This window comes from Nocardiopsis endophytica (genome assembly GCF_027706725.1).
In the GTDB taxonomy this organism is placed as follows: domain Bacteria; phylum Actinomycetota; class Actinomycetes; order Streptosporangiales; family Streptosporangiaceae; genus Nocardiopsis_A; species Nocardiopsis_A endophytica.
Genome location: NZ_JAQFWQ010000001.1, coordinates 57,026 through 161,127, shown reverse-complemented (window position 1 = coordinate 161,127; position 104,102 = coordinate 57,026). Strand labels below are relative to the sequence as shown.

97 protein-coding genes and 4 tRNA genes are annotated in these 104,102 nt (G+C 73.9%); 59 read left to right on the top strand and 42 right to left on the bottom strand.

All coding sequences use genetic code 11. The annotated features are described in order from the left end of the window. Window positions 1-236: 236 nt before the first annotated feature. A complete protein-coding gene (locus tag O4J56_RS00775) occupies window positions 237-1,268 on the bottom strand; it encodes a hypothetical protein (RefSeq protein ID WP_270683069.1) in 1,032 nt (343 codons plus the stop codon). Between the two features lie 224 nt (window positions 1,269-1,492). Between O4J56_RS00775 and O4J56_RS00770 the strand changes: the two genes are divergently transcribed. Then, window positions 1,493-2,950, top strand: coding sequence for a serine/threonine-protein kinase (locus O4J56_RS00770; RefSeq protein WP_270683068.1), 1,458 nt, complete (start codon window positions 1,493-1,495; stop codon window positions 2,948-2,950). A 59-nt stretch (window positions 2,951-3,009) separates the two neighbouring features. After that, the gene (locus O4J56_RS00765; protein ID WP_270683067.1) at window positions 3,010-3,435 is read left to right on the top strand and encodes an RNA-binding S4 domain-containing protein; all 426 of its coding nucleotides are present in this window, start codon (window positions 3,010-3,012) and stop codon (window positions 3,433-3,435) included. Between the two features lie 25 nt (window positions 3,436-3,460). Here the strand turns inward: O4J56_RS00765 and O4J56_RS00760 are convergent, their stop codons facing one another. Together O4J56_RS00760 and O4J56_RS00755 are read right to left on the bottom strand one after the other, a co-directional pair. Further along, window positions 3,461-4,603, bottom strand: coding sequence for an epoxide hydrolase family protein (locus O4J56_RS00760; protein WP_270683066.1), 1,143 nt, complete (start codon window positions 4,601-4,603; stop codon window positions 3,461-3,463). A gap of 56 nt (window positions 4,604-4,659) precedes the next feature. Continuing rightward, window positions 4,660-5,583, bottom strand: a complete 924-nt coding sequence (locus tag O4J56_RS00755; protein ID WP_270683065.1) for an SDR family oxidoreductase — start codon at window positions 5,581-5,583, stop codon at window positions 4,660-4,662. Between the two features lie 196 nt (window positions 5,584-5,779). Here O4J56_RS00755 and O4J56_RS00750 point away from each other — a divergent pair, with 196 nt between their 5' ends. Further along, window positions 5,780-7,054 carry a protein kinase family protein gene (locus O4J56_RS00750; RefSeq protein ID WP_270683064.1) on the top strand — a complete coding sequence of 425 codons (1,275 nt, stop codon included), beginning with the start codon at window positions 5,780-5,782 and terminating at the stop codon, window positions 7,052-7,054. Here the strand turns inward: O4J56_RS00750 and O4J56_RS00745 are convergent. Further along, entirely contained in the window at window positions 7,043-9,226 is a 2,184-nt protein-coding gene (locus O4J56_RS00745) for a phosphodiester glycosidase family protein (protein WP_270683063.1), read from the bottom strand. The two genes, O4J56_RS00750 and O4J56_RS00745, sit on opposite strands and share 12 nt — an antisense overlap. Before the next feature lie 208 nt (window positions 9,227-9,434). On the opposite strand from O4J56_RS00745, the gene O4J56_RS00740 reads away from it, so the two are divergent. Then, window positions 9,435-10,100 carry an AIM24 family protein gene (locus tag O4J56_RS00740; RefSeq protein WP_270683062.1) on the top strand — a complete coding sequence of 222 codons (666 nt, stop codon included), beginning with the start codon at window positions 9,435-9,437 and terminating at the stop codon, window positions 10,098-10,100. A gap of 215 nt (window positions 10,101-10,315) precedes the next feature. Next, complete coding sequence (locus O4J56_RS00735) at window positions 10,316-11,617, top strand: M14 family metallopeptidase (protein ID WP_270683061.1); 1,302 nt, start codon at window positions 10,316-10,318, stop codon at window positions 11,615-11,617. A 107-nt stretch (window positions 11,618-11,724) separates the two neighbouring features. Here the strand turns inward: O4J56_RS00735 and O4J56_RS00730 are convergent, their stop codons facing one another. Then, window positions 11,725-12,969, bottom strand: a complete 1,245-nt coding sequence (locus O4J56_RS00730) for a right-handed parallel beta-helix repeat-containing protein (RefSeq protein WP_270683060.1) — start codon at window positions 12,967-12,969, stop codon at window positions 11,725-11,727. A gap of 146 nt (window positions 12,970-13,115) precedes the next feature. On the opposite strand from O4J56_RS00730, the gene O4J56_RS00725 reads away from it, so the two are divergent. Next, complete coding sequence (locus tag O4J56_RS00725; protein WP_270683059.1) at window positions 13,116-13,454, top strand: hypothetical protein; 339 nt, start codon at window positions 13,116-13,118, stop codon at window positions 13,452-13,454. Here O4J56_RS00725 and O4J56_RS00720 read toward each other — a convergent pair. From O4J56_RS00720 to O4J56_RS00690, 7 genes are all read right to left on the bottom strand, one after another. Then, on the bottom strand, window positions 13,424-14,200 hold the full coding sequence (locus tag O4J56_RS00720) for an FkbM family methyltransferase (protein ID WP_270683058.1): 777 nt from the start codon (window positions 14,198-14,200) through the stop codon (window positions 13,424-13,426). The genes O4J56_RS00725 and O4J56_RS00720 overlap by 31 nt on opposite strands. 136 nt (window positions 14,201-14,336) lie before the next feature. Further along, window positions 14,337-14,978, bottom strand: a complete 642-nt coding sequence (locus tag O4J56_RS00715; RefSeq protein ID WP_408639068.1) for a response regulator — start codon at window positions 14,976-14,978, stop codon at window positions 14,337-14,339. A 7-nt stretch (window positions 14,979-14,985) separates the two neighbouring features. Further along, the gene (locus O4J56_RS00710) at window positions 14,986-16,272 is read right to left on the bottom strand and encodes a sensor histidine kinase (protein ID WP_270683056.1); all 1,287 of its coding nucleotides are present in this window, start codon (window positions 16,270-16,272) and stop codon (window positions 14,986-14,988) included. Window positions 16,273-16,353: 81 nt separating this feature from the next. After that, window positions 16,354-16,427: transfer RNA gene (locus O4J56_RS00705), tRNA-Phe, on the bottom strand. A gap of 20 nt (window positions 16,428-16,447) precedes the next feature. Beyond that, window positions 16,448-16,522 (bottom strand) — tRNA-Asp (locus O4J56_RS00700). An 87-nt stretch (window positions 16,523-16,609) separates the two neighbouring features. Further along, a tRNA-Glu gene (locus O4J56_RS00695) sits at window positions 16,610-16,682 on the bottom strand. A 110-nt stretch (window positions 16,683-16,792) separates the two neighbouring features. Further along, complete coding sequence (locus O4J56_RS00690; RefSeq protein WP_270683055.1) at window positions 16,793-18,382, bottom strand: metallophosphoesterase family protein; 1,590 nt, start codon at window positions 18,380-18,382, stop codon at window positions 16,793-16,795. A 90-nt stretch (window positions 18,383-18,472) separates the two neighbouring features. On the opposite strand from O4J56_RS00690, the gene O4J56_RS00685 reads away from it, so the two are divergent. Together O4J56_RS00685 and O4J56_RS00680 are read left to right on the top strand one after the other, a co-directional pair. After that, entirely contained in the window at window positions 18,473-18,817 is a 345-nt protein-coding gene (locus tag O4J56_RS00685; RefSeq protein WP_270683075.1) for a metallopeptidase family protein, read from the top strand. Between the two features lie 135 nt (window positions 18,818-18,952). Continuing rightward, window positions 18,953-20,236 (top strand): MFS transporter, encoded by a 1,284-nt coding sequence (locus O4J56_RS00680; RefSeq protein WP_270683054.1) that lies wholly within the window; start codon window positions 18,953-18,955, stop codon window positions 20,234-20,236. 54 nt (window positions 20,237-20,290) lie between these two features. On the opposite strand, the gene O4J56_RS00675 is transcribed toward O4J56_RS00680, so the two are convergent. Continuing rightward, window positions 20,291-20,551 (bottom strand): PspC domain-containing protein, encoded by a 261-nt coding sequence (locus O4J56_RS00675; protein WP_270683053.1) that lies wholly within the window; start codon window positions 20,549-20,551, stop codon window positions 20,291-20,293. A gap of 207 nt (window positions 20,552-20,758) precedes the next feature. Between O4J56_RS00675 and O4J56_RS00670 the strand changes: the two genes are divergently transcribed. After that, a tRNA-Lys gene (locus tag O4J56_RS00670) sits at window positions 20,759-20,831 on the top strand. A 613-nt stretch (window positions 20,832-21,444) separates the two neighbouring features. Here O4J56_RS00670 and O4J56_RS00665 read toward each other — a convergent pair. Both O4J56_RS00665 and O4J56_RS00660 read right to left on the bottom strand, forming a co-directional pair. After that, window positions 21,445-21,753, bottom strand: coding sequence for a carboxypeptidase-like regulatory domain-containing protein (locus O4J56_RS00665; protein WP_270683052.1), 309 nt, complete (start codon window positions 21,751-21,753; stop codon window positions 21,445-21,447). Window positions 21,754-21,907: 154 nt separating this feature from the next. After that, a complete protein-coding gene (locus O4J56_RS00660) occupies window positions 21,908-22,906 on the bottom strand; it encodes a trypsin-like serine peptidase (protein WP_270683051.1) in 999 nt (332 codons plus the stop codon). 467 nt (window positions 22,907-23,373) lie between these two features. On the opposite strand from O4J56_RS00660, the gene O4J56_RS00655 reads away from it, so the two are divergent. The 3 genes from O4J56_RS00655 (at window position 23,374) to O4J56_RS00645 (ending at window position 26,354) form a co-directional block, all read left to right on the top strand. Then, the gene (locus O4J56_RS00655) at window positions 23,374-24,096 is read left to right on the top strand and encodes an IS5 family transposase (protein ID WP_270683050.1); all 723 of its coding nucleotides are present in this window, start codon (window positions 23,374-23,376) and stop codon (window positions 24,094-24,096) included. 603 nt (window positions 24,097-24,699) lie between these two features. Beyond that, complete coding sequence (locus tag O4J56_RS00650) at window positions 24,700-25,116, top strand: VOC family protein (RefSeq protein WP_270683049.1); 417 nt, start codon at window positions 24,700-24,702, stop codon at window positions 25,114-25,116. A 275-nt stretch (window positions 25,117-25,391) separates the two neighbouring features. After that, entirely contained in the window at window positions 25,392-26,354 is a 963-nt protein-coding gene (locus O4J56_RS00645; protein WP_270683048.1) for a serine hydrolase, read from the top strand. 97 nt (window positions 26,355-26,451) lie between these two features. Here O4J56_RS00645 and O4J56_RS00640 read toward each other — a convergent pair whose 3' ends face one another. Further along, a complete protein-coding gene (locus tag O4J56_RS00640; RefSeq protein WP_270683047.1) occupies window positions 26,452-27,441 on the bottom strand; it encodes a helix-turn-helix transcriptional regulator in 990 nt (329 codons plus the stop codon). 99 nt (window positions 27,442-27,540) lie between these two features. On the opposite strand from O4J56_RS00640, the gene O4J56_RS00635 reads away from it, so the two are divergent. Beyond that, window positions 27,541-28,848 (top strand): FAD-dependent oxidoreductase, encoded by a 1,308-nt coding sequence (locus tag O4J56_RS00635; protein ID WP_270683046.1) that lies wholly within the window; start codon window positions 27,541-27,543, stop codon window positions 28,846-28,848. Here the strand turns inward: O4J56_RS00635 and O4J56_RS00630 are convergent. Both O4J56_RS00630 and O4J56_RS00625 read right to left on the bottom strand, forming a co-directional pair. Continuing rightward, window positions 28,819-29,574: a dienelactone hydrolase family protein gene (locus tag O4J56_RS00630; RefSeq protein ID WP_270683045.1), complete on the bottom strand. Its 756-nt coding sequence runs from the start codon at window positions 29,572-29,574 to the stop codon at window positions 28,819-28,821. The two genes, O4J56_RS00635 and O4J56_RS00630, sit on opposite strands and share 30 nt — an antisense overlap. Before the next feature lie 89 nt (window positions 29,575-29,663). Beyond that, window positions 29,664-30,257, bottom strand: coding sequence for a TetR/AcrR family transcriptional regulator (locus tag O4J56_RS00625; protein ID WP_270683044.1), 594 nt, complete (start codon window positions 30,255-30,257; stop codon window positions 29,664-29,666). A gap of 96 nt (window positions 30,258-30,353) precedes the next feature. Here O4J56_RS00625 and O4J56_RS00620 point away from each other — a divergent pair, with 96 nt between their 5' ends. The 3 genes from O4J56_RS00620 (at window position 30,354) to O4J56_RS00610 (ending at window position 32,759) form a co-directional block, all read left to right on the top strand. Beyond that, the gene (locus O4J56_RS00620; RefSeq protein WP_270683043.1) at window positions 30,354-31,043 is read left to right on the top strand and encodes a nitroreductase; all 690 of its coding nucleotides are present in this window, start codon (window positions 30,354-30,356) and stop codon (window positions 31,041-31,043) included. A 124-nt stretch (window positions 31,044-31,167) separates the two neighbouring features. Next, window positions 31,168-32,361: a DUF418 domain-containing protein gene (locus O4J56_RS00615; RefSeq protein ID WP_270683042.1), complete on the top strand. Its 1,194-nt coding sequence runs from the start codon at window positions 31,168-31,170 to the stop codon at window positions 32,359-32,361. A 143-nt stretch (window positions 32,362-32,504) separates the two neighbouring features. Next, window positions 32,505-32,759 (top strand): PLDc N-terminal domain-containing protein, encoded by a 255-nt coding sequence (locus O4J56_RS00610; protein WP_270683041.1) that lies wholly within the window; start codon window positions 32,505-32,507, stop codon window positions 32,757-32,759. A 71-nt stretch (window positions 32,760-32,830) separates the two neighbouring features. On the opposite strand, the gene O4J56_RS00605 is transcribed toward O4J56_RS00610, so the two are convergent. After that, window positions 32,831-33,130: a DUF6342 family protein gene (locus tag O4J56_RS00605; RefSeq protein ID WP_270683040.1), complete on the bottom strand. Its 300-nt coding sequence runs from the start codon at window positions 33,128-33,130 to the stop codon at window positions 32,831-32,833. 329 nt (window positions 33,131-33,459) lie between these two features. On the opposite strand from O4J56_RS00605, the gene O4J56_RS00600 reads away from it, so the two are divergent. The 10 genes from O4J56_RS00600 to O4J56_RS00555 all read left to right on the top strand — a co-directional run bounded on the left by O4J56_RS00600 (window position 33,460) and on the right by O4J56_RS00555 (window position 46,533). Next, on the top strand, window positions 33,460-33,819 hold the full coding sequence (locus tag O4J56_RS00600) for an MmcQ/YjbR family DNA-binding protein (RefSeq protein ID WP_270683039.1): 360 nt from the start codon (window positions 33,460-33,462) through the stop codon (window positions 33,817-33,819). Between the two features lie 63 nt (window positions 33,820-33,882). Beyond that, entirely contained in the window at window positions 33,883-34,986 is a 1,104-nt protein-coding gene (locus O4J56_RS00595; RefSeq protein WP_270683038.1) for a methyltransferase domain-containing protein, read from the top strand. Window positions 34,987-35,109: 123 nt separating this feature from the next. Then, window positions 35,110-36,123: a LacI family DNA-binding transcriptional regulator gene (locus O4J56_RS00590; protein WP_270683074.1), complete on the top strand. Its 1,014-nt coding sequence runs from the start codon at window positions 35,110-35,112 to the stop codon at window positions 36,121-36,123. A gap of 126 nt (window positions 36,124-36,249) precedes the next feature. After that, a complete protein-coding gene (locus tag O4J56_RS00585) occupies window positions 36,250-37,479 on the top strand; it encodes a sugar ABC transporter substrate-binding protein (RefSeq protein ID WP_270683037.1) in 1,230 nt (409 codons plus the stop codon). 14 nt (window positions 37,480-37,493) lie between these two features. Further along, window positions 37,494-38,417, top strand: coding sequence for a carbohydrate ABC transporter permease (locus tag O4J56_RS00580; protein WP_270683036.1), 924 nt, complete (start codon window positions 37,494-37,496; stop codon window positions 38,415-38,417). Next, on the top strand, window positions 38,414-39,232 hold the full coding sequence (locus tag O4J56_RS00575; protein ID WP_270683035.1) for a carbohydrate ABC transporter permease: 819 nt from the start codon (window positions 38,414-38,416) through the stop codon (window positions 39,230-39,232). The genes O4J56_RS00580 and O4J56_RS00575 overlap by 4 nt, the downstream gene beginning before the upstream one ends. Before the next feature lie 42 nt (window positions 39,233-39,274). Continuing rightward, complete coding sequence (locus tag O4J56_RS00570) at window positions 39,275-41,254, top strand: glycoside hydrolase family 31 protein (RefSeq protein WP_270683034.1); 1,980 nt, start codon at window positions 39,275-39,277, stop codon at window positions 41,252-41,254. Between the two features lie 238 nt (window positions 41,255-41,492). Next, entirely contained in the window at window positions 41,493-44,192 is a 2,700-nt protein-coding gene (locus tag O4J56_RS00565; protein WP_270683073.1) for a glycoside hydrolase family 3 protein, read from the top strand. Between the two features lie 115 nt (window positions 44,193-44,307). After that, window positions 44,308-45,324, top strand: coding sequence for a hypothetical protein (locus tag O4J56_RS00560; RefSeq protein ID WP_270683033.1), 1,017 nt, complete (start codon window positions 44,308-44,310; stop codon window positions 45,322-45,324). Window positions 45,325-45,516: 192 nt separating this feature from the next. Then, window positions 45,517-46,533: a glycoside hydrolase family 5 protein gene (locus O4J56_RS00555; protein WP_270683032.1), complete on the top strand. Its 1,017-nt coding sequence runs from the start codon at window positions 45,517-45,519 to the stop codon at window positions 46,531-46,533. Here O4J56_RS00555 and O4J56_RS00550 read toward each other — a convergent pair. Next, window positions 46,524-47,543 carry a LacI family DNA-binding transcriptional regulator gene (locus O4J56_RS00550; RefSeq protein ID WP_270683031.1) on the bottom strand — a complete coding sequence of 340 codons (1,020 nt, stop codon included), beginning with the start codon at window positions 47,541-47,543 and terminating at the stop codon, window positions 46,524-46,526. The genes O4J56_RS00555 and O4J56_RS00550 overlap by 10 nt on opposite strands. A 269-nt stretch (window positions 47,544-47,812) precedes the next feature. On the opposite strand from O4J56_RS00550, the gene O4J56_RS00545 reads away from it, so the two are divergent. Genes O4J56_RS00545 through O4J56_RS00520 form a run of 6 tightly spaced genes read left to right on the top strand, consistent with a single transcriptional unit; the run spans window position 47,813 to window position 55,828 of the window. Then, window positions 47,813-49,516 carry an ABC transporter substrate-binding protein gene (locus tag O4J56_RS00545; protein WP_270683030.1) on the top strand — a complete coding sequence of 568 codons (1,704 nt, stop codon included), beginning with the start codon at window positions 47,813-47,815 and terminating at the stop codon, window positions 49,514-49,516. Between the two features lie 3 nt (window positions 49,517-49,519). Further along, on the top strand, window positions 49,520-50,512 hold the full coding sequence (locus tag O4J56_RS00540; protein ID WP_270683029.1) for an ABC transporter permease: 993 nt from the start codon (window positions 49,520-49,522) through the stop codon (window positions 50,510-50,512). Next, the gene (locus O4J56_RS00535; RefSeq protein ID WP_270683028.1) at window positions 50,512-51,408 is read left to right on the top strand and encodes an ABC transporter permease; all 897 of its coding nucleotides are present in this window, start codon (window positions 50,512-50,514) and stop codon (window positions 51,406-51,408) included. Before O4J56_RS00540 ends, O4J56_RS00535 begins: the two co-directional genes overlap by 1 nt. Window positions 51,409-51,412: 4 nt before the next feature. After that, window positions 51,413-52,363, top strand: coding sequence for an ABC transporter ATP-binding protein (locus tag O4J56_RS00530; RefSeq protein WP_270683027.1), 951 nt, complete (start codon window positions 51,413-51,415; stop codon window positions 52,361-52,363). 16 nt (window positions 52,364-52,379) lie between these two features. Further along, the gene (locus O4J56_RS00525; protein WP_270683026.1) at window positions 52,380-53,312 is read left to right on the top strand and encodes an ABC transporter ATP-binding protein; all 933 of its coding nucleotides are present in this window, start codon (window positions 52,380-52,382) and stop codon (window positions 53,310-53,312) included. A gap of 14 nt (window positions 53,313-53,326) precedes the next feature. Beyond that, window positions 53,327-55,828 (top strand): glycoside hydrolase family 2 protein, encoded by a 2,502-nt coding sequence (locus O4J56_RS00520; protein ID WP_270683025.1) that lies wholly within the window; start codon window positions 53,327-53,329, stop codon window positions 55,826-55,828. 55 nt (window positions 55,829-55,883) lie between these two features. Here O4J56_RS00520 and O4J56_RS00515 read toward each other — a convergent pair whose 3' ends face one another. Then, complete coding sequence (locus tag O4J56_RS00515) at window positions 55,884-56,378, bottom strand: nuclear transport factor 2 family protein (protein ID WP_270683024.1); 495 nt, start codon at window positions 56,376-56,378, stop codon at window positions 55,884-55,886. 145 nt (window positions 56,379-56,523) lie between these two features. Between O4J56_RS00515 and O4J56_RS00510 the strand changes: the two genes are divergently transcribed. Beyond that, a complete protein-coding gene (locus tag O4J56_RS00510) occupies window positions 56,524-57,369 on the top strand; it encodes a LysR family transcriptional regulator (protein ID WP_270683022.1) in 846 nt (281 codons plus the stop codon). Here the strand turns inward: O4J56_RS00510 and O4J56_RS00505 are convergent. Further along, entirely contained in the window at window positions 57,326-57,958 is a 633-nt protein-coding gene (locus tag O4J56_RS00505) for a TetR/AcrR family transcriptional regulator (RefSeq protein WP_270683020.1), read from the bottom strand. The two genes, O4J56_RS00510 and O4J56_RS00505, sit on opposite strands and share 44 nt — an antisense overlap. Before the next feature lie 98 nt (window positions 57,959-58,056). On the opposite strand from O4J56_RS00505, the gene O4J56_RS00500 reads away from it, so the two are divergent. Then, window positions 58,057-59,355 carry an FAD-dependent oxidoreductase gene (locus O4J56_RS00500; RefSeq protein WP_270683018.1) on the top strand — a complete coding sequence of 433 codons (1,299 nt, stop codon included), beginning with the start codon at window positions 58,057-58,059 and terminating at the stop codon, window positions 59,353-59,355. On the opposite strand, the gene O4J56_RS00495 is transcribed toward O4J56_RS00500, so the two are convergent. Further along, the gene (locus O4J56_RS00495; protein WP_408639065.1) at window positions 59,333-59,797 is read right to left on the bottom strand and encodes an Lrp/AsnC family transcriptional regulator; all 465 of its coding nucleotides are present in this window, start codon (window positions 59,795-59,797) and stop codon (window positions 59,333-59,335) included. The genes O4J56_RS00500 and O4J56_RS00495 overlap by 23 nt on opposite strands. Before the next feature lie 110 nt (window positions 59,798-59,907). On the opposite strand from O4J56_RS00495, the gene O4J56_RS00490 reads away from it, so the two are divergent. From O4J56_RS00490 to O4J56_RS00480, 3 genes are read left to right on the top strand one after another with little or no spacing between them, the layout of a single operon-like run. Further along, window positions 59,908-60,396, top strand: a complete 489-nt coding sequence (locus O4J56_RS00490) for a DUF2000 domain-containing protein (protein ID WP_270683016.1) — start codon at window positions 59,908-59,910, stop codon at window positions 60,394-60,396. Window positions 60,397-60,439: 43 nt separating this feature from the next. After that, on the top strand, window positions 60,440-61,555 hold the full coding sequence (locus O4J56_RS00485) for an FAD-dependent oxidoreductase (protein ID WP_270683015.1): 1,116 nt from the start codon (window positions 60,440-60,442) through the stop codon (window positions 61,553-61,555). 39 nt (window positions 61,556-61,594) lie between these two features. Next, complete coding sequence (locus O4J56_RS00480) at window positions 61,595-61,942, top strand: hypothetical protein (protein WP_270683013.1); 348 nt, start codon at window positions 61,595-61,597, stop codon at window positions 61,940-61,942. Window positions 61,943-62,025: 83 nt separating this feature from the next. Here O4J56_RS00480 and O4J56_RS00475 read toward each other — a convergent pair whose 3' ends face one another. The 6 genes from O4J56_RS00475 to O4J56_RS00450 form a co-directional block, all read right to left on the bottom strand. Next, a complete protein-coding gene (locus tag O4J56_RS00475) occupies window positions 62,026-63,264 on the bottom strand; it encodes a ketosynthase chain-length factor (RefSeq protein WP_270683011.1) in 1,239 nt (412 codons plus the stop codon). Then, complete coding sequence (locus O4J56_RS00470; RefSeq protein WP_270683009.1) at window positions 63,261-64,538, bottom strand: beta-ketoacyl-[acyl-carrier-protein] synthase family protein; 1,278 nt, start codon at window positions 64,536-64,538, stop codon at window positions 63,261-63,263. Before O4J56_RS00470 ends, O4J56_RS00475 begins: the two co-directional genes overlap by 4 nt. Continuing rightward, complete coding sequence (locus tag O4J56_RS00465; protein ID WP_270683007.1) at window positions 64,535-64,861, bottom strand: TcmI family type II polyketide cyclase; 327 nt, start codon at window positions 64,859-64,861, stop codon at window positions 64,535-64,537. Before O4J56_RS00465 ends, O4J56_RS00470 begins: the two co-directional genes overlap by 4 nt. Before the next feature lie 27 nt (window positions 64,862-64,888). Beyond that, window positions 64,889-66,367, bottom strand: coding sequence for an FAD-dependent monooxygenase (locus tag O4J56_RS00460; RefSeq protein WP_270683006.1), 1,479 nt, complete (start codon window positions 66,365-66,367; stop codon window positions 64,889-64,891). A gap of 285 nt (window positions 66,368-66,652) precedes the next feature. Beyond that, complete coding sequence (locus O4J56_RS00455) at window positions 66,653-67,396, bottom strand: EthD domain-containing protein (protein WP_270683005.1); 744 nt, start codon at window positions 67,394-67,396, stop codon at window positions 66,653-66,655. Between the two features lie 10 nt (window positions 67,397-67,406). Continuing rightward, window positions 67,407-68,009, bottom strand: coding sequence for a DsbA family oxidoreductase (locus tag O4J56_RS00450; protein ID WP_270683004.1), 603 nt, complete (start codon window positions 68,007-68,009; stop codon window positions 67,407-67,409). Window positions 68,010-68,323: 314 nt separating this feature from the next. On the opposite strand from O4J56_RS00450, the gene O4J56_RS32000 reads away from it, so the two are divergent. Further along, the gene (locus O4J56_RS32000) at window positions 68,324-69,754 is read left to right on the top strand and encodes an SDR family oxidoreductase (protein WP_333563773.1); all 1,431 of its coding nucleotides are present in this window, start codon (window positions 68,324-68,326) and stop codon (window positions 69,752-69,754) included. A gap of 56 nt (window positions 69,755-69,810) precedes the next feature. Further along, the gene (locus O4J56_RS00435; protein WP_270683003.1) at window positions 69,811-70,686 is read left to right on the top strand and encodes an SDR family oxidoreductase; all 876 of its coding nucleotides are present in this window, start codon (window positions 69,811-69,813) and stop codon (window positions 70,684-70,686) included. Here the strand turns inward: O4J56_RS00435 and O4J56_RS00430 are convergent. Continuing rightward, window positions 70,656-71,069: a winged helix-turn-helix transcriptional regulator gene (locus tag O4J56_RS00430; RefSeq protein WP_270683002.1), complete on the bottom strand. Its 414-nt coding sequence runs from the start codon at window positions 71,067-71,069 to the stop codon at window positions 70,656-70,658. The two genes, O4J56_RS00435 and O4J56_RS00430, sit on opposite strands and share 31 nt — an antisense overlap. A 137-nt stretch (window positions 71,070-71,206) precedes the next feature. Between O4J56_RS00430 and O4J56_RS00425 the strand changes: the two genes are divergently transcribed. Further along, entirely contained in the window at window positions 71,207-71,977 is a 771-nt protein-coding gene (locus tag O4J56_RS00425) for an antibiotic biosynthesis monooxygenase (RefSeq protein WP_270683001.1), read from the top strand. Continuing rightward, the gene (locus O4J56_RS00420; protein ID WP_270683000.1) at window positions 71,974-72,840 is read left to right on the top strand and encodes an NAD(P)H-binding protein; all 867 of its coding nucleotides are present in this window, start codon (window positions 71,974-71,976) and stop codon (window positions 72,838-72,840) included. Before O4J56_RS00425 ends, O4J56_RS00420 begins: the two co-directional genes overlap by 4 nt. Before the next feature lie 98 nt (window positions 72,841-72,938). Here O4J56_RS00420 and O4J56_RS00415 read toward each other — a convergent pair whose 3' ends face one another. The 8 genes from O4J56_RS00415 to O4J56_RS00380 form a co-directional block, all read right to left on the bottom strand. Continuing rightward, on the bottom strand, window positions 72,939-73,847 hold the full coding sequence (locus tag O4J56_RS00415) for an alpha/beta hydrolase (RefSeq protein ID WP_270682999.1): 909 nt from the start codon (window positions 73,845-73,847) through the stop codon (window positions 72,939-72,941). A 96-nt stretch (window positions 73,848-73,943) separates the two neighbouring features. After that, a complete protein-coding gene (locus tag O4J56_RS00410) occupies window positions 73,944-75,350 on the bottom strand; it encodes an FAD-dependent monooxygenase (protein WP_270682998.1) in 1,407 nt (468 codons plus the stop codon). A gap of 29 nt (window positions 75,351-75,379) precedes the next feature. Beyond that, the gene (locus O4J56_RS00405) at window positions 75,380-76,339 is read right to left on the bottom strand and encodes an aromatase/cyclase (RefSeq protein ID WP_270682997.1); all 960 of its coding nucleotides are present in this window, start codon (window positions 76,337-76,339) and stop codon (window positions 75,380-75,382) included. Window positions 76,340-76,419: 80 nt separating this feature from the next. Continuing rightward, window positions 76,420-77,205 carry a 3-oxoacyl-ACP reductase FabG gene (gene fabG / locus O4J56_RS00400; protein WP_270682996.1) on the bottom strand — a complete coding sequence of 262 codons (786 nt, stop codon included), beginning with the start codon at window positions 77,203-77,205 and terminating at the stop codon, window positions 76,420-76,422. Window positions 77,206-77,240: 35 nt separating this feature from the next. Continuing rightward, on the bottom strand, window positions 77,241-77,498 hold the full coding sequence (locus tag O4J56_RS00395; protein WP_270682995.1) for an acyl carrier protein: 258 nt from the start codon (window positions 77,496-77,498) through the stop codon (window positions 77,241-77,243). A gap of 622 nt (window positions 77,499-78,120) precedes the next feature. Then, a complete protein-coding gene (locus O4J56_RS00390) occupies window positions 78,121-78,780 on the bottom strand; it encodes a hypothetical protein (RefSeq protein ID WP_270682994.1) in 660 nt (219 codons plus the stop codon). Between the two features lie 754 nt (window positions 78,781-79,534). Then, entirely contained in the window at window positions 79,535-80,056 is a 522-nt protein-coding gene (locus O4J56_RS00385) for a DUF7144 family membrane protein (protein WP_270682993.1), read from the bottom strand. Window positions 80,057-80,171: 115 nt separating this feature from the next. Next, window positions 80,172-80,783, bottom strand: coding sequence for a helix-turn-helix domain-containing protein (locus O4J56_RS00380; RefSeq protein ID WP_270682992.1), 612 nt, complete (start codon window positions 80,781-80,783; stop codon window positions 80,172-80,174). A 90-nt stretch (window positions 80,784-80,873) separates the two neighbouring features. On the opposite strand from O4J56_RS00380, the gene O4J56_RS00375 reads away from it, so the two are divergent. From O4J56_RS00375 to O4J56_RS00360, 4 genes are all read left to right on the top strand, one after another. Further along, a complete protein-coding gene (locus O4J56_RS00375) occupies window positions 80,874-81,803 on the top strand; it encodes an NAD(P)/FAD-dependent oxidoreductase (RefSeq protein ID WP_270682991.1) in 930 nt (309 codons plus the stop codon). A 59-nt stretch (window positions 81,804-81,862) separates the two neighbouring features. Continuing rightward, window positions 81,863-82,828 carry a class I SAM-dependent methyltransferase gene (locus tag O4J56_RS00370; protein ID WP_270682990.1) on the top strand — a complete coding sequence of 322 codons (966 nt, stop codon included), beginning with the start codon at window positions 81,863-81,865 and terminating at the stop codon, window positions 82,826-82,828. A gap of 145 nt (window positions 82,829-82,973) precedes the next feature. Continuing rightward, window positions 82,974-84,605 (top strand): MFS transporter, encoded by a 1,632-nt coding sequence (locus O4J56_RS00365; protein WP_270682989.1) that lies wholly within the window; start codon window positions 82,974-82,976, stop codon window positions 84,603-84,605. A 225-nt stretch (window positions 84,606-84,830) separates the two neighbouring features. Beyond that, window positions 84,831-85,535: a carbonic anhydrase gene (locus tag O4J56_RS00360; protein WP_270682988.1), complete on the top strand. Its 705-nt coding sequence runs from the start codon at window positions 84,831-84,833 to the stop codon at window positions 85,533-85,535. Between the two features lie 13 nt (window positions 85,536-85,548). Here the strand turns inward: O4J56_RS00360 and O4J56_RS00355 are convergent, their stop codons facing one another. After that, the gene (locus tag O4J56_RS00355; RefSeq protein ID WP_270682987.1) at window positions 85,549-85,998 is read right to left on the bottom strand and encodes a MarR family winged helix-turn-helix transcriptional regulator; all 450 of its coding nucleotides are present in this window, start codon (window positions 85,996-85,998) and stop codon (window positions 85,549-85,551) included. Between the two features lie 86 nt (window positions 85,999-86,084). On the opposite strand from O4J56_RS00355, the gene O4J56_RS00350 reads away from it, so the two are divergent. The 10 genes from O4J56_RS00350 (at window position 86,085) to O4J56_RS00305 (ending at window position 94,780) form a co-directional block, all read left to right on the top strand. After that, window positions 86,085-86,489, top strand: a complete 405-nt coding sequence (locus tag O4J56_RS00350) for a RidA family protein (RefSeq protein WP_270682986.1) — start codon at window positions 86,085-86,087, stop codon at window positions 86,487-86,489. A 53-nt stretch (window positions 86,490-86,542) separates the two neighbouring features. Then, complete coding sequence (locus O4J56_RS00345; RefSeq protein WP_270682985.1) at window positions 86,543-87,628, top strand: alkene reductase; 1,086 nt, start codon at window positions 86,543-86,545, stop codon at window positions 87,626-87,628. 93 nt (window positions 87,629-87,721) lie between these two features. Continuing rightward, window positions 87,722-88,789 (top strand): alcohol dehydrogenase catalytic domain-containing protein, encoded by a 1,068-nt coding sequence (locus tag O4J56_RS00340; RefSeq protein WP_270682984.1) that lies wholly within the window; start codon window positions 87,722-87,724, stop codon window positions 88,787-88,789. A gap of 535 nt (window positions 88,790-89,324) precedes the next feature. Continuing rightward, the gene (locus O4J56_RS00335; protein ID WP_270682983.1) at window positions 89,325-89,438 is read left to right on the top strand and encodes a lasso RiPP family leader peptide-containing protein; all 114 of its coding nucleotides are present in this window, start codon (window positions 89,325-89,327) and stop codon (window positions 89,436-89,438) included. A 17-nt stretch (window positions 89,439-89,455) separates the two neighbouring features. Next, window positions 89,456-89,569 carry a lasso RiPP family leader peptide-containing protein gene (locus O4J56_RS00330; RefSeq protein ID WP_270682982.1) on the top strand — a complete coding sequence of 38 codons (114 nt, stop codon included), beginning with the start codon at window positions 89,456-89,458 and terminating at the stop codon, window positions 89,567-89,569. 19 nt (window positions 89,570-89,588) lie between these two features. Further along, entirely contained in the window at window positions 89,589-89,702 is a 114-nt protein-coding gene (locus O4J56_RS00325) for a lasso RiPP family leader peptide-containing protein (RefSeq protein WP_270682981.1), read from the top strand. Between the two features lie 72 nt (window positions 89,703-89,774). After that, complete coding sequence (locus O4J56_RS00320; RefSeq protein WP_270682980.1) at window positions 89,775-91,622, top strand: asparagine synthase-related protein; 1,848 nt, start codon at window positions 89,775-89,777, stop codon at window positions 91,620-91,622. Next, entirely contained in the window at window positions 91,619-91,879 is a 261-nt protein-coding gene (locus tag O4J56_RS00315) for a lasso peptide biosynthesis PqqD family chaperone (protein WP_270682979.1), read from the top strand. The genes O4J56_RS00320 and O4J56_RS00315 overlap by 4 nt, the downstream gene beginning before the upstream one ends. After that, a complete protein-coding gene (locus O4J56_RS00310; RefSeq protein ID WP_270682978.1) occupies window positions 91,876-92,280 on the top strand; it encodes a lasso peptide biosynthesis B2 protein in 405 nt (134 codons plus the stop codon). Before O4J56_RS00315 ends, O4J56_RS00310 begins: the two co-directional genes overlap by 4 nt. 127 nt (window positions 92,281-92,407) lie before the next feature. Then, window positions 92,408-94,780, top strand: a complete 2,373-nt coding sequence (locus tag O4J56_RS00305) for a penicillin acylase family protein (protein WP_270682977.1) — start codon at window positions 92,408-92,410, stop codon at window positions 94,778-94,780. Here O4J56_RS00305 and O4J56_RS00300 read toward each other — a convergent pair. Next, window positions 94,741-95,415 carry a TetR/AcrR family transcriptional regulator gene (locus O4J56_RS00300; RefSeq protein WP_270682976.1) on the bottom strand — a complete coding sequence of 225 codons (675 nt, stop codon included), beginning with the start codon at window positions 95,413-95,415 and terminating at the stop codon, window positions 94,741-94,743. The genes O4J56_RS00305 and O4J56_RS00300 overlap by 40 nt on opposite strands. Window positions 95,416-95,523: 108 nt before the next feature. Here O4J56_RS00300 and O4J56_RS00295 point away from each other — a divergent pair, with 108 nt between their 5' ends. From O4J56_RS00295 to O4J56_RS00280, 4 genes are all read left to right on the top strand, one after another. Next, on the top strand, window positions 95,524-97,713 hold the full coding sequence (locus tag O4J56_RS00295) for an MMPL family transporter (protein ID WP_270682975.1): 2,190 nt from the start codon (window positions 95,524-95,526) through the stop codon (window positions 97,711-97,713). 206 nt (window positions 97,714-97,919) lie between these two features. Beyond that, window positions 97,920-98,849 carry an alpha/beta hydrolase family protein gene (locus O4J56_RS00290; protein ID WP_270682974.1) on the top strand — a complete coding sequence of 310 codons (930 nt, stop codon included), beginning with the start codon at window positions 97,920-97,922 and terminating at the stop codon, window positions 98,847-98,849. 122 nt (window positions 98,850-98,971) lie between these two features. After that, a complete protein-coding gene (locus O4J56_RS00285) occupies window positions 98,972-101,728 on the top strand; it encodes a helix-turn-helix transcriptional regulator (RefSeq protein WP_270682973.1) in 2,757 nt (918 codons plus the stop codon). A gap of 197 nt (window positions 101,729-101,925) precedes the next feature. After that, window positions 101,926-102,387 carry a hypothetical protein gene (locus O4J56_RS00280; protein ID WP_270683071.1) on the top strand — a complete coding sequence of 154 codons (462 nt, stop codon included), beginning with the start codon at window positions 101,926-101,928 and terminating at the stop codon, window positions 102,385-102,387. Between the two features lie 46 nt (window positions 102,388-102,433). On the opposite strand, the gene O4J56_RS00275 is transcribed toward O4J56_RS00280, so the two are convergent. Then, entirely contained in the window at window positions 102,434-103,804 is a 1,371-nt protein-coding gene (locus tag O4J56_RS00275) for an amidase (protein ID WP_270682972.1), read from the bottom strand. Then, window positions 103,791-103,961, bottom strand: coding sequence for a hypothetical protein (locus tag O4J56_RS00270; RefSeq protein WP_270682971.1), 171 nt, complete (start codon window positions 103,959-103,961; stop codon window positions 103,791-103,793). The genes O4J56_RS00275 and O4J56_RS00270 overlap by 14 nt, the downstream gene beginning before the upstream one ends. Between the last annotated feature and the right edge of the window lie 141 nt (window positions 103,962-104,102).

The window sequence follows — 104,102 nt, the reverse complement described above, 5'->3', positions numbered from 1 at the left end:
GCTCCCCGACCCCGCGGGGCCCGCCGGACGGCAGGCGGGGCCGGGGAGCCGCCCTGCCTCTGCCGTCGCTGCCAACCTCGGTGACCACGCACACGCCGCACGGCCGACGGCGCTGCGGCGAGGGCCGCCGACCCTCCTCGTCGCCGCCCTCCACCCCACACCCCGATGACCCGCCGCCCGGCCCGATCCCGGGAGCGGGGTACCTGCCCAGCCGCCCCCGTCGCCTCCTGCCCCGCTCACCCCCGGCCGCATGTGCCGCACCGGGGCCTCCCGGTGCGGTGGTAGGACACCGCGGCGACGCCCAGCCCCAGGCCCCACACCACATAGGCGGGGATCGCCGCCCAGAAGAACCAGACCGGGTAGCCCAGGGCTCCCCAGGCGTCCGCGCCTTCGGTGACCAGCGCAGCCAGGCCCATCAGGAAGTAGCACAGCATCCCGGCCGAGGCGAAGACGCCGGGCACCAGCACGAGCGGCCGGGGCACCCTCCGCCCGGCCAGGGGGAGCACCCAGCGCGGCCACACCCTCCCCCACCGGTGCACCAGCGCCAGCGGCAGCACGATCCCGGCCAGGGCGAAGACGACGAGGAGGGCCCCGGCGGCGAAGGCGGCGGACGGGTCGCCGACGCCGTCGGGGAACAGCGGATTCTCCCGGCCGCCCGCCAGGACCTCGGCCAGCGTCCGCACGGCGACGGCGGCGACGACCGTGTAGGCCGCCGCGAACGCCCACGCCGGCGCCCGCTCGGGGGCCGGTGCCACGCCCGGGGCGCGGCCGCAGGCCAGGCACCGGCCCCGCACCCGGCGGTGCTCGGCCACCACCGCGGCCGCCAGCGCCACCGCGCCGAAGGCGCACGCGGCGCGGCTCGCCACCGCCCCCGCATGCAGCGGGATGCCCCCGGCGCCCAGGAGCAGCAGGCCGACGGCGTCGAGGATGAGGAGGAACGAGGAGAACGCCGTCCCGACGGCCACGGCCGCGCCCGCGGCCATCAGCGCCCAGTGCCCTCCCCTGCCGCGCGGCCGGAGCGCGGGCACCGCGATCGCCCCCGCGACCACCGCGGTTCCCGCGCACAGCAGCACGATCGGCCAGTCCGAGAAAGGGCCCAGGTCGTCCCCGACCGGCGGCAGCCGGGGCCGCCCGGTCAGCGCCCAGAAGAGGCGGAGCGCCCCGTAGGCCGCCGCCCACACCAGGGCGGCCGGTGCCGCCACCGCCGCCCAGCGCGGGACTCCCCCGGCGGCCTGGGCCCCCGCCTTCGGCTCGGTCGTCGTCTCCATGGCCCCGATCATCGCCCCCGGCCGGGGCCCCGGTTCACCCTCTGCGGAGCGATCCCGGCCCCGGGGCATCCCCCGTACGGGGGAGCCGCCGCCCCATGCGCCCGGGGCCGCAGGTAAGGCAAGTGTCCCCCTCCGGTCCAGGAGGACTGTGCCGCCGCCGACGTCCTATGGAGGCAGACGCGGAGCGAGGGGCTCAGTGAAGGGCGCAGTGAGGGGAAGGCGCGATGACGACACCTGGGATGCCCGAGCGCATCGGGCCCTACCGGATCACGCAGCAGATCGGACGCGGCGGCCAGGGGACCGTGTACCTGGGGACCGGCCCCGACGGGGTCGAGGTCGCGGTCAAGGTCCTGTCCGGTGACTGGGAGGGCAATGAGCTGCAGCGCGCGCGCTTCGCACGGGAGCTGGAGTCGGTGCGGCGGGTGGCGCCGTTCTGCACCGCGGCCGTGGTGGAGGCCGACGTGGAGGGCGATCCCCCCTTCATCGCCAGCGAGTTCGTGCGCGGTCCCACGCTGCGCGCGGCGGTGCACAAGGAGGGGCCGCGCACCGGGGCCGCCCTGGACCGGCTGGCGGTGGCCACGGCGACCGCGCTGGTGGCCGTCCACAGCGCCGGTGTGGTGCACCGGGACTTCAAACCGGCCAATGTGCTGCTGGGCCCGGACGGGCCGCGGGTCATCGACTTCGGGATCGCCCGGACCGGGGACGCGACCCTCACCCAGACCGGAACGGTGACCGGCACCCCCGCCTACATGGCGCCCGAGCAGATCCGCGGCGCGCGCGTGGGCCCGGAGGCGGACGTGTTCGCGTGGGCGGCGGTCATCGCCTTCGCCGCCTCGGGCCGGGGTCCGTTCGACGGGGACAGCGTGCACGAGGTCCTGCACAAGGTCGTCTCGGACGAGCCGAACCTGGAAGAGGTGCCCGAGCGGCTGCGGCCGCTGCTGAGGGCCTGCCTGGACAAGGACCCGGCGCGCAGGCCCACCGCGGTGCGCGTCCTGGGGGCGCTGGTGGGGCGGGACCCTGGGCCGGAGGCGGAGGCGTCGCCCGACACGGTCACGGAGGTCCTCCGGGAGGGGGCCTCGGCGGCGGCGGGCCGCACGATGGTGGTGACGGTCCCCCTCGCGCCCGCTCCGACCGTCCCCGTTCCCACGGCCCCCGCGCCGGCGCCGCCCACGGGACCGACCCGGCCCGCGGAGGCGCCGCGCAATCGGCGGCGGCGCCGGAAGCGGCCGTCCGGTGCGCTGCTCCTGGCCCTCCTGGCGGTCCTGCTGGCCGGTGGCGCGGCGTGGCTGCTGGCCGACGGGATCCCCCGGCCCGGCTGGCTGACCCTGCCCGACGCCGTCCCGGCCCGCCAGACCGCCCCGGCCGATCAGGACACCGGCCGGGACACCGGGGAGGCGCCGGAGGTCTCCGGGGAGGGCGGTGCGCCCGTCGGCGGGGGCGGCGAGCCCGAGGGCACGACCGGCCGGACCCCTGTGGAGACCTCGCAGGCGCCCCCGGAGTACACGCCCGAGGAGACGCCGGACACGCACACGGAGGAGCCGGAGACCACCGGCGAGGAGACCGAGCCCCCGACCACGACCGAGACCCAGCCGTCGCCGGAGCCCAGCGGGACCGGGGACGCCTCCCCCGCCGGAGGCGAGGTCCCCACCGAGGCGTGGCCGAGCGAGGAGGGGACCGCCTAGAGTTCGGGGAAGGGCGAGCCGCCCGGGACCGACGAGCAGGGACGAGCAGGAGGGTGCACGTGACCGACCAGCCCGCCGCCGCCGGACCCCCGCTGCCGCAGGGGCCGCCGAGCACCCGGATCGACAAGTGGCTCTGGGCGGTCCGGCTCGTCAAGACCCGGTCCGACGCGGCGCAGGCCTGCCGCGGCGGGCATGTGCGCGTCAACGACAAGCCGGCCAAGCCCGCGGCGGCCGTGTCCGCCGGCGACGAGGTGCGGGTGCGGCTGCACGGCACCACCCGCGTCGTCGAGGTCGCGCACGTCATCGAGAAGCGCGTGGGCGCGCCGATCGCCCAGCGCTGCTACGTCGACAACACGCCCGAGCCGACCGTGGCCGCGCCGCCGCAGGCGTTCGCCGCCCCGCCGCGCCGGGACCGCGGCACCGGGCGCCCCACCAAGCGGGACCGCTGGCAGTTGGAGCGCCTGCGGCGCGAGGGCCCGTTCTGACCCGGCACCGCCCGGCACCGCCCGGCTACCCGGCCAGCTCGGCCGCGAAGGCGCGGATGTCCCCGGTGAGCAGGTCGGGCGCCTGCAGCGCTGCGAAGTGCCCGCCCCGGTCGTACTCGGTCCAGCGCACGACCCGGTTGGAGCGCTCGACCAGGCCGCGCACCGCGCCGTCGCCGGGGAAGACCGCCACGGCCGTGGGGACGCCCGAGACCGGGCCGCCGAAGAACTCCCCGCCCGCCTCCTTGTAGTGGCGTGCGGCGGAGCCGGAGGTCGCGGTGAACCAGAAGATGGAGGCGTCCGTGAGCAGCGCGTCCCGGTCGACCGGGGTCTGCACGCCCCGCGCCGGGTCGTAGTCGACGAACCATTCGAGGTTCCAGGCCAGCATCCCGACCGGTGAGTCGTTCAGGGCGTAGGCCAGGGTGTGCGGGCGGGTGGACTGGACGGCCGCGTAGCCGGACCGGCGCTCCCACTCGTCCGCCCCCGCGTACACCTTGGCCGCGTCCTCCTCGGAGAGCCCGGCCAGCGGGTCCCCGGCGCTCCAGTCCGGCGGGGCGACGACCGCGTTGAGGTGCACGCCCAGCACCCGGTCCGGCGCGAGGCGGCCCAGCTCGGGGGAGACGATCGCGCCGAGATCCCCGCCGTGCGCGAGGTAGCGGTCGTAGCCCAGGCGGCGCATCAGCTCCGCCCAGGCGCGGGCGACGCGCCGGGTGGACCAGCCCGTCTCGCGGGTGGGCCCGGAGAACCCGAACCCCGGCACCGAGGGCACGACGACGTGGAAGGGAACGGCGCCCGGCGCTCCGCGCGCCGACGGCTCGGCCAGCGGGGCGGCCATGTCCGCGAAGTCGGCGAAGGTGCTCGGCCAGCCGTGCGTGAGCAGCAGCGGGACCGCGCCCTCCTCGCTGGAGCGCAGGTGGACGAAGTGGACGCGCTGCCCGTCGATGTCAGTGGTGAACTGCGGAAGCCGGTTGAGCGCGCGCTCGCGGGCGCGCCAGTCGAAGCCGTCGCGCCAGTGGGCGGCCAGCGCGCCCAGGTGGTCCTGCTCCACGCCGTAGTCCCAGCCGGCCTTCGGGAGCCCCGGGGGCCGGCGCCAGGAGTCGATGCGGCGGTGCAGGTCGTCCAGGTCGGACTGGGGAATGTCGATGCGGAACGGTGTGATCTCTTCGCTCATGCGGACGAACGTAGGGAGAATCGCGGACCTTTCGTGTCCGCGATCCTCCCGGGCCGTCACCGGTACCCGGTGGTGTCGGCCTCACGGCCGGCGTACTGGACCTCGGAGATGTACCGCCAGGCGTCGGGACGGCTCCCGTCGGCGTCGGTCAGGCCGTAGATCTTGGCCAGGTGCCCGCTGGACACCGTCTCCCCGGTCCACCTCCCGGCCCGCGGGTCGGCCGCCAGCGCCGCCACGCCCCGCCCGACCAGGGTCGGCGACTCGGAGATGGCGAAGTGCGGCTCCTTGGCCACCGCGTCCCGCCAGTTCTCCTCGGTCACGCCGAAGCCCTCCAGCATCGCCTCCGACCGCAGCCAGCCGGGGGTGACCGCGACCGCCGCGCCCCCGTGGTCGCGCAGCTCGTGCGCCTGGGCCTTGGCCAGGCGCTGCACCGACGTCTTCGCCAGGTCGTAGAAGAGCCCGACGTCGGCGCGGTACCCGGCGTTGAACTCGGTGGTGCCGTCGGTCATCTCCACCACGAGCGCCCCCGGGCGGCGGATCATCAGCGGCAGCGCGAAGTGGCTGGTGGTGATGTGCGTGTCGATGCCCAGCCGGAGCATGCGCAGGCCCTGCTCCAGGTCGTGCTCCCACACGCTGCGCCCGTACTCGGAGTAGTAGATGTCGCCGCCCCAGATGTCGTTCACCAGCACGTCGAGCCGCCCCTGCTCGGCGTCGATGCGCTCCACCAGCGCCTTCACCTGGTCGCTCTCCAGGTGGTCCACCTGGACGGCGACGCCGGCGCCCCCGGCCGCGTCCACCAGTGCGGCGGTCTCCTCGATCGTCTCCGGGCGCCCCATCTCCGAGCGCGAGGTGCGCGTGGTCCGCCCGGTGGCGTACACCGTCGCCCCCTTGCGGCCCAGCTCCACCGCGATCGCGCGGCCCGCGCCGCGTGTGGCCCCGGCGACCAGTGCGACCCGGCCCTCCAGCGGTCGTTCTCCCATGTCACGCGCCTCCGTTCATTGTCGTCCCCCTCTTTCTACGGCGGGTTCCTGCCGTCTTCTGTCAGGAATCGGGCGCGGAAGGGGAGCGGAAGGGGAATGTCGCCGCGGGGCGACACGGCGGAAGGTGTTCGAACGCGTCCCATAGAGGGAAGACGTGGAGGAGTCGGGCGAACCGGACGGAGTGGAGGTGACCCCCATGGAGGACACCGGTCCCGGGCCCGGGCCCGAGCGGATCGGCCCCGACCTGGCCTCCGCCGTCGCGCGGGACGGGCCGCTGCACGGCGCCGCCCTGGCCCGGGTCGCCATCGCCGCCGCCACCGCGCTGGCCGCGCTGCACCGGGCGGGAACCGCGCACGGGCGCCTCACCCCGGCCGACGTGGTGCTCGGGCCAGCCGGGCCGCGGGTCGCGGACGCGGAGCCGCCTGAGCACACCGGGTCCGTGTCCGACATGCTCGCCGCCGACGTGTACGCCTGGGCCGAGGTGGTCGCCTTCGCCGCGCGCGGGCGCTACCCGGTCGACTCCGACGACCTGCTCGCCGTGCCCGAGCGGCTGCGTGGGCCCGCCGACACGTCGGGCGTCCCCGAGCCCCTGCGCGGCGTGGTCGACGCCTGCCTCGTCCCCGACCCCCGTCGGCGGCCCGGCTCGGTGGAGGTGCTGCGGGCACTGCTCGGCCTGCCCTACTGCGGCGAGGAGGAGCTGATCGAGGCGGGCGCGCGGGCGGCGGACGATCCGGACGCGCGCATCGGCACCGCCCCGGCCGACCGGACCGGCGACCGGGCCGAGCGCGTCCGGGTGGTGGACTCCCCCGAGCGCCCGTACGTGCCCGAGCCGCCGAGCGTCCCCCGCCACCGGAGCGCGGAGGAGGGCACGGAGGAGACGGGGGGACGGGACGAGTCCATCACGGCGGCGGAGGCGGCGGAGGCCGCGGAGACAGCGGCGGCGGAGGCCGTGAGCGCTCCGCCACCGGAGCCCGCCCACCTGACCGCCCATGAGCGCAGGCGAAGACGGCAGCGCCTCCTGCTCGGCCTGGCCGCCGCCTGGCTCTTCGCCATGAGCGGCCTCGCCGGGTGGGCACTGGTGAACGGCTCGTTCGCCCCGGAGGCCACCCCTGAGCAGGCGAGCCCGGTCATCCCCGAGGAATCGCCCGACCCCTCGCCCAGCACCTCGCCCGCCGACGCGCGCCAGAGCGGCACGGCGACCACGCGCGGAGAGCTCGTGGAGAACGAGGTCCCGGAGCCGAGCCCGTCGCCGAGCCCGTCCCCGTCACCGAGCCCGACCCCGCCGCCCGACGATCCCCCCACGGACCCGCCGACCGACCCTCCCACCGACCCGCCCACGGATCCCCCGACCGACCCGCCGACGGACCCGCCGACCGATCCGCCCACCGACCCGCCGACCGGGTCCCCGACCGGATCGGCACCGGCGCTCCCGCCGATCGACCTGCCGTCGCCGCTGTCGTCAGCGCCCTGACGGCTCCGGATCGCGCCCCAGCTCGCCGGTGAGGTCGGAGAAGGCCACCTCGCCCTCATAGGAGCGGGCCCCGTCCGTCTCCACCAGGTACACCGATGTCACCGACACCGGCTGGACGGCGTCGTCCGGCACCGGGAACTCCACGGGCCGCCAGCCCTTCCAGGCGACCCGCGGCCCGTACACGGCGTGGCGGATGCCCGCGTCGTCGACGACGGACAGGGCCACCGTGGCACCTTCGCCGTCGCCCTTCACCTGCAGGCCGAATCCGAAGGCCGCCGGGCGGGCGGGGAGCGGCTCGGGCGGCCGCGCCGTGGCCGCACGGGTCCGCGCGGACCCGGTGAAGTCGTACCGGACCGCGATGCCCCGGCCGTACCTGCCCTCAATGGGCCGCAGCCCGGCCTCCGCCCGCGCACCCTCGGCCGTCCACGCGCGGCCGTCCTCGAACGAGGACAGGCGCTCGGTCGTCGACCCGATCGCGACGGGGACCTCGGCGCGCACCCCGCCCGCCTCGACGGTCACCTCGCCGGCGCCCTTGCCCGCCACCGGGTGCACCTCGAACCGGCCGTCGTTGTGGGGCTCCACCTTCACCAGGTCCGGGTCGGCCTCGACCCGGACGTCCTGCGGCTCCACGGGGGCGCGTGTGCCGTCCGGCGCCACGCCTGAGACGACGAACGGGGACGATCCCCCCTCGCCGGGGAAGAACAGCCGCTCGGGTTCGGGCGCCAGCCGCTCAGGGCCGGGCAGGACCTGGAGTTCGACGCCGCCCCGGACACCGGACGCCGTGCCCGTCACCTCGACGCGCCCGGGGTCGCCGCCCCGGTACGCGCGCCCCTGCACCGAACCGGTCGGGGCGGACAGCCGCAGCTCGGGGACGCGGTCGCCGTGCCCGGCCGGCCCGAACGCGGCGTCGTGCAGGTCGGCCTCCAGGGTGCGGCGCATCCCGGGGAACAGGAAGTAGGGGTCGTCCTGGGCGGGCGTCCGCACACCGGGGCCGGGGCGCGGGTCGGTCCGCGGGCGCAGCCACAGCCCGGACGGGACGCCGTCCCCGGCGGGCGCGGTGACCAGCAGCCCGTTGGGGACCTCGCGCGGCCCCTCCCCGGTGCGGTTGCGCGCGGTGAGTTCACGGCCCCCGGGGCCGCGGGCGAGCAGCGCCGAGGAACCGCCGCCGTCCAGCTCGATGGCCTCGTCGGCACCGGCCTCCTTCACCGCCTCGGCCGCCTCGCCCAGGGTGGCGCCGAGCGCGCCGGGCACCCGGCCGTCGGCGGCCACCACCGCCATCCGGGTGCCGTCGGACCCGAACCCCAGGACGGTGCGCGGCTGGCGTGCGCCGTCGGCGGCGCCGGTGGGGCGGCCGTCGCGGAGCAGCACGCGGTGGCCGCCCAGGACGGTCCGGGGCCGCACGCCTCCGGCGTCGATCCGGTAGTCGGCCTCCACCTCCATGCCCTTGCTCAGCTCCGCGACGAGGTCGGCCCCGGCGCCCCGGCCCACCAGCACGCGCGTGCCCGGTTCGATGCGCCCGTCCCCGGCCCGGTCGCGCACCTTGCGCACGGCGCCGTCGGCGAGCACCGCCTCGGCGACCCGTTCGGCGCCGTGCACGGCCCGCGCGCGCGAGGCGCTCCCCCAGTCGTCGGTGAACAGCCCGAGGCCGTCCTCGGGGATCCCGGGGGCGTTGAGCGCGTCGAGGCGGGCCGTTCCGGACGGGGTGCGCACGGTGCCCTCGAAGCGCACCCGCCGCACCGATCCGCGGCCGTCCTCACCGATGACGGCCGCGTAGGGGCGGTCGGGCGCGGGCGAGGAGAGCACCTCGCCGTCCCGCACGGCCGCGCCTAGGGGCGCGTAGGAGGCCCCGGCGTCGAAGAAGTCGCCGTTGACCGCGGCGACGGCGGTCTCTCCCCCGGGCGGGGGGTGGGCGGCGGCCATGTCGGCCGGCTCGGCGGTGGAGGCGACCGACCCGCCGTCGATGTAGTGGACCCGAGGGCCGGAGCCCAGGTCCACGGTGAGCGAGGTGAGGGAGTGGCGCGGTTCGCCGGGCAGGGCGCGCACCGCCAGGTCGACGCCGGGGGCGACGGGCGCGGTGTGCGGCGGCGGGGCGGAGGCGGCCCCGGCGGGCGCCGCGGTCGGCACGGCCAGCACGGCCAGCACGGGAAGCACGGCCGACAGCACCGACACCACCGGCAGCACTGAAAGCGCGGCGGGCCCGGGCGGCGCGGGCGGATTTCTGCGGGACGGCGGGAACGGACCCAAGGGAACCACTCTCCGTGATCAAAACTGTTCACACAGTACCGGCTCGTCGCCGCCACCGCCCCGCCGGATCCGGTTGGTACGGTCGGGCGTCCCATCCGGCACACAGGTAGAACGACGCAGGAGAACGAGGTCAGCCATGCGCAGTCCGCTGTTCGAGGCCGCCCGGGAGAACGACGTCCCGGGCATGTCGCTGCAGAACGGGAAGATGCTCCGGGTCCGGTTCAACGGGGAGTTCCTCGCCCGGCAGGGGTCGATGGTCGCCTACCAGGGCGACGTCGACTTCGCCTACAAGGGCTCGGGAGGCATCGGCAAGTTCCTGAAGAAGGCCGTGACCGGCGAGGGCGCACCGCTGATGTCGGTCACCGGGCAGGGCGACGTGTTCCTCGCCCGGGACGCCTGGGACGTGCACCTGATCGACCTCGAGGGCGACTCGCTGACCGTCAACGGGGAGAACATCCTCGCCTTCGAACCCGGCCTGAACTGGGACATCCAGCGGGTCCAGGGGGCGGGCATGGCCGCCGGAGGGCTGTTCAACACCGTCTTCACCGGGCACGGGCGCATCGCGATCGCCTGCCACGGCTCGCCCGTGCTGCTCAACGTCGACCAGCCGACCTTCGCCGACACCGACGCCGCGGTGGCCTGGTCCACCTCGCTGCGGACCGGGGTGCGGCGCACCGCCACGGCCGGGGCGCTCATCGGGCGCGGCAGCGGCGAGGCGTTCCAGCTCGCCTTCGAGGGGCAGGGGTTCGTCCTGGTGCAGGCCTCCGAGGGGGCGCCCGTGGCGCAGGCCGCCTCGGGCTGAGGGCCCACTGAAGGCCCACCGGGTGGCCGGATCCGGCCACCCGGCGCCGCCCGCGCAGGCGCACGGGCACGTCATCCGGGGTCGGGCGAGACGACTGTTCAACGGTTGAACGGATTCCGTTCACGATCGTTGACCCCCGCCCCCGTCCCCACCTCCAATTGACGCGTGGACTCCGCCGTCGCATGTCCCCCACGCCTGTCAGGAGGCCCCGCACCGTGCACGCGCGCAGACCCCTCGCGGCGGCCGCATCGGCCGCCCTCCTACTGACCGCCCTGGCCGCCGCACCGGCGGCGGCCGCCCCCGCACCGGACTCCCCCGCCCCCTCCGCCGCCGCGCCCGGCCAGTACCGGGTCACCGGGCCGGACACCGCCGAGGAGCGCACGGAGGTCGCCGCCACCGGCGTCGCCATCGACGAGGTCGGCGACGGCTCCGTCGTGGTGACCGCCCTGCCCGGCCAGGCCGACGCCGTGGCCGACCTCGGACACGAGGTCACGCCGCTGCCCGGCCCCGAGCAGGAGGGGCCCAGCACCCTCGACTTCCCGCCCTCCGACTCCGGCTACCACAACTACGACGAGCTGACCGAGGTCGTCGACGAGGTGGTGGCCGACAACCCCGACCTGGCGGCCAAGGTCAGCGTCGGCTCCTCCTATGAGGGGCGCGACCTGATGGCCGTCAAGATCACCTCCGATGTCGGCACCGACCACGACCGGCCCGAGGTGCTGTTCACCCACTCCCAGCACGCGCGCGAGCACCTGACCGTCGAGATGGCGGTCTACCTGCTGCGCATGTTCACCGAGGACTACGGGACCGACCCGCGGGTCACCGAGATGGTGGACACCCGCGAGATCTGGATCCTGCCCAACGTCAACCCCGACGGCAGCGAGCACGACATCGCCGACGGCTCCTATGAGAGCTGGCGCAAGAACCGCCAGCCCGCCCCGGGCGGGTCGGCCGTGGGCACCGACCTGAACCGGAACTGGGACTACAACTGGGGCTGCTGCGGCGGCTCGTCCGGGAGCCCGTCGTCGCAGACCTACCGCGGCCCCTCCGCCGAGTCGGCGCCCGAGGTGAGCCAGGTGGCCGACTTCGTGCGCAGCCGCGTCGTCGGCGGCGAGCAGCAGATCACCGCCGCCATCGACTTCCACACCTACGGCGAGCTCGTCCTGTGGCCCTACGGCTACACCTACGACGAGACCGGCCCGGGGATGAGCCGGGACGAGTACGACACCCACGCCGAACTGGGCCGCCTGATGGCCGGGTCGAACGGGTACACGCCGCAGCAGTCGAGCGACCTGTACATCACGGACGGGACGATCAACGACTGGCTGTGGGGGGATCAGCGGATCTTCAACTACACGTTCGAGATGTACCCCTCCGGCGCCGGGGGCGGCGGCTTCTACCCCGGTGACGAGATCATCGACCGCGAGACCGACCGCAACCGCGAGGCCGTCCTGGACCTGCTCGGATACGCCGACTGCCCGTACCGGGTGATCGACAAGGAGGACCAGTACTGCTGACCGGGCACGTGAGCGCCCATTGAGGCACCCATAGAAAAAGGGGTGTCCCGCTCCTTTCCCCCCTCAGGAGCGGGACACCCCGCCTCATGCGCGGACCGGCCCGTGCGTCAGCAGGCGTTGTTCGCGCTGTTGTCCCAGGTGATGTTGCGCAGGACCGTGTTCACCGCGCACGGGTTCTCGTTGAACTCGGTGTCGCGGAAGGTCAGGTTCTCGAAGGTGATGTCGGAGGTGTTGGCGAACTCGCTGCGGGCGGCCAGCCGCACGGTGCCCGGCCCGGCGATGGTGCCCCCGGCCGTGCCGACGGTGACGTTGTGACAGTTCTCGATCAGGGCGGCGTTGCCCCCGGTGCCGGCGATGTCCACCTGCTCGATGACGGCGCCGCCGCTCTCCGACACGCAGAAGATCCCGCGGCCGCCGCCGCGCGCGCGGACCTCGCCCACGCGCACGTTCTCGGGGTACCCGCCATCGAGCCGGCCGTTGCGGTTGGCCATCCGGAAGGCCGCGTAGCCGGTCCCGGTCCCGGCGCCCTCGGCGTCGACCCGGTCGACCGAGGCGTTGACGGTGTCGTTGAGCAGGAGCCCGGAGTAGGCGGTGTCGCGGGCGGTGACGGTGCCGATGTCGATGCCGTCGACCCCGTAGGTCTCCACACCGTGGTTGCCGGTCCCGGACACGTAGACGTCGTCGATGCTGATGTCGCGGGCCTCGCGGACCGAGTCGTCGTCGCGGCTGTCGATGCGCATCCCCAGGCCTCCGGACAGGCGCAGGTCGACCTGGCCGAAGTGGACGTTCTGCGAGGTGCGCACCCACACGCCGAAGTAGGGGGTGCCGGTCACGGACAGGTGGGGGACGGAGACGTCCTGGGCGTGCCGGATGCGCACGGCGGCGTTGTTCCCGGTCGGCGTCCCGGTGACGTCGATGGTGCCGCAGGCCTCCATGGAGGTGTGGCTGGGCAGGTCGAGGGAGGCGTCGGCGGGGATGCTGCCGTCGCCGTGCACGACGACCCGCTGCTGCTCGGTGCGGCCGGGGTCGAGGCTGTCCACGGCGGCGCGCATGGCCGCCAGCATGTCGCCGCCCTCGTAGACGACGTCGCCGCCGTTGCGGGAGGTCCAGGTGTCGCCGTCGCGGACGGCCTCGGCGTGGAAGTCGCCGTCGCCGCAGGCGGCCGCCTGGGCGCCGTCGCCGGCACCCGCGGCCGAGCTCAGCTCGGCCTGGGCGCCCGAGGCGCCCTGGTGGTCGCCGAAGGGGGATCCGGTCGCCTGCACGGCGGTGACGGCGCCCGTCCCGAGGAGCGCGAGGGCGCCGACGACGGGGAGCAGGCCGCGCCGCAGCGGCCGTCGGTGATGGGTGGTCATGGAGGTTCCTCCTGGTGAGCGGGGGAGGGGGTGGAATCGCTCCCACCCCGGAGGGAGGAGGGAACGTAGCACGGAAAGCGCATTCCCAAAAGTGCGGCCCACGCCTGCCGGGGCACGGCGGGATCCCGTCGGTAGGGTGCTGAGCCATGCGCGATCCCGAGCCGCCGCTGTCGCTCTTCCCCGACGAGGGGGAGGAGCGCCGGGCCGCCCGCCTGCACGGCAGGCGGGCGGCGCTCGCAGGCGTGAACGCGACCGTGGGCGGCTCGGACGTCGTACACGGCCTGGTGGACCTGCACCGCGGCGGCGTCCTGGTGGCGGTTCCCGCCTGCGGCGCCACCGCCGACCCGCTGCGCCTGGAGCGCAACACCGGCCCGGTGACCTGCCGCAGGTGCCTGCACCTCCAGGGACCGCACCGCGTCCCGGAGGGCCAGCTGCCGATCCCGGGGCTGGTGGTCTACGGGGAGTCCGCCGCCGTGAAGAGGTAGTTGCGGCGGGCGGTGGTGACCGCCGGGACACGGGTCCAGCGCCCACGGCGCCAGGCGGACATGGTGTAGCCGTGCCCCGCCAGCGCGTCGGCGACCTCCGCCGAGGTGGTGCCGTACTTGTCCAGGTGGCGGTCCTCGACCTCCAACAGCAGCGCCGGCCGGTCGCGCTCCAGGGTCCGCGCGGCACCGGCCAGCACGGCCTGCTCGAACCCCTCCACGTCGATCTTCATGAAGCGGACCCGCCCGATCCCCCACCGGTCGACGACCTCGTCCACGGTGTGGACCTCGGTGTCCAGCACGCGCTCGCTGGAGAAGGAGATCGGCCGCCCCGGCCGCTGGAGGCCGGACCGCAGGTAGGCCCAGCCGTGGATGGGCAGCCCGAACCGGTAGGGCAGGGTCAGCCGCTGTTTCCCGCCCTTCGGCCCCAGCGCGGCGTTGTGGGTGTGGACGTGGCGCGCGCCCGAGGCCCGCCGCCCCTGGTCGAGGATGCGGAAGGGCAGCGGCAGCGGTTCGAAGCTGTGCACCGCCCCGCTCTCCCCCACGAGCGCCGCCAGCGGGAACGTGTACATCCCGTAGGCGGCCCCGATGTCGAAACAGACGTCCCCCGGGCGGACGAGCCCGGCCAGCCCGCGGATCTCGGGCTCGCTGAGGGACACCGCGGCGCAGGCGCGCAGCGTCCCGGCGATGGCTCCGAGCCTCAGGCCGGTGGCGTCGCCCGTGCTCCCCCGTGTGTCGTTCGGCGGCATGGCTCCCCGTTCTCGCCTCGATGGTCACGACGACGGGAACCGACGCTAAGGAGCGCATGGGGCGCGGCGGATCCCCCTGGAGAGCGCACCGCGCCGCCCCCGGCTCACCCCGTGGAGCCAGGCGGGGGCCAGGGGCTCAGCCGCGGCGCCCGGGCACGACCAGCCCGCTCTCATACGCGAAGACGACCGCCTGGGCGCGGTCGCGCATCCCGAGCTTGGAGAAGAGCCGGCCGATGTGGGACTTCACGGTCTCCTCGGCGACCACCAGCTCCGCGGCGATCTCGGCGTTGGCCATACCGCGCGCGATGAGCCTCAGGACGTCGGTCTCGCGCCCGGTGAGCGCCGCCAGCCGCGCCTGCTCGCCCGGATCGGCCGGCTCCCGGGAGGCGAACGCCTCGACCAGGCGCCGGGTCACCGACGGCGCCAGCAGGGCCTCCCCCTCGGCGACCACCCGCACCGCGGTGATGAGGTCGTCGGGCGGCGCGTCCTTGAGCAGGAACCCGCTCGCGCCCGCGCGCAGCGCCGCGTACACGTAGTCGTCGATGTCGAAGGTGGTCAGGACCAGGATCCGGGGGCGGGGCCCCGGGCCGGGGGCGGAGTCCAGGATGCGGCGGGTCGCCTCGATCCCGTCGAGGGCGGGCATCCGGATGTCCATCACCACGACGTCGGGGCGCAGCCGCCGCGCCTCCTCCACCGCCCGGAGGCCGTCGGCCGCCTCCCCCACCACGTCCAGGTCGGGCTGGGCCGCCAGCAGCGCCGCGAACCCGGCGCGGACCATCGCCAGGTCATCGACGATCAGCACCGTCGTCACCGCGTGCGTCCTCCTCATCGCGCCCATCACGCCCCGGGGCCAGCGGCAGTGTAGCCCGCACGAGGAAGCCCCCGTCGTCGTCGGGACCGGCCGTCAGCGCGCCGCCGAGCATCCCCGCCCGTTCGCGCATTCCGGCCAGCCCGTGCCCGGATCCGGGCGGCGCCGCCTCGGGGCGCTGCTCGGGGTTCTGCTCGGGCGCCGCCGCGTTGCGCACCTCGATGACGAGCGCGCCGCCCTCACCGGCGTCGACCCGGACGGTGGTCGGCGCCCCGGTCGCATGGCGCACGACGTTGCTCAGCGCCTCCTGCACGATCCGGTAGGCCGACAGCGAGACGGCCGCGGGCACGCCTTCGGGCAGGCCTTCAGGTGGCCCGTCGGGCAGGCCGTCCCCCTCCAGGGAGACCGGCAGGCCCGAGCGCCGGGTCGAGGCGACGAGCCCGGGCAGGTCGCCGAGTCCGGGCTGCGGAGCGGCCCCGGGGCCGTCCCGGGGTGCGCGCAGCACGCTGAGCAGGCGCCGCATCTCCCCCAGGGAGTCCCGGGCCGCGGTGTTGATCGACGTGAACTCCCGCGCCACGTCCTCGGCCACCCCGCCGTCGATCCGGTAGGGCGCGGTGGCCGACTGGACGGCGATGATCGACATGTGGTGGGCCACGATGTCGTGCAGCTCGCGGGCGATCCTCGCCCGCTCTTCCAGCAGGCGCCGCATCCCGTGCTCCTCGGCGACGCGCCGCCGCTCCTCGGCCAGACGGAGGGCGGCGTCGCGGCGGACCCTCTTGATGTACCCCAGGGCCAGGGCCAGCGTGAGGGCCATGGCCCAGGCGGCCACCCCCGTCATGTACTGCTCCGGCGGCTCCGGGAAGTCCGGGAGGAACAGCCCGCCGACCGCCCCCGCCAGGACCGTCGCGGGAAGCGCGGGCAGCGCCGTGCGCAGCGGCAGGGACAGGCCGATGACGAAGAAGACGGGCAGATGGGCGCCGATGGAGTTGAGGTACCACGGAGGCAGCCCGAACGGACCGGACACGGTGGCCCCGACGAGCACGAGCCACCAGGAGGCCATGGGCCGGTACCGGCACAGCACGGCGGGCAGCGCCACCAGGAGGGCGAGCGGCACCGCCACGAGGACCGGCCGCCCGAGGGCGACGATGTACACCTGGACGGTCAGCGCGAACAGCACCACGGCGGCCGCGATGAACGTCCAGTGCCGCAGCTCCGGGACACGCGCGCCGTGGGCGTCCCGCAGGAGCCGGCCCACCGTGCCCATGACCGTCACCAGCCCCGCCCGACGAACGAGAACGCCCCGTGACCTTATCGCGAAGATCACGGGGCGTTCCATACGTTCCGGTGGCCAGGGACGGGGTCGAACCGCCGACCTTCCGCTTTTCAGGCGGACGCTCGTACCAACTGAGCTACCTGGCCCCCGCCACTGACGTGGCGCGCGGTCCTGACGGGATTTGAACCCGCGGCCTCCACCTTGACAGGGTGGCGAGCACTCCTAACTGCTCCACAGGACCTTGTATGCAGTTTTCGCGGCCGCCGGGGCGGCCGCTCTCCGTGTCCTCCATTGTGCCAGACCTTCGGCACTGCTTTGACCGGAGCCGTACCCCCAACCGGATTCGAACCGGCGTTACCGCCTTGAAAGGGCGGCGTCCTAGGCCACTAGACGATGGGGGCCTCGACGACGAACGAGGTCGCCAACTGCCCGCGTCGCCTGTCGTCGGGGACGCGTCAAGCATAGGGGAGATTCACCCCCAGTGCCAAAGCGTTTGCCCCACCCCCTCCCCCTAGGGCGTCGCCGCAGGTGAACCCGGTTCCCGGGTGGGTGTGGCGGCCGGTGTGGACTCCCCGGGCGACGGGCTGGGGGACCCCGGGCCGGGGGACGGCGGCGTCGGCGAGGGCGGCGTCGGCGAGGGCGGCGGCACGAGCTCGCGGTCGGGCTCCTCCTCGATGTGCCGTTCGATCTGGGCCGACGTCAGCCCCAGCCCGCCCAGGGTGATGTCGTCCCACGCCTGCAGGCGCTTGGTCTCGGCGTCGATGTAGAGCACCGAGGCCTCATAGGGCTTGGGGCGGTCGACGCCGCCTTCGAGGCCGCGCAGCCCGGCGCCGCCCGTCGAGCCCTGCACGAGGTACCGGGTGCCCGACTCGGTCAGCTCGGTCCAGCGCCGGTGCCCGTGCCCGGAGAGCACCAGCGGCACCCGCCCGTCGAACCCGTCGGCCTGCGCGGGGTCGTGCAGCACGGCCACGTCCACCGGCGGGTCCTCCTCGGCCGCCTCCGCCGCCTGCTCCTCGCCGATCCGCCGCACCTCGTCGGCGCCGGGGTTCGCGGCGGTCTTGTCGGGCGTGAAGCGCGGGTCGCCCGCGCCGTAGAAGACGATGCCGCCCGCCTCCTCGGCCGCCCCGTCCAGGACGACGGCGTTGGGCTGCGCCTCCACCGCGCGCTGGGTGCCCATGGAGTCGTGGTTGCCGCGCACCCACACGTACGGCACCTCCAGGTCGGCGATCTCGTCGGCGAACGCGTCCTCGGCGGCGCTCCCCCGGTCGGTCAGGTCCCCCGAGTCCACGATGAGGTCGACCTGGAACTGCTCCTGGATGGAGGAGATCACGTTCCACGAGGCGGGGTTGAGGTGGATGTCGGACACGTGGAGCACCCGGATGGTGGACTCGTCCCCCTCGTACACGGGCAGGGTGGAGGTCACCTCGTAGAGCCGGGAGACGTTGCCGACCAGGGAGGCCAGCTGCTCCCGGTACTGGTCGAAGCGGCTCACCATGGCCTCCGCGCTGCCCACCACCTGGGGCGCGCCGGCCAGCAGCCCCGAATAGCGCGGCTCGGCGATCGCGGACGGGTTGAACGTGGCCGCGGCGCCGCCGCCCGCGGCGACGAAGGCGGCCAGCGCGGTGCCCGCGCTCAACCCGGCGCGCCGCCAGTCCCGGAAGAGGGCCAGGCCCACCACCCCGGCCCCGAGCACGGCGAAGGCCGCCGACTGCGCCATGAGCCGGATGACCCCGGCCTTGACCTCGCCGCCGATGGTGCGGCCCATCCGGTCGATCGCCTCGGGGTCCTGGAACATCTCCTCGGCGGCCGCCAGGCGGATCTCGTCGATGGAGGCCTCGAAGCGCAGGGGCGCGGAGTGGGTGTCGAAGGCCAGGGTGCCCAAGGGGGCGACGTCCACCACGGTCTCGCCGCGCCAGCTGGGGCCGACCGACAGGCTCACGTCGGCCGGGCCGATCGGGGTGACCACCTGGCCCCCGACCGCCAGGCCCAGCCACCCGCCGCCCAGCCCGGCCAGGACCACGGCGGCGATCCGTCCGGCCCTCAGCAGCCCCTGCCGCCTCGCGGCGAGGCGGTCCCGGACCGCCGCGAGGGCGCTTCGCAAGCGAGGCAACACGGTATCCATCATGCCCTCGCGCCCATGAGAGGCAACGCCCTGCGCGCGGCGCGGCCGATGTCGCGCAGAATACGGGGCGTGGTCGAACTCAGCCGCCGCCGTTTCGAGGAACTCGTCGCCGACGCCCTGGACTCCATCCCCGAGGAGCTGACCAGCCTGATCGACAACGTGGTCGTGACCGTGGAGGACGAGCCGCCCGAGCCCGGGCTGCTCGGGCTCTACGAGGGGGTGCCGCTGACCGAGCGCGGCGACGCCTACGCCGGGGTGCTCCCGGACCGGATCTCCATCTACTGGCGGGAGATCTGCGCGATGTGCGAGACGCCCGAGCAGGTCGTCGAGGAGGTGCGGGTGACCGTGGTGCACGAGGTGGCGCACCACTTCGGCATCGACGACGCGCGCCTGCACGAGCTCGGCTGGGGGTGAACGGACCCGGCCGCGACAACGAATACGCTACGAATTCCGGCGAACCGCTTGCGAAATCCGGCCCCGATCAGGGACTGTAGGTCATCGAATAGCGACCGAGAGTGACGCACACAGCGCACCACGAGGGAGTCGCCGGTGGGTGATCCGCACACGGGCCGCGACCGGCCCGACGGGCCGTCCGACTGGAAGAGCGCCTACGCCGAGGTCGTCAGAGTCCCCGAATTCCGCGCCCTGTGGCTCGCCCACGCCCTGTCCATGGCGGGCGGCTACCTGCTCAGCATCTCCGTCGTGCTGCTGGTCTACCAGCAGACCGCCTCCCCGCTGGCCGCGGGCGTCACCATCGCCCTGACCTTCATCCCGCAGGTACTCGCCGGGCCGCTGCTGTCGGGCCTGTCCGACCTGCTGCCGCGCCGGCGCGTGATGCTCGCCGCCGACCTGGCCCGGGCGGGCCTGGTGTTCGGCATCGGGCTGCCGGGGCTGCCGCTGTGGGCCATCTGGGGGCTGCTGTTCTGCTCGATCCTGCCGATGGTGCCGTTCGGCGCGGCGCGGGCCGCCCTGATGGCCGAGGTGCTGCGGGGGGAGCGGTTCGTGGCGGCCTCGGCGATCATCAACCTCACCTCGCACGTGGGCACCCTGGCCGGGCTGATCGCGGGCGGCTGGGTGGTGGCCGCGGTGGGGCCGAACGCGGCGGTGATGGTCAACGCCGGCACCTTCCTGCTGTCGGCGCTGCTCATCCGGCTGGGCGTGCGGGCGCGCCCGGCCCCGGTGGCGGCGCCGGGCGCGCCGGGGCCGGGGCTGTGGCGCACGACCCGGGACGGGGCGCGGCTGGTCTTCGGCGACCCGCGGCTGCGCACGCTGGCGCTGTTCGCCTGGCTGGCCGGGTTCTACATGGTCCCCTACGGGCTGGCGGGGCCGCTGGCCGACGCGGCCGGGGCGGGCGCCGGGGCCGCGGGGCTGCTGATGGCGGCGCCGTCGATGGGGGCGCTGGTCGGGGGGTTCGTGCTGACCCGGCTGATCGGGCCGCGCACGCGCATCCGGCTGATCGGGCCGCTGGCGGTGGGCGGGTCGCTGCCGCTGCTGGCCTGGTGGGCCGACCCGCCGCTGTGGCTGATGGCGGCGCTGCTGGTGGCCTCCGGCGCGCTGGCCGCCTACCAGCTGGTGGCCAACGCCGCGTTCGTCCTGTGCGTCCCCGACGAGGGGCGCGGGCTGGCGTTCGGCCTGGTCGCGGCGGGGCTGCAGGCCGCCCAGGGCGTGGGCATCGCGGTGGCGAGCCTGCTGGTGGAGGTGGCCGACATGAACACGGTGATCACCGGCGCGGGCCTGCTGGGCGTGGCGGGGGCGCTGGCGCTGGCCGCCCAGTGGGGGCGGCTGTCGAAGGAGACGACCACCCTGATGCGCGCCCCCGAGCCCACCGCTTGAGGGCCGCCTCCCCCGACCGTTCGCGCACCCGTCCCCGCAGGCCGTCCGCGCGGGTCACAGGTTGGACTGCTTGCCTTGGAAGTTGCGGATGACGTGCTCCAGGACAGAGGTGTCGGTGCCCTCCTCCGGCATGATCACCCAGGCGATGATGTAGAGCAGGATCCCGCTGCCGCCCAGGAGCGTGAACACCGCGAAGGCGAGGCGGACGATGTTGGCGTCGATCCCGACGAACTGGCCGATGCCCCCGCAGACGCCCGTCAGCATGCGCTGGCCGGTACTCCGCCGGAGTCGCTTCTTCCCGAAGTCGTTGTTCATGCTTCCAGCCTGCCCCCTGAGAGGGCCGGAGCACATCAGGTAGTCCCCTGGCCGTCCCCTGAGCCTGTCCCCTGACCCCTGGGGACGCCCCCGGAGGGACGCGCGCCTCCCTTGGTGTGCAGGCGATTCCGCCGCTGTGCGACCGTCGTGCGACTGAGGTAAAGTGAGCCGCGGTGACATGTGCCCAGGTGAACCGGGCGATGTCCCGGGCCCTTAGCTCAACTGGCAGAGCAGCGGACTTTTAATCCGCGGGTTCAGGGTTCGATCCCCTGGGGGCCCACCCACAAACGTGCAGGTCAGCGGGTCGAGCGGTGCCCTCCAGGGGCGGCGGGCACCCCACCTTCGGCTCCCCGTTCGCTCTTCAGCCGGGGCCGAGTTCGCGGCCGGCCCAGCGGACCGGTCGAACCGCGCCGCCCCTCTACACCCAGGGACACCCCCACGGGGCCGCCCCTGAACGCCCACCACTGCCCCATCAGGGGCGCTTTCCTTCGCTGCCGAACAGCCCACTCCACACCGGTCCCCGGGTGTCACGAGGCGCTCACTGGAAAGACCCGTTCTGCTCTCTGCCAGCCGGATGAGAGCCTTCCGGTGTCCCGATCCGGACATCACCACCGAGCCCCGTGTGAACGCTTCCCGTGTGTGCCTCCATGGCCCCCACCCGACCGTGACGGGAGGCCGAACCCCCTCATGCTGCCCGAGCCCGCCCAACTCGCCCAGGCCGGGGCCGCCGCCCTTGCCACCGCGGCCGGAACCCAGCCATGGGACTCCGCCCGCGTCCAGACCGGCTGTGGCGGGCGCGATGGGACCGTCGGGTGACCTGGGTGCCGACCGCACCTCGGGGCACAGCGGATGAACACGACCCCTACTTCGCCTCCTATACACCACTATCGAGCTTACGAAAACCGCAGTTCCACATCTACAATCTCCCGCTCTCCAACATTGACACTTTCCACTGAAGTCTCCTCACCCTCCAGACTCCCATAAATGTTCCAATCGCCAGGTTCAAGAACCAATGACCATTGACCATTCGATCCACTGAAGATCGCCCCTTCTAGAAGCAGAGGCGGATCGTCACCAACATACTCCTGCCGAATGAAGACGCCCTCCACAGGCTCCCCATCCGAGTCAAGCACCTTCCCTGACACTCGCACGCGATCCGATTTGCTCTCGCCGCTCCCCTTCGGGCGTTCAGCACTGCTCACGCCGTCCCCTTGCCCCCCACAGGCAACAGCAAGGGCAAGGATGGCCATCACCGCCCCTACCAAACGGGGCACCTGTCGGATTCTCATCACCACCACCAGTCAACCTGGGTTGGAGAGGCGACACCCCTCCAACCCAGATTATCACCAGACCCCTTTAACGGGCCTTCAATTCCCCGATCAGATTGAAGCGGTTCTCATCGATTCGGCTTGCGACATTCAAATCTTTTGTGCGGTCGTACCCCGAGTGAACACCCGATGCGCAGTACCCAGCGCACAGGTCACTCTCCTGCGAGTAGTACCTATACACAGGGGACCCACTTGACCCAGGCATTGTATCAATGTCATGGTCATACTGAAGACCTGGCAAGAGGGGATCGTAGACGCCCCCCTTCGCTTCCCACATTTCCCTTTTCTTGTCGCCCGGATACTGGGTGATGGTGGATGTTGGACCTTGCAGCGACCGCACAGTCCAAAAATAGCCCAACCAGCCGGTCGCCTCTCCAATAGTGCAGTCAAGCTTCACCGCACCGAAATCGTATTTACTCTCCCCATCGTGGACCCATCCATCCTGACTGAACAGTTGCCTTGCCCCACACTCACCAAATGGAGCCGCCGGGTCGTACCGGTCGTCATATGCAGGAGCCAGCCTAAAGGTGTCAGCTTCATAGAAATCGCCACTCCCCCCATCGGCAACGCAGTGGCCTGCCGTGACGACCAGATCCGGGCCAGCCATCCAACCGGTGCAGTACTCAACTCCATCATCGCCAGCATCACGGACCATGGACACCACAGTCGTGTAGGGATAGAAATCGGTCTCCACGCGATATCGGTCGTCCTCCTCGCCGATGATCTCGAATGGCTCGACGTCATTCGGAACAACTTCAGGTCGTTCCTCTGACGGCTGGTGCGCCCCGTAATCACTCAAGCTTTCCGGGGGTCCCGATCCTTTGTACCCAGAAGAGTAGCCGCCGTCCTTCTGAGTAGATTTCCTGACTGGCTCAGGGGTATAATCCGGATCACTGGAGACCAGTCGCCCCTTGGGGTCGTTCAGATCGGACTGAACCGACTGCTCTGCAACAGCTGGCGCGCTCACCCAAAATGCTAAGAGCGCAGTTATTGACGCAACGACAATATTAACATGCCACTTGTTCATGGGGGATTTCCTGGTCGAGGGTCAAGACATAGCCACGCTGTCACTCTTCCCACTCTGCAAGCAACTGCCCCGCGAGGCCGGACTCGGCCACTTATAATTCTTTAGCCACTTTTCCCTGGTCAGCCCTCAGGAGTTCGATCCGCCGTTACCGCTCGTGATCGGCAGGTGAACCCAGGCCGCGACGCCTCCAACCGCGCACCCGTCCAGGAAGAACAGCCACGCGAATGCGACTACATCCTTGGGCTCGCTCCGCATCCACGCAGAGTCACGAGCGAGCATGGATGCGGCTTATCACTCCAGCCGCACTTGGAGATCTCAGTTCAAGCATCCCCCCGCACATCAGACGGCCACCGCTGTGATCATGCAGGGCCCATTCAAGTTCCCAGGTGGTCGGGTTCCTACGAGGGCGTCTGAAAAGGGTCAGGGCGGTTCAGAGTGGAGGCAACCCCTGATGGGTGGAGGCCGACATGGCCGACCGCTCCTCATACCCCACCGACCTGTCCGACGCTGAGTGGGAGCTGATCGCCCCGCTGGTCCCCGGCCCCAAGCCCGGCGGGCGCCCGCCGGTGCACGAGCGCCGCGAGATCGTCAACGCCCTGACCTACTGGGTCAGGGCCGGGTGCGCCCGGCGGCTGCTGCCCCACGACCTGCCGCCCTGGAATACGGTCCACCACTACTGGCGGCTGTGGAGCATCCAGGGCCGCTGGGAACAGATCCTTCACCGCCTGCACGAACGCGAGCGGGTGCGCCTGGGGCGCGACCCGGAGCCCTCGGCCGGCGTCATCGACTCCAAGAACGCACGGGCCACCGACCGCGGTGGCCTGCACGGATATGACGGGGCGAAGAAGGTTCCCGGGATCAAGCGCCACATCATGGTCGAGGTGCTGGGAACCCTGCTGGTGGCCTGCGTGGGCCCGATGAGCACCGGCGACCGGGACGGGGCACGGGTGCTGCTGGCCAAGGCGGCGGCCCTGCTGCGGCGGCTGGCGCTGGTGTGGGCCGACCAGGGCTACACCGGCGAGCCTCTGGCCTCCTTCGCCCACCGCGTGGCCGGAGTGGCGGTGCACATCGTGCGCAGGCGCGACGGCGGGTTCGACCGGACCTGGGCGCCCGAGGGCCGCCCTCCGCCGCCGGTGCCCCGCTTCGCAATGGTACCGCGCAGGTGGATGGTGGAGCGGACCTTCGCCTGACTGGGAAAGTTCCGGAGCACCAGCAAGGACTACGAGCACCGGCCGCTGACCTCGGAGAACGTCCTCTACCTCGCGATGGGCCTGATCCTGGCGCGGCGCATGGCCCGATCCACCCCCTGGCCCTTTTCAGACGCCCTCTAGGAACCTGGGATGGCGATCGCTCCGCGTTCGCTCTGTGGTTGGGAACCAGCTCACTGCCTCCCGAACAGACCCCCCGGCCGAGGTTCTTGGGCGCGAGATGCTCGCACCGTGGCGATGTTCAGCGTGCGAGGGCCCCGCAGCTTCGGTAAGAGTGGGCGGTACGGAAGGCGTCCATACCGGGGCAAAAACACCATAAGATAGCAGACCGATCGGCAGAGCAGCGGACTTTTAATCCGCGGGTTCAGGGTTCGATCCCCTGGGGGCCCACACTCTTCGACCAGGCGTTCCGCCCTTCCAGGCGGGGCGCCTTACTTGGTTCCGGCCGTGGTCGGCCCGGCACCGGGTACGGGCGGTGTCCGGGCTCGGCAAGGGATTGGCCAGGCGCGGAGCGGCGGGGCGGTTCTGTCGGTCGGCGGTGCGACGCTGGGGGCCTGGGCCTGGTCGGATCTAGGAGGGACCGATATGACTGCGCGGCTCAACCCGTACATCAGCTTCGCGGGCAACGCCCGGCAGGCGATGGAGTTCTACCGGGACGTGTTCGGCGGTGAGCTGTCGATCAGCACCTACGGCGAGTTCGCGCCGCCGGGGACGCCCGGGGCGGACAACATCATGCACTCCATGCTGGAGACCCCGCAGGGCTTCGTGCTCATGGGCTCCGACGCGCCTCCCGGGAACGAGCACCGGCCCGGCAACGACGTGTCGGTCAGCATCAGCGGCGACGACGACGAGGCCCTGCGCGGCTTCTGGGAGCGGCTGTCCGAGGGCGGCGACGTGCAGGTGCCGTTCGAGAAGCAGATGTGGGGCGACGTCTTCGGCATGTGCACCGACCGCTTCGGTGTGACCTGGATGGTCGACGTGGTCGACACGAGCGGCGCCTGAGGGGCGCTGACGGGCGAAGAGTCTTCCCGGGACGGCCTCCGGTCCCCTCATGGGGACGGGGGCCGTTCTCCTGTCTCCGACCGCCCGACCCGACTGTGACGTAGGCCACAGCCTGGTTCGGCGCGGGAGTGAACCGGTGGCCGCGGGGGAGCGTGTTGACTCGTGTGAGGGAAAGCGGGCGGCGGCGCGGCAGGCGCACCGGCAGCGCGCGAGCGGCCGCCGGCGCCGCCCCTCCGGCCCCTCTCGACCCAACCCCCCGCTCGGGAAAGAGAGCCATGGATAAGACTTCCGTCACGACGACCCGTGCCCGCACCACCCGTCTCGCGGTCGGCCTCGGTGCGAGCGTCCTCCTCGCCGCCGGGCCCATCGCCGCGCCCGCGCAGGCGGCGGCCGCGGAGGACGGCGCAGGTGCGGCCGACGTCTGCACCTCGGAGAAGCGGCCCGAGGTCGCCGCGGAGCTCTCCGCGAAGATCCAGGAGGTCGCCCAGAGCCGCGAGGGCGACGTCTCCGTCGGGGTGTCCGCCTTCGGCGGCGACCTCACCTGCGGCTACCAGCCCTCGAAGGAGTACTTCGCGGCCAGCTCCGGCAAGGTGCTGCTGCTCACGACGCTGCTCCGGCAGACCATGGACGAGGGCCGCGACCTCACCGCGGAGGAGAAGGAGCTCACCGAGAAGATGATCACGGTGTCGGACAACGACGCCACGATCGAGCTCAAGGAGATGGTCGGCAAGCAGCGGATGCAGGACTTCCTCGACATGGCGGGGATGGACGACACCAAGCTGCACGAGACCAACGCCATCGGCCTGATGAAGATCAACGCAGCCGACGAGATCACCCTCCTCGAACTCATCTCCCAGGAGAACGAGATCCTCGGCGACGAGCAGCGCGCCTACGCCGCCGGGCTGATGAACTCGGTGATCGAGGAGCAGCGCTGGGGCGTCACCGCCGGCGCGCCGGAGGATGCCGAGTCGCACGTCAAGAACGGCTGGCTGCCCTACGACAACACCGACGTGTGGCGGGTCAACAGCATCGGCTACTTCACCGGCGCCGAGGCCGGCACGTACCACATGGTCGTGCTCACCGACCACAACGACGGCATGCAGTACGGGGTCGACACGATCGAGTCCGTCGCGGTCGAGGTGAACTCCGCGATCAACGGCGGCGGCACCGCGATCACGCCGCGCAGCACCGCGCCGCGCGACATCGACACCGCTCCGGACGGGTCCGACAGGGCCTGACCGGCGGACCCCGGCCTCCGGGCCGTCGGCCCGGGCGGCGGATCCAGACGAGCGGCCCTACACCGGAAGCGCGGGTGTAGGGCCGCCCCCGTCGGCGTCACGTCTCGGGGATCTGTGTGTAGCGGGTCGCGACGCGCCTGCACGCCTTGAGGAGTTCGGGCGGGCGGACGTCCGTGAGGTCGGTGTCGAACGTCGCCAGGAGCCCGGCGATGCCCGCCCACGACCAGGCGCCGACCGTCAGGCGGCAGTGATCGGCGTCCACGTGTTCCACCACGGATCCTCCGGGAGCCCATCGGGCCACGGTGCTCGCGGGCAGGTCGAGCCGCGCGCTCCCCGTGCACGGCCACGGCGCAGGGGTGTCGCCGCGGTCGTGGCTGCTCATCACGAAGAGCGCGAGATCGCCCCCGGGCACGTCGCGGTGACCGAAGCGCAGGGTCGTGGGGCGCGGGCGCAGCCGGTCCACGCGGTGGACCCGCCACTCGTCGCCGTCCAGGTCGTAGACGACGACGTACCACCGCCCCGCCCACACGACCAGGTGATGGGGCTCGATGCGTCGGGCGGCCGCGAAGTCGTCGTCGGTCGGGTCGGGCCGGGTCCCGTCGGGGCGCAGGACTTCGGCCACGAGGACACGGCGCTGCCTCACAGCGGCCCCCACGGCGCTGAGCTCCGCCGGGTCGATGGGCGGCCCAGGGAACTCCCAGTGGTTCCTCAGCCGCGTCACCCGTAGCGACTCCATCGCGGCCCTCAGCGCTTCGGGCACCGCCTGCTGCACGGTGGCCAGCGCCCGTGCGGCGTCGTCCTCCAGTCCGAACAAGGTGGTGGGCGCGGTCTGCAGCGCGACGGCGGTCGCCAGCGCCTGATCGTGGTCGAACAGCAGCGGCAGGCTGTGCCCGGTGCCGAGCCGGTACCCGCCGTCGGGGCCGTGAACGGTCGTGATCGCGTAGCCGAGCCCGCGCAAGGTCTCCACGTCGCGGCGGACCGTGCGCCCGCTGACGCCGAGCCGTTCGGCGAGCTCGCGCAGCGGCCACTGCCGGCGCGATCCCAGCAGGGACAGCAGCCGCAGCGCTCGATGTGAGGTCCTCGCCATCGCCCCATCCTCACACCCGTACCGGACACTCGGTGTCCACCACCGGTGCCACTGTTCGGCTCGCACACGTGATCACCAGGCACGGGAGGACGGATGGGCATGCGCGTCGTCGTGGTCGGAGGCGGCATCGGAGGGCTCGCGCTGGGGGCGGGGCTGCGCCGCCGCGGGCATCGGGTGGCGGTGTTCGACCGCGACACCGACGTGGCCGCGACCGGCGGCTATCACATCACCCTCGACCGGCGGGCCCAGTCGGCGTTGGAGCGGTCGGTGGCGCCGGAGGTCGTGCGGCGGCTGCTGGCGTCGGCGTCCGCGCTGCGGCTGCGGGGGCGGGACGCCTTCTGGGACCGCCGCGGCCGCCTGCTCGGACACGGCCCGGACCTGGCCGACAGCGGGAGTGTCGACGTCGACCGCATCACGCTGCGGACGCTGTTGGCCGACGCGGTCGGTGAGGACCTGGAACTCGGGCGGGAGGTGTCGGGGGTCGACCGCGACGGGCACGGGACGCCGCGGGTGGCGTTCGCCGACGGGACGCGGGTCACCGCGGACCTCGTGGTGGGCGCGGACGGCGCCCATTCGGTCGTCGCCCGGCACCTGGCGGCGGGCCCCACCAACCGCCCGGCCGGCATCATCGGGTTCTGCGGCCGCACCCGGCGCGCCGACCTCGGCCCGGCTGAGCGGCGGCGCCTCGGGCCGCGCTCGTCGACGGCGGTCGCCCCGCGCGGCACCGCGCTCTACGCCGGGTTCCACGACCCGGTCGGCAACGCCGCACTCGACGCCCCTGAGCTGCGGATGTCGGTCACCACCGAACCCACCTACATCTGGGGCGCGATGCTCCCCGAGTCCGCCCGGACCGATCCCCTGCGCGGCCTGATCGGCGCCGGACTACAGGCCGCACTCCTCAGCCGCTTCCGCAGTCACGGATGGGCGGAGAGCACGCTGGAGGTGATCGCCCGCGCCGACCCCGCGAGCATCGCCGCGTTCCGGTTCAACGCCGCATCGACCCGCGCCGCCGACCTCGCGCCGTGGAGCCCGGGCCGCATCACCGCCCTCGGCGACGCCGTCCATGCCGTGCCGCCCACCGCGGGTATGGGGGCGGGCGCCGCCATCCGCGACGCCGCCGACCTGCTCGACCGACTCGACCGGCTCGACGGGGCGGCGGACGGCGGCACCGCCGCGCTCGACGACGCCCTGACCGACGCGGTCGGTCGCTTCGAAGCCGGGATGCGCGAACGCGGCAGCGAAGTCCTCACCCTGGGCATGAGGCCCGTCCGCTGGATCCTCGCCACCGACACCCTCATCGGCGCCGCAGCCACGACGGTGGCCGCCCCGGTCCTCGCCGCGGCCGCATCATGGTCGGGCCGCTTCGGCCGGAGGCCCTCAGAGGGTGCGGGCGAACAGGTCCAGTAGGGCCTTCCAGTGGCGGTCCGCGGCCTCAGGGGCGTAGGCCTCGGTGTCGGCCATCGTGAATCCGTGGTCGGCCCCCGTGTAGACCTCGGCCGTGTGGCGTACCCCGGCCGCGGACAGGGCCTGGGCCAGGCGCTCCTGCTGCTCGGGCGGGTTGGCCGGGTCGCCGTCGGCGTGGCCGAAGTACAGCTCGGCCGTGATCCGGTCCGCCAGCAGGTGCGGGCTGCCGGGGTCCTCGGTCGCGAGTCCGGCCGCGTGGAAGCCCGCGGCGGCGGCGACCCTCCCGGGGTGCCTCCCCGCGGTGATCAGGGCCAGCCGGGCGCCCATGCAGTAGCCGACCGTGCCGACGGGGCGGCCGTCGGTCTCGGGCCGGGCCTGCAGCCAGGCCAGGTAGGCCTCGGCGTCGGCGGTGACCGCCTCCTCGGTGAGGTCGCCCATCATCGGGAAGAGCTTCGCGAACAGCGCCTCGCGGCCCTCGTCGGCGATCTTGTCGGGGAGGTCGACCACCGGGGCGCGGCCGTGCCGGTAGAAGACGTTCGGGGCCAGCACGGCGTAGCCCGCCCCGGCGATGCGGTCGGCCATGGCGCGCAGCTGCGGCCGCACGCTGAACGCGTCCATGTAGAGGAGCACCGCGGGGTGGGCGGCCCCGTCGCCGGGGTGGGTGTAGTAGGCATCCGCCGTTCCGTCGGGAGCGGGGATGTCGACGGTCGTTCCGTGCGCTTCGGACATGATGCCGTTCCTTGCCTCAGGGTGGATCGGAGTTCCGCCGTGGACCCTATGGCCCCGCTCCGGCCCCGTGAACCGGCCACGCAGGGCTGTCAGCCCGCGCGCTGGAGGGCGTTGTCCAGCAGGACCTCCGCCGCCGCGCGCGCGTGGCGGCCGTAGTCCGGGTCGTCCAGCACCATCGCGCGGCCGGCGGCTCCGTCCGCCAGGGTCACGAGCTGTTCGGCGAGTTCGGCGGGCTCTCGGCAGCCCAGTTCCGCCACGAGGCCGGCCACCAGGCGCACCATGAGCAGTTTCCGTTCGCGGGCGTAGGCGTGGACCGCGCTCCGCGGGTCGGGGAACTCGGCGGCGGCGTCGATGTACGGGCAGCCGCGCACCGGGTCCGTGTCGTCGGGGGGAAGGACGAACAGTGCGAGGACGCGCTCCCTCGCCGGCATGTCCTCGCGGGTCAGCACGCCCTCCAGGGTGCGCCCCGTCGAGGCGAGCTCCTGCAGGTGGGCGAGGACCAGATCGCTCTTGGTCCGGAAGTGCGCGTAGAGGGTGCGCTTGGAGACCGGCGCCTGCTCGGCGACCTGCTCCATGCCGGTCGCGTTGATCCCCTGGGCCGCGAACAGCCGGGCGGCGGCGGCCAGGATGCGTTCGCGCCCTCCGCGCCCCTGCCGCCGGGGCGCCGTCGTCACGGTGCTCATGCCGCAAGTGTACGCATCCGTTTACTTCAAACGGACGGGACCGCTATAGTCCCTTCCGAAGTAAACGAAAGTGTTTACCTAATCGAGGAGAGCCCCATGAGCGAGCCGGCCTTCACCGAGCTGAGCGGCTACGCGGAGAAGCTGATCCGCGGGCGCCACGCGACACGCGCGTTCCGCCCCGACCCCGTGCCCGACGACACCGTGCGCGCGGTCTTCTCCCTGGCGGGCAGCGCGCCGTCCAACTCCAACGCGCAGCCCTGGCGGGTCGAAGTGGTCGGCGGCGCGAGGCGCGAGCGCCTGGCGCGGGCCCTACAGACCGCCCACGCCGAGCGGCGCACCTCGGTCGACCTCCCCTACTCCGAGGACATGTACACCCGCGTCCACCAGGAGCGGCGGGCGGCCTTCGGCGCCGGGCTGTACGGGGCCCTGGGCATCGTCGCCGACGACCATGCGGCGCGCGCCGCCTACGACGCGGAGAGCCTGCGCTTCTACGGCGCACCGCACGCCGCGTTCCTGTTCGTCACGGGCGACGGCGGGCCACGGCTGGCCGCCGACGTCGGCGCCTACATGCAGACGCTGCTCCTGGCCATGGCCGCCTACGGCGTGGACAGCTGCCCGCAGGGACTGCTCAGCTTCTACGCCGACACCGTCAGGGACGAACTCGGCGTCACCGAAGGGCGGCTGCTGGTGGGCGTCTCCTTCGGCTACGCCGACGAGGACGCACCCGTGAACCGGGTCGCCACCGGGCGGGCCGCCCTCGAAGCGACCACCGCCTTCCACTCCTGAGCCGCGGGCCGCCACGGGGTAGGGCCACCCCTACCCGGGTCGTGCGTCTGGCCCCATTGGGGGCCGCCTCCCGGATCCGTAGCTTCGGTGGGCGTCGAATCCCTCCGGAAACGGGAGCAGGACCGTGGAACCACGACCCGATACGGGCGCAGCGGCGGCAGGGCCCGTGGCGCTCAAGGACCGAGCACTCGCCCCCGACCTCGCGCGCGGGTTCATGCTCCTGTTCATCGCCCTGGTGAACGCGAAGTTCTTCCTCACGTCCCCCGACACGGTGGTGACCGCGGCCGACAAGGCGGTCGAACTCGTCCGGTCGACGCTCGTCGACGCGCGGGCCATCCCGCTGTTCTCGCTGCTCTTCGGCTACGGGGCGGTGCAGATCATCCGTCGGTTGGACGGCCCGGACGGCGGATGGCGCGAAGCACGGGGCCTGCTTCGGCGCCGGGGCGCATGGATGGTGCTGATCGGCCTGGCGCACGCCGTGCTGTTCCTGCCCGTCGACATCATCGGCGCCTACGGCCTCGCGCTGCTGCTGTTCGTGCCGCTGCTGCGCCTGAAGGACCGGGCCCTGCTGTGGGCGGCGGCGGGGACCGCCGCCGGGTCGATCGCCGTGACCCTGGCCCTCATGGCGGCGCTCCCGGTCGGGGACGACGGCTCGGTCCAGGCCGGGTCCCTGGTGCAGGACCGGTTCACCGCCGCGGCCTCCGAGCGCTTCTCCGAGTGGCTCCTCTACACCCCCTACACGATGCTCCTGGTGGTCCTGCCTCCGATGCTGGTGGGGGTCTGGGCCGGACGCCGCCGGATCCTGGAGGAGCCCGCGCGGCACCGCCGGCTCCTGTCGGCCACGGCCGCGGCCGGGCTGGCGGTCGCGGTGGCGGGTGGGCTCCCCGGCGCGCTCGTCTGGTCGGGGCTGTGGACGGGGGCGGCGCCGGGCACCGCGGCCGTGCTCGGCCTCGTGCACGACGCCACCGGGTGGGCCGGGGGGCTCGGCTGGGCGGCGCTGATCGCGCTGGCCGCCCTGGCGCTGGGTGAGCGCCGCGGCGCGGTGGCAGGGGCGGTCCAGGCCGTCGGCCAGCGGTCGATGACCTGCTACCTGATGCAGTCGGTAATCTTCTCCGCCGTCTTCGCGCCCTACGCGCTGGGCATGAGCGCGCACCTCGGGACGGCGGCGGCCGCGGCGGTGGCCGCCGCGACCTGGTCGGCGACGGCCTTCGCCGCCGCCCTCATGCACGCGCGCGGCGTCCGGGGCCCGGCGGAGACCCTCCTGCGCCGGCTGGCCTACGGCGCCCGGCCGCGGCGGCCGCGACGAACGGACGCCTGAGGGGCCGACGAAGGGAGGCGGTCGGGCGCCCGCCACCGACTTCCGAACGAGCCGAAAACCGGTCATCCGGCCGAGGAGGCGGCCGGTGCCCGGTTCCTAGCGTGGAGGGGACGTCGAAACCGAACGGATTGGACTCCCCGCTGATGCCCGCCCTCGATGCCGCACCGGCCGCCGACCTCCTCGCCCAGTACGGGGGCATCGCCCTCATCCTCGTCGCCGGGCTCGCCGTCCTGGCCTACTTCGTCCTCATCATCGCGGCCTTCCTCGGCAGCCTGACCTCGCGGCTCGACGTCGGAATGAAGCTCGTGTGGGCGATCTTCATCATCTGCGCGCCGTTCCTCGGCGCCGTGTGCTGGTTCCTCATCGGCCGCAGGAGCGCGGCCGCCACGGCCCGGTGACGCCGGGGCCCCGGCACCGCACAGCGGATCGGCCGCCGGCTCCGCCGGCGGCCGACCGGAGGGCAGGGGCGCTAGTACCCCAGGTCCTTCTGCTCGGTGACCAGGCGGCCCGCGATGTGCAGGTTGCCCCCGGAGTCGAGGACACCGATGACCTTCTTCGTCCTGCCGTGGTAGGTCGTGAAGTAGATCTTGTCCGCCTCCTGGGAGCTGGACAGGTTGGTGTTCACCGACAGCTCGATGCTCACCGGCGAGCTGATGACCACGTCCTTCTTGGGCGAGCCCGGGTAGACCCGGTTCGGCTCCAGCCGGACGCGTCCGTGGGTCTCCCCTTCGGGCCAGTCCGTCGCCAGTCCGAGGTCGAGTTCCGCCATGACGCCTCCCGATCGAATTCCGCGGGCGGCCCCTCCACCCCCGGAGCCGCCGCCACCTGCACGGAGGCCGTCCTGCATGGAGACCAGGGGGACATTCCCGCATTCCCGTGAGAGAACCGTTCCGGCCGGACCATGGTGATTTCCCCCGAAACGGTGCAACACTCGGAAATCTATATGAGCCACCCGAACCCACCTATAAGCCGTTAAGGCCCTCATCAACGACCAACGGAGCCTGGACCGCCCGCTTCCTGTCTGGTACAGCCCGCACCCCGGCCGAGCGCCGGGGACGGCGGCGCACTCTGTGGGCCCCTTGTGGTTATCTCGACTCCATGAGTGTTGAGATGACACGCTTCCTCCGGCTCCTGGACGCGCTTCCCGAGGTGGCGCACAAGGAGACCGCCCAGTGGACCAACTTCACGGTCCGCGGCAAGAACTTCGGGTACCTGTGGCCCCGCACGCGGACCGTCGGGCTGAAGCAGACGCTCTCCGAGCAGCTCGCGCTCGTGGCCGAGCGGCCCGACGTGTTCGAGGTGCAGTTCACCGCCGGGGGCTTCGGCTGGGTCGTCGTCCACCTCGACAAGATCGACCTGGACGAGCTGAGCGAACTCGTCCTGGAGGCCTGGCGCCTGTCGGCCCCCGACGACCTGCTGGAGAACCTCCCCTCCCCTGAGGACCTGGTGGAGCACTAGAGCGGCGCGCGCTCGGTACGCTTCCCTGGGACGATCCACCACGGCGGGGAGGAAGCGCGGACCTTGGGCGCGAGACTGATGGCGCGGACGCTGCGCGGGCTCGAAGAGGTCTCCGCCCGGGAGATCGAGGAGCGCGGCCTGGGCACCGTGGAGCGGCTGCGCCACCGCGAGGTCTGGTTCTCCTCCGAGGACCCCGGCCCCCGCCTGCTCGACCTGCGCACCGTCGACGACGTCTTCCTGCTCGCCGCGGCGCTGGAGGGCATCGGCCACACCAAGGCCGAGCTCGACCGCTTCCCCGGGCCCGCGCGCGCCGCCCCCTGGCGCGACCTGTCGGCCCTGCGCGGCCGCTGCGGCGGCCCGTCCTCACCGACGCGCATCGACGTGGTCGCCTCCTACCTGGGCAAGCGCAACTTCAACCGCTACGACATCGAGGACGCCGTGGGCCGGGAGGCCTCCGACGTGCTGGGCCTGCCCTACGTCTCGCGGCGCGAGGGGCGGCCGCCCGAGGGCGGCGAGCCCTTCCCCATCCGGGTGACGCTCGAAGGACCGGAGGCCGCCCTGGCCGTCCGGCTGACCGGCCGGCCGATGCACCGCCGCGCCTACAAGCAGGAGTCGGTGCCGGGGACGCTGCACCCCCCGCTCGCCGCGGCGATGGCCCGGCTCGCGGGGGTTTCCGGACTCGCCCCCGGCGCGCGCGTGCTCGACCCGACCTGCGGCACCGGCACCCTCCTCATCGAGGCCCGGCGCCTCGCTCCCGGGGCGCACCTGCTCGGCACGGACGCCGACCCCGACGCGCTCCGCGGGGCCGCGGCGAACTCCGCCGACGCGGCGGCGGAGGACCCGGCGGCCGGGAAGGGCGCGCCCATCGCCTACGCGCTCGCGGACGCCGGGCGCCTCCCCCTCGCCGACGGGACCGTCGACCGCGTCGTGGGCAACCCGCCCTGGGGCCTCCAGGTGGAGCCGCACGGCTCCCTGGCCCGGCGCCCCAAGCGGTACTTCGGGGAGGTCCAGCGGGTGCTCGCGCGCGACGGCGGCCGGGCCGTGCTGCTCCTGCACGACCCCGACGCGCACCTGCCCCTCGCCGCGTCCGTCGGCCTGCGCGTCCGCGACTCGTTCACGGTCAGCCTGTTCGGCACGCACCCCTCAGTGGTGGCATTGGAGCGCTGAACCCCCGTTGCCCCCATTGCGCACGCGTGGCGCCGGGGTTAGCATCACCGCAATCGAAGCGCTTCGACAGCGTCGATCCGGCACCGTCGAAGGGCCCACCCGTGAGGAGGTGGAGGGGTGCCCGTGTCCATCGCCGACGTCGCCCGGCACGCCGGGGTCTCCCCCAGCACCGTCTCCTACGTCCTCAGCGGCAAGCGCTCCATCTCCGAGGACACCCGCCGCCGGGTCCGGGAGAGCATCCAGGTCCTGGGCTACCGGCCGCACGCCGGCGCCCGCGCGCTGGCCAGCAGCCGCTCCAACACCCTCGCCCTGGTCGTGCCGCTCCGCTCGGACGTGCACGTCCCCGTCGCCATGCGGTTCGCCGTGTCGGTGGTGACCCGCGCCCGCGACCTCGACCACGACGTCCTCCTGCTCACCCAGGCCGAAGGCGCCGACGGGCTGCGCCGGGTCGCCGGGTCCTCCATGGTCGACGCGATCATCGTGATGGACGTGGAGATCGACGACGCCCGCATCCCCGTGCTGCGCGAGCTGGCCCTGCCCGCGGTGCTCATCGGCGTCCCCGCCGACACCGACGGCCTGGCCTGCGTCGACCTGGACTTCACCGAGGCCGGCCGGATCTGCGTGCGGCACCTGGCCGCGCTGGGCCACCGGCGCCTGGCCTTCGTCGGCGAGCCCCCCGCCGTCTACGAGCGCCGCACCGGCTTCGCCGAGCGCACCCTGGCCGGGTTCCGGGAGGCCGCCCGCGAGCTGGGCGGCCCCGCCCCCGCGGTGCTGCCGTGCGAGCAGACCCGCGCCGCCGCCGAACGGGCCGCCGCGGACCTGCTGCGCGACCACCCGGAGACGACCGGCCTGGTGGTGCAGAACGAGGCCGCCGCCGAACCGCTGGTCGCCGCGCTGCGCGCGGCGGGCCGGTCGGTGCCCGGCGACCTGTCCGTGGTGGCCATCGGCGCCGACGACGTCGCCGCGGCCGTCACCCCCGCGCTCTCCTCGGTCGGCCTGCCCGCCGAGGAGCTGGCCGAACGCGCCGTCGACCTGGCCGTCCGCGGCCTGGACGGCGGCACCCCCACGGGCGTCACCCTGCTCCCGCCGACCCTCGTGGACCGCTCCAGCACCGCGGCGCCCCCGCGCCGCGCCTGACCCGACCGCCCGAGCCCCGTCCCCCGACACCGCCCCGCCGCCCTCCGCCCGCTCCGGACCGCCCGCGCCCTGGAGGGCACGGTGCGAACGGCGTCATCGAAGCGATTCGACTCCCTGGAGGTCCCCGTGCCCCGCCCCGTGACCCCCCGCACCGCGCGCCCCGCCGCCTGCGCGCTGCTCTGCGCGGGCCTGCTCGCCACCGCCTGCTCCCCCTCCTCCGACGAGGGCGACGCCTCGGTCCTGACCTCGCTGGACTACAACATCTCCGAGCCGCAGAACGCGGCCACCGCACAGATGCTGGAGGCCTGCGCCGAGCAGGCCGGCGTCACCGTCGAGCGCGAGGAGCTGCCGCGCGAGCAGCTCATGCCGCGCCTGCTGCAGGGCGCCTCCCAGCAGGAGCTCCCGGACCTGATGCTCATCGACAACCCGGACCTGCCGCAGGTGGCCGCCACCGGGGCGCTGCTGCCGCTGGAGGAGGCGGGCGTGTCCACCGACGGGTTCTACCCCTCGGTGCTGGAGGCCGGGACGCACGACGGCACCCTCTACGGCATCGCGACCGGAGTGAACGGGCTGGCGCTGTTCTACGACACCGCGAAGCTGGAGGACGCGGGCGTCGAACCGCCTGAGACCTGGGACGACCTGCGGTCCGCCGCAGAGGAGCTGACCTCGGGCGACACCAACGGCCTGGCGTTCTCGGCGATCGGGCACGAGGAGGGCACCTGGACGTTCGAGCCCTTCTTCTGGTCCAACGGCGCCGAGCTGACGCAGGTCGACTCCCCCGAGGCGGTGGAGGCCCTGGAGCTGTGGGCGGACCTGGTCGAGGAGGGCCACGTCTCCCAGTCGGCCGTCAACTGGACCCAGGCCGACGTGAAGGACCAGTTCGTCGGCGGCAGGGCCGCGATGATGGTCAACGGCTCCTGGCAGCTCCCGGTCCTCGCCGAGGAGGACGTGGACTACGGGGTGGTGCCGCTGCCCGTCCCCGAGGCCGGGACCGAGCCCGCGCCCCCCATGGGCGGCGAGGTGTGGGCGGTCGCGCGCAACGGCGAGGAGCGCGAGGCCAAGGCCGTCGAGGTGCTGCAGTGCCTGCTCACGGACGAGAACATGACCGAGTGGGCCGAGCTCAACGCCTATGTGCCGGGCAAGGAGGAGCTGGCGCAGGCGCTCGCCGAGGAGGACCCCGGCATGGCGCCGTTCGTCGAGTCGGTTCCCAGTGCGCGCTCCCGCACCGCCGAGCTAGGTGAGGACTACCCGGAGGTGTCCTCCGCCCTCGCCGACGCGATCCAGTCCGTGCTCGCCGGCGACGCGGAGCCCGACGAGGCGCTCTCCCAGGCGCAGGAGTCCGTCCCCGCGTCCTAGGGAGAAGACCACCCATGCCCTCGCACCGCCTCAGGGGCGCCCTCTTCCTGGCGCCGCTCGTCCTGTACATCGCCGTCTTCTTCGGCTACCCGCTGGCCACCAACGTCGGGATGTCCTTCCGGGAGTACACCGCCGCGTCGTTCTACACCGGCGAGGCGCCCTTCACCGGCCTGGACAACTACGCCCGGCTGCTCGGGGACCCGCTCTTCGCCAAGACGCTCGGCAACACCGTCCTGTTCACCGTGGGCTCGCTGGCGTTCCAGTTCGGCATCGGCCTGGCGCTGGCCGTGTTCTTCCAGCGCCGCTTCCCCCTCAACGGGGTGCTGCGCTCGCTGCTGCTGGTGCCGTGGCTGCTGCCGCTGGTGGTGTCCGGGACCGTGTGGCGCTGGATCTACGACCAGGAGTACGGCGTGCTCAACCAGGCCCTCCTGGGGCTGAGCGGCGCCGTGGAGCGGCTGACCGGGTGGGCGCCCCTGGGCGGCGAGGGCATCGCCTGGCTCTCCAGCACCGACATGGCGCTGACGTCGGTGGTGATCGCGAACGTGTGGGTCGGCATCCCGTTCAACATGGTCATCCTCTACGGCGGCCTGCAGAACATCCCCCGGCACCTGTACGAGGCCGCGGAGCTCGACGGCGCCGGGCCCTGGCAGCGCTTCCGGCACATCACCTGGCCGCTGCTGCGCCCGGTCACGGCGGTCGTGCTGATGCTCGGCCTCGTCTACACCCTCAAGGTCTTCGACGTGATCATGGTGCTCACCAACGGCGGGCCCGCCAACGCCTCGCACACCCTGACCACCTGGTCGTACCAGATCTCCTTCACCGAACTGGACTTCGGCACGGGCGCCGCCGCGGGCAACGTCCTCATCCTCATCGCGCTCGTCTTCGCCCTGGTCTACCTGCGCTCCGGACGCACCGCCGACGAAGGGGGAGCACGATGACCACCGCCCGGTCCGCGCGCACGACGGTGGCCGCGCTGCTCATCGTGGGCGTCCTGCTGTTCCCGCTGTACTGGATGGTGAACGCCTCCCTGCAGCCGTCCAGCGCGCTGCTGGAGACGCCGCCGCGCCTGCTCCCCCTGGGGGGCACGCTCGACGGCTACACCGAGGCGCTCTCCGGCCAGGGCGGCGCGCTCCTGAACAGCACGATCGTCGCCGCCGGCACGGTCCTGCTGACGCTGGCCGTGGCCGTCCCCGCCGCCTACGCGCTGAGCCGCTTCTCCCTCCCGGGAGGGCGCGCCGTGCTCTTCGCGCTGCTGCTGGTGCAGATGATCCCGGGCATCGTCATGGCCAACTCGCTGTACGCGGTCATGAACACCACCGGGATCCTCAACACCTACGCGGCGATGATCCTGGCCGACTCCACGCTGGCCGTCCCCTTCGCCGTCCTCATCCTGCGCGCCTTCATGGTGACCATCCCGCGCGCGCTGACCGAGGCCGCCGAGGTGGACGGCGCGGGCCCGCTGCGCGTGCTCGTGTCCATCATCCTGCCCGTGAGCCGGAACGCCGTCATCACCTCCGGCCTGTTCGCGTTCCTGTTCGCCTGGGCCGACTTCCTGTTCGCCGTCACCCTCAACAAGGACGACGCGATGCAGCCGGTGACCGTCGCGATCTACCGGTTCATCGGCGCCCACACCGCCGACTGGAACGGGGTCATGGCCACCGGCGTGATCGCCTCCGTGCCGGCGGCGGTCCTGCTCGTCGTCGCCCAGCGCTACGTCGCCGCCGGGGTCACCGGCGGCGCCCTCAAGGACTGACACCGCCTCACCCGCCTTACCGCCTTATGGAAAGGACAGCGCGTGTTCCACGAGATCGACGGGGGAATCGAATGGCGCGGCGGCCACCAGGTCGTCCGGGTCGAGGCCTGGGGCCGGGACGCGGTCCGCGTGCGGGCCGGCCTGTACGGCCTGATCGACGGCCTTCCCGGAGCGCTGGGTCCGCGCCCGGACCACGACGCCAAGACGGTGGTCGCCGATGACCGCGCGGTGCTGTCCAACGGCGCCGTCACCGTCGAGGTGGGCGCGGACGGGCTGCTGCGCTTCCTGCGCGGCGGGACGGCCGAGGAGCTGTTCGCCGAGGAGCGCGCCCACTTCTGGTGGCCCGGGCCGCGTGCGTTCACCTCGACCGGCAACGGCTACTACCGCATCGAGCAGCGGTTCCGCGCCTATGAGGGCGAGCGCCTCTTCGGCCTCGGGCAGCACACCCACGGCCTGCTCGACCAGAAGGGCGCCGTCGTCGACCTGGTGCAGCGCAACGCCGAGGTGACGATCCCGTTCCTGGTGTCCTCCCGCGGATACGGGGTGCTGTGGAACAACCCCGCGATCGGCCGGGTGGAGCTGGCCGAGACCGGCACCCGGTGGGTGGCCGACAGCGCGCGGCAGATCGACTACTGGGTGACCGCCGGCCGCCCGGCCGACGTGCTGGCCCGCTACGCCGACGCGACCGGGCACGCGCCGGAGCTGCCCGAGTGGGCGTCCGGGTTCTGGCAGTGCAAGCTGCGCTACAAGACCCAGGAGGAGCTGCTGGAGGTCGCGCGCGAGTACAAGCGGCGCGGCATCCCCCTGTCGGTGATCGTCTCGGACTTCTTCCACTGGAGCCACCTGGGCGACTGGAGGTTCGACCCCGAGGAGTGGCCCGACCCTGCGGCCATGGTCCGGGAGCTGCGGGAGATGGGCACCGAGCTGATGGTGTCGGTGTGGCCGTCGGTCAGCCCGCTCAGCGAGAACTACAAGGAGATGATGGGCGCCGGGCACCTGGTCGCCACCGAGCAGGGGCCGCCCGTGCACGCCGACTGGGCGGAGAAGGGCGTCGACGGCCACGTCCAGGTGTCGTTCTACGACGCCACCAACCCCGAGGCCCGCCGGTACGTGTGGGAGAAGGTCCGGGACAACTACCACTCCCTGGGCATCCGCGTGTGGTGGCTGGACGCGTGCGAGCCGGAGATCAGGCCCGGCCACCCGCAGAACCTGCGCTACCACGCCGGTCCGGGCACCGAGGTCGGCAACATCTACCCGGCCGAGCACGCGCGCGGCTTCTACGAGGGCATGCGCGCCGCGGGCGAGACCGAGGTGGTCACCCTGTGCCGCTCGGCGTGGGCGGGCAGCCAGCGCTACGGCGCGGCCCTGTGGTCGGGCGACATCGCGGCGACGTTCCCCTCCCTGCGCGCGCAGATCCGCGCGGGCCTGAACACGGCGCTGTCCGGCATCCCCTGGTGGACCACGGACATCGGCGGCTTCCACGGCGGGGACCAGGACTCCCCCGAGTACCGGGAGCTGCTGGTCCGGTGGTTCCAGTACGGCGTCTTCTGCCCCCTGTTCCGCCTGCACGGCTTCCGGGAGCCGTTCGTCGACCGGCTGCACCCGGACATGTCCGGCGGCCCCAACGAGCTTTGGTCCTACGGCGAGGAGGTCTACGGGGTCCTCCGCGACCTGGTGATGCTGCGCGAGCGGCTGCGCCCCTACGTCATGGAGCAGATGCGCACCGCCCACGAGACCGGCCTGCCCCCGATGCGGCCGCTGTTCGTCGACCACCCGGACGATCCCGGGTGCTGGGACGTGGAGGAGCAGTTCCTCTTCGGCCCGGACCTGCTCGTCGCCCCCGTCACCGAGTACGGCGCCCGCGAACGCGACGTGTACCTGCCCCAAGGCACCGACTGGGCCGACCCGTGGACGGGCGACGTCCACCCGGGCGGCCGCACCGTTCGCCTCGCCGCCCCCTTGGACCGGGCCCCGGTGCTGATGCGCCACGGGTCCCGGCTGCCCCTCCGCACCCCCCGCTAAGGAGGAACCCGCCGTGCCCTTCCCCCGCATCCCCCGCCCGCGCGGCCTCGTGGCCGTGCTGGCGGCCGCGGCGATCGCGCGGCCCCTCGGGCCGCCCCCCGCCGCGGCCGACGACCCCCCGTTCCGCGACCCCGACCTGCCCCTGAACGAGCGCATCGACGATCTCCTGGGGCGCCTGACCACCGACGAGAAGATCTCGCTCCTGCACCAGTACCAGCCCGCCATCCCCAGGCTGGGGATGGAGCCGTTCCGCACCGGCACCGAGGCCCTGCACGGCGTCGCCTGGCTGGGCGAGGCCACCGTGTTCCCCCAGGCCGTGGGGCTCGGCGCGACCTGGGACACCGGTCTGGTCGAGCGCGTCGGCGACGTGACCGGCACGGAGATGCGCGGCTTCAACGCCCAGGACCCCGCCGCGCACGGCCTCAACGTGTGGGCACCGGTCGTCGACCCGCTGCGCGACCCCCGGTGGGGCCGCAACGAGGAGGGCTACTCCGAGGAGCCGCTCCTGGTCGGCGAGATGGCCACCGCCTACACCGGCGGGCTGAGCGGCGACGACGACTTCTACTTGAAGACGGCGCCGTCGCTCAAGCACTTCGCCGGATACAACATCGAGGAGAAGCGCGACACGCTGTCGGTGACGGTGCCCCCGCGCGCGCTGAACGAGTACGTCTACCCGTCCTTCCGGCCGGCCATCGAGGCGGGCAACGCGACCGGGGTGATGGCCTCCTACAACCTCGTCAACGGGCGCCCCGCCCACCTGACCCCGCTGCTGGACGACGTGCGCTCGTGGAGCGACGAGGACCTGATGGTCGTCAGCGACGCCTACGCGCCCAGCAACGTGGTCGAGACCCAGGGCTACTACGACGACCACGCCGAATCGCACGCCGCGATGCTCAAGGCGGGCATCGACAGCTACACCGACCAGGACGACGACTCCAGCGTCACGGTCGGGCGCTTCCAGGACGCCCTCGACCAGGGGCTGATCGGCGAGGAGGACCTGGACCGGTCGGTCCGGCACATCCTGAGCGTGCGGTTCCGGCTCGGCGAGTTCGACCCGCCGGACCGGGTGCCCTACTCCGACATCACCCCCGACGTGATCGACTCCCCCGAGCACCGGGAGCTGGCCCGCGAGGCCGCGACGTCGCAGATGACGCTGCTGCGCAACGACGGGGCGCTGCCGCTGGACGCCGGGTCCGACACCGACGTGGCGGTGGTCGGCCCGCTGGCCGACACCCTCTATGAGGACTGGTACAGCGGCACCATGCCCTACCGCTCCACCCCCGCCGACGGCATCGCCGAGCGCCTCGGCGAGGGCGGGTCGGTCGGCGTCAGCGAGGGCGCCGACCGGATCGCCCTGAAGGCCGACGGCGGGTACGTCACCGCCTCCGGCGACGAGGAGGGCGGCGTGCTGCGCGTCGGCGACGGCGAGGGGGACGCGCGCTCCCTCACCGTCTTCGACTGGGGCGAGGGCGTGGTCACCCTGCGCACCGACGCCAACGGCAAGGTCGTCGGCATGGGCGAGGGCAACCGGCTCTACAACGACCAGGACCAGCCCAACGGGTGGTTCGTGCAGCAGCTGTTCCGCTTCGAGGAGGTCGACGGCGGGGTGGTGCTGAAGTACGCCGGATACGACGACTGGAACCGCAAGTACATCGCCGTGGACGGCGAGGGGCGGCTGTCGGTGTCGGCCGACTCGGTCGGGGACGCGGCCGTCTTCGAGCGGGAGGTGCTCTCCAGCGGCGCCGAGGAGGCGGTCGAGGCCGCCTCGGGCGCCGACGCGGCGGTCGTGGTGCTGGGCAACATGCCCTTCATCAACGGCCGGGAGACCGACGACCGGGCGGAGATCGAGCTGCCGCCCGCCCAGCAGGAGCTGTTGGAGGCGGTGACCGAGGCCAACCCGAACACCGTCCTGGTGGTGGAGAGCAGCTACCCGATGGCGGTGCCGTGGGCCGAGGAGAACGTCCCGGCGGTGCTGTGGACCTCCCACGCCGGGCAGGAGACCGGCAACGCGCTCGCGTCGGTGCTCTACGGCGACGCCGAGCCGCAGGGGCGCCTGCCGCAGACGTGGTACCGCTCCACCGGCGACCTGCCGGCCATGGGCGACTACGACGTCCAGCACTCCGGGCACACCTACCGCCACTACGAGGGCGAGGCGCTGTACCCGTTCGGGCACGGGCTGTCCTACACCTCCTTCGAGTACGGCGCGCCGGAGGTCGACCGGAAGAAGGTGGGCGCCGACGGCACCGTGACGGTGAAGGTGCCGGTGACCAACACCGGAGACCGCGACGGCGAGGAGGTCGTGCAGCTCTACTCCCGCCAGCTCGACTCGCGCACCGAGCAGCCGCTCAAGCAGCTGCGCGACTTCGCCCGGGTGAGCGTCCCGGCCGGGGAGACGGTGACCGCCGAACTCACGGTGGACGCCCGGGACCTGGGCTTCTGGGACGTGACGCGGGGCGAGTGGGCCGTGGAGAAGGCCAAGCACGAGCTCATGGTCGGAGCGTCGGCGGACGACATCCGGCACACCGTGAAGATCAAGGTCAAGGGCGAGAGGATCCCGGCCCGCGACCTGACCGCGCAGACCCGGGCGGCCGACTTCGACCGCTACTCGGGCATCGCGCTCGCCGACGAGAGCAAGGTCGAGGGCGACACGGTGGCGGCGGAGGCCGGGGACTGGATCGCGTTCGACGGCGCGGACCTGTCCTCTGGGCCGTCGGTGTTCACCGCGCGCGCGGCGGCCGCCTCGGGCGGGGCGGCCGTGGAGGTGCGCGTCGGCGCCCCTGACGGGGAGAAGATCGGCGAGGCCGCGATCGGCGCCACCGGAGGCGTGTACGACTACGAGGAGTTCACCGGGGAGCTGGGCACGGCCCCGGGTGAGAAGGAGGACGTCTACCTGGTCTTCACCGGGGAGGTGAGGCTCAGCTCGTTCAGCCTGGCGTAGGCCTGAGTCAGGCGTCCGCCCACTGGACAGGGGGCTGCGGGGGCCGCGGGGAACCACTTCCCCGCGGCCCCCGTCCCATGGGAACCACGGGTCCGGAGCGGTGGAGGGGGCGGGCGTGTTCGAGGGTCTGGACGACATCGACTGGGGGGCTCTGGAGAGCGGCGGCGGGGGTGCGGACATCCACGAACTCATCCGCGGCCTGCTCGATCCCGACCCACTGGTCCGGGAGGACTCCTTCGGCTCCCTGGAGATCGAACTCCTGGAGTTCGGCTACATCCACGAGGCCGCCGTCAGGGCGGTCCCCTTCCTGGCCGAGGCGGCCACGGCGGAAGGGGTCCCGGACCGCTGGCGCGTCGTGGAGATGGTGGCCGAGATCGGCGGGGCGGAGTGGCTCAACGACCTCGACGGAGACCCGGGCGAGGACGACCCCGACGGGGACGGAAAGCCCGCCCGCGCGGAGCGCGCCGTCGCCGCCGAGCTGCCCGCCCTCCTGCGGGCCCTCGGCGACGCCGACCCGCACGTGCGCAAGGGCGCGTGCCTGGCGCTGACGGCTCCGCAGGTCGACGGTGGCCGCGCGTTCACCGCTCTGCGCGAGCGCTGGGAGGTCGAAGACGGGTTCGGCCCGCGGTTGGGCATCATCATGGCCATCGGCCGCCTGGGGCGCACCGCCCTGCGCGGCCGGGCCAACGGCGTCGACCCCGTCCGCACCGGGGAGTGGCTGGTGCACACGGTCCGGACGTGCGGTGATACGGGGCTGCGCATCGACGCCCTGACCGAGCTGTGCTCGCACCCGCCGGAGGCGTTCCCCGCCGACATCGTCCGGACCGTCGTGGCGGAACTGGAGGCCTACGCACGCGAAGGCGCCGACCCCGAGGTGCTGAGAAGCGACGTGTTCATGGCGGACAGGCGTCTGGGCGAACGGGTCGAAGACCGGATCTCCCTGCTCACGGCACTGATGGCGTCCCCGGACCGGGACCTCCGCCTGGGTGCGGTCATGTCCGTCCAGGATCTCGTGCGGTGGTGGAACGGCGACGACGGCCGACTGGCGGCGGCCCTCGGCGGGCTGCGCGACGACCCCGACGAGGCCGTCGCCTCCTGGGCCGACGATCAGCTCTCCCGGATGCGCGAGTAGACCGCCACGCTCCGTGGCCCACATCACACCGACACGAGGAATGAAGCGCTTCACCAGCAGGTTCCCTCTCCTCTTCGTTGCCAACGCATCACAGGCGGATAAATCCCCGCTGCGGCCCCGTAGACGCCCCTTCCCCCTCATGTTTCGCTGCTTATCCGCTTAAGTCATCTCCGTGAACGGAGGAAGACGCCCATGAGCACGAGACCGGCAGCGATCGGCCTGGCGGCGGCGCTGGCCCTGGCGGCGGCCTTCGGCGCCGCGCCCGGCGCGGCGGACAGCGCGCGGGACACCGGAACGGACACGGCGGCCGTCGGCCTGCACGTCAGGGACGGGCGCCTCTATGAGGCCAACGGCAACGAGTTCGTCATGCGCGGGGTCAACCACGCCCACGTCTGGTACCCCGGCCAGCGGCGGTCCTTCGCCGACATCAAGGCGCTGGGGGCCAACACCGTGCGCGTCGTCCTCGGCTCCGGCCAGCGCTGGGGCCCGACCCCCGAGTCCGAGATCGCCGAGGTCATCGGCGACTGCAAGGAGAACCGGCTCATCTGCGTGCTGGAGGTGCACGACACCACCGGCTACGGCGAGGAGCCGGCCGCGGCCACGCTCGACCAGGCCGCCGACTACTGGATCGGGGTCGCCGGCGCGCTGCGCGGCGAGGAGGACCACATCCTCATCAACCTCGGCAACGAGCCCTACGGCAACGACGCGCAGACCAACGCCGGATGGGCCGAGGACACTAGCGCCGCCATCGGGCGCCTGCGCGCGGCCGGGCTCGACCACGCGCTGGTCGCCGACGCCCCCAACTGGGGCCAGGACTGGCAGCGGATCATGCTGGAGCAGGCGCCGGACGTCGAGGACCCCGACGGCAACACCGTGTTCTCGGTGCACATGTACGGCGTGTACGAGGACGCGGGGACCATCGCCTCCTACATGGACGGCTTCGCCGCCAACGGCCTGCCGCTGATCGTCGGCGAGTTCGGCCACCTGCACAGCGACGGCGACCCCGACGAGGACGCGATCCTCGCCGAGGCCGAGGCCCGCGGGATCGGCTACCTGGGCTGGTCCTGGAGCGGCAACAGCGGCGGCGTGGAGTACCTCGACATGGCCGAGGGCTTCGACGGACAGCGGCTCACCCCCTGGGGCGAGCGCATCTTCAACGGCCCGGACGGCATCGCCGAGACCTCCGAAGAGGCCACCGTCTACGAGTGAACGGGCGCGCGCGCCGTGCTCTCCCGGGGCACGAACTCCGCCGGGGCCGTGGACGCGCTCCGCGGCTCCGCGCCGGAGACCACGGCCTCCAGCATCCGCGCGGCGCGGCGCCCGTGGTCGGCGATGTCCCGGCCGACCGCCGTCAGCGCGGGGCGCACCGCGCTGCACAGCACCGAGTCGTCCCAGGCGACCACGGACAGCTCGGACGGGACCGCGATCCCCATCTCGCGGGCCACGCCCAGGGCGGTGACCGCCATCAGGTCGTTGTCGTAGACCACCGCGGTGACCCGCGACGACTCCGAGAGCAGGCGCCGGGTGGCGCGGGCCCCCGATTCGGCGGTGTAGTCCGCGTGCACGATGCGGGGCTCGCCCCCGGCGGCGCGCACGGCGTCGGTGAAGGCGGCCGAGCGCACCTCCGTGTGCAGCAGCCCCTCGGGCCCGGCCACGCGCGCGATCCGGCGGTGCCCCAGGGCCGCCAGGTAGGCCACCGCCTCGGCGGTGGCCTCGGCGTCGTCGGAGTGCAGGCAGGGCAGGCCGGCCGCGCCGCCGGGGCCGCCGACGACGGCCGCGGGCAGGCCGACCTCCTGGACGAACCGCACCCGGGGGTCGTCCCGGCGCAGGTCGACGATGAGCACCCCGTCCACCCTGCGCTCGGCCGACCAGCGGCGGTAGGCCTCCATCTCGGCCTCGGGCGCGTCGGTCACCCGCAGGAGCAGTTCGGTGCGGGTGTCGGCCAGCTCCGACTCGATGCCCGCGATGAAGCGCATGAAGAACGATTCGACCCCGAGCATGGGGGCGGGCCGGTCGATGATGAGCCCGAAGGCGCCGACCCGGCCCTCGGCGAGCGCGCGCGCCGTGTTGCTGGGCGCCCACCCCATCCGCTCGGCGGCGTCGAGGATGCGGCGGCGCGTGGGTTCGGAGACCCCGGGGCGGCCGTTGAGCGCGTAGGAGACCGCGCCGGTGGACACGCCGGTCGCCTTCGCGATGTCGGCGATGGTCGGCCGCTTCATCCTGCCCCCCGCTGGTCGTCGGTCGCCCCGGACGCCCCGATGCTACGGGCGCCCGGCGCTGACCTGCTCCAGACGATCACTGAATCGGTTAAGTGTCAAGAACACCGCCCTCCTGAGATCCCACCCCTCCATCACGGGCGGATAACGCATTCCATTGCATGTGTTGACGGTCACACGGTGGACGTGTTTCCGTTCGGTGAACTTATCCGCTTAAGTTCCCGGTCCACCACCTTCGCGCCGCCCCGGCGGTGCGGAAGGGAGAGAACCGCATGGCATCCCGAGCACGAGCCCTCCCGGCCGCCCTGGCGGCGGTCGTGCTGGCGGCCGCCGCCTGCACCTCCGAGTCCGACGGCGGAGGCGGCTACCCGCGCGCGCAGACCCTCTACACCAGCGGGACCCAGTGGGGTCCGCCCTCCACCTGGAACCCCCTCGCCAAGTCGCAGTACGCCACCGGCACCGTCGGCTACGTCTACGAGCCGCTCTTCCTGTACGACCCCATGGAGGACGAGTACCGGCCCTGGCTGGCCGAGGAAGGCGAGTGGACGGGAGAGGACACCTACAGCCTCACCATCCGCGACGGGATCGAGTGGTCCGACGGCGAGGCGTTCACCGCCGAGGACGTCGCCTACACCGTCGAGCTCGGGCGGATCGACGCCGTCCCCTACTCCAACCTGTGGGACTGGCTTGAGGGCGTGGAGGTGGTGAACGAGCGCGAGCTGGAGTTCACCTTCTCCGAGCCGCGGCGCCAGGAGTGGGCCAACTGGCTCTACAACGAGGCCATCGTCCCCGAGCACGTGTGGTCCGGGCGCAGCGAAGACGAGGTCGTCAACGACCCCAACGAGGATCCCGTCGGCACCGGCCCCTACGCCTACGAGACGCACGGCCAGGACCGCATGGTGTGGGCCAAGCGCGACGACTGGTGGGCCACCGAGCAGCTCGACCTGGACGTGCGGCCCGAATACATCGTCGACATCGTCAACTCCACCAACGACGCCGCCCTGACCATGCTCACCCAGGGCGAGATCGACCTGAGCAACAACTTCCTCCCGGGCATCGACCGCACCCTTGAGGCCTCGCCGGAGATCACCTCCTACTACGACGAGCCGCCGTACATGCTCTCGGCCAACACCACCTGGCTGGTGCCCAACACCGAGCGCGAGCCGATGGACGACCCGGAGTTCCGGCGCGCGCTGGCGCACGCGGTCGACCCGCAGGCCATCGCCGACGGCCCCTACGGCGGCATCGTCGCCCCCGCCGACCCCACCGGCCTGCTCCCCGCCTGGGAGCAGTACGTCGACCAGGACCTCGTCGAGGAGGAGGGCTTCTCCCACGACCCGGAGGAGGCCCGCTCGATCCTGGAGGAGGCCGGCTACACCGAGAACGCCGACGGCATGTTCGCCACCCCCGACGGCGACCCGGTCGCGCTGGAGCTGATCGTGCCGTCCGGGTGGACGGACTGGATGGAGGCGGCCGACATCGTCGCCGAGAGCGCCGCCGAGGCCGGGATCGACATCACCGTGGAGTTCCCCGACGACGCCGCCCTCCAGGACGCCCGGGCCACCGGCGACTTCGACCTGCTCTTCAACAACGAGCGGCAGATCAGCAACACCCCCTGGACCTACTACGACTACATGTTCCGGCTCCCGGTCCAGGAGCAGCAGACCACGGTGAACTTCGGGCGGTACGAGAACGAGGAGGCCTGGGAGCTGACCGAGGAGCTGGCCCGCGTCGACGTGGAGGACACCGAGCGCATCGCCGAGCTCACCTCACAGCTGCAGGAGATCCACTTCGCGGAGACGCCGGTCATCCCGCTCTGGTACAACGGCCTCTGGTCGCAGGTCAACGAGTCCGTCTGGACCAACTGGCCCTCGGACGCCTCCGACACCCCGCCCTGGTTCCCCACGACGTGGCGGAACTACAACCAGATGGGCGCCGTGCTCACGCTCACCGAGATCGAGCCCGTGAGCGGCTGAGGCATGGGCCGGTACCTCGGACGCAAGGCCGTCCTCTACGCGCTCACGTTCTTCGTGGCGGTCACGGTCAACTGGATGATCCCCCGCTTCATGCCCGGAGACCCCGTGCGCACCATGCTCGGCCGGGCCTCGGTGTCCGACCCGCAGGCGCGCGCCGCCATGGAGGACCACTACGCCCGGCTCTTCGGCCTCGACGTGCCGCTGTGGAAGCAGTACCTCGGGTTCTGGGGGTCGCTGATCCAGGGCGACCTGGGCACCAGCGTGTGGCTGTTCCCCACGCCCGTCACCGAGGTGCTGCTGGACGCGGTCCCCTACACCCTGGTGCTGCTGCTCCCGGCGATCCTGCTGAGCTGGGTCGCGGGCAACCGGTTCGGCGCCTTCGCCGCGCGCAACCGGTGGCTGGACAACACGGCCCTGCCCGTCTCCTACCTGCTCACCGCCACGCCCTACATGTGGCTGGGGGTGCTGCTGGCCTGGGGGCTCGGCGTGGTCGCCGGCTGGTTCCCGGCCACGGGCGCCTACAGCTTCGCCCTCACGCCCGCCTTCACGTGGGAGTTCCTGTCCGACGCCCTGGCGCACTGGGTGCTGCCGTTCCTGTCGCTGTTCCTGGTGGCGTTCGGCGGCTGGGCGATCGGCATGCGGAACCTGATCATCTACGAGCTCGAAGCCGACTACTCCGCCTACCTGCGCGCGCTGGGCGCCCCGCGCAGGCTGGTGCGCCGGTACGCCTTCCGCAACGCGATGCTCCCGCAGATCACCGGGCTGGCGCTGCAGCTGGGCACGATCGTGGCCGGGTCCCTGCTCACCGAGGTCGTCTTCGCCTACCCCGGCCTGGGCTCGCTCATCCTCGAAGCCCTGAACAACCGCGACTTCTTCCTGCTCCAGGGCGCCTTCCTGTTCATCGTCACCGGCGTGCTGATCGCCAACCTGGTCGTCGACGTGCTCTACGTCGTCGTCGACCCGCGTACCCGCATCCAGATGCAAGGAGGCGCCTGATGAGCCTGGATCCGGCGGCCGCGAGCGACAGGGCCCAGGGCCCATCCGGCCGGCGCGGGCGCGACGAGCTGCGGTTCGCCCTGCGCAACCCCAAGCTGCTCGCGGGCGGCACCGTGCTGGCCCTCCTGCTCCTGACGGGGCTGGTCGGGCCCGTATTCACCGGTGGCGCCCCGAACGCCTACGTCGGCCCCCAGTACGCGCCCCCGTCCGGCGACCACTGGTTCGGCACGACGAGCTTCGGGCAGGACGTGTTCACCCAGTTCGTGCACGGCCTGCGCGCCACGTTCGCCGTGGGCGCGCTGGGCGGCGGCATCGCCTGGGTCATCGGGATGGCCGTCGGCTTCCTCGGCGGCTACCGGGGCGGGCTGGTGGACGAGGTCCTCAACATGCTGACCAACATCGTCCTGGTGCTGCCCGCGATGGTCGTGCTCATCATCGCCGCCGCCTACCTGCAGGCGCGCGGCCTGCTGGTGCAGTCGCTGTTCATCGGGCTCACCACGTGGCCGTGGGCCGCGCGCGCGATCCGCGCGCAGACCTTCACCCTGGCCGGGCGGGAGTTCGTGGACCTAGCGCGGCTCAGCGGCCGCCGCACGTGGCGCGTCATCCTCCGCGAGGTCGCCCCGAACATGTACTCCTACCTGGTCATGTCCTTCATCCTGCTGTTCGGCGGGGCGGTGCTGATCGCGGCGGGACTGGACTTCATCGGCCTGGGGCCCACCGAGGGCGTCTCGCTGGGGCTCATGATGCACCACTCGGTGTCGTGGGGCGCGCTGCACCTGGGCACCTGGTGGTGGTTCGTCCCGCCGGGGGTCGGCATCACCGCGGTCGTCGGGTCGCTGTACATCGCCAACGTCGGGTTGGACGAGGTCTTCAACCCGCGCCTGAGGGAGCTGTGATCCCATGACCCTGGAAGTCTCCGAGCTGCGGGTGCACTACCGGACCCTCAGAGGGAGCGTGCAGGCCCTGGACGGCGCGTCGCTGGAGGTCGGCGACGGGGAGGTCATGGGCGTGGTCGGCGAGTCCGGCTGCGGCAAGTCCACCCTGGGCAAGAGCCTGATCCGGATGGACGGGCGGATGCGCCACGTCGGCGGGTCGGTCCGCCTGGGCGGCGAGGAGCTGCCCATCGGCGACGACCGGGCGATGCAGCGCTTCCGCTTCCACGAGGTGTCGCTCATCCCGCAGTACGCGATGAGCGCCCTGAACCCGACGCGGCGCATCGGCCGGATGATCGGCGAGCTCCTCGAATCGCGCGGCGTGCGCTACGCGGAGGTGCGGCGGGAGCTGGAGCGGCGGCTGGAACTGGTCGGTCTCGGCGCCGAGGTGCTCAAGCGCTATCCGATCGAGCTGTCCGGCGGCATGAAGCAGCGCGTGGTGCTGGTGCTGTCCACCCTGCGCGACCCGGCGGTGCTGATCGCCGACGAGGCGACCTCGGCCCTGGACGTGGCCAACCAGCGCGCGGTGGCCGAGGCCCTGGTGGGGTTCCGGGACCGCGGGTTCATCGGGTCGATGCTGTTCATCACGCACGACCTGGCCCTGGTCGCCCAGCTGGCCGACACGGTGACGGTGATGTACGCGGGCCGGTCGGCCGAGTCGGCGCCCGTGTCCGAGCTGCTGCGGCGTCCGCGCCACCCCTACACGCGGATGCTGCTCTCCGCCGTCCCGGAGGTCGGCACCACCATCGACGAGCACCGCCAAGAGGGCATCCCCGGCAGCCCGCCCGCCCTGCTCGACCCCCCGCCGGGCTGCCGCTTCAAGGACCGCTGCCCGCTGGCCTTCGAGCAGTGCGAGACCCGGCCCCCGTTCGTGGAGGTCGCGCCGGGGCACCGGGTCGCGTGCTGGAAGGCCGAGTGAAAGGTTGACGCCCCCGATGCTCACACTCGACCGGGTCTCCAAGGTCTACCGCGTGGGGACCTTCGGAACCCAGCCCTTGAACGCGGTGCGCGACGTCTCCCTCACGGTGCCGCCCGGCGCGGTGGTCTCCCTCATCGGGGAGAGCGGGAGCGGCAAGAGCACCATCGGACGCATGGTCCTGCGGCTGACGCCGGTGACGTCGGGGGCCATCACCTTCGACGGACGGAACGTGGCGGGCCTGAGCGGCCACCGGGCGCGGAAGGGGTACTACCGCCACGTCCAAGGCGTCTTCCAGGACCCGTTCAGCTCCTTCAACCCGATCTTCCCGGTCGACCGGGTCTTCGAGATGCTCCGCGGCGCGTACTTCCCCGGGGTGTCCGACGCCGAGTGGCGCGCGTCCGTGCGCCGCGGGATCGAACGGGTCGGCCTCGACCCGGGGCAGGTCCTCGGACGCTACCCGCACCAGCTGAGCGGCGGGCAGCTCCAGCGGCTCCTGATCGCCCGCGCGCTGACGCTCGACATCCGGCTGCTGGTCGCCGACGAGATCATCAGCATGCTCGACGCCTCGACCCGGATCGACGTGCTCAACCTGCTGGGCGACCTGCGCGCGGAGGGGCTGGGGATCCTCTTCGTCACGCACGACCTGGCGCTGGGGACCTACGTCAGCGACACCACGGTGATCCTGCGCCGCGGCGCCGTCGCGGAGATGGGGCCGACCAGGCAGGTCTACGCCTCGCCCCGGCACCCGTACACGCGCGGGCTGCTCGCCTCGGTGCCGAGGATGCACCGCACCTGGGCCGAGGCCGACGCCGATCTGGACACGGCGGTCGGCCCGTGCCCCGTCCATTCCGGCCCTGCCGGCCCAGGACCGGCGGGGCCGGCGGGGCCGGTCGAGGTCGGTCCCGACCATTTCGTCGGCTGCTTCTCCGACGACGCATGCCCCGAGTGAGGATGGAGCGGTACATGGCAGTCCACAGGGAACTGGCCGAGGGGTGGTCCGTGCGCGCCGCCTCGGAGCGGACCCCGGAGGGGGGTGGGGTCCCGAACGGGGAGGTGCCCGCCTCGGTGCCGGGGTGCGTGCACACCGACCTGATCGCGGCCGGAGTGATCGAGGACCCCACGGCGGGAAGGCGCGGGGGCGAGGAGGCGACCGCCTGGATCGGGCGCACCGACTGGACCTACACCCGCGCGTTCGGCGCGGAGGAGGCCGCACTGGCCGACGCCCATGAGCGGGTGGACCTGGTGTTCGACGGCCTGGACACCGTCGCCGACGTGAGCGTCGGCGGCCGTGTGCTGGGCAGCGCCCGCAACATGCACCGGTCCTACCGGTTCGACGCGTCCGGCGCCCTGCGCGGGGGCGCGGGCCGCGAGCTGGCCGTCGCCTTCGCCTCCCCCTACCGCTACGCCGAGGAGCTGCGGGACCGGCTGGGGGCGCGTCCGGCGGCCTATGACGAGCCCTACCAGTTCATCCGCAAGATGGCCTGCAACTTCGGCTGGGACTGGGGGCCGACCGTCGTCACGTCGGGCCTGTGGCGCCCGGTGCGGCTGCACGCCTGGAGCACCGCACGCCTGGCGCGGGTGCGGCCGGAGGTCACGGTCGAGGAGGGGGACGGGGGCTCCACGGGTGTGGTCCGCCTGCACGTGCGGATCGAGCGCACCGAGCGGGGGCGGGACACGCCGCTCACGCTGAGCGCGCGCGTCGGCGACCGCGTGGCGGAGGTGCACGTCGACCCGGGGGAGGACAGCGCCGTCGCCGAGGTGCGGTGCCCCGACCCGGAGCTGTGGTGGCCGCGCGGGTACGGCGGGCAGCCGCTGTACGGGGCGGGGCTGGCCCTCACCGATGCCCGCGGAGGCACGGAACTGGACACCTGGCACCGGGACGTCGGGTTCCGCACCGTCGACGTGGACACCCGCCCCGACGCCGACGGCACGCCGTTCACGCTCCGCGTCAACGGCCGCCCCGTGCTGGTGAAGGGGTTCAACTGGATCCCCGACGACTGCTTCCCCTCCCGGATCACCCCCGGGCGCTATGCCGAGCGGATCGGCCAGGCCGTGGACGCGGGGGCGAACCTGCTGCGGATCTGGGGCGGGGGGATCTACGAGAGCGCGGACTTCTACCGGGTGTGCGACGAGCGGGGCGTGCTCGTCTGGCAGGACTTCCCGTTCGCCTGCGCCGCCTACCCGGAGGAGGAGCCGCTGGCCTCGGAGGTGGAGGCCGAGGCGCGCGAGGCCGTCGTCCGTCTGGCGCACCACCCCTCGCTGGCCCTGTGGTGCGGCAACAACGAGAACCTGTGGGGCAGGGAGGACTGGGGCTGGGAGGAGGAGCTGGCGGGCCGGACCTGGGGCGAGGGGTACTACCGCGGCCTGCTGCCGCGGGTGGTGGCCGAGCTCGACCCGACGCGCCCCTACATCCCCGGCAGCCCGTACGCGCCCGAGGGACACCACCCCAACGACCCGGCGCATGGGCCGATGCACGTCTGGGACGTGTGGAACGAGCGCGACTACACCGCCTACCGGGGGTACCGGCCGCGGTTCGTGTCGGAGTTCGGGTTCCAGGCCCCGCCCGCCCACGCGACGCTGCGCGCGGCGGTCCCCGACGGGCCGCTGGCCCCGGACGCGCCCGGGGTGCTCGGCCTGCAGAAGGCCGAGGACGGCGCCGGGAAGCTGGCGCGCGGCCTCGCCCCGCACTTCGGGTCGCCCGCCTCTGAGGAGGACTGGCACTTCCTGGCCCAGGTCAACCAGGCGCGCGCGATGGCGGTGGGCGTCGGGCACTTCCGGGCGCAGTGGCCGCGCTGCGCGGGAACGGTGGTCTGGCAGCTGAACGACTGTTGGCCCTCGCTGTCGTGGTCGGCCGTGGACGGCGCGGGACGGCGCAAGCCCGTGTGGTTCGCGCTGCGCCGCGCGTTCGCCGAGCGCACGGTCGCCCTGGTGCCGGACGGGGGGTCGGGCCTGGCCGCGGTGCTCGGCAACGACACCGACCGGGAGTGGGCGGCGCCGGTGCGGCTGGTCCGCCGGTCGCTCTCGGGCGCGGTGCTGGCCGAGTCGGAGGTGCGGGTGGCGGTCGCCGCCCGGGGGGCGGCCCGTGTCGCCCTCCCGGAACAGCTCACGGCGGCGGGCGACCCGTCGCGGGAGTGCGTCACGGCCGAGGCCGAGGGGGCCGGGCGGGAGTGGTGGTTCTTCGCCGAGGACGCCGAGACCGCGTGGCCCGAGCCGGTGTACGACGTGAAGACGCGGACGGACGGCGGCCGGACGCGGGTGACCGTGACGGCCGGGTCGCTGCTGCGCGACCTGTGCCTGTTTCCCGACCGGCTGGCCCCGGCGGCCGGGGCCGACGACGGGCTGGTCACGCTGCTGCCGGGTGAGTCGCACACCTTCACGGTGGGGGGCGTGGCGGAGGCGGACGCGGCCGGGCTCGGCGGCCCGCCGGTGCTGCGCTGCGTGAACGAGGCCGTTCGGGGTGGATGAGGCGGATGAGGCGGATGGGGCCGACCCCGGTCGGCCCCTCTTCCCGCCATCCCAGTCACGCGCCGAAGATCGCCGTGGGGTCGCCCGTGTACCAGGCGTTCTCGATCCGCATCCGGCGGACCGCCCAGCGGTCCCCGTCCCGGACCAGGTCGACCTCGTAGTGGTTCTTCAGCAGCGCGAACACCGTGTGGTCGTCGGAGAGCAGGTGCTGGGCCTCCACGAGGGCCGTCATCCGGGCGGTGTCGCCCTCCACGGCGACGCGCGGATTGGCGACCTGGTGGGTGGTGTCCACGCGGCCGGTGAACATCTTCAGGATGGTGTCGGTGATGGCCCACCGGCCCGTCATCACCGGCGGGTGCGCTCCCCACTTCGCCGCCGCCGGGCGGAAGTCGAGTTCGGCGTCCTCTGCGAAGGCCGAAGCGAGGAGCTCCCGGTCCTTGAGGTCCTGGCCGAGGGCGAAGCGGTACAGCGCGTCCGCGGCCTCGGTGCGGTCCTTCAGGTCACGGGCGACAGGGTCGTGTCCAGTGGTCGCGTTCATGGGTGCGTTCATGGGTGCGCTCCGCCTCTTGCCGTCGTCTCCGGTCCGTTGCCTCTGCCTCCTCAAGGCTCCGGTGCGCGCGTCCCCGGAACAACGCCGATATGTGCAACGATCGTGAAGCAGGGCTCAACGATCGGGGGAGCACCGGAGGAGCGGCATGCTGGAGCGGCACGAGCTGGACACCTTCCTCACGCTCTGCGAGGAGCTGCACTTCGGCCGGACCGCCGAACGGCTGCGCGTGTCGACGTCCCGGGTCAGGCAGACCGTCCGCGCGCTCGAACGCCGCGTCGGCGTGCCCCTGTTCGACCGCACGAGCCGCCGCGTGGAGCTCTCCCCCGCCGGGCGCGCGCTGCGGGACGACCTGCGGCCGCACTGGGAGGCGATCGGGGAGGCCGTCGCCAGGGCGGTGGAGGCGGGCAGGGGCTACTCCGGGGAGCTGCGGGTGTGCTTCACCGAACCCCAGCACGGCCTCCTTCTCACCGGGGTGGCCGAACTCTTCGGCGAGCGGCACCCCGAGTGCGCGGTCCACTTGCGCGAGGCGCGCCCGGACGAGGTCCCCGCCCTGCTCCGCGACGGCGCGGCGGAGGTCGCGATGGCGGAGAGGGCGGGGGCCGTGCCGGAAAGGCTCTCGGCGAGCGCCGTCCTGGTCAGCGAGGCACGCTTCGTCGCCGTCCCCGCGGGGCACCCGCTCGCGCGCGCGGACGCCCTCCGCTCCGCCGACCTGGAGGACGCGACGGTCCTGACGACGTCCTCCCTGACCACCCCCGAGGCCCTGACCCAGGTGGGCGCGGGGCGGGGCGTACTGCCCGTCGGGGCCAGCGCCCGCCGGTACCACGCCCGCCCGGACGTCGCTTATGTACACGTCGAAGACGCGCCGCCGGTGGAGACGCACCTCCTGTGGCACACCTCCTCGGCGAGCGCACGCGTCCGCGCCTTCACCGAAGCGGCCCAGGACCTGGTCACCCCTCCCGGCCGCCCCCCGGAGCGACCAGTCCGGCACTGATCCCCCCGACACCGACGGGCTCCCCGGGCAACGGGGTGGAGCCCTCGGGGCGCAGGCCGTCCATCAGGGAGCTCAGCATGCGCGCGCGTACGGCCGAGCCGAGGCCGTCGGAGACCGCGGGAAGGGGCCGGGTCAGCACGGCCAGGAAGAGGACGAGGTCGGCCGCGCTGACGTCGCCGCGCAGCTCCCCCTGCTCGCGCGCCCTCGCCAAGAGGGTGTCGAGCGCCTCGCCCAGCCGGGCGCGGACCTCGGCGTAATCCGGGCCGCCCTCCATGTACCCGCCGAGGATCGGCAGCATGGCGACCCTTTGGCCCTCGACGGTCCTCGCGGCGAACGCCCTGAGGGCGGAGCCCGCCGGGGCGTCCGATCGCAGCGCCTCCTCCGCGAGGTCGGCCACGGCCGCCATGTCGGTGATGACCACGCTGCGGAGCAGCGGGAGGCGGGCCGGGAAGTGCCGGTAGAGCGTGGCGTTGCCGACCCCCGCGCGTTCGGCGACCTGGTCGAGCGGCACCTCGGGCCCCTGCTCCAGGACCAGGTCGCGTGCGGCGGCGATGATCCGCTCCCTGTTCCGGCGTGCGTCGGCGCGCATCCCTCCGTGCCTCCCGAATAACCGTGGACAGATTCCCCGCTTATGCTAGCGTGCGGAGTAAGTGGGGAATGATTCCCCGTTTATCCATGGAGGGTCACATGGGTTCGATCACGAAGACATCGACGACCTGCGTCATCGCGGGCGGCGGCCCGGCCGGGACGGTCCTCGGGCTCCTGCTCGCCCGCTCCGGCATCGACGTGGCGGTCCTGGAGAAGCACCCCGACTTCCTGCGCGACTTCCGCGGCGACACGGTGCACGCCTCCACCCTCGCCCTGCTCGACGAGCTCGGCCTGGGCGAACGCTTCGCGGCGCTCCCCCACAGGCGCGAGCCCCACCTGCGGATGCACTTCGACGAGGGGTCGGTGACGGTGGCCTTCGACCGCCTGCCCGGCCGCCACCGGCACATCGCCCTCGTGCCGCAGTGGGACCTGCTCACCCTGCTGGCCGACGCGGCCGACGCCTCACCGCACTTCCACCTCGCCCGCTCCGCCGAGGTCACCGGCCTGATCCGGCGGGATGACGGGCGCGTGTGCGGGGTGCGCTACCTCGACCGCGACACCGGGGACACGCACGAGCTGCGGGCCGCCCTGGTCGTCGGGACCGACGGGCGCCACTCGACGGTGCGGCGGCTGCTCGGGGCGGCTCCGCGCTCCGGGGCCGCCCCGCACGACTGCCTGTACCTGCGTCTTCCCCGGGCGGACGGCGACCCCGAGGGCTCCCGGCTGCACTTCGGCTCCTCGGGCGGGGTCGTGATGATCGACCGCGGCGACTACTGGCAGATCGCACTGATCATCGGCAAGGGCGAGGCGGAGGCGGCCCTGGCGCAGGACGCCGCGTGGATCCGGCGGGCGCTCGCCCGGTCGGTCCCGGGCCTCAAGGAGCGGGCGGCGACCGTCCGAGCCGAGGACGTCGCGGTCCTGCAGGTCCGCATCGACCGCCTGCGCCGCTGGTGGGCACCGGGGGTGCTGCTGATCGGCGACGCCGCGCACGCGATGTCCCCGATCGCCGGGGTCGGCATCAACCTGGCGGTCCAGGACGCCGTGGCGGCGGCGCGCATTCTGGTGCCGGCGCTGCGGCGCGGGGAGGCACGGCCGCGCGACCTCGCACGCGTCCAGCGGCGCCGGTGGTGGCCGACGGTCCTGACCCAGGCGGCGCAGAAGCAGGCGGAGAAGAGGGTCGTCCCCTCCGGCTCCGTCGGAGCACGGCGGGACCTGCCGCCGCTCCGCACGCCGCAGCCGATCCGCACGCTGAACCGCTGGAAGGGGTTCCCCCACCTGATGGGCCGCCTCGTCGGCATCGGGCTGCGGCCCGAGCACCTGACCGGACCGCTGGCGCCGTTGAGGGTGGCGGCCCCCGACCCGGAACGGGGGCCGTTCACTCCTCCGAGGCGGGGGTGATCCCGGTGTTGCGCAGGTGTTCGTAGACGACCGAGGTGCGCACGTCGGCCACCTCCGGGCGCTGGGTCAGGCGGTCGATCACGAACGCGTACAGCCCCTGGTTGTCCGGGACGGCCACGTGGAGGATGAAGTCCTCACCCCCGGAGGTCACGTACACGTCCAGGGTCTCGGGGAGCGCCGCGGCCCAGTTGCGGAAGTCCTCGATGTTCCGCCGCGACGGGGGCCGCACCCGGATCGCGATGAGCGCCTGGACCGGGCGGCCGAGCGCGGCGAGGTCCACGTCCAGGATCGCCCCGCGGATCACCCCGCGCTCCCGCAGGCTCCGCGTGCGGTCCAGCGCCGTGGTCGGCGATACGCCCACCGCCGCCGCGACGTCGCGGTTGGTCCGCCGTGCATCCGACTGCAGTTCCCGCAGGATCGCCTGATCTAGTTCGTCCAACACGCCGGACTCCCCCTCCTGGCCGATTTAAATACGGATCGCTTGAAGTCGACCCGTATTCATTTCTAGCATCATCGGCGTTCCAGCTGACAGATGCCCAGGAGGGGACCGAAATGCCCGTTGAAAGTACAGCCCCTGAGCGCGCCGTCGGGTTCGCGCCCGAGGAGGTCGACCTGGCCCTGCCGACCCGGTCGCTCCGCCTGAAGTGGGTGGTCGTGGTCGACGCCGCGCTCCCGCCCGGCCGCGCCGCGAACGCGGTGGCCTGCGTCGCCTCGGCGACCTCTCCGGAGGTCGGGGGCCTGCTCGGCACGGTGGCGGTGGACGCCGAAGGGAGCGAGCACGCCGCGCTCCCGTGGACCGGGTGCACGGTGCTGGCGGCCGACGCCGACACCCTGCGCACGGTCCGCGCGAAGGCGGCCGCCGCCGCGACCTGCTTCGTCGCGGACATGCCCGCGGCCGCACAGCACACTCGGGTCTACGCCGAATACCTGGATACGGTGAAGGGGACCGCGGCGGAGGAGATGGCCTACTCCGCGGTGAGCATCGTCGGCCCCCGCAACAAGGTCGACAAGCTCGTGGGCCGCCTGCCCCTGATGCCCTGACCCCGGCGGCCGGTCCGCCCTGTCCTCCGATCGAGGGAGCGCCATGGACGCAGTACCTCCGCACACCGGCGTCGCCGTGATCGGTGCCGGGCTCATGGGGACCGCCACCGCGCGGGCGCTCGCGCGGCGCGGGCACGCGGTCGCCCTGTTCGAGCGCCACGGGCCGGGGCACCGGCACGGCAGTTCGCACGGCAGCGCACGCGTCGTGCGGCGCGCCTACGCCGACGCCCGGCACGTCCGCCTCACCGGGCGCGCCATGGACCTGTGGCGCGCCGCCGAGGACGAGTCCGGCGCCGCGCTCCTGCGGATGACCGGCGGCGTCGACCACGGGAACGCCGACGTCGGCGCCATCGCCGCCGCCTTGGACGCCGAGGGGGTCCCCTACGAGTCCCTGACCCCGGCCGAGGCCGAGGCGCGCTGGCCGGGCGCGCGCTTCGAAGGGCGGGTGCTGTTCCATCCCGAAGCCGGGACGGTCGACCCCGACGCCGCCATGGCGGCCTTCACCGGCCTGGCCCGCCGCGACGGGTGCACGTTCCACCCGGACACCCCCGTACTGGGGATCTCCGTCGAGGACGACCACGCGGTTCTCACCCTGCCTTCAGGGACCGTGCGCGCCGACAGGGTCGTGGTGGCGGCGGGGGCCTGGGCGTCCGGCCTGCTGGAGGGCGTCGTGCCGATGCCCCGGCTCACCGTCACCCAGCAGCAGGTCTTCCACTTCCCGCGCCGCGCGCTGGCGGCCGACGCCCCGACCGTGATCCACCACCGCGACCCGTTGACCTACAGCCTGGCGGGCGGACGCGACGGCGGCCCCGGCGACGGGCGCAAGATCGCCGAGTTCCTCGACCCGCGGGGAGGACCGGTCACCCCGGACACCAGGAGCGGAACGGTCGACCCCCGCGCGCGCGAACGCGTCACCGCGTATGTGCGCGAGTGGTTCCCCGGCCTGGAGTCCGAGCCGTTCAATGAGGCGACCTGCCTGTACACCTCCACGGACGACGAGGAGTTCATCCTCGACCGGAAGGGCCCGGCCGTGGTGTGCTCCCCGTGCTCAGGACACGGAGCGAAGTACGCCCCGCTGATCGGCGACCTCACCGCCGACCTCGCCGAAGGCGGAACCGCCCCGGACCCCGCCTTCGCCCTGGCCGCCCCGAGGGACTGACCCCTTCCGCCCCGCCGGTCCCCCGCTACGCTCGCCTCCATGGCCCCCCTCCCATGGCTCCGGGTTACCGTGCTCATCGCCGCCACACTGCTGGCGATCGTCGCCGCCCTATGGCTGCTGTTCGTCGCGGTCCTCGTCAGCGAACCGTCCGAGTGCGCCATGACCCTGACCGAGCTGGCCCGTGCGCAGTGCGACCAGGCCCTGGAACGCGGCGACCACAGCATGCTCCCCACCTATGCGCTCGCGGCGACGGCGGCCCTCCTGGCCGCCGCCACCGGTGCCGCCTGGGTCCTGGCCCGGCGGCGCGCATGGGTCCCTTGGGCGGCCCTCGTCGGCGTACCGGCGGTCACCCTGCTCAGCCTGATCCTCTTCACTCCGGATGCGTGACCCCCAGGCCATCGACGTCCGCCGTGACCCCGCCGAAGGCGGGGCCCCGCCGGACCCCGCCTTCGTGTCGGGGCGGTGCGCTCCTAGGCGGCCGCCGCCGGGGCCGCCGCCCACGGTGCGCGGACCACGGCCGCGGAGTTGAATCCGCCCTGCCCGCGCGCCAGGACCACCGCGACGCCGACCCGCCCCGGCCGCGGGTCGCCGGTGACCAGGTCGAGCCCGTAGTCGGGCGCGGGGGCGACGTTGGCGGTGGGCGGGATCACCCCGTCCCGGATGGACAGCAGCGCGGCCGTCACGTCCAGCGAGGCCGCCCCGGCGTTGAGCCGTCCGGTCATCGTCTTGGGGGCGGTGACCGGCACCGCCCCGCGGCCGAAGACCGCGTCGATCGCCTCGGCCTCGACCCGGTCCAGCTCGGGCACGGCCGCCGCGTCGGCGAAGACGGCGTCCACCTCGTCCGGGTGGACGAAGGCGTCGTCCAGCGCCGTCCAGATCGCCCGCTCCAGCCCCGGCGGCCTGCCGCTGCCGGGGGCGGGGTCGAAGGTGGCCCCGTACCCGGCGAACTCGCCGTAGACCGTGGGCGCGCCGCGCTCGCGGGCCGCGTCGGCGTCCTCCAGCACGAGCAGCGCCCCGCCCTCGCCCGACACGTGCCCGGCGGCGCGGGCGTCGAACGGCAGGTAGGCGCGGTCGGGGTCGTCGGCGGTGCTGAGCCGCCCCCCGGCGAGCTGGGCCACCCACCCCCAGGGGCAGATGGACCCGTCCACCCCGCCGGAGACGATCAGGCGGCTGCCCTTGCGGATCTGCCGCCGCGCCTGGGCCAGCGCGTCCAGTCCGCCGGCCTGGTCGCTGACGACCACCCCGCTCGGACCGCGCATGCCGTGCCGGATGGAGATCTGGCCGGTGTTGACCGCGTAGAACCAGGCGAAGGACTGGAAGGCGCTGACGTACCGCCCGCCCTTGCTCCACAGGTTCTGCAGCTCCCGCTGGCCGAACTCGAACCCGCCGGCCGAGGAGGCGGTGGTCACGCCCATGTCGAACTCGGGGACGTCCCCCGGCTCCACCCCGGCGTCGGCCAGCGCCCAGTCCGCGGCCACCAGCGCCAGCCGGGTCATGTGGTCGGTCTGCGGCAGCAGCCGGGCGGGCAGCAGGTCCTCGGCGACGAAGCCGGGCACCTCCCCCGCCAGGTGCGCCGGGTACCGCCCGGCGTCGAACCGGCGGACGGGGCCGATGCCGCTGCGCCCGGCCAGCGTCGCCCTCCAGTACTCGGCGAGGCCGAGCCCGTTGGGGGCCGCGACCCCCATCCCGGTCACCACCACCCCGCTCACGCGGCCTCCCTCTCCGTCGCACCCTTGGACGTCAGCACCATCGCGCTCTGGAACCCGCCGAACCCGCTGCCCACGGTCAGCACCGTGTCGGTGCGGTGCTCGCGCGCGGTCAGCGGCACGTAGTCCAGGTCGCACTCGGGGTCGGGGACGGTCAGGTTGGCCGTCGGGGGGACCACGTCGTGCTCCATGGCCAGCACCGAGGCGGCGATCTCGATGGAGCCGATGGCGCCCAGCGAGTGCCCCACCATCGACTTGATGGAGCTGACCGGGGTCCGGCGGGCGTGCTCGCCGAGGCTGCGCTTGAAGGCGGCGGTCTCGTGCCGGTCGTTCTGCTTGGTGCCCGACCCGTGCGCGTTGATGTAGTCGATGTCGGAGGGGTCGCACCGCGCCTCGTCCAGCGCGGTGCGGATGGCCTCGGCCATCTCCCGCCCGTCGGGCCGCAGCCCCGTCATGTGGAAGGCGTTGCACCGGGTGGCGAAGCCCGCGACCTCGGCGTAGACGTGCGCCCGCCGCCGCCGTGCGGCCTCCCGCTCCTCCAGCACGAACACCGCGGCGCCCTCGCCGAGCACGAAACCGTTGCGGGTGCCGTCGAAGGGCCGGGAAGCGTGCTCGGCGTCGTCGTTGCGCGGCGTGGTGGCCTTGATGGCGTCGAAGCAGGCCACCGTGATGGGGGAGATGGGCGCGTCGGCGGCCCCGGCGACCATCCGGTCGGCCGCCCCTTCGCGGATCAGCTCGACGGCGTGGCCGACCGCGTCCAGCCCCGAGGTGCAGCCGGTGGAGACCACCGCGGTCGGCCCCTCCGCGCCCACCGCCCAGGCCACCTCGGCCGCGAACGAGCCGGGGACGAAGTAGTCGTACAGGTGTGGCACGGCGTAGGTGTGGTCCACCAGGTCCAGCCGCCCGCCGTCGCTGACCACGTTGTACTCGCGGTCCAGCCCCATGGTGGCGCCGACGGCGCTTCCCACGGCCACCCCGGTCCGGTAGGGGTCGAGGCCGCCGGGCTCCAGCCCGCTGTCGGCCACCGCCTCGCGGGCCGAGACCACGGCCAGCTGGGCGGCCCGGTCCATGCGGCGCACCTCCTGCGGGCCGAGCCCGTGCGCCCGGGGGTCGAAGTCGATCTCGGCCGCCACCCGGGAGCGGAACTGGGAGGGGTCGAAGAAGGTGATGCCGCGGGTGGCGGTGCGCCCCTCGCTGAGCAGCGTCCAGAAGTCCTTCGCGCCGATCCCGCCGGGCGCGGTGACGCCGACGCCGGTGATGACGACCCTCCGGTTCATCGGGCCTCCCAGTGGTAGAAGCGGTGGGCCATGGCGTCCTTGGGCGACCGCCAGGTGGCCGGGTCGTAGGCCTCGATGTAGGGCTTGAGGTCCTGGCTGATCCCGGTGAACAGGGGGTGGTCGCGGACCTGCTCGATGGCCTCGGGGCCGTGCTCGTCGTCGAAGTCCTGCAGGTGGAGGTAGAGGTCGTGGAAGGTGAACAGCTCCCGCCGGCGCGTGCCCATGAGGCCGGGCATCTCGGTCGCGTCGAAGCCGCGGAACAGGTCGGCGATCTCGCCCGTGGTCCCGGGGCGGAAGCGGGCGACGATCAGTGTGCTGTGCATGCTCCTTGCTCCTTCTCGTTGGCCGCCTCAGGCGGCGGGTCCGAACCAGCGGGTCAGGGCCTCGGCGAGGCCGCCCGCGCCGGGGGAGGTCCAGGCGACGTAGCCGTCGGGGCGGATGAGCACGGCGTCGGCGGGCGCGCCGAGGCCCGCGTCGCCGTCGACGGGCTTGGCGGCGACCGTGTCCACCCGGTCGGCCCACCCGCGGGCGGTGTCCCGCAGGGCGGGGTCCCCCGACAGGTCGAGCAGCACCCCGCGCGCCGCGTGCAGCAGCTCGGGGGTGGAGGCGGTGCCCTCCTCGGTGACCAGGCGGCGCGGCGGCATGCGGCGGCCGAGCAGCGGGTGGTCGCCGGGGCCCACGTCATAGCGCACCTCCAGGCCGCTGACCATGGCGACCAGGTGCCGGGCGACCTCGGGCAGCTCCACCAGCTCGGTGAGCAGCTCGCGCATCGGCCCGGTGTTCTCGCCGGTGAGGAACAGCAGCCCCTGGGCCTGGGTGTTCATCAGCAGCCGCGCGCCGACCGGGTGGCGCTCGGCGTGGTAGGTGTCCAGCAGCCCCTCGGGCGCCCGCCCGGCCGCCGCGGCGCCCAGTTTCCAGCCGAGGTTGACCGCGTCCTGGATGCCGACGTTCATGCCCTGCCCGCCGGCGGGCAGGTGGATGTGGGCGGCGTCCCCGGCCAGCAGCACCCGGCCGCGCCGGTAGTGCTCGGCCTGCCGGGCCGCGTCGCCGAAGGCGGTGGTCCACACGGCGCCCCCGCCGGAGATGTCCTCTCCGGTCAGCCGCTGCCAGGCCGCCGCGACCTCGGCGAACGGCGGCGGCTCGGTGCGCTTGCGGGGCGGGCGCCCGCGCTCGCAGACGACGATGCGCGTGACGCCGTCGGCCAGCGGGCCGGCCAGCACCATGCCGCCGGGCAGCGGCTCCCCCGCCCAGCGCGGCGCGATGTCGGCGCCGGTGACGTCGGCGATGACCATCTCCGTGGTCGCGGCGGTGCCGGGGAAGCCGATCCCGGCGAGCCTGCGGACGGTGCTGCGGCCGCCGTCGCACCCGGCCAGGTAGGCGGCGCGGATGCGGTAGGGCCCATCCGGCCCCTCGACGTCGACGTCCACGCCGTCGCCGTCGTCGGCCAGGCCGACCACCTCGTGGCCCCGGCGGATGTCGGCGCCGGTGTCGTGGGCCCAGGAGGCGAGCATCTCCTCGGTGCGGTTCTGCGGGATGCCCTTGCCGCCGAAGTGCGCGCCCTCCAGCACGCCGAAGTCCAGCGGCACCCCGCCGAAATGGCCGACGTCGCTGGTCTCGACGCCGCCGAGGCGCGGCAGCAGCCCGCGCTGGTCGAGGGATTCCAGGGTGCGCGCGGTGTAGCCCAGGCCCCGGGACTCCCCGGTGGGCGCGGCCAGGCGCTCCAGCACCACGGCGGGGACGCCGGCCAGCCGGAGCTCGGCGGCGAGCATGAGCCCGACCGGCCCTGCACCGGCCACGACGACGGGAACGGTATCGGTCTTCTCGGTCACCTCGGGTCCTTTCGGGTGAGGGCCGGCCCCGGGCACGACGACGAGGCCCCGGGGCGCGCCGATGCGCGCCCCGGGGCCTACGGGGTGGTTCCGGAAGGGGCCCAGACGGGCGTGGCGGCCCGCGCCGACGGGCGCGGGCGGGGGGAGGGAGGGGCGGGAGCGGCACCGGATCCGGGCATGGCTCGACCGCCGCGGAAAGTGTGACATCGGCCCCGAACGCGGGTCAAGGGCCCAAGAACGGCGGAGCCGGGGCCCATCCGGACCCCGGCCGTAGGCGCGCGCAGGTCAGACGATGACCGTGCGGCGGGTGAGGACGGAGGTGCTGGCGTCGGGGTCGACGTATCCGGCCTGGCGCTCGCGCAGGCGCTCCAGCACCCCGGCCAGGTCGGCGAAGCCGGTCACGGCGGTCGCCACGATCGCGTCGTGCCGGTCGGCCGCGGCCGGGTCGAGCGCCCCCGGCCCACCCTGCACCAGGTTGTGCTCGCGCCGGTGCACCACCGCCCGGTAGCCGGGGTCGGCGCCCAGCCACGCGGCCTCCTCGGTGAGCGCGGCCGCGAACTCCTCGGGCCCGGTGCCGGGGCGGCGGCGCAGGAAGTCGAAGGCCACCAGCGCCCCGTCGCCCGCGGGGTCACCGCGCTCCCGCCCGCCGCCGAGCACCGCCTCCTCGACGACCTCGTAGGCGGTCGGCGGTTCGGAGAAGATCTCCGCGCCCATGCGGATCTCGTCGGGCCGCACCGTGGCCAGGTACTCCCGGTCCTCCAGGACGGCGTCGAAGGACCTCCGGTCGGCGCAGGCGTGCTCGACCACCACCAGCAGGTCGTCGGGGCGCCGGTAGAGGGCCGGGGCGCCGGCGCCGGCGCCGTCCTCGGCGCCGAGCACCCGGTTCATCGCGTAGCAGGTGAACAGGCCGCGGATGGCCGGAACGCTCATGGCCAGCGCCGCGTGCTTGTCCACCACGTAGTCCTGGCCCTCCCGGCGTCCGGTGCCGGGCCGGGGCCCACGGGTGACGAGTACGTCCTTGAAGGTCACGGAGGGCTCCTCACCCGGTGTGCTGCTCCAGGAACCCGGTCAGGTCCTGGATGTCCGGAGAGACCAGCATGTACCTCTCGTCCACGACGAGGCTGGGCACGCCGTGCACCCCGTACTGGGCGGCGCGCGCCAGGTCCGCGTTGACCTCCTTCTTGTAGGCGCCGGGCTCCAGCGGGGGCAGCCCGAGCTCCGCGGCGATCGCGTTCAGGTCGCCGGGGTCGCCGATGTTCCGCCCCTCCACGGCGAACCCGCTCATCAGCGCCTCGGCGGTCTCGGTGCCCTTCCCGTGCGCGTGGCCGTGCTTGACCATGCGGTGCGCGTCGGCGGTGTTGGCCATGATCGCCCGGTCCAGCCGGTACTCCAGGCCCACCTGGGCGGCCAGGTCGGTGGTCATCTTCTGGCGGCGCTTGTCCTCGGCGGCGTTGATCCCGTAGCGGTTCAGGTGCGCGTCGGTGAGGGTCCAGGTGACGTCGGAGGGGTAGGCGGGGTCGAGCTGGAAGGCGCGCCACACCAGCTCCGGCCGGGCGCCGGTGCGCTCCAGCGCGATCGACAGCCGGCGCTTTCCGATGTAGCACCACGGGCAGACCATGTCGGAGAAGATCTCGATTCGCATGCCCCAACCCTAGGAAATAAACGCACATCTCGAAAGAACATACCTTTGAGTTAGTCCCTTTCTGAAAGAAAGCGAAAAACAGGAGCCTCCGGCGGGACCGTTGACGGGGGCCCCGACGCGTGTCACGCTTTCGAGGCGCGGGCGACGTGTGCCCGGACCGCGACGGTCCCGGCCCCGCCCCGACATCCCGGCGCCGACGCGCCGCCCCTCCCGCCTTCAGGCCCCTCACGGCCCCCGCCCGCTCCGGGCGCGGGGCCGTTCGGCGTGCCCGTGGGCCCCGGCGGCGCGTCGGCACACGTTTTTCAGGAGGAGCCATGGGAGCCCTGGACGGCAGGATCGCGCTGGTCACCGGTGCGAGCCGCGGCATCGGCCGAGCGATCGCCGAACGGCTGGCCCGCGACGGCGCGCTGGTCGCCGTGCACTACGCCGCCAACACCGAAGCCGCCGAGAAGACCGTGTCCGGAATCGTCGAGGCGGGCGGCCGCGCCTTCCCGGTGCAGGCCGAGATGGGCGGCCCGGGCGACGTGGACACCCTGTTCACGCGGCTGCGATCGGCCCTGGCCGAGCACGCCGGGCGGGTCGAGGTGGACATCCTGGTCAACAACGCGGGCGAGCAGACGGCCGCCGGGCTGCCCCCCGAGGAGATCACCCCCGACCGCTTCGACCGCATGTTCGCCGTCAACGTCAAGGCACCGCTGTTCACCACCCGGCGCGCGCTGGAGATGATGCCCGACGGCGGCCGCATCATCGGCATCTCCTCGGGGCTGACCAGGTTCGCCGTTCCCGAGCAGCTCCTGTACTCGATGACCAAGGGCGCCCTGGAGCAGATCGCCCTGCACTACGCCCGGCACCTGGCCCCGCGCGGGATCACGGTGAACAACGTGGCCCCCGGGATCACCGACAACGGCAGCCCGGTCTTCTCCGTGCCCGAGGCGGTCGAGCAGATGTCACAGCTCTCGGCGTTCGGGCGGGTCGGCCGGCCCGAGGAGATCGCCGGCGTGGTGGCGTTCCTCGCCGGACCCGACGGCGGGTGGACCACCGGCGCGTTCATCGACGCCAGGGGCGCACCCGGGCTGGGGTGGGGCCCACACCGGGGGGCCGGGCGGGGCCCCGCGGCCCCCGCCCCCACCCGTCCACCCCCGCCCACGGAGGGACTGACCATGGCGGACCGCCCCGTCCACCTCGTCGTGATCACCGCCAGCGTGCGCGAGGGCCGCTTCGGCCCCACCGTCGCCCGCTGGTTCCTGGAGCGGCTCCGGGCCGACCCCGGCCTGACCGCCGACCCGGTCGACCTGCTCGACGTCGACCTTCCCGACCGGCTGCCCGCCACCGACATGCGCGACCGCCCTCCCGAGGCCGACGCGACGGCCGCCCGGCTCGCCGCCGCCGACGGGTTCGTGGTGGTCACCCCCGAGTACAACCACAGCTTCCCGGCCTCGCTCAAGCACTTCATCGACTGGTTCATGGCCGAATGGCAGGCCAAACCGGTCGGGCTGGTCTCCTACGGCGGCCTCAGCGGCGGGCTGCGCGCCGTGGAGGCGCTGCGCACCGTCTTCGCCGAGGTCCACGCGGTGACCGTGCGCGAGACGGTCAGCTTCCACCAGGCCCGCGAGCGGTTCGGCGCCGACGGCCGACCGCTGGAGCCGGACGGCTGCGAACAGGCGGCCAAGCTCCTGCTCGACCAGCTCACCTGGTGGGCGCTGGCGCTGCGGGAGGCCAAGGAGCACCGCCCCTACCGCGCCTGAGGCGCGCGGGGCGGGACCGGACGCGACGACCGGACGAGACGAGAGGACGGACGAGGATGGCGACCATCAACACGGTCCTGGTGACCGGCGCGACCGGGTCGGTCGGGCGGCACGTCGTCGGCCGCCTGCTGGCGCGCGGCGTCACCGTGCGCGCTCTGACCAGGGACCCCGCGTCGGCGGGCCTGCCCGCCGGCGCCGAGGTGCTCGCCGGGGACCTGGCCCGGCCGCAAACGGTGCGCCCGGCGCTGGAGGGCGCGGACGCGCTCTACCTGTTCCCGGTGCCCGAGACCGCCGAGGAGGTGGTGCGGGCGGCCAAGGAGGCGGGGGTGCGGCGGATCGTGCTGCTGTCCTCGCTGACCGCCGGGGACGAGGTCGGCGCCAACGCCACCAAGGACCACCACCGCGCGGTGGAGCGGGCGGTGGAGGCCGGTGGGCCCGACTGGACGCACGTGCGGCCCGGGGAGTTCGCCGGGAACGTGCTGTGGCGGTGGGGTCCGGCGATCCGGGCCGAGGGCGTGGCCAAGGCGCCCTACGCCCGGTCCCGGCGGGTGCCGGTGCACGAGGACGACATCGCCGCGGTGGCGGTGGCCGCGCTGCTGGAGGACGGGCACGCCGGCCGGGCCTACGAGATCACCGGCCCCCAGGTGCTCACCCAGCTCGAACAGCTGGAGATCATCGGCCGGGCGGCCGGGCGGGAGCTGGGCTTCGTCGAGCTCACCCATGAGCAGGCCTGGGAGCTGATGAGCCCGCACGTGCCCGCCGACCTGCTGGTGGGCGTGCTCGGCTACATGCGCGACTCGGTGGACGCCGACCTCGCGGTGCACGCCGACACCGTGCGGCGCGTCACCGGGCGTGCGGCGCGCACCTTCGCCGAGTGGGCGGCCGACAACGCCGCGGCCTTCTACCCCGCCTCCCCCTCGGCGCGGTCGTAGCGCCGCTGGGCGGCGACGATCTGGTCGGTGCGGCAGGTGATCCAGTCGATCAGGGTGCGCAGCTGCGAGGCCAGCTCGCGGCCGAGCGGGGTGAGCGCGTAGGTCACCCGGGGCGGCGTGCTCGACTCGACGCTGCGGTCGATCAGGCCGTCCCGGATCAGCAGCCGCAGGTTCTGCGACAGCATCTTCTCGCTGATCCCCCCGATGTTGTCGCGGATCTGGTGGAAGCGCATCGGCCCCTCGTGCAGCGAGGTGACGATCAGCGTCCCCCAGCGGTTGGCCACGTGGTTGAGCACCACCCGGCTCGGACAGTCGTCGAGGAACGGCCCCCTGCGGGGCTCGGTGACCACACTCGGCGGCTGCTCCAACCCGTCCTCCCTCACACGACCACCTCCTTCCTTCCCCTCGGTTTGGAGCTTACCAATAGGTAGGGACCTTGTGCCTTGCGTCGCGGGTGCCCTATTTTGCCGGTCGACCGGGCGGAATTTCCACTATTTCCTCCCAGACCTCAGGAGTCGCCATGCAGGACACCGCCCCCCTCCCCTTCGATGTCGCCCTCGCCCGCACCGGCGCCACGGTGGTCGGGCACTGGGCCGTGCCCGACGCCGCACGGCAGCGCGAGGTGGCCGACGCGGTCATGGAGCCGTGGCGCGCCGGACCCTGGCCCGACGGCCTGCTGTCGGTGGACGCCTTCCTCAGCACCGCGGACAAGCCGCAGGGCGAGGAGAGGCTGGAGACACGGGACAGCGCGGTCGTGGTGGTCTCCCAGTGGGAGTCGCCCGAGGACCACGACCGCCACGCCGCCCGTACCGCCGGGCCCGACGTGCCCGGGGTGGCGCCGCCGGACGAGGTCGCCCACCGGCTCTACCGGGGCGCCTTCCGGCGCGACCTGCCCTCCCCGGTCCCCGGCCACGAGCCCGAGGGCGGTCCGGACGCCGAGCCGGGCTGCATCTTCATCGCCGAGTTCGAGATGGCCGACACCGAGTCGGCCCGGCTGTGGTCGGACGCGGTCTACGACGCGATGGAGGAGGCCGTCACCGAGCACGGCGCGCTGCCCGGATGGATCTCCAGCCACCACTTCCTCGACCGGGAGGGGCGGCGGGTCTTCCAGTACGCCGCGTGGGCCACGGCCGAGGCGCACGAGGCGTTCCTGGAGAGCGGCCTCCGCCAGGACGTGCTGCGCCGCGCGGGCGGGCTGTCGAAGGTCAAGAGCGCGATGGGTCAGCGCTACATCCACGCGGCCGGGCTGCGCCGGGGCCGCGCCGAGCGGAGGGGAGCCCCCACCCGATGACCACGTTGGTGACCGGAGCCTCGGGCACGGTCGGCAGGCACGTCGTCGCCGAGCTGCTGGCGGCCGGCGAGGACGTGCGGATCAGCGGGCGCGGCCCCGGGCCGGCGGAGCCGCCGCCCGGCGTCCGCGCCTTCCGGGCCGATCTGGCCGACCCGGAGTCGCTGCGGCCCGCCCACGACGGGGCCGACCGCCTCTACCTGGTCCCGCACGCGCCCACCGCCGAGGCGGTGGCGGAGCTGGCGCGCGCGTCCGGGGTGCGCCGTGTGGTGGTGCTGTCCTCCCGGGCGGTCACCCTGGGCACCGACACCGACCGCCACGCCCCGGTGGAGCGGGCCGTCGAGGGGTCCGGGCTGGAGTACGCCTTCGTCCGGCCCAACGACTTCGCGGCGAACAAGACCGCCTTCTGGGGGCCGATGATCCGCCGGGACCGGACCGTGCGCTTCCCCGACCCCGACGAGATCAGCAACCCGGTGCACGAGCGGGACATCGCGGCGGTGGCGGCCGCCGCCCTGCTGGCGGACGGCGCACCGGGCGCCGTGCACGAGGTGACCGGGGACCGCGTCCTCACTCTGCGGGAGCAGGCCCACATGATCGGCGAGGCCATCGGGGAGCCGGTGCGCTTCGAGCCGACCCCGCCCGAGGAGGCCCTGCGCATCCTCACCGCACAGGGCGGCGAGGTCGCCCGCATGGCGCCGTTCCTGCTCGGCCTGGCCCCCTACTCGGAGGGCGAGCCCGTCCCGGAGTTCACCGACGAGCAGATGCGCGAGGTCTGGAAGCCCCTGCCCACGGTCCAGGAGATGGTCGGCCGCCCGCCGCTCTCCTTCGCCCGGTGGGCCCAGGACCACCGCGGGGACTTCCTGTAGACGGGGGCGGGGCCGCGGCCCCGCCCCGCGCACCGTGCCATACATCCCATGATCGGATTATAAAGGTGCGGGGGCGGCGCCCCGCACCGTCCCGGGCCTCAGGCCGCTCCCGCCTCCCCCGCCAGGCAGGCGTCGAAGAAGTCCAGGACACGCGCGTGGTACACGGCCGCCATCCGGCTCAGGCTGATGTTGTGCCCGGTGCCGGGCATGCGGTCGATCTCCACGGCGGGGGCGCCCAGCCGCCCGGCCAGCTCCTCCAGGGCGTCCTCGTCATGCCTCCACCAGCGCTCGTGCTCGGCGAAGGTGAAGCGCACCGGGACGCGCACCCTGTCGGCCAGGGCGTCGAAGCGCTCCGGCCATTCGCGCGCATCGGCCGCCTCCTCGCTCGGAAGCGGACCGGTCAGCCCGCGGGCCAGCCGGAAGGTGCCCGGCGGGTACAGCCCGAGCGGCCCCCAGTGCAGGTAGTGAGCGCCGAACCCGCCCGCCTCCCGCGCCCGCCGGGGGTCGGCCGCCCACCGGTGGCCGATCCCCGATACGTCCACGGCCCGCACCCGCGGGTCCTCGGCCGCCGCCGCGAGGGCGACCCCGCCCCCGAGCGAATGCCCCACCAGCAGGAACCCCCCGGCGGCGGCGAGCCGGTGGCGCTTGGCCAGGTCGTCCATCGCCGCACGCACCATCCGCACCTGCCCATCCAGGCCCACCCCGTCGGGCAGGGCCGCCGCGGAGGCTCCGTAGCCCGGCCGGTCCAGGGCGACCGCCAGGTGGCCCCGGCCCCGGGCCTGATCGAGGAGGGACTGCCCGGGGACCAGCTCTCCATGGAAGTACCGGGCCCGCATGCCGCCCCCGTGCAGGGCGAGCAGCACCGCGCGCGGCCCCGGCGGCGGCGCCGGCTCCGCGATCAGGCCGGACAGCGGGACGCCCCCGCCGTCGGCGGTGACCGGCCCCGCCTGCGCCCCGCTCCTGCGGACGGGCCTGTTCATCGTCGCCTTCGCCGCCGTCGCCCCCATGGGCCCTCCCTCGTCGTGGTCGTGTTGTGACGGGCGGGCGGGGCGCCCCGGACCCGGTCCGGGTCCGCACCCACCGCCGCCGCCCGCCCGCCGTCCTCACACGGGGCCGCCGAACCAGCGGCGGGCCGCCGCGCCGAGCCCGTCGGCGTCCCCGCCGACGTAGGCGGCGTGGCCGTCCGGCCGGACCAGGACCGGGGCCCCGTCCACCGATCCCCGTACCGTTTCCACCCGGTCGTGCACCACCGGACCGGCGGCGCCGTCGGGGTGCAGCAGCACCCCGCGCCCCGCGCGCAGCGCCGCGGCGCCCGCCCCGCCCAGCGCGCCGGGCGGGATGTGGGCCCCGAGCGGCGGCGGGCCGTCCGAACCGGTCCCGTACCGCACGTCCAGGCCCCCGGCCGAGGCGGCCAGGCGCCCGCGCACCCGTGGCATCCCCACCAGTTCGGCCAGGACCGTGCGCAGCGCGCCGGTCTCGGGCCCACCGAGCAGCACCTCGGTCTGCGCGCCGATGGCCGCCAGCGTGCGCCGCCCCGCCGCGTGCCGCTCCTCGTGGTAGGTGTCCAGGAGCTCCTCGGGCGCCCGCCCCGTGGCCACCGCGGCCAGCTTCCAGCCGAGATTGACCGCGTCCTGCAGCCCGAGGTTGACGGCCAGGCCGCCGACCGGCATCTGCCGGTGCGCGGCGTCCCCGGCGAGCAGCACCCGGCCGGCGCGGTACCGCTCGGCCTGGCGCGCGGTGTCGCCGAAGGCGTTCACCCACAGCGGGGTGCCGCCGGACAGGTCCTCCCCGACGACCCGCTTCCAGACCTCGACCACCTCGTCGAACCCGGGAGCGGCCGTGCGCTCGCGGGCGCGGCGGCCGAAGGCGTGCACCATCACCCGGGTGGCGCCGTCGGGGCGGCGCGCCGCGATCGCCAGCCCCTCCGGGTGCCGCTCGAAGCGCCGGTCGGGCACGTCGACGCCCGCGACGTCGGCACGGAGCAGTTCGCGGCGGGCGTCCCGGCCGGGGAAGGCGAAACCGCCGAGGCGGCGCACGGTGCTCTCCTCGCCGTCGCACCCGACCACGTAGGACGCGCGCACGGTGGTGGGCCCCCCGGGGCCGTCGGCCTCCACCTCGACGTGGTCCGGACCCGGGCGCAGGGCCCGGACCCGGACCCCGCGCCGGACCTCGGCCCCCAGGCCGGACGCCCACTCCCCGAGCAGCTCCTCGGTGCGGGGCTGCGGCAGCTTCCACTGCCCCGGATAGGGGGTGGGCGTTCCGGACAGGTCCAGCGGGATGCCGCCGAAGTGGCCCCGCATGTCGTTCGGCGGCGGCCCGCCGAGGCGCTCCACCAGCCCGCGCTGGTCGAAGATCTCCATGGTGCGGGCGTTGAGGGTGGAGGCGCGGGATTCACCGGAGGGCTCGGCGAGCCGCTCCAGCACCCGCACCCCGGCCCCGCCGAGCCGCAGCTCCCCGGCGAGCATGAGCCCGACGGGGCCCGCCCCCACGATGACGACCGGTGCGTCCACGTCCTCCTCCTCACCCAGCGTCCGGGCGGTCAGCGGCGGGCCTCGGCATAGGCCTTGGCGTGGCCGAGGGTGGCGGTGCTGTTGCCGCCGAGCGCGTTGCGCACGAAGGTCCGCGCCTGCTCCAGGCCCGCCCCCTCGCCCAGCACCCCGGTGATCCGGTCGGTGGCGATCACCACGGTGTGCTGCGCGGTGGCGGTGGTGCCGCGGTCGTGCTCGGTCAGCTCCCAGTAGCCGGTGTGCAGGTGCATCAGCGCGGGCAGCACCAGCTGCTTGTAGACGATGAACCGGTGCGGGAAGCAGACCCGGACCGATTCGGTGGTGTGGGTCGACCCGTCCTTGGTGCGGGTGTCCATCCGCAGCACCTGGAGGCCGGGGGTCTCCTCGGTGAGCCGGACCTCCGCCACGTGCGGCAGCCGCTCCTTCCAGTGCTGGGCCTCGTTGAGGAAGTCGTAGACGTCCTTGGCGGACCCGGCGATCTCGACGGTGTCCTCGAAGGACAGCACCGTCTCGGGCGAGCCCGCCGCCCGTTCGGCGCTGGTGCGCAGGGCCTCCAGTTCGGCGGTGCTGTTGCGGTCCACCGCCTGGTCGATCCAGGCCAGGTGGCCGGGGTCGTCGTCCACGGCGCGGTAGTCGTGCAGCAGCCGCACCCGGCACCGGCCCTCGGTGACCGGCTCGATGATCCAGGTGCCGCCCATGGAGGCGACGGGGTGGCTCGACACCTCCTGGCGGAACCGGATGCGCCGGCGCGTCCGGTCCAGCTCGCGGCGGGAGGTCCAGTTCTTGACCTCGCCGCCCGCGGTGGCCCAGATGCGGATGCGCTCCTCTGCGGTGTCCGCACCGGTGTCGCCCCGCTCGACGTGGTCGACGTGGACGGTCGGCGGGAACAGCCGGGGCCAGTTCTCCACCTGCGCGATCAGGTCGTAGACCCGGTCCGCCGGGGCCTCGACGGTGGTGCGGTGCTCCACTTCACGGGCGCGGTCGTCGGCCATGTGCCTCTCCTTGGTGTCCGGTCCGGGGATCCGGGGGTTCGGGAGTCCGGGGTTCGGGGGTCCGGGGGTTCGGGGCGGGGTCAGAAGTTGCCGAGGCCGCCGCAGACGTTGAGCGCCTGGGAGGTGATCGATGCGGCGGTGTCGGAGGCCAGGTAGCCGACCAGTCCGGCGACCTCCTCGGGCGTGGAGTAGCGGCCCAGCGGGATCTTCGCCTGGAACCTCTCCAGCACCGCGTCCTCGTCGGTGTCCCAGGCGGCGGCGTACCCGGCGCGCACCCGCTGCGCCATCGGGGTCTCCACGTACCCGGGGCAGACCGCGTTGACGGTGATGCCGGTGGGCGCCAGCTCGTTGCCCAGCGCCTTGGTGAAGCCGACGACGCCGTGCTTGGAGGCCGAGTAGGGGGCGCCGAGCACCACCCCCTGCTTGCCCGCGGTGGAGGCGATGTTGATGACGCGGCCGCGCTCCTTGTCCCGCATCCCGCCGGTGGTCAGCACCTCCCGGGTGACCCGGAAGACGCTGTTGAGGTTGGTGTCCACCACGTCGAGCCACAGCTCGTCGTCGATGTCGGCGGTGCGGCCGCCGCCGCTGCGCCCGGCGTTGTTGACCAGCACGTCGACCGTGCCGTAGGTGTCGACCGCCGCCCGGACGAACGCGCGCACGGCCTCGCCGTCGCGCACGTCGCAGGCGGCGCCGGCGACCTCCAGGCCCTCCCCGCGCAGCTCCTTGACGGTGGCGGCCACATCGTCGGCCGACCGGGCGCAGAGGAACACCCGGTGTCCGCCCTGGGCCAGCAGCCGGGTGACCGCCAGGCCGATCCCGCTGGTGGCCCCGGTCACGAGGGCGACGCGGCCCGTTCCGTTCGTCATGCTCGTGCTCCTTGTCCTTGCTCGTCGGGCGGGGGTCAGGGGGTGCCGGGCACCGCGGCCAGGCTCCTGTTGACCAGGTCCAGCAGCGCGGCGGGCGTCGAGGCGTCGGCGAGTTCGTCCTCGGTGAGCCGGAGCCCCAGGTCGCGCTCGATCCGGCCGCCCGCCTCCAGCAGCGCCAGCGAGTCGTAGCCCAGTTCCTCGAAGGGGCGGTCGGCGGCGTCGGGGGCGAGCCCGATCCCCGCCGCCTCGCGCAGGATGCGGCCCAGGTCGTCGATGGTGAGGGAGGTCGCCATGGTCGGTCTCCGTTCCGTGGGCACCCGTTGGGGGCGCGGACATGAAAAGGGCCGGGCCGGCGGCCCGGCCCGTTGGCGGGGAGAGAATCCGGTGGACATGCAGAACGCCGCACCCGGTACCGGCGGGGCCGGAAACTCGGATGCGGCGGAACGGTGTCGTCGGCGTTCGGCGGGAAGGCGGAGAAGTGCGCTGGAAGTGCCCGCCGCGCGGGGAGGGAATGTGTCGGCCGATGATCACGGGCCGATCTCGTCGCGGGCATGGCTCACCCGCCGGGCAAAGCGTGACATTCCCCGGTTCCGCCTGTCAACCCCCGCCCCCGACGGCCGTGTTTACTCCGTCTACGCAGGTCGGAGCGGTCGCCGACAGGGCGACCGCTCCAAATGGGGCCGGTGGGGACCGGCCCGCCGATCAGGCCGCGGGCGGCGCCGGACTCCGGAGCGCCCCCGTGACGGCCGCAAGTTCATCAAGGTCGTATAAGGCGCGCCCGGGCGCCCCGTAACGGGTCAGCTTTCCCCGGCTCGCCCATTTCCTGATGGTCGCCTCGGAGACTCCGGCGGCGAGTGCGGCGAGTTCGGTCGGAACGGCTCTTCGGGGGTCGGATGGTTTCCGCAAAAGTCCTCCTCAATCGTTCTTCCCGGGCGTCTTCGGAGCATGGGAGACGTCGGCCCTGTTCAATCGCACGGCGAGGGAGAGCCATTCGTGCGGCGGCCATGCGTGCCCGTTGGCGCACCGGACGTCGGCGGGGCGGACCCGCTCCCCGTCGGCGCCGGCGACGGACACCTGCGCGTCGCACCCGGGGTGGACGCACGGCCCCAGCACGCGCCGGAGCGCCCCCGGCCCGGCCAGCGCGCCGCGCATCCGCTCGCCCACGGCCGCGACCTCGGCCGCGAGGTCGGCCCCGAGGCCGGACTCCAGCAGCACGGACAGGTGGCGCAGCAGGAACCGGACGAGGGCGCCGGCCTCCCGCGGGGGGCGGCGGACGGCCGGTGTGCGGTCGGCCACCAGCCCCGCCCAGGAGGCCAGCACCGCCATCATGTCCGAGCGCGCCGCGAGCAGGGCCTCGTCGACGGCCCGTCCGCCGGGCCGCCCGCCGCTGACCCGCTCGGTGAGCATCCACGGCGCGGGGGCCAGGGCGTGCTCGGACTCGGCGTACAGGGACGGCAGGCGCCGCAGGTCCGCGGCGATGTGGTCGCGGCACCGGGCGCACAGCCGCGGCCCCGCCTCGGGCCGCGGGGCGCGCCGATCGCAGGCCGGGGCCGCGCACAGCGTGTTTCCCACCATGTGACCTTTCCCTTCGAATGGACGCGGCGAGTCGGAGCGGGGGATTCGTGTCGTCGCCGCACATGCATTCGCGGGCCGGGGTATTCGCCTTCGGCCCACTGTCACGGCACGCTGGACGCACCTGGGAAATGATTCGGATTCCGACCGCGGATTCCCATGGGGAATTCCGTCGGCACGGAGATGGGGAGATCCGGTCCGGTCGGGAGAGAAATCGTCGGATGAGAGGGGTCTACGGCTACACCGGTGGCACCGCGGGGAAAGCGGGACCTACCATGCGGGCCACCCCCGCACGCGCGGACCGCCCCGTCGAAGCACCCCTGGCCAACAGGTCCGACCCGGCCCCCGTGCAGGTGAAGCCGCATGCTCGCCGGTCCAGCGCACCCCCGGCCGCATCGCTGCGGCCGCTCCGGGCGGCGGCACCGTCGTTGGAGCACGCCCCCCCGGTGCGCACACCATCGGTTCGCCGCGCACCCACAGATAGCACCTAAGCCAATCGATCGCCATAAGTCAAGACAATTGCCGGATTGTCCTGGATGCGCCCTCGTGTGAACACGGCGTTAAACGCGCCTGTGACCGGCCCGGAAGCGGTTCCGCAGCGGGGGCCGTTTGCGGCCACGGCACTCCGCGCGATCTGATGAAACGTTCCGACCTGGTAATTGCGGAGCCGTGGGTGGCATTGCCGACATCCCGGCCCGCGCCTTTCGGGCACGGCGCGGGACCGCGATCGGTGCGGCCGAATCCGCGCCGCGCCCCCTCAGCCGAGGCTCTGTTCGTGGCCGCCGTGGTGCAGCGGCCGCTTGGGCCCACGCGTCTCGTCGCCCGGGACCGGGGCGTCGTCGGCGTCGGCCCGTCCGGCCCTGTAGGCCTCGTCCGCCGAGTCCACCGCCCGGGCGGGCGGCCCAGAGGGCGTCCAGGCCGCGGTGAGGCCGTAGACCACCATCACGTCCACGACGATGACCAGCACCGCCCACACCGGGTAGGGCTCGACGAAGGCCAGCTGGGCGACCGCGTTCAGCCCGGCGGCCAGGACGCCGACGACCCGCGCCCACATGTGCCCGCTCAGCGCCGCCGCCCCGGCCGCCATCAGCACGGCGCCCCAGACCGCCAGCACCAGGCCCCACACCGCGTACCCGAACAGCAGGGTCCCGCCGTCGTCCACGCGGTAGAAGTCGGCGGCGAACGACGCCACCATGCCCTGCACGAAGTTGACCGCCCCGCCGAAGACCAGCATCGACACGGCGAAGACCCGCCAGCCGTCCATCCGTCGCCCGCTCATGCGCCATCCCCCTGGTCCGGGCCGGCGGTCCGGTCCGCCGGAACCCCCCGTCAGGCCACCGTGCACGAACGGCGCCGGGCCTTCCACACCCCTCGCACCGGCTCCGGGCAAACTCTCACCCATCCCCCCGCTTCCTCGGTTGGGCCCGCACGTGCATCCGCTCCCCCTGGCGGCCGAAGAGGCTGAGGATCTCCACCGGCCCCTCGCCTGTGGAGCCGAACCAGTGCGGCAGGCGCGTGTCGAACTCGGCGGCCTCCCCCGCGCCGAGCACCAGGTCGTGATCGGCCAGGACCAGGCGCAGCCGCCCGGCCAGGACGTACATCCACTCATAGCCCTCGTGCGTCCGCGGGTCCGGGGTGTCGCGCCCGGCCGGGATGATCATCTTGTAGGCCTGGATGGAGCCGGGCTGCCGGGTCAGCGGCACCACGGTCCGCCCCTCCAGCGCGAACGGCTTCATCCGGATCCGCGGATCGCCCACCTCCGGCGCCCCCACCAGTTCGTCCAGCGGCACCTGGTGCGCCTGGGAGATCGGCAGCAGCAGCTCCAGACTGGGCTTGCGCTGCCCCGACTCCAGCCGCGAAAGGGTGCTCTTGGAGATCCCGGTCGCCTCGGCCAGCGCCGACAGCGTGACGCCGCGCTCCGTGCGCAGGCGCCGCAGCCGCGGCCCCACCTCGTCCAGTGCCTCGCGGACCGCCCCGGCGGCCCCCGCCCCGTTCCCCTCGTCCATGGCGCCATGGAACCACTCCGTCCCGGAAACGGCAACAATGGTTGTCATTTTCGGCGATCGTGGCGCACCGTGTCCGCGGAGGTGGTCACGATGACCGAGACCAGGGACGTCGCCGTCGTCGGCGGGGGCGCCGCGGGGCTGTCCGCGGCGCTGGTGCTGAGCCGGGCCCGGCGCACGGTGACGGTGGTCGACGCGGGCGAGCCGCGCAACGCACCGGCCGCGCACATGCACAACTACCTGGGGCGGGACGGCACGCCGCCGGGCGAGTTCCTGGCGATCGGCCGCAAGGAGGCCGAGTCGTACGGCGCCCGGATCGTCGACGCCCGCGTCACGGGGATCGAACGGAACGGCGCGGACGGCGCCTTCCGGCTGCTCCTCGACGACGGTGCGGAGCTGTGGGCCCGCAGGATCATCCTCGCCACGGGCCTCAGGGACGAGCTCGCGGACATCCCCGGCCTGCGCGAGGGCTGGGGCGACTACGTCCTGCACTGCCCCTACTGCCACGGCTACGAGGTCCGCGACCGGCCGATCGGGGTGCTCGGCACCGGTCCGCACGCCGTGCGGCTGGCGCTGATGCTGAAGAAGTGGTCCGCCGACCTCGTCTACTTCCCGCACGGGCAGGAGGTCACGGGCGAGGACCGACTTCGCCTGGAAGCGCGCGGGGTACAGGTCGTCGAAGGAGGGATCCGCGGGCTCGTGGCCGGCGGCGCGGGCCTCACCGGGGTCGAGCTGGACTCCGGGGCCGTCGTTCCACGGGAGGCGGTGTTCGCCCCGTCGACGATGCGGCCCTCAGGGGAGCTGCTGGACGGACTGGGATGCGCGCGCGATGCGGACGGGAGCGCCGCCACCGACCCCATGGGCCGCACGAGCGTCCCCGGCGTCTGGGCGGCGGGCGTCGTCGTCGACCCGATGGCGCAGGTGATCGCCGCGGCGGCCATGGGCAGCCGTGCCGCCTCCGCCGTCGACCACGACCTCATCGAGGAGGAGGTCGAACAGGCCGTCTCCGAGTACCGCCGATGAACACCGCCGCCGCAGAACAGCACCACAACGAGAGACCACGAGGGATGCGAGGGAGCCGGATGCAGAACGCACAGTCGCAGGAGCGGCACGACCACGGCCAGGGTCACGCACACGGCCACGGGCACGGCCACGGACACGGGCACGGGCACGGCGACGCCGACCACACCGACCCCGCCTTCTGGGAGGCGATGGCCGAGCGCCTGGAGACCGAGGCCGAACTGCGCACCACCCTCTACGGGCAGGCGGTCGACTGGCTCGCCGAGGTGCTGGGTGAGGAGAGGGCCGCGGCCTCGGGAACGCGCATCGTGGACGTCGGGAGCGGCCCAGGGGTGGTCGCCACCAGGTTCGCCGAGCGCTTCACCGGAGCCGAGGTCGTCGCCGCCGACCAGGCCTTGGGCCTGCTGGAGCGGGCGCAGGCGCGCGCGGACCGCCTGGGCCTGGGGCGGCGCGTGTCGACGCTGGCGGTGGACCTGCCCGGCGACTTCGCGAAGCTGGGCACCGCCGACCTGATCTGGACCAGCCACGCGGTCCACCACATCGGCGACCAGCAGGAGGCGCTCAACGCGCTCGCCGCGCACATCGCCCCGGGCGGCGTGCTCGCGGTGGCCGAGCAGGGCCTGCCCGAGCGCTTCCTCCCCCGGGACATCGGCATCGGGCGCCCCGGCCTGCACGCGCGGATCGACGCGGCGGTCGAGGACACCTTCTCCGAGATGCGGGAGGAGATCCCCGGGTCGGTGCGCACCGTGGAGGACTGGCCCGCGATGCTCGCGCGCGCCGGGCTGGTCCCCTCCGGGACCCGCACGTTCCTCCTCGACATCCCGGCGCCGCTCGACCCGGTGGCGCGCGGGTACGTCCGCTCCCAGATCGAGCGGGTGCGCGGGCGGGCCGAGGGCCTGCTCGGCGCGGAGGACATCGCGACGCTGGACGCCCTGCTCGACGACGACTCCGAGGAGGGGATCCGCTGGCGGCCGGACGCGTTCCTGCTGTCGGCGACGACGGTCCACACGGCGCGCGCGGCCGCGTAGCCCCCGTCGGCCCCCGCCCCCTCAGGGTGGCCCCGCTCACGGCGGGGCCACCCTGGCTTGAGTTCAAGTTAACTTGAACTCGTACGGTCGGCACGACCGCCGCGGCGCCCGTCGCGGACGCCACGACCGACCGAGAGGTTCCGGCATGACGACCGCACCCCACCGCCCGGGATGGCGCCAGTGGCTCGGCCTGGCCGTGCTCACGCTTCCCCTGCTCATGGCGGCCACCGACATGACCGTGCTCTTCATGGCGCTTCCGAGCATCGCCGCGGACCTGGCGCCCGGCAGCACGCAGATGCTCTGGATCCTGCACGTCGGGGACTTCCTGGCCGTCGGCCTCGCCCTGACCATGGGGCGGCTCGCCTCCCGCATCGGCGCCCGGCGCCTCCTGCTCACCGGCACCGCCGTGTACGGCCTGGCCTCCATCGCCGCCGCGTACGCCCCCACGCCCGAGGTCCTCATCGGCATGCGCGCGCTGCTCGGCATGGCGGCGGCGACGCTCATGCCCTCCGTCATGGTCATGGTGCGGGCCATGTTCCCCGATCCCCGCCGGTTCTCGGTGGCGGTCGCGGTGATCATGAGCGCGTTCTCGGCCGGGATGGCGATCGGCCCGCCGATGGCCGGGTTCCTCCTGGAGTACTTCTGGTGGGGGTCGGCCTTCCTGGCCAACGTGCCCGCCGCCGCGGTGCTGCTGCTGAGCGCCCCGCTGCTGCCCGCTCTGCGCGGGGAGGCCGCCGGAAGGGTGGACCTGCCGAGCGCCCTGCTGTCCATGGCCGCCATCGTGGCGGTGGTGTTCGGCCTCCAGGAGATCGCCGACGCGCAGTCCTCCGGTTCCGGGGACGCGGTGTGGCCCTACGGCCTCTCGGTCGCGGCGGGGCTGGCGCTGGGCGCCGTCTTCGTCCGGCGCCAGCTCCACGTCGAGGACCCGCTGCTGGACCTCCGCCTGTTCGCGTTCCCCGCGTTCTCGGTGTCGCTCGGGGGGATGCTGCTCCTGCTGCTGGCCTACGGCGGCTCCGACATGCTCTTCACCCAGTTCCTGCAGACCGTGCTGGGCCTGCCCCCCGGCCAGGCCGGGCTGCTGATGATCGCCCCGGCGGCCGCCTCGATCGCCGGGGGCATGGCGGCGCCCGCGCTGGTCCGGTGGGTACGGCCCGCCTTCGTGATGGCGGGCGGGCTGCTGGCGGCCGCCGCCGGCGCCGCCGGGATCGCCCTGCTCGCCGGGCAGGCCGGTGCGCCGGTGCTGGTCGGCCTGGTGACGCTGGTCGCGCTGGCGCTGGGCCCGCTGTTCCCGCTCTCGACCAACCTCGCTGTGGGGACCGCCCCGCCCCGACAGGCGGGGTCCGCGGCGGCCATGGGGGACGTCGCCGGGGGCTTCGGGCAGGCGAGCAGCCTCGCGGTGCTGGGCACGATCTCCGCGGTGGTCTACCGGAGCTCGCTGTCCGGGTCGGCCCCGGAGGGGGTGCCGGAGGGCAGCCTCGCCGCCGCCGGGGAGAGCATCGGCGGGGCCGTCGCCGCCGCCGGGGAGCTGGGCGGGGGCGCGGGCCGCGCGCTGCTGGAGGCGTCAGAGGGCGCGTTCACCATGAGCGTGCAGGCCGGGTACGGCTTCGGCGCCGTGGTCATGGCGGCGACGGCCGTGCTCGTCGCCTGGACGCTCCGCGGCGTCCGCCTCGACGAGGGCGCCTCCGAGGACGCCTCCGATGAGAACTCCGACACGTCGGAGGAGGAGCCGGAGACCGGGACGGCCCTGGCCACGGCGGAGAATTCCCGGACGGCGTGACCCGGGGCGGCCGGTTCCGGCCTCCCCTTCACGACCTGCGGGTGCGGAGCGACCGCACCCGCGGTCGGCGTTCTTCGCCGCCTTCGAACTGGACATATACCCCACATCGCGCCATGTAGAAATTTATTGCTCCCTCACCCCTTCTGCACTAGCTTCACCCGCGCCACTCCGCCCGCGCTCCCCTCAGTCAGCGGGCGGACCGAGGTTCGGAAAGCAGTGATCTCCATGGCGTTGTCACGCCGAAACGCGCTTCGACTCTCCCTCACCGGTGGCGCAGGACTCCTCGTCGCGGGCGCCGCGCCCGCGGCGGCGAGCGCCGCACCGGCCGCCTCCGCCCCGCCGGAGGACCCCGCCGCCGCCCTCAAGCGGCTCAAGGAGGGCAACAAGCGGTGGAGGAAGTACTGCTCCACCCACCCCAACGAGGGCCGCGCCCGCCGCGAGGAGCTGGTGGGCGGGCAGGACCCGTTCGCCCTCGTGCTCTCCTGCTCCGACTCGCGCGTCCCGCCCGAGCTGGTCTTCGACCAGGGGCTTGGCGACCTGTTCACCGTCCGCCCCGCCGGGCAGGTGCTCGACGGCGCGGTGCTGGGCAGCGTCGCCTACGCGGTCCACCACCTGCACGTCCCGCTCATCGTGGTGCTCGGCCACACCTCCTGCGGCGCGGTGACGGCCGCGGTGGACGTGCACCGGGGCGCGCAGATGCCCGACGGGCACATCCGGCACCTGGTCGAGGGCATCCTGCCGGTGGTGGAGTCCACGCCCGACACCGGCGAGGACTTCGTCGACGACTGCGTGTCCGCCAACGCGCTGTCGATCGCCGACGACCTGGCGACCGACCCCGAGCTGCGCGAGTACGTCGACTCCGGGCGGACCCGCGTCGTGGCCGCCCGGTACCACCTGGACTCCTCGCGGGTGGAGTACCTGGAGGACTGACCCCGGGCCCGCCTCAGGCGGGGGCGCCCCCGACGGGCGCCCCCGCGCCCGCCCGCCCGGTCAGCAGGGACGCCAGCCCGCCGACCGCGGGGTCGCCCACGGCCCGTTCGAGGGCCTCCCGCAGGACCGCGTCGTAGGTGGGCCCGGCCGCGGCGTACAGGGCCCGGCCCTCGTCGGTGATGACGGTGTAGACGCCGCGCCGGTCCCGGTCGCACATGTCCCGCCGGGTGAGTCCGGCCGTCTCCATGCGCCCGACCAGGCGGCTGATGGAGCTCTGGTTGAGGCCGATGCGGTCGGCCAGCTCCTGCATGCGCAGCTCCCCGTCCTCGGCCGAGGCGAGCTTGCACAGGGCGCGGAACTCCGAGAGCCCGACCCCGTGCCGCCGCTGGAGCGCTCGGGACAGCTCCTGCTCGACCCGGCCGCTGAGCGCGACGACCTGGTCCCACATCAGTACAGCGTCCATCGGTGCCTCCTTGACACCAGAGTACATGCAGTGCCAACTTATGCATGTACAAGCAATTCATGTACATGCATATTCAAGGAGGAGCCGTGTCCGCAGCCACCGCGCCCGCCGTCCGCAAGGTCGCCACCGACCCCGACTGGTACGCGCCCTACCGCATCTCCCAGGCCGTGCGCGCCGGAGGGTTCATCCACGTGTCCGGCCAGGCCGGGATCGACGAGCGGGGCCGCACCGTCCCCGGCGGGTTCCTCGAGCAGGGGCGCCAGGCCTTCGCCAACGTGCGCCGCGTGCTCGCCGCCGCCGGGGCCGACCTCGGCGACGTGGTCAGGGTCGGCATCTTCGTCCGCGACATGCGGGCCAACCTCGACGACGTGATCCGCCTGCGCGAGGAGTTCCTGTCCGAGCCCTACCCCGCCGACACCCTGCTGGAGGTCTCCTCCCTCGCCCGGCCCGACTGGCTGATCGAGGTCGAGGCCCTCGCCGTCGAGCGCTGACCCGCCGAGCCGCCGCACCGACGAACCGCCGCACCACCGGAAGGACCCCACCGATGTCGACCCTCACCACCACGAGCCCGCTCCTGCACCCCTACGAGGGCCGGGCGCTCCGCCTGCCCAACAGGATCGCCATGGCGCCGATGACCCGGGGCCGCACCGACGACCGCTCCGGGACGCCCGACGCGCTGACCGCCGCCTACTACGCCCAGCGGGCGGGGGCGGGCCTCATCGTCAGCGAAGGCCTGTGGGTCGGCCCGGCCGCCAAGGGAGGCCCCGGCATCCCCGGCATCGCCACCGAGGAGCAGACCGCCGCATGGCGCGGCGTCACCTCGGCCGTGCACGCCGCCGGAGGGCGGATCTACGCCCAGCTCTGGCACGTCGGGCGCATGACGCACCCGGCCACCCTCCCCGGCGGCCTGGAGCCGCTCGCCCCCTCGCCCGTGCGGATCACCGGTGAGGACATCTACACCTCGCAGGGCCGCCTCCCCCACGTCACTCCCCGGGAGATGACCACGGGCGAGGCCGAGGAGGCCGTCGCGCAGTTCGCGGCCGCCGCCCGCAACGCCGTGCGCGCTGGGTTCGACGGCGTCGAGGTGCACGGAGCCAACGGCTACCTCGTGCAGCAGTTCCTCGCCGAGAACACCAACCTCCGCAGTGACCGCTACGGCGGCTCGGTCGAGGGCCGCACCCGGTTCGCCCGCGAGGTCGTCCACGCGGTCGCCGCGGAGGTGGGCCCCGAACGGGTCGGCCTGCGCATCTCCCCCGGCAACCCGGAGAACGAGATCCGCGAACAGGACCCCGCCGCCACCTACCGGATGCTGCTCGGCGAGCTCGACCCGCTGGGGCTGGCCTACCTCCACGTCATCGAGCGCGGCTCCTACCCGGCCCTGGCCGACCTGCGCCCCCGCTGGTCCGGGACGCTGATCGCCAACTACAACGGGGACGCCCCCACGCGCCGGGAACAGGCCGAACCCCTCCTGGAGTCCGGCACGGCCGACCTGTTCTCCTTCGGGCGGCTGTTCATCTCCAACCCCGACCTGCCCGAGCGCTTCGCCTCCGGCGCGCCGCTGGCCGAACCGCGCTGGGACCTGGTCTACGGCGGCGGGGCAGAGGGGTACATCGACTACCCGCGCGCGTAGGACACCGGTTCACCGGGCGTCCACCCCGTCGGCGCGGGCCGTTTCGACGCGCGGTGCAGGATCGCCCCGGGACGGACACCGGGGAGGGAACGCATGCGGGTGTCGGCCGCGGTCCTCGACCGCGCGGCCGTGCGGGTCGAGGAGCTGGTCCTGCCGGAGCGGGCCGCCGGACAGGTCGACGTGCGCGTCGACGCCGCGGCGGTGTGCGGGTCGGACCTGCACACTGTGGGCGGAGCCCGGCCGGCGCCGCCGCGCACCGTGCTCGGCCACGAAGGGGTCGGCACCGTGTCCGGTGCCGACCCCGACGCCCGCGATCTGCGGGGTACCCCGCTGCGCCCCGGGGACCGGGTGGTCTTCGCCCTGTTCAGCGCGTGCGGGACGTGCGACAGGTGCGCCCGCGGCCTGGAGATGAAGTGCCGCACGATCCTGAAGTACGGGCACGAGGGCGCCGCACGGCCGCCGCACGCCACCGGCACCCTGGCCGACACGGTGCGGCTGCTTCCGGGGGTCCCGGTGCTGCGGGTGCCCGGCTGGGCGGGCGACGCGCACCTGGTCTCGGCGGGATGCGCCGTCGCCACGGCGGCGGCGGTGCTGTCGGCGGCCGGGCCGGCCGAGCCGGGCGCCCCCGCGCTCGTCCTGGGGGCAGGGGCGGTGGGCGTCTACTGTGCGGCGATGCTGCGCTCGGAGGGGCGGCAGGTGTTCGTGCACGACCCCGCGCCCGGGCGGCGCGCCGTCGCCGAACGGCTGGGGGCGCGCACCGACGTGCCCGACGGGCTGGACTTCCCCCTGGTCGTGGAGGCCTCGGGGAGCGCCGCCGGGTTCTCCGCCGCGATCGGCGCGGCCGAGACCGGGGGCCGGGTGGTGGCGGCGGGCGCGGTCAGCCCCGGCGCGACCGAGGTGCGCCTGGACCCGGCGGACCTGGTCACCCGGCGCCTGACCGTGGCCGGGGTGCACAACTACACGGCGCGGGACTTCCAGCGGGGCGTGGACTGGCTTCTGGGCCCCGGGCAGTTCCTGGACCTGGAGGCGCTGGTGTCTCCGCCGGTCCCGCTCCCCGCTCCGGGGGAGCCGGTGGACGAGGTGTTCGCCCTGGCGCGCGGCGGCGCGCACCTGCGGGTGATGGTCACCCCCGCGAAGGCCGGCGCCCGCTCCCCCGCGTGACCCGGCGCCCGCCGATGATCTCGACGAAAGCGCTGCCAAACCTGGGGTTTTGACAGCACTTTCGTCGAGATCATCGCTGAGAAGTCCGGGTTTTCGGACGGTCATCGCATTGGATACCGAACAGGGGACATCCCCTTTCCCTGACGCTCCTCCGGACCGCTCCGCACGCTCGACTCCCCCGCGAACGCACCCGCGGCCAATGGGGTGAACGACCCCAAGGCGATAGTCCGGACATCTCGCCCCCATTATCGGTCCATTCCCCTTTCCCGGGCGCTTCCGCCCCCATGCCCACCTGCCAGGACACCCGACGACCGGATCGCCCCGACCGCCCCGGATTGCCCGCCGGATTCGGACGGAACCCAACGGCGAAAGGTCGATCGAACCGCTTGCGCGGATCCCGCCCATCCGCATCGATTCGTGCGGAAAAACCGCAAGGAAAGCGCGTTTCACCGGCGCTGCGGGGAGGGCATGGAGGCAGGCGCGACCGCCCTTCCCCGGCGGCCGTACACCCCCGAAAGCAGGAAAGGAAGCCCTGATGCGCGAATACACCGCACCGGCCCTGACCGACCTCGGCACCTTCGGCGAACTCACCCTCAGCTTCGGTCCCCTCCCCGTCTTCGACGGCTTCACCCTCGGCCTCCTCCCCTGACAGGAAGGCGGACAGCGGTGCCCGAGTACACGGCTCCGGCCCTCACGCACCTCGGCGACTTCCGGCGGGCCACCCTCGGCTACGGCCCCCTCTCCATCTGGGACGGCACCTCCCTCGGCATCTCCCCCTGATCACGAAAGGAAAGCCCTGATGCAGACGTACACCGCACCGGCCCTGACCGACCTCGGCACCTTCGGCGAACTCACCCTCGGCGGCGGCATCGTCCCGATCTACGACGGCTTCATCATCGGCTTCGTCTACTGACCCGTCCCGGGCGGCCCGGACCGGCTCCGGGCCGCCCTCCCGGACCCTGCGCCCACCCCGCTGAGGAGACGCGTGTACGCACCGCCGACCTGGTTCGCCGTCCTCCCCGACACCGACGACGCCGTTCCGGCGGCCCGGCTGCTCACCGCCGCCGCCGGCCGCGTCGTCCCGCACGCCTCCGGCCGCCCCTGGATCGTGGGCACCTGGGGCCCCGGCGAGGCCGCGCTCGTCATCGCTGGGCCCTCCCGGCTCGCCCTCATCGGCCGCTCCACCGCCGGTGCGGCCGTCCTGGAGACCGCCCTGGCCGGAGGGCTCGACCGGATCGCCGAGCGCACCCGCGCGCTCAGCGGCTGCTTCCACCTCATCGCCGCCGTCGACGGGCGGGTGTGGGCGCGCGGCTCGGCCTCGGGGGTGCGGCGCCTCTTCCACACCGACATACGCGGCGTGCGGGTGCTCGCCGACCGGACCGACGCCCTGGCGTCCCCCGGCGCGCCGGTCGACCCCGGCGCCCTCGCCCTCCGCCTGGCGGTCCCTGCCCCGGGCGAGGGCCTGGAGCAGGCGGCCCCGCTGCGCGGCGTGGACGCGGTGCCCGCCGACCACGCGGCCGTGCTCGGCACCGACGGGTCCCTGCGCCTGTCCCGCTGGTGGGAGGCGCCCCGGCCCACGCTCTCACCCGAGGCCGGCGTGCCCGCGGTGGCCGAGGCACTGGAGGAGGCGGTCCTCGCACGCACGCGCGCCGCGGGCACCGTCGGGTGCGACCTGTCGGGCGGCTGGGACTCCACGTCCCTGTCGCTGCTCGCCGCCCGCAGCGCGGAACGCCTGGTCACCTACAGGTGGGACTCCTCCGACCCCGCCAACGACGACGCCGCGTGGGCGGACCGGGCACGGGCGCTGCTGCCCGAGGCCGTGCACCGGGTGGTCCCCGCCGACGAGATCCCCCGGTGGTTCGCCCGCATCGACGCACCCTCCCCCGCCCTCGACGAGCCGCTGCCCTGCATCAGGGTGCGGGAGCGGACCCTGCACTCGGCGCGCGACCTCGCCTCGCACGGCACCCGCCTGCACATGAACGGCCAGGGCGGGGACGAGCTGTTCGCGGGGAACTCCATCCACCTGCACGCCCTCGCCGCACAGGCGCCCTTCACCGCCCTCGGCAGGGCGTGGGCCTACAGGGCCCTCCTGCGCTGGCCGGTGTGGGCCACCGCGCGCGCCCTGGCGGACCGGCGCGGGCACGCCCGCGCACTGCGCCGTGCCGCCGGCGCCCTCGACGCACCCGCCGTGACGCCCAGGACGCCCTTCTTCGACTGGGTCTTCCCCGCCCGCCTCCCTCCGTGGGCGACACCGGACGCCCACGAGGAGGTCGCCGGGCGCATGCGCGCCGCCGCCGCTTCCGCCGCCCCGTCGGCCCACACGCGCGCGCAGCACGTCAAGGTCCAGACGGTGCGCAGCTCCGGCTGCACGATCCGCCTGGTCGACCAGCTCTACCGGAGCGCCGGTGTCGAGCTGGCCACCCCCTACCTCGACGACACCGTCATGGACGCGGTCCTGAGCATCGACGGCACCCGCCTGTGCGACCCCTACCGGTACAAACCGCTGCTCGCCGAGGCGATGCGCGGCGTGCTCCCCGAGGAGCTGCTTCAGCGCCGGACCAAGGGCGAATTCAGCGGCGACGCGTTCACCGGGTTGAACGAGCACCGCTCCGCGCTCCTCGCCCTGACCGAGGACATGCGTCTCGAACGGCTCGGCCTGGTGGACTCGCGCGCGCTGCGCGCGGCCATCACCGGCCCACACACCGCGAGCAGCGGCCTGGCCGCGATCGAGGCCACGCTCGGCGCCGAGAACTGGCTGCGGCGGACCCACAGGCCGCAGGCCCCCGCGTCCCCACCCTTCCCACCGCGATCGAGGATCGGAGAGGCGACATGACCGCACTGGAACTACGTCCCGACGTCTCGACCACCCCCACGGGGGACGGCATGGTGCTGCTCGACGAGCGGAGCGGCCGCTACTTCCACCTGAACGGCAGCGGGGCGGAGATCACCCGGATGCTCCTCGGCGGCAGCGACGCCGAGGAGACCGCACGGCGCCTCGCCGAGCGGTACGCCCTCAGCCAGGAGCGCGCGGCGGCGGATGTGGACGGCCTGATCGCCGCTCTCGAAGGCGCGGGGCTGGTGGCGCGGTGAGCATCCCCATGGCGATGCCGGGGCGGGCGCGGCCCCCGCTGGCACGGCGGCTGGCCGGGCGCGCGGCGGTCCTGGCCGCACTGCTGCTGGCGCGCAGACCGCCCCGGCGCATCCGGCGCCTGCTGACCCTGCTGCAGCGGCGGGCCCGCCCCGCGACCGTCGCCGAGGCGCAGCGGGCACGGGACACGGTCGTCGCGGTCAGCGCGCTGTGCGCGGGAGAGGGGTGCCTGCCGCGTTCGCTGGCCACGGTGCTCCTGTGTCGGCTGCACGGCGCCCAGCCCACCTGGTGCACCGGCGTGCGGACCGAGCCCTTCAGCGCGCACGCCTGGGTCGAGGCCGAGGGGGTCCCCGTCGGGGAGCCCGCGCCGCCCGGCACCTACATGCCACTGATGCGGGTCTGACCACCCCTCGTTGATCTCGGGAAAAAGGACCCTACAAGCACGGTTTTTACGTCGCTTCTCCCGAGATCAACGAGGGGGCGGCGCCGTGCACGGTGTCCCGGAACGGCGGTGGCATAGGGTTCCCGGGATGCTCCGCCGCAGCCGCCTCCGCCCCGCCGCAGCGGTGCTGGCCGCGTTCGCGCTGGTGCTCGCCCCGGCGGCCGACCCGCGCGCGCTCCCGCGGCCGGAGCCCGCCGAGTACGCGGTCGAAGGGCTCGCAGACGCGGTGGAGATCCGGGTCGACAGCTGGGGTGTGCCGCACATCTACGCCCGCAACGACGACGACCTGTACTTCGCCCAGGGCCTCAACGCCGCGCGGGACCGGCTCTTCCAGATCGACCTGTTCCGGCGCCGCGGCCTGGGCCTGATGGCCGAGGCCTTCGGCCCCGCGTACGCCGAACGCGACCGCGCCGCCCGGCTCTTCCTCTACCGGGGTCCGATGGAGGAGGAGTGGGCGGCGTACGGGCCGCGCGCGAGACGCGTCGCGGAGCGGTTCACCGACGGCGTCAACGCCTACATCGACTGGCTGGAGGACAACCCCGCCCACCTCCCCGAGGAGTTCCAGCGGCTCGGCTACCGCCCCGAGCGCTGGGACCCCGAGGACGTGGTGCGGATCAGGACGAACGCCCTCACGGGCAACCTGTTCAGCGAAGTGCAGCGCGCGCGGGTCGCCTGCGCCGCCGACACCGCGGCCGACCAGGCGCGGATACGCCTCCAGCCCGCCCACACACCCCAGGTTCCCGACGGGTTCGACCCTTGTGCGCTGCCACCCGATGTCCTGAAGGCCTACGCACTCGCCGTCCAGGGGCCGACCACCGCGCCCCCTCCTCCAGCCCCTGGGGCGCCGTGGGCCTCCGAGGGCAGCAACGCCTGGGCCGTCGCCCCGTCGCGCACCGAGACGGGGCGCCCCGTCCTGGCCGCCGACCCGCACCGGGCCCTCACCTCCCCGTCGCTGCGGTACATGGCGCACCTGTCGGCGCCGGGAACCGACGTGATCGGGGCGGGCGAGCCGTCGATGCCGGGGCTGGCCCTGGGGCACAACGGGACGGCGGCGTTCGGCCTCACCTACATGTCGGCCGACCAGGAGGACCTGTACACCTACCGGCTGCACCCCGACGACCCGATGCTGTACCGCTACGACGGGGGCTGGGAGCGCATGACCGCCGTGCGCGAGCGCATCCCGGTCCGGGGCGCCGACCCCGTCGACACCGAGCTGCTGTTCACCCGGCACGGCCCGGTCGTGCTGCGGGACGAGGGCGCAGGCACCGCCTATGCGGTGCGCACCACCTGGAGCGCGCCCGGGACCGCCGCCTACTTCGGCGCGCTCGGACTGATGCGCGCCGGGGACCTGCCGTCCTTCCGCAAGGCCGCCGGGTCGTGGGGCGGACCGCCGCTGACCTTCGTCTACGCGGACGCCTCCGGAACGGTCGCCCGGGTGTCCGGCGGGGCGGTCCCCCTCCGCCCCGACCACGACGGGCTGCTCCCCGTCCCCGGCGACGGCCGCTACGAGTGGTCGGGCCTGGCCGAAGGGGCGCTGCTGCCCTGGGAGGCCGATCCGCCCCAGGGGTTCGTCGCCGCCGCCAACGAGTACACCCCGGCACCGCGGCTGCCCGGCCCCGTCGGCTACGAGTGGCCGTCCCCCTACCGGTACCGGCGCATCACCGACGTGCTCGCGGCCGACGCCCGCTTCGGCACCGGGGACGCGATGGCCCTGCAGAACGACCGGTCCAGCCCGCCCGCCGACGAACTGGTCCCGATGCTCCCCGACCCCGCCGGCCGGACCGGGGACACCCGGGCCGCGCTGGAGCTCCTGCGCTCCTGGGACCGGACGGCGGCCGAGGACTCGGCGGGGGCCGCGCTCTTCGAGACCTGGCTGACCCGGCACCTCGCACCCGCCTTCTATGACGGCCGCGTCCCCGGGCGGGCCCACACGCTCGTCGGCCCGACCACCACACAGACCCTGGTGGGCGGGGTGCGGGCGCTCGACCCCGGCGAGCGCGAGGAGCTGCTCGTCTCCACCCTCACCGACGCCTACGGGGAGGCCTCCTACCGGCTCGGCGGCGACCCGTCCCTGTGGCGCTGGGGCGACCTGCAGTGGACCCTGTTCGAGCACCCCGCCGGGGAGCACATCGGCCCGCTCCCCCGGGGCGGCGCGTGGGACACCGTCGACGTGTCCTCCTACCGGCCCGAGGACTTCGGCCAGGCCGCCGGAGCCTCCTTCCGGATGGTGGTCGACGTCGGGGCCTGGGACCGCTCGTTCGCCGCGAGCGCGCCCGGCCAGTCCGGTGACCCGGCGTCGGAGCACTACGACGACCTGCTGCCGCTCTGGCGCAGGGGCGACTACTTCCCGCTCGTCTACTCGCGGGAGGCCGTCGCGGCGAACACGGCCGCGACCATCCGGCTGGTGCCCGCGCCCGGGGGTCAGGCGGGGGGCTCCGCGCCGATCTCCGGGCCGAGGTAGCCCGCGAGCATCCGGGTGAGCTCGACGACGATCTCGGCGCGCCGCTCCTCCCCGGCCTCCATGACCATCGGGAAGACCCCCTGCACGGTCGCGATGCACATCGCGGCCAGCAGCTCCATGCGCGCCGGGTCGGCGCCGGGGGCGCGCAGGAGGAAGACCTCCGTGAGCCGCCGCCCGATGTCGGCGCGGATCGAGGAGGCCACCCGCTCCAGGCGCGGCGAGGCGGCCGACCCGTGGAACAGGACCCAGAAGGCGGGGCGGCGCGTCTTGAACTCGGACACCCCGGTCAGCACGCTGCGGACGAGCTCTTCGGCGCTCATGCGGGCCGTCCCGTCGGACAGCCGGGTGCTCCAGAACTCCCGCGAGGTGGCGGTGTAGCGCTCGACGAGCCCGTCCAGCACCTCCTCCTTGTTGCGGAAGAACTGGTAGAGCGACCCCGGCGACACACCGGCGCGCGCGGCGATGGCGTTGGTGGTCGTGTCCTCGAAGCCCTGCTCGGCGACCACCTCCTCGGCGGCGTCGAGGATCTGCTCCATCCGGCGGCGCCCGCGCTCCTGGCGGCGCCCCCCGCGCCTGCCCTGCGCACCTTCCCGTGCCCCCTCCTGCGCCCCCTCCTGCACACCGTCCTCGGACACACGCCCTCCTCGCATCCGGCATTGCTTTTACGAGCGATCGCTCGTATTTTGAAGCGGCCACTGAAAACACGAGCAATCTATCGCCTTCACCCCCCGAGGACGGCTCCCGTGTCCCTCACCCAGCGCCTCGCCCGGCTCGGCCGCCTCTGCGCCCGCCGCCCCCGGACGGTCCTGCTCTGCGGCCTGCTGCTGTTCGCCGCGCTCGCCGCCGCGGCCGCGCCCACCGCCTCCTCCCTGGTGCTCTCCCGCTTCGAGGCGCCCGGCTCGGAGTCCGACCGGGTCGCCGCCGCGCTCACCGAGGACTTCGGCACCGGCCGCACCAACATCACCGTGGTCGTCACCGCCAAGGGCGGGGACGTCGACGCGCCCGGGGCCGCCGCGGCCGGCGAGCGCCTGACCGAGCGGATCGCCGCCTACGACGGCGTCCAGGACGCCACCTCGTACTGGACCCGCGACCGCGCCCCCACCCTGCGCAGCGAGGACGGGGCGCAGGCGCTCATCCTGGCGAGCGCGCCGGGCGACGCCGACCACGTGCGGCGCGAGGTGCTGCCGGGGTTCCTGGAGGAGTTCACCCGCGACACCGACGCCTACACCTCGCGGGTCGGGGGCGGCGAGGCGGTCTTCCTGGACGCGAGCACCCAGGCCGCGTCCGACTTCGCCCGCGCCGAGGCCGTCATCTTCCCGGCCGTGTTCCTGCTGCTCCTGCTCGTCCTGCGGAACGCGGCGCTGGCCGCCGCCCCGCTGGCGGCCGGCGTGTTCACCATGGCGGGCACGCTCGCCCTGCTGCTCCCGGTCGCCCTGGCCACCGAACTGTCGACCTTCGCCCTCAACATCACCCTGGTCATGGGGCTGGCGCTGGGCGTCGACTACTGCCTGTTCCTCATCAACCGGTTCCGCGAGGAGCTCGCGGCGGGACGCGCGGTGCCGGACGCGGTGGAGACGACGACGGCCACCGCGGGGCGCACCGTCGTCTTCAGCGGGCTGACGGTCGCCGCCTCCATGGCCGTCCTCCTGGCGCTCCCCTTCGACTTCCTGCGGTCGTTCGCCTACGCGGGCATGGCCGTCGTCGCCGCGGGCACCACCGCGTCGGTCGTGTTCCTCCCCGCCTTCCTCGCGCTGATGGGCACGCGCGCCTCCCGCCGCTTCGGGCGGCGCGGCGGCCCAACGGCCACCGGCGGATTCTGGGGGCGCACAGCGGAGCGGGCCATGCGGCGGCCGGTCGCCACGGGCGGCGCGGTGCTCGTGCTGCTCCTGGTCCTCGCCGCGCCCGCCACGGGGCTGCGGCTGGGTCTGCCCGACGAGCGCGCGCTGCCCGAGGACGCCCCGTCCCGCCAGGCCCAGGAGCAGATCTCGCAGGGGTTCACCGCGGAGGCGGCCGACACGCTGCACATCCTTCCGCAGGGCGCACGCCCCTCCGACGCCGAACTCGACGCGCACGCCTCCGCACTCTCGGACATCGACGGGATCGCCCGTGTGGAGACGCCGAGCGGCGCCTTCTCGGACGGCGAGCGCGTCGTGGGCCCCGACGGCCTCTCCGATCACCACTCCCGCTACGACAACGGCGAGCGCGCGCGCATCGCCGCCGTCCCCACCGCCGAGCGGCTCGACACCGACCCCTTCGGGCTCGTGCAGGAGGTCCGGTCCTCCCCCGCCGCCTACGCGTTCGACGTGGGCGGCTACCCGGCCGACCTCGTGGACTACCGCGACTCCCTGGCCGACCGGCTTCCCCTCGTGCTCGCCCTGGTGCTGGCCACCGGGTTCACCCTCCTGTTCCTGCTCACCGGGAGCCTGCTCATCCCCGCCAAGGCGACCCTGCTCAACCTGCTCTCGCTCGGGGTCATGTTCGGTGTGCTGGTCTGGGGGTTCCAGGACGGCGGCCTCGCCGACACGCTGGGCTTCACCCCGCCCGGCTCGCTGGACCCGAGCTTCCCGATCCTGATGTTCTGCATCGCCTACGGGCTGTCGATGGACTACGAGGTGTTCATGCTCGCCCGGATCAAGGAGGAGTACGACCGCACCGGCGACACCACTGCCGCCACCTCCGCGGGGCTCCAGCGCAGCGGCCCGCTGATCTCGGCCGCCGGGGCCATCCTCGCCCTGTCCTTCGCGGCCTACACCACCTCCGAGGTGATGTGGCTCCAGATGCTCGGGGCCGGGCTCGCCCTGGCCATCCTGGTCGACGCCACGCTGGTGCGCGCCCTGCTGCTGCCGGCCTCCATGCGCCTGCTGGGGCGCGCCAACTGGTGGGCGCCGCGCCCGCTGCGCCGCCTGCACCGGAGGATCGGCGTCTCCCACTGACCGCGCTGACCGCACCGGCGGCACGGACGCCACGGATGGCACGGACGGCACTGTCGGCGAAGGCCGGTGATTCAACGGATGTGCGGCACCACCGCTTCAACGCACACTCGTGTTCCCCCGGTCGCTCACGGAGAGCACGCCCCCCACCGCTCCCTGGGAGCGGCCGGGATCGTCAACCAGCACCCCCCACGATTGGGAGACGATCCGTGTCCATCGAAACCACCCCGCACACCGGCGGCGCGCGCTGGGCGCGCGCCGCCGGGACCCTACTGGCGGCCACGGCCCTGGCCCTGGGCGGCGGCACCGTCGCCACCTCGGCGCACGCCGCCCCGCTCCCCGCCGAGCCCGCCGCGCAGCAGAACCCCCACGAGCGCGGCCCCGATCCGACGGAGGACTCGATCGAGGCCCCCCGCGGCTACTTCGACGTCGACGAGGAGCGCGTCTCCTCGCTGAGCGTCACCGGGTTCGGAGGCGGGACCATCTACTACCCGACCGACACCAGCGAGGGCACGTTCGGCGCCGTGGCCATCTCCCCCGGCTACACGGCGGGCCAGTCCTCGATCTCCTGGCTCGGCCCCCGGCTCGCGTCCCAGGGCTTCGTGGTCTTCACCATCGACACCCTGACCCGCTACGACCAGCCGAACAGCCGCGCGCGCCAGTTGGACCGCGCGCTGGACTACCTGGTCGAGGACAGCGACGTCGCCGACCGCATCGACCCCGACCGCCTGGCCCTCATGGGCCACTCCATGGGCGGCGGGGGAACGCTGAAGGCCGCCGAGGACGACCCCTCGCTGCAGGCCGCCATCCCGCTCACCGGCTGGCACACGCAGAAGACCTTCGACCTGCAGGTGCCGACGCTGGTCGTGGGCGCCGAGAACGACTCCGTCGCCTCGGTGCGCACGCACTCCATCCCGTTCTACGAGAACATGCCGGGCGGCCTGGACAAGGCGTACCTGGAGCTGAACAACGCGACCCACTTCGCGCCCAACTTCTCCAACACCACCATCGCCAAGTACAGCATCTCCTGGCTGAAGCGCTTCGTCGACGACGACCTGCGCTACGACCGGTTCCTGTGCCCGGCACCGGGGACCGGCCTCGACATCTCCGACTACCGGTCCACCTGCCCCTACAACTGAGGAACCGCGTGAGGTCCGCCTGAGCCGGAATGCGAGCGGGCGGCCGGGCGGACATCCGTGGATCCACCGGTCCCGCGCCCACCCCCCTGGGCGCGGGACCACGCGCTCTGTACGGTGCACGCGTGCTCACCCCATCCCCCCGCCACCCGTCCGTCCTCCGCGGCCGCACCCAGGAGACCGGCGCGATCGCCGCGGCGGTCGCCGCCGCCCGCGAGGGGCGCGGCGCCGCCCTCCTCGTCACCGGAGCGCCCGGACTCGGCCGAACCGCCCTCCTCGACCGCGCCGAGCGGTCGGGGGCCGAGCTGCTCCTCGTCCGGGCCGACGGCGTCCGGGCCGAGGCCGACATGCCCGGGGCCGGGCTCCAGCGCCTGGTGCGCCCGCTCGCCGACCGCGTCGGCACCCTCCGCGACCTGCACGCACGGGCACTGGAGGAGGTCCTCGACGGCGGCGAGGGCCGCGCCCCCGCCACCGCGGCCGCCCTGCTGGCCCTGTTCACCTCCGCGGCCCGGGAGCGGCCCGTGCTCTGCCTGGCCGACGACGCGCACCTGCTCGACCCGTCCTCCCGCCAGACCCTCGCGGCGGTCGCCCGCCGGGCGGGCGGCGAGCACCTCGCGGTCCTGGTGTCGGCCCCCACGGCGGCCGACCCGCTCCTGACCGGCATCCCGGAGCTCCCCCTGCGCCCTCTGGACCGCCGCGAGGCGGAGGCCGCGGCCGCCGACGCCGCCCCGGGCGCCGCCTCCCACGTGCGCGCGGCGCTCGCCCGCGCCTGCCACGGCAACCCGCTCGCGCTCCGCGGGTACCTCCGCCGCCTGGAACGCGCCCACCTGACGGGGGCACGGGCGCTGCCCGACCCGCTTCCGCTCGACGAGCGGCTGCTCGAAGCGCACCGCGCCGTCCTGGAGCCCCTGCCCGAGCGCACCCGCGACATCCTCCTCCTCGCCGCCGCCGAGCCCGGAGCCCGCATCGACGCCCTGGTCGCGGCCGCCGACGACGCCGAGGCGTCGGTGGCCGACCTGGCCCCGGCCGAGGAGGCCGGCGCCGTGCGCGCGGACGGCGACCGGCTCCGGTTCCCCGACCCCGTGCTGCCCGCCGCCGTCTACCTGCTGGCGCCGGTCGCCCTGCGCCGCGCCGCCCACGCGCGCCTGGAACGGGTCTTCAGCCCCGAGCACTCCCCCTCCCGGCACGCGCGCCACCGGCACCTGGCGGCCCCCGACCCCGACACGGCGCGCGCCGAGGCGATGGCCCGGCTCGCCGTGCGGGCGCGCGCGCTGGAGGGCGACGGCGCCGCCGCCGAGATCCTGGAGCGCGCGGCGTTGCTCACCCCCGACCCGCACGACCGGGCGTTCCGGCTCGCCTCCGCCGCGGACGCGGCCTGGCGCAGCGGCCGGCCCGACCGGACCGCCGACCTGCTGGCCTCGGCCGGGCCGCCGGGGGCGACCGGGTCGGCCGGGGCCCGGGTCGACATGGTGCGCGGCCACCGCATGCTGCTCAACGGCGACACCTTCGACGCCGCCGACACGCTGGTCTCGGCGGCCGACCGGCTCGCGCCGCACGACAGGGCGCTGACGGTCGAGGCGCTCATGCACGCGGCGGACGCGGCCTCGTTCGCCGGGGACCCCTTCCGCCACCACGACGTGGCGCAGCGGGGCGAAGGCCTGGTGCACGAGGACGACCCGGACGAGATGCACTTCGGCACCGCGTTCCTCCAGGGCTGCACGCTGTCCTTCCAGGGGCACTACCCCGAGGCGGCCGAACGCCTGCGCACGGCGGTGCGCCTGGCGCGGCGGATCGACGAGCCGCGCCTGCTGAAGCGCGCGTCGGTGTGCGCCCTGCGCCTGGGCGACGCCCGCCTGGTCAGGGACCTGGCCTCCCGGTCGGCGGAGACGGCGCGCAGGCGCGGCGCCGTCGCGCTCATCCCCCAGGCGCTGCAGTTCCTCGTCTACGCCGAGTTCTGGACCGCGCGCCTGCCGTCGGCCGTCGGCAACGGGATGAAGGGGCTGCGGCTGTCCCGGGAGACGGGGCAGCCCAACTGCGCCACCCACCTGCTCGCGGGGCTCAGCCTGCTCGCCGCCATCCAGGGGGACGAGAGCACGTGCCGCGCGCGGGCCGAGTCCGTCCTGGAGAGCGGACGCCGCAACGGGCTCGGGCTGCCCGTCGCCCTGGCCGAGTGGGCGCTGGCCCTGCTGGAGATGTCGCAGGGCGACGCGGTGGCCGCGTTCACCCGCCTCAAGGCGCTCGCGCACGCCGAACCCGGGCGCGGGCACCCGACCATGCGCGTGCTCACGGCTCCGCTGTTCGTGGAGGCGGCGGTGCGCAACGGCGCCGAGGACCAGGCCGAGGTCGCGTTGGCCGGGTACGAGCGCTGGGCGGAGGGGTCCGACAGCACCAGCGGGCGCGCGCTGGTGGCCCGGAGCCGTGCGCTGCTCGCGCGCGCGGGCGACTCCCGGGACTACGCGGCCCACTTCGAGGAGGCGCTGAAGTTCCACCGCTCCTGCGCGGACGACGAGGTGGAGCGCGCCCGCACGGCGTTCCTCTTCGGCACCGCGCTGCGCAGGGAGCGCGACCCCGGGCGCGCCTATGTCCATCTCCGGGACGCCCTGGAGTCCTTCGAGCGCATGGGGGCGAGCGTGTGGGCCGAGCGGGCGCGCGCCGAGCTGCGGGCCAACGGCGCCCCGGACGCGCGGACGGCGGCACCCTCGCCGCTCGACCTGACAGAGCAGCAGCGCAGCATCGCGCTGCTCGTCGCGGAGGGGGCCACCAACCGGGAGATCGCCGCGCACCTGTTCCTCAGCCCGCGGACCGTCGAGTACCACCTGCGCGCCGTCTTCCGCCGCCTGAACATCCGCTCCCGCGTCGATCTGGCGCGTCTGATGCGCTGACCTGCCGTCTCCTCCGCGCGGCGCCCGCCCCGGCGCGCGGTCCGGCTCTAGGGTGGGGCGCAAAGGCGGCGATTCCGCCACCCCCGCCGCTCCGAAACCGCCGTCCGCGGCGCCCGGAGCCGATAGGGTTCCCTTGCGATCGCCGCATCCCCGTCACGCGGAACGAGAGAGGCATTGCCGTGTCCGAAACGGTTCGCTTGGTCTGCCCGGTGGGTCGCAAGCAAGGGGAGATCGGGGCCGGGGCCGTTCTCATCGCGCTGGCGGCGCTGGCCGTCGCCGCCTCCCCGGCGCACTGGGCCAACCTGGTCCTCGGCGGGCTCCTGGCCCTGTGCGGCGCCGCCCTCATCGTGCACGGCCTGACCCTGCGCGCACCGGTGCTGGAGGTCGAGGACGGCGAGTTCCGGTACATCCGGGGCCGCTACATCGTGCGCATCCCCTTCGGCGACATCGGTTCGTACTACCTGCTGTCCGGGCGGACCCGCTCGCTCGGGCTGTGCGACCTGGCAGGGCGCCCGCGCGTGTTCCCCTCGACCGAGGGGCGCCGCGCGAGCCGCCCCTACCTGCCGCTGACCGGCATGACGTCGCGCCACAAGGTCGACGCCTTCATGGCCGGCGCCGGCATCCCGCCGCGGGACCGCTCCCTGACCGCGGGGAGGTAGCCGGTCCCGGGGCGTCCACTACGGGGGCGTCCCTACAGGGGCGCCGTCAGGGCGCCGCCCGCCCGGCCCCGGGCTCGGCGCGCTCGTAGGCCTCGCCCGCCCGCAGGAGCACCCCGTCCCGGCCGGGCGCCCCGATGAGCTGCATTCCGATCGGCAGACCGCGGCGGTCGCGGCCGACCGGAAGGGTCAGCGCGGGGCCCCCGGTGAGGTTGGCGGGGGCGCACAGGCGCACGTAGGCGTCGGCGACCCCTTCAATCGTGCCGTCCGGCCAGGCCACCTCCTCCTGGCCCGCCCGCACCGCGGTCACCGGCACCGTCGGGGCGGCCACCAGGTCGGCGCCGGTGAACAGCCGCGCCCAGGCGCGCGCCATCATCGTCCGGGCGCGCTGGGCGCGCAGGTGGTCGGCGGCGGTCACCGCCGTCCCCGCCTCCAGCAGGGCGCGGACGTCCGGCCCGTACAGGTCGGGGTCGGAGCGCAGGTTCGGCTCATGGTAGGCGGCGGCCTCGGGGACCATCAGCCCCCAGTGCGCCGCCTGGACGTAGCGCTCCATCGGGATCTCGACGTCGACGGGTGTCGCGCCGAGCTCCACCAGGCGTTCGGTGGCGCGCCGGACCGCGGCCTCGACGTCGGCGTCGACGCGGTCGAAGAAGTAGTTCCGCGGCACCCCCACGCGCAGCCCCTTCAGCGGCGCGCTGCCACCGGGCTCCGGCGCGTCGTCCGCCTCGGCGGCCCACCCGGGTGCCAGGGCCGAGAGCGCCAGGGCCGCGTCGCGGACGGTGCGCGTGATGGGGCCGACGTGGTCGAGGGACCAGGACAGCGGGGTGACGCCGCGCAGGGGGACCAGCCCGAAGGTCGGCTTCAGTCCGACGACGCCGTTGAGGGCGGCGGGCACCCGGATGGAGCCGCCGGTGTCGGTGCCCAGGGCGAAGGTCGCCGTTCCCGAGGCCACCGCGACGGCCGACCCTCCGCTGGACCCTCCGGCGACCCGGTCGCGGTCCCAGGCGTTGCGGGTCTGCGGGGTGGTCAGGCCGTAGGCGAACTCGTGCGTGTGGGCCTTGCCGACCAGCGCGGTCCCGGCCTCCGCCAGGCGCTCGGCGACCGCGCTGTCGGCCGCCGCCGTGTGCCCCGCGCGCACGCGCGAGCTCGCGGTGGTGGGCAGCCCCGCGACGTCGATCAGGTCCTTGAGGGCGACGGCGGTCCCGTGCACGGGGCTGAGCGGGCGTCCGTCGGCGGCCTCCCGCTCGGCGCGCTCGGCCGCCCGCCTGGCCCGGTCGGCCGTGACCGAGACGTAGGCGCCCAGGTCGGCCTCCACCTCGTCGATCCGGGCGAGCACCGAGTCCACCAGTTCGACCGGGGACAGCCGCCGCGCGCGGACGGCCTCGGCGGCGGAGGCGAGCGTCATCTCATAGGGCTGCACCGGGCGGCTCCTCCATGGGGTCGAAGGCGGCCGCGGGGTGCGTCTCCGCCAGGTCCGGGTGCGTGTCCAGCTCCCGCAGGACCGCCAGGACGGAACGGACGTGCTCGGCTGCGGCCGCTCCGGCGGCCGACATCGGCACGGGGTCGTCCGGGGACATGCCCGTCCTCCTTAATGCAAAGATTTAGCTTTAGTGCGACCCTAGAGCCCCGCCCCCCTTAACGCAACTTCTTAGCTTTAGTGTGGCCGACCGCAACCGCCCGCACGAAGACGGGAGGGACTCCGCCGCTCGGCGGAGCCC

Excerpts from the sequence above, each read along its gene's own strand:
- O4J56_RS00530 (WP_270683027.1), top strand. The coding sequence starts at position 51,413 with ATGACCCTGGAAGTCTCCGAGCTGCGGGTGCACTACCGGACCCTCAGA.
- O4J56_RS00355 (WP_270682987.1), bottom strand. The coding sequence starts at position 85,998 with ATGGACGCTGTACTGATGTGGGACCAGGTCGTCGCGCTCAGCGGCCGG.
- O4J56_RS00490 (WP_270683016.1), top strand. The coding sequence starts at position 59,908 with ATGCCCGTTGAAAGTACAGCCCCTGAGCGCGCCGTCGGGTTCGCGCCC.
- O4J56_RS00715 (WP_408639068.1), bottom strand. The coding sequence starts at position 14,978 with ATGGTCCGCGCCGGGTTCGCGGCGCTGCTGGCGGCCCAGCCCGACCTG.
- O4J56_RS00305 (WP_270682977.1), top strand. The coding sequence starts at position 92,408 with ATGCTCCGCCGCAGCCGCCTCCGCCCCGCCGCAGCGGTGCTGGCCGCG.
- O4J56_RS00435 (WP_270683003.1), top strand. The coding sequence starts at position 69,811 with ATGGCGACCATCAACACGGTCCTGGTGACCGGCGCGACCGGGTCGGTC.
- O4J56_RS00675 (WP_270683053.1), bottom strand. The coding sequence starts at position 20,551 with ATGAACAACGACTTCGGGAAGAAGCGACTCCGGCGGAGTACCGGCCAG.
- O4J56_RS00360 (WP_270682988.1), top strand. The coding sequence starts at position 84,831 with ATGGCGTTGTCACGCCGAAACGCGCTTCGACTCTCCCTCACCGGTGGC.
- O4J56_RS00650 (WP_270683049.1), top strand. The coding sequence starts at position 24,700 with ATGACTGCGCGGCTCAACCCGTACATCAGCTTCGCGGGCAACGCCCGG.
- O4J56_RS00375 (WP_270682991.1), top strand. The coding sequence starts at position 80,874 with ATGACCGAGACCAGGGACGTCGCCGTCGTCGGCGGGGGCGCCGCGGGG.
- O4J56_RS00365 (WP_270682989.1), top strand. The coding sequence starts at position 82,974 with ATGACGACCGCACCCCACCGCCCGGGATGGCGCCAGTGGCTCGGCCTG.
- O4J56_RS00420 (WP_270683000.1), top strand. The coding sequence starts at position 71,974 with ATGACCACGTTGGTGACCGGAGCCTCGGGCACGGTCGGCAGGCACGTC.
- O4J56_RS00550 (WP_270683031.1), bottom strand. The coding sequence starts at position 47,543 with ATGAAGCGGCCGACCATCGCCGACATCGCGAAGGCGACCGGCGTGTCC.
- O4J56_RS00710 (WP_270683056.1), bottom strand. The coding sequence starts at position 16,272 with ATGGGCACGGTGGGCCGGCTCCTGCGGGACGCCCACGGCGCGCGTGTC.
- O4J56_RS00565 (WP_270683073.1), top strand. The coding sequence starts at position 41,493 with ATGGAGCCGTTCCGCACCGGCACCGAGGCCCTGCACGGCGTCGCCTGG.
- O4J56_RS00625 (WP_270683044.1), bottom strand. The coding sequence starts at position 30,257 with ATGAGCACCGTGACGACGGCGCCCCGGCGGCAGGGGCGCGGAGGGCGC.
- O4J56_RS00740 (WP_270683062.1), top strand. The coding sequence starts at position 9,435 with ATGCGCAGTCCGCTGTTCGAGGCCGCCCGGGAGAACGACGTCCCGGGC.
- O4J56_RS00770 (WP_270683068.1), top strand. The coding sequence starts at position 1,493 with ATGACGACACCTGGGATGCCCGAGCGCATCGGGCCCTACCGGATCACG.
- O4J56_RS00610 (WP_270683041.1), top strand. The coding sequence starts at position 32,505 with ATGCCCGCCCTCGATGCCGCACCGGCCGCCGACCTCCTCGCCCAGTAC.
- O4J56_RS00525 (WP_270683026.1), top strand. The coding sequence starts at position 52,380 with ATGCTCACACTCGACCGGGTCTCCAAGGTCTACCGCGTGGGGACCTTC.
- O4J56_RS00480 (WP_270683013.1), top strand. The coding sequence starts at position 61,595 with ATGGCCCCCCTCCCATGGCTCCGGGTTACCGTGCTCATCGCCGCCACA.
- O4J56_RS00510 (WP_270683022.1), top strand. The coding sequence starts at position 56,524 with ATGCTGGAGCGGCACGAGCTGGACACCTTCCTCACGCTCTGCGAGGAG.
- O4J56_RS32000 (WP_333563773.1), top strand. The coding sequence starts at position 68,324 with ATGGGAGCCCTGGACGGCAGGATCGCGCTGGTCACCGGTGCGAGCCGC.
- O4J56_RS00385 (WP_270682993.1), bottom strand. The coding sequence starts at position 80,056 with ATGAGCGGGCGACGGATGGACGGCTGGCGGGTCTTCGCCGTGTCGATG.
- O4J56_RS00335 (WP_270682983.1), top strand. The coding sequence starts at position 89,325 with ATGCGCGAATACACCGCACCGGCCCTGACCGACCTCGGCACCTTCGGC.
- O4J56_RS00450 (WP_270683004.1), bottom strand. The coding sequence starts at position 68,009 with ATGCGAATCGAGATCTTCTCCGACATGGTCTGCCCGTGGTGCTACATC.
- O4J56_RS00470 (WP_270683009.1), bottom strand. The coding sequence starts at position 64,538 with ATGAACCGGAGGGTCGTCATCACCGGCGTCGGCGTCACCGCGCCCGGC.
- O4J56_RS00505 (WP_270683020.1), bottom strand. The coding sequence starts at position 57,958 with ATGCGCGCCGACGCACGCCGGAACAGGGAGCGGATCATCGCCGCCGCA.
- O4J56_RS00760 (WP_270683066.1), bottom strand. The coding sequence starts at position 4,603 with ATGAGCGAAGAGATCACACCGTTCCGCATCGACATTCCCCAGTCCGAC.
- O4J56_RS00750 (WP_270683064.1), top strand. The coding sequence starts at position 5,780 with ATGGAGGACACCGGTCCCGGGCCCGGGCCCGAGCGGATCGGCCCCGAC.
- O4J56_RS00520 (WP_270683025.1), top strand. The coding sequence starts at position 53,327 with ATGGCAGTCCACAGGGAACTGGCCGAGGGGTGGTCCGTGCGCGCCGCC.
- O4J56_RS00725 (WP_270683059.1), top strand. The coding sequence starts at position 13,116 with ATGCGCGATCCCGAGCCGCCGCTGTCGCTCTTCCCCGACGAGGGGGAG.
- O4J56_RS00515 (WP_270683024.1), bottom strand. The coding sequence starts at position 56,378 with ATGAACGCACCCATGAACGCGACCACTGGACACGACCCTGTCGCCCGT.
- O4J56_RS00340 (WP_270682984.1), top strand. The coding sequence starts at position 87,722 with ATGCGGGTGTCGGCCGCGGTCCTCGACCGCGCGGCCGTGCGGGTCGAG.
- O4J56_RS00545 (WP_270683030.1), top strand. The coding sequence starts at position 47,813 with ATGGCATCCCGAGCACGAGCCCTCCCGGCCGCCCTGGCGGCGGTCGTG.
- O4J56_RS00645 (WP_270683048.1), top strand. The coding sequence starts at position 25,392 with ATGGATAAGACTTCCGTCACGACGACCCGTGCCCGCACCACCCGTCTC.
- O4J56_RS00655 (WP_270683050.1), top strand. The coding sequence starts at position 23,374 with ATGGCCGACCGCTCCTCATACCCCACCGACCTGTCCGACGCTGAGTGG.
- O4J56_RS00580 (WP_270683036.1), top strand. The coding sequence starts at position 37,494 with ATGCCCTCGCACCGCCTCAGGGGCGCCCTCTTCCTGGCGCCGCTCGTC.
- fabG (WP_270682996.1), bottom strand. The coding sequence starts at position 77,205 with ATGACGAACGGAACGGGCCGCGTCGCCCTCGTGACCGGGGCCACCAGC.
- O4J56_RS00720 (WP_270683058.1), bottom strand. The coding sequence starts at position 14,200 with ATGCCGCCGAACGACACACGGGGGAGCACGGGCGACGCCACCGGCCTG.
- O4J56_RS00620 (WP_270683043.1), top strand. The coding sequence starts at position 30,354 with ATGAGCGAGCCGGCCTTCACCGAGCTGAGCGGCTACGCGGAGAAGCTG.
- O4J56_RS00540 (WP_270683029.1), top strand. The coding sequence starts at position 49,520 with ATGGGCCGGTACCTCGGACGCAAGGCCGTCCTCTACGCGCTCACGTTC.
- O4J56_RS00730 (WP_270683060.1), bottom strand. The coding sequence starts at position 12,969 with ATGACCACCCATCACCGACGGCCGCTGCGGCGCGGCCTGCTCCCCGTC.
- O4J56_RS00600 (WP_270683039.1), top strand. The coding sequence starts at position 33,460 with ATGAGTGTTGAGATGACACGCTTCCTCCGGCTCCTGGACGCGCTTCCC.
- O4J56_RS00605 (WP_270683040.1), bottom strand. The coding sequence starts at position 33,130 with ATGGCGGAACTCGACCTCGGACTGGCGACGGACTGGCCCGAAGGGGAG.
- O4J56_RS00485 (WP_270683015.1), top strand. The coding sequence starts at position 60,440 with ATGGACGCAGTACCTCCGCACACCGGCGTCGCCGTGATCGGTGCCGGG.
- O4J56_RS00405 (WP_270682997.1), bottom strand. The coding sequence starts at position 76,339 with ATGGCCGACGACCGCGCCCGTGAAGTGGAGCACCGCACCACCGTCGAG.
- O4J56_RS00395 (WP_270682995.1), bottom strand. The coding sequence starts at position 77,498 with ATGGCGACCTCCCTCACCATCGACGACCTGGGCCGCATCCTGCGCGAG.
- O4J56_RS00270 (WP_270682971.1), bottom strand. The coding sequence starts at position 103,961 with ATGTCCCCGGACGACCCCGTGCCGATGTCGGCCGCCGGAGCGGCCGCA.
- O4J56_RS00500 (WP_270683018.1), top strand. The coding sequence starts at position 58,057 with ATGGGTTCGATCACGAAGACATCGACGACCTGCGTCATCGCGGGCGGC.
- O4J56_RS00755 (WP_270683065.1), bottom strand. The coding sequence starts at position 5,583 with ATGGGAGAACGACCGCTGGAGGGCCGGGTCGCACTGGTCGCCGGGGCC.
- O4J56_RS00380 (WP_270682992.1), bottom strand. The coding sequence starts at position 80,783 with ATGGACGAGGGGAACGGGGCGGGGGCCGCCGGGGCGGTCCGCGAGGCA.
- O4J56_RS00535 (WP_270683028.1), top strand. The coding sequence starts at position 50,512 with ATGAGCCTGGATCCGGCGGCCGCGAGCGACAGGGCCCAGGGCCCATCC.
- O4J56_RS00325 (WP_270682981.1), top strand. The coding sequence starts at position 89,589 with ATGCAGACGTACACCGCACCGGCCCTGACCGACCTCGGCACCTTCGGC.
- O4J56_RS00315 (WP_270682979.1), top strand. The coding sequence starts at position 91,619 with ATGACCGCACTGGAACTACGTCCCGACGTCTCGACCACCCCCACGGGG.
- O4J56_RS00390 (WP_270682994.1), bottom strand. The coding sequence starts at position 78,780 with ATGGTGGGAAACACGCTGTGCGCGGCCCCGGCCTGCGATCGGCGCGCC.
- O4J56_RS00640 (WP_270683047.1), bottom strand. The coding sequence starts at position 27,441 with ATGGCGAGGACCTCACATCGAGCGCTGCGGCTGCTGTCCCTGCTGGGA.
- O4J56_RS00775 (WP_270683069.1), bottom strand. The coding sequence starts at position 1,268 with ATGGAGACGACGACCGAGCCGAAGGCGGGGGCCCAGGCCGCCGGGGGA.
- O4J56_RS00370 (WP_270682990.1), top strand. The coding sequence starts at position 81,863 with ATGCAGAACGCACAGTCGCAGGAGCGGCACGACCACGGCCAGGGTCAC.
- O4J56_RS00660 (WP_270683051.1), bottom strand. The coding sequence starts at position 22,906 with ATGAACAAGTGGCATGTTAATATTGTCGTTGCGTCAATAACTGCGCTC.
- O4J56_RS00345 (WP_270682985.1), top strand. The coding sequence starts at position 86,543 with ATGTCGACCCTCACCACCACGAGCCCGCTCCTGCACCCCTACGAGGGC.
- O4J56_RS00575 (WP_270683035.1), top strand. The coding sequence starts at position 38,414 with ATGACCACCGCCCGGTCCGCGCGCACGACGGTGGCCGCGCTGCTCATC.
- O4J56_RS00635 (WP_270683046.1), top strand. The coding sequence starts at position 27,541 with ATGCGCGTCGTCGTGGTCGGAGGCGGCATCGGAGGGCTCGCGCTGGGG.
- O4J56_RS00415 (WP_270682999.1), bottom strand. The coding sequence starts at position 73,847 with ATGGGGGCGACGGCGGCGAAGGCGACGATGAACAGGCCCGTCCGCAGG.
- O4J56_RS00630 (WP_270683045.1), bottom strand. The coding sequence starts at position 29,574 with ATGTCCGAAGCGCACGGAACGACCGTCGACATCCCCGCTCCCGACGGA.
- O4J56_RS00465 (WP_270683007.1), bottom strand. The coding sequence starts at position 64,861 with ATGCACAGCACACTGATCGTCGCCCGCTTCCGCCCCGGGACCACGGGC.
- O4J56_RS00555 (WP_270683032.1), top strand. The coding sequence starts at position 45,517 with ATGAGCACGAGACCGGCAGCGATCGGCCTGGCGGCGGCGCTGGCCCTG.
- O4J56_RS00425 (WP_270683001.1), top strand. The coding sequence starts at position 71,207 with ATGCAGGACACCGCCCCCCTCCCCTTCGATGTCGCCCTCGCCCGCACC.